The organism is Winogradskyella ursingii (genome assembly GCF_013403975.1).
GTDB classification, from domain to species: Bacteria; Bacteroidota; Bacteroidia; order Flavobacteriales; family Flavobacteriaceae; genus Winogradskyella; species Winogradskyella ursingii.
In genome coordinates this window covers 403,700-519,042 of record NZ_JABFDH010000002.1, presented here as the reverse complement: position 1 = coordinate 519,042, position 115,343 = coordinate 403,700, and the positions used below count along the sequence as shown (strand labels likewise).

Here is a 115,343-nt window from a genome sequence, read left to right as displayed (position 1 = left end):
TCTTTTTCTGCTAGTGCTAAAGCCACATAACCTCCCATGCTATGACCAACAAATTTTGCTTTTCCTATTTTAAGTTGAAGCAAAACAGCATATACGGCATCAGCCATATCCTCCATAGTATGCACGTAACCTAAACACTCCGTTTTGCCATGGCCCAATAAATCTATGGCAATGACTTTATGGGTTTTGGAAAGTTCTGGAATTAAATCGACCCACATATTTATATTTTCGAGAAATCCGTGGAGTAAAACGACAGCTTCTCCTTCACCTTCAACCGAATAATTTATTGAAATGTTTTTGTACATCAACGTCATAGTTGCAAAGATAATTTTTGAAAATGGTTCGCAACAGAATCGCTTTCATATTTGTTATATTTACCGTTCATAATTTTGAATCCGATACGTCAGTTCGAGTGAATTTCAATCAAGATATGGATTGAAATTAGTATCGAGAACACTTATTGAATAGTTCTCGTTACAATTCCGAATATATTCGGAATCACCGAACAGACGACCTAACATATTTGCTATGATATTAAAACGACTTCTAACCCTTCTACTTTTCATTTCAGCATTCAACATAAATGCCCAAATTAAAGACCAACAACTCGACAACCTCATCCAAGAAACCTTAACCACGTTTGAAGTACCTGGCATTTCAGTAGGAATCCTAAAAGATAGCGAAGTGGTATATTCAAAAGGTCATGGAGTCCGTTCGTTGACCACTAAAAAAGACATGACCGAAGAAACTTTGGTCGGAGTGGCATCCAACAGTAAAGGTTTTACCTGCTTTGCATTAGCCATGATGATTGACGAAGGCAAACTCAACTGGGACGACCCAGTTAGAAAACATATTCCCGAATTTCAATTATACGATCCTTGGGTAACAGCCCATTTTACGGTTCGAGATTTGGTAACGCACCGAAGTGGTATGGGATTGGGAGCAGGCGACTTAATGTTTTTCCCGGAAGGCAATGATTTTACTGTTGATGATGTCATTAACGGAGTCAAATACTTAGAGCCTGAGAGCTCGTTCCGAAGTCAATTCGCTTACAACAACAATATGTTCATTATAGCAGGTGAGGTCTTAAAACGTGTTAGCGGATTATCGTGGGAAGAATTTATCGAAACCAAAATAATGAAACCCGTTGGGATGATAAATTCCAAAGCATCCTACAACAGAGTCACCGATAAATCTAACATCATTGATGCGCATACAAGAGCAGAAGGAGAGGTGATTCAAATTCCGCATGACTGGAGTCCAACGGCAAATGCTGCTGGAGGTATTGTGAGTAACGTTCCGGACATGTTAACCTGGGCAAAATTTTTAATGAACGATGCCGTGACGGAAAGTGGTGAACGTCTTTTGAGCGAAGATCAATTCCACGAGCTTTGGCAATTGCAAACACCGTTGAGAGTTCGTGCAAATGATCCTTACGATTCTAATTTTAGAGGTTATGGGTTAGGCTGGTTTTTAACCGATGTAAAAGGTGGACACAAACAAGTCTATCATACAGGAGGTTTGATTGGTACGGTAACGCAATTTACGATGATTCCTGATTTGGATTTGGCGATTGTGGTGTTAACCAATCAAATGAACGGTAATGCTTTTAATACGATTACCAATACAATAAAAGATTCATATTTAGGCTATGAGGACCGAAATTGGATACAACAGTACGACGAAAGAAATTCAGGTTATTTAAAATATAACGACAGTATAAAAGCTGAGGTATTTTCACAAGTTGAAAAAATAAAAGGCAGTCCAAAATTGCCAAAACCAGAACAAATTGTTGGCACCTATTCCGATGATTGGTTTGGAGATATCATCATTTCGCATGATGGCAATGGTTACAAAATTAAGTCTGAACGATCTTCAAGATTATTTGGTGAATTGTTGCCTTACAACGCCACAACCTATGTGGCTAAGTGGAACGATAGAAGTTACGATGCCGATGTGTTTGTGATGTTCACATTTAACGAAAAAGGAGAAGCCGTTTCAGCTACCATGAAATACATTGCTCCTATTACGGATTTCAGCTTCGATTTTCACGATTTAGAACTTGTTAAAACCAAATAGGTGAACATTCAACGGAAAGAACTTTTAGTCACCAGCTTTGCGCTATTTTCATTGTTCTTTGGAGCAGGTAATTTGCTATTACCTCCATTATTGGGCTATAATGCTGGAGACGATTGGTTTTGGGTAGCCATCGGATTTATGATTACTGCTGTGGTGATTCCGATTATTGGAATTCTCGCTCATGCAAGATTGCAAGGCACCTTGTACGACTTCGGAAAAAAAGTCTCACCAACATTCAGTTTAATATATTGTGTTTTAATCTATATCATTTCGGTTGCCATTCCATCGCCAAGAACAGCAGCTGCCACGCACGAGATAGCTATTCATCCTGCATTTGGTACAAGTCCATTATTAACCAGTGCTATTTACTTTGCGTTGGTTTTGGTGTTTGTACTTAACCGTTCAAAAATCTTGAATCTTATAGGAAAATTTTTGACACCATTCATCGTATTGATGCTTTTGGCTGTAATCGGAATTGGTTTGTTTTCTTCAGAATTTACCACAGAAATTTCACAATTTGATGCACCATTGGTTTCAGGAATATTAGAAGGCTACCAAACATTTGATGCCATTGGAGCAGTCGTAGTTGGTGCTGTGATTATCGTGTCACTCAACTTTAAGAATATGGAAGTGGAGCAATACAGTTCTAAGCGTACCTTAATCCGAAAATCAGGTTTTATAGCTGGTTTTGGACTTTTTATAATTTATGCAGGATTGATTTCCGTTGGCGCTTATTACAGTTCCGCCATTGATGTCAATTCAGAATTAAGCAGCGATATGCAACGCGCTAATTTATTGCGAGAGATTAGTATTGCATCACTTGGGCAATTTGGGAATACGGTGTTGAGTATCTTAATTTCATTGGCTTGTTTTACAACTGCTGTGGGTATTATCGCAGGTACAGCCGATTATTTTAAAGGCTTGCTCAACAATTCACAAACAGTATTTGTGGTGACAGCAATTATCGGTTGCATTCTGGGAGTTTTGGTCGGTCAGTTGGATTTTAATTCTATTATTATGGTAGCTATTCCAGTATTGTTGTTTATTTATCCGATTACTATTGTGTTGATTTTATTGAATGTCTTGCCAGAAAAAATCGCGACGAGTTTAGTATTTAGAGCTGTAGTTTTAGTAACCTTTTTGTTCAGTATTCCAGATGTGATTGGGTTTTTAAGTCCTTCGGAAGGGCTAGCAGAACTTACAAGTTATATTCCGTTTGCCAAATATAGCTTAGGTTGGGTATTGCCAGCGTTTTTGGCGTTTGTTATCGCATCTTTTGTTCAACCAAAAGAAAAGATTACCGCATGAAGTACATGGGAAGCAAGGCACGATTTGCCAAACATTTACTACCTATTATTCTTAAAGATAGACAACCCAACCAACCATATCTCGAACCCTTTGCAGGTGGCATGAATATGATTGACAAGGTGGACGGCATCCGAATCGCCAATGACCAACACGAAGAATTAATGGCCATGTGGCAAGCTTTGATTTATGAAAATTGGGATCCACCACAATTGGTTTCAGAAGAAGAATACAAACACATCAAGTACAATCAAGACCAATACCCAAAGCATTTAGTTGGTTATGTAGGTTTTAATTCGTTTGGTGGCAAATGGTTTGCTGGTTACCGACGCGACAAAGAAGGCAAACGCGATTATTGGGGCGAACATTACCGAAACATCACCAAACAAGTTCCAAAATTGGATTGTGTGATTCTCTCAAATCAGTCTTATCTAAATTTAGACATTCCTAAAAACAGTATTGTTTATTGCGATCCGCCTTATGCCGCTACAACCAAGTATCGCGATAAATTTAACCATGATATATTTTGGGATTGGTGCCGAAAACAAAGTGAAGCTGGACATCAAGTTTTTATCAGCGAGTACAACGCACCAAAGGATTTTGAATGCATCTGGGAAAAAGGTTCCAAGACTACGTTTTCTTGGCATGCGGAGGAAATTTCTACTAAGGAAAGTGTTGAACGGCTTTTCATCCACAACAAATAGTTTGTTATATAATTAACATTCTGTAAAAAATTCAACTAATATTTATATTTTTTATGTGATAGCATGTCGCGCTTTTACCTTTGCAGCCTAAAATTGAAACACTATGCTAGTTTATAAATTTGGAGGCACTTCGGTTGGTACTGTTATAAACATGAACCATGTAAAAGACATTATCAATTCAGAAGGAAAAAAGATTGTTGTACTTTCTGCGATGTCTGGGACGACGAATGCTTTGGTAGAGATTTCAGAGTTAATTAAAGCTAAGGAATTTTCACAAGCCAAAAAGCATATTAATCAGCTTCATCAGGATTATAAATCTACCGTAAACGATTTAATTTCAGATAAGAATTTGCATAACGAAGTTACGGCTTATGTCAATTCAATTTTTGAATCGTTATTGGGTTGTGTCAATCAAAACTATTCCAACTCATTGTACAATAGCATTGTGGCCAATGGCGAATTGCTTTCCACATTCATGTTCAGCAGACTGTTGCAGCAAGAGGGTCTAAAAGCGAGTTTATTGCCTGCATTGGAATTTATGCGTATCGATAGAACCAATGAGCCCGACAATTTCTACATAAAGCAAAATTTAGAACGTCTTATTGCCCAAACACCGGAAGCCGATATTTACATCACCCAAGGTTTTATCTGTTTAGATGCCGAAGGACAAATCACCAACTTGCAACGTGGCGGAAGCGATTATACAGCGACCATTATCGGAGCAGCAATTGAGGCGGAAGAAGTTCAAATCTGGACAGACATCGACGGGTTCCATAATAACGATCCACGATATGTTAATGACACCACAGCGCTGTCACATTTATCATACGACGAAGCTGCAGAGTTGGCCTATTTCGGTGCCAAGATTTTACATCCACAGACCGTAATGCCAGTGCGAAGTGTAGATATTCCATTACGATTAAAAAATACGATGGCACCCAACGCACATGGCACGTTAATCACTAACCAAGTACATGGCGAAGGCATTAAAGCCATTGCCGCTAAAGATGGTATTACAGCTATAAAAATAAAGTCGGTACGAATGCTATTGGCGCATGGTTTTTTAAAGAAAGTCTTTGAGGTGTTTGAAAAATATGAAACGTCCATAGACATGATTACCACGTCTGAAATCGCAGTCTCGCTCACCATAGACGACACCACACATTTGGATGCCATCACCGAAGAACTCGAAAAATTCGCCACAGTAGAAATTGACGATTATATGAGTATCGTTTGCCTGGTTGGTCACCACATTATTTACCATCCAGACACACCAGAACTCTTCCAAGTACTACAAGATGTTAACGTACGTATGATTGCTTATGGTGGTAGTAACAATAACATTTCACTTTTGGTAAATACCAGTGATCGATTGGAAACCTTGCAGAAGCTACAGCGTTATGTTTTTGAGGGTGAGGTTGTGGGTATAGAATGATAATTTTTTATTTGTATAATACTAAGTATATGGTATTTTAGAGAAATAAACTGATCAATCTAAATGAATAGATTATTTATTATTGGAAACGGATTTGATTTAGCTCATGGGTTACCAACAAGTTACAATCATTTTATTAATGACTTTTGGGGTAATTTACAAAACACATTTCATAAAGATGTTCATAAAGAAATTTTATTTATTGATGAGAGTTATCTTGGGATTTTCGATTATATAGAGCCGACAACGAATTTTAATAACCACGTTGAAAACCTCAAGGAATATGCAAAAAATAGAAACCTAGATTTTAATGATAAAAGTTATACATTAAGAGATAGATCCTCTTCATTTAGAAGTTTTTTTGAATTTAAGAATAATTTTTTTCTTTTGATTAATAAAAATCAATCTATAGATAGTTGGGTTGACATTGAAGACCTTTACTACTCTGAGCTTAAAAAAATTGTAAAATCAGAAAGTCTTGATACCAGAAGTACTCCTGAGGAATGGGAAAGGGTTAAAAAGGCAAACGTAAAGAAATTGAATCAAGAGTTTCATTGTATAAAACTTCTGTTAGTTGAATACTTAAAAAGAGTTATCGCCAGTTATGATTTTAACTATGACTCTAAGAGACAATGGGTAAAATACCATAACATTTTAAAACCTATTTCGATCTTAAATAGTGAGAAAGGAATTCTCAAAGAATTTAATGATTTTAGTGATAAGAATTTGGTTAAAAGTTTTTATGAAAATCAAAAAGAATCTAGTGAACCAAAGTCAATATCATATTTTTTGTCTTTCAATTATACACCCTCTTTGTCTAGGTATATAAATTCATTAAGTGAAGAAGGATTTGATATTAGGTTGAATCAAATACATGGAAAAGTTAATGAAGATATTGTATTTGGATTTGGTGATGAATCAGACGAAGATTACCCATTGATTGAGAATATAAATAATAATGAATATTTAACTTTTTTTAAATCATTCAATTATCTCGAGAATGATAGATACAATAACTTTTTGAATTTTATTGATTCAAGCCCTTTTCAATTAATTGTTATGGGTCATTCTCTCGGTCTTTCTGATCGTGTTTTATTAAAAACAGTTGTTGAAAATGAAAACTGTAAATCCATAAAAACTTATTATCATCAAGGTGAATCTGTGGATAATTTTAGGGAGATAATACAAAATTTGTCTCGTCATTTTTCTGACAAATCTTTAATGAGAAAAAAAGTGGTGAACAAACTTTATTGTACACCACTTCCACAAATTACAATGCCTTTAAAAATCAAGAATTCATAATATCCTCAATCTCTTCAACCTCAATAGGAATATTTCGCATCAAATTAAATGGCTCACCAGACTCTTGGATAACGACATCATCTTCTAAACGGATACCAAAACCTTCGTCTGGGATATAAATACCAGGCTCTACGGTAAAGACTTGGTTAGCTTGCATGGGTTCGTGGAGTAAACCATAATCGTGCGTGTCTAATCCAATGTGGTGAGACGTGCCATGCATAAAATATTTTTTGTACGCTGGCCAGTCTGGGTTTTCGTTTTGTACATCGGCTTTGTCCAATAAACTAAGACCTAATAATTCTGAAGTCATGAGTTTACCAACTTCAATGTGATACTGTTCCCAATACGTACCAGGAATCAGCATTTTGGTTGCTTCGTTTTTCACACGATTGACTGCGTTATAAACTTCTTTTTGACGGTCGGTGAATTTCCCTGAAACGGGAATGGTACGGCTCATATCACTAGAGTAGTTGGCATATTCTGCACCAGCATCAATCAAGATTAAATCGCCTGCTTTACATTGTTGGTTGTTTTCAATATAGTGCAACACATTGGCATTGTTTCCTGAAGCGATAATCGGAGTATAGGCAAAACCTTTAGAACGGTTGTTGAGGAATTCGTGCATAAATTCGGCCTCAAGATTATATTCCCAAACGCCAGGTTTTGTGAATTTTAAAATACGACGAAAGGCTTTTTCGGTTATATCGCAAGCCTGTTGCATTAGGTCGATTTCAATCGGGTCTTTTACGGAGCGTAAACGTTGCAAAATAGGATTGCTCTTGGCCACACTGTGCGCAGGATATTTATCCTTTAATTTTTTTGCAAAACGAGCTTCACGTGTTTCGGTTTCTACGCTTGCTCTATAATGTTCGTTGGTGTTGAGATAAACGGTATCGCATTGTGTCATGAGTTCAAACAACACTTTTTCCATATCCTTTAACCAATACACGGTTTTAATACCTGAGGTTTCAAAAGCTTTGTCTTTGGTGAGTTTTTCACCTTCCCAAACGGCAATGTGCTCGTTGGTTTCTTTTAGGAATAACACCTCACGATGTTTTTCTTTTGGAGCATCTGGAAACAATACCAATACGCTTTCTTCCTGGTCCACACCACTGAGATAAAAAATATCGCGATGCTGTGCAAAGGGTAAGGTACTATCTGCACCAGTCGGATAAATGTCGTTGGAATTGAATATCGCCAAACTGCTTGGTTGCATAAACTTGGCAAAGTTTTTTCGGTTTTTTATAAAAAGTTTTGAGTCTATTTTATCGTATTTCATAAGAATTGTTATGTGTTAAAAGAAATTATACCGTCAGTTCGAGCGTAGTCGAGAACTTAATACAGTTAGCACTTAAATTGACATCTCGACTATGCTCGATGTGACAGTGAGAATTAGTTGTCATCAAAAATAAACAATCCAAGGCGCAAGCAAAAAAGATAACCCTTTTAATCTGTTAAACTTTGTTAGTGAATTTTGTGATAGCTTAGAGAATGGTTAATTTTCGTACGCTTAATAAAACTAACCAACATGTTAAATAAAAAATTCCTTTCACTCGCATTTTTTGTGAGTTCACTTTTCGCCATCGCGCAGCAACCAGCAACTTCTGCTGAAACCGTTAAAAAAGCATTAGAGCAAAAAGAAGCCATGACGGAATCGTCATTGGTAAAAAATGTACCCTTCGAAAATATCGGCCCAACCATTATGAGTGGTCGAGTGGTGGATGTGGATGTAAATCCGGATTTGCCTTCAGAATTTTACGTGGGTTATGCTTCTGGTGGAGTATGGCATACCATAAATAATGGTACAACGTTTACTCCGATTTTGGATAATTCTGACACCCAAAATGTGGGTGACATAGCAGTGCACTGGCCAACAAGGACGATTTATGTTGGTACAGGCGAAAATAATGCATCACGAAGTTCTTACGCAGGAATTGGAATTTTAAAATCTACCGATAATGGGGAATCCTGGGAGAATTTAGGTTTGATGGATGCCCACCATTTTGCGCCTATTTTAATTCATCCAGACAATCCAGATGTGGTTGTAGTGGGTGCGACAGGTCATTTGTATTCACCAAATAAGGAACGTGGTATTTATAAAACCACAGATGGAGGTAAAACTTGGGAACAGACCCTTTTTGTGGATGATATGAGTGGAATTATTGATTTGCAAACTAATCCAGACAATTACAATTTAATGTTTGCCACATCTTGGACCAAAGACAGAAAAGCTTGGAATTTTGATGGGAGCGGAAGTAATTCAGCGATCTACAAAAGTACAGATGCTGGCGAAACGTGGACAAAGGTTTCAACTGAAAAAAGTGGTTTTCCTACGGGTGATGGAGTTGGTAGAATTGGAATCGCTGTATACAATGATAATGTGGTCTATGCCATTCACGATAGTCAATTCCGAAGAAAAGAAGATACTTCAACAAGTTCATCCTCCGATGATGGTTTAACAAAAGAGGATTTTAAAAGCATGTCTACATCAGAGTTTTTGGCTTTGGACGATAAAAAATTAGATCAATTTTTAAAGAATAATGGCTTTCAAGAAAAATACAGAGCACAAAGCGTAAAGCAAATGGTGCGTTCTGGGAATGTAAAACCGGTTGATTTGGCGAAGTATTTAGAAGATGCCAATTCTATGTTGTTTGATACTCCAGTAGTTGGTGCCGAAGTTTATAAAAGTACCGATGGAGGAATGACTTGGAAAAAGACACACGATGATTATTTAGATGGGATTTACTATAGTTATGGCTACTATTTTGGGCACGTACATGTGTCTCCTGCTAACGAAGATCATATTTATATTTATGGTGTGCCGATTTTAAAGTCGAAAGATGGAGGAAAAACATTTACTTCTATTAATGCTGAAAATGTCCATGCAGATCATCATGCACTTTGGATCAATCCTAAAAATCCAAACCACTTAGTAAACGGAAATGATGGTGGAGTCAATATTACTTATGATGATGGAGACAACTGGATTAAAAACAACTCGCCTGCAGTTGGTCAATTTTACGCCATAAACGTTGATAACGAAAAGCCATATAATGTTTATGGTGGTCTACAGGATAATGGTGTTTGGGTAGGTGCTCATAATGCAAGAGAAAATAAAAGTTGGGAACAGCAAGGGCAGTATCCATGGAAATCCATTATGGGAGGAGATGGTATGCAAGTGCAGATTGATGATCGAAATTCTGATATCGTTTATACAGGGTTCCAATTTGGAATTTATTTCAGATTAAATTTAGATACTGACGAGCAAACATTTATTCAGCCAAAACATACTTTGGGTGAAAATCCATACCGTTTCAACTGGCAAACGCCAATATTATTATCTCCACACAATCAAGACATATTGTATTTAGGAGGTAATAAGTTAATGCGCTCTATGAATCAAGGTGACGATTGGGAAGCCATTAGTGGAGATTTAACCAGCGGAGGCAAAAAAGGTAATGTAGCATACGGAACTTTAGCTTCAATAAGCGAAAGTCCCTTTCAATTCGGGTTAATTTATACAGGCAGTGATGATGGCTTAATCCATGTGACTAAAGATGCAGGAGCTACTTGGACGAACATCTCTAACACATTGCCAAAAGATTTATGGGTGAGTAGAGTTGTAGCATCGCAACACAAAAAAGAACGTATTTATGTCGCCTTAAATGGTTACCGTTGGGACGATTTTAAAGTATATGCTTATATGAGCGACGATTATGGGCAGACATGGAAAGATATTAGTAGCAACATCCCAGCGTCTCCGGTAAATGTAATTCGGGAGGATCCTTCAAACGAAAATATACTGTATTTAGGAACTGACAATGGAGCGTATGTTTCTTTTGATATGGGTGACTCTTGGGAAGTCTTTTCAAACGGAGTGCCAAATGTTGCAGTACACGATATCGTCATTCAACCTGAGGCTAAAGACTTATTATTGGGTACGCATGGACGCAGTATTTATAAAGCTGACATTGCTTCACTTCAAAAAATGAATTCAGAAATGAATTCAAAATCAATTACGTTTTCGGATATCGATGCGGTGAGATATTCCGGTCGTTGGGGAAGTTCATTCAGCCAATGGTCCGATGCTTATGAGCCAGAAGTGACAATTCAATTTTACAGTAATTCTTCAGGAGAAAAAATGATGAAAATCTTATCCGAAAACGGTGCGGAATTAAATAGCATGTCCATTGATGTTGACAAAGGTTTCAACTATGTGGATTATAATTTAGAAGTCACAGAAAAAGGTAAGAAAGCTCTAATGAAAGAGGACACTAAAATCGATTTTAAAGAAACTGGAAATAAAAAATATTATTTACCTAAAGGTACTTACACGGTTGAAATTGATGGTGCTAAAACCAAATTGGAAATTAAATAATAGCTAACAAATAAGCTTAGAACTATTATAAATAATAAGGCTTTTGTTAAACTAAACTAAAAGAGCGGTTTTGGCGTTGTTGTAGATGTTACATTTATCCACCCTAAGCTAAAACCGCTATTTTATTATGTTAAAGTACCTTACTTTAATCAGTTTCTTTTTTCTATTATTTAATCTATCTGCACAAGAAGACACGACAGAACAACTCAGGATATTTCTGGATTGCGACGTTTGTGACAGTACGTTTTTACGTCAAAACCTTGGGAATGTTCAATTTGTTAGAGATCAGGGTCTGAGTGATGTTCATCTGTTTTTTGTAACCCAAAGAAATGGTAGTGGAGGTAGAAGTTATGATGTAGATTTTATTGGTAAAGGTGATTTTGATGACATCAATTATAAGCTGAGCTTTTCGACCGACTCTAATATGACAGGAGACGATGTAAGAAGGCGTATTCTTGAAAATCTGAAGTTAGGATTAGTCCGGTTTTGGATTGAAAACGGTACAACTACAGAAGTGTTTGTAAATGTGCCTTCGCCGGCAAACGAAGTAGAAAAAGTTGAAGAGAAAGATCCATGGAATTTCTGGGTTTTTAGATTAGGAGCGAGTGGGTTTTTCGATGGACAGGAATCCAATAAAGGAGGTCGATTAAATTTAAGCGTTTCGGCACGTAGAGTTACGGCTAAGAACAAATTTTCATTTCGGGCAAGTTTTAACGAGAACAAATCCACATTTACGTTTGATGGTGAGGATATTGTAGCTGTAAATAATCGTAAATCCATTAATATAAGTGATGTTATAAGTATTAACGACCATTGGTCTTATGGCTTATTTGGTAATATTGGAACCTCGACATTTAATAATTATGACCTGTTTTGGAGACTGAGACCAGCCATAGAATACAACTTTTTTAAGTACGAAGATTCTGCCGAAAAACAATTAATTCTTTCCTACAGAAACGGATTGGTTTATAATGATTATACTGAACGTTCAGTTTTTGGAGAAGATGAGGAAACCCTTTTTCAGCATTCGTTTTTATTTGGAGGAAGTTTTAGACAAGAATGGGGAAATATAAATGGTGAAGCATCCTTTGATCAATATTTGCATGATACCGAATTGCAATCATTTGGATTTTTTCTAGGAGCAAATATTCGAGTATTTAAAGGGTTCAATTTCAATGTGAGCGGGAATTACAGAATTACTAGAGATCAAATTAATCTTCCAGCGGGAGACGTGTCGTTAGAGGAGTTGTTGCTGCAACAACAGCAATTACAATCAGGCTATAATTATTTTGTAAGTTTAGGTTTTAGCTATCAATTTGGGTCTATTTATAATTCAATTGTAAATCCTCGATTCAATTTCTAACTTAAAACCATTCTAAATAACCAATTCTAATACAGCACAGTTGGCAATGCAACGTTTGCGCAGTATCTTTGTGGGACTAAACTTTAATTATAATGAGCGGAATTTTTAATTCTACGATTGGAAGAAAGTTTGCCATGGCACTTTCGGCACTCTTCCTAATGGTTTTTCTTCTTCAACATTTTGCAATTAACATTTTATCGGTTTTTAGTCCTGATGCATTTAACGAAGCGTCACATTTTATGGGCACATTTTGGGCCGTTCAGTTTGTTCTGCAACCCATCTTGATTATTGGTGTCATTTTTCATTTTGTAATGGGTTTTATTCTCGAAATAAAAAACAATAGAGCAAGACGAATCAGTTACGATAAGAATAATAGAGGTAAAAATTCTACTTGGATGAGTAGAAATATGATTTGGAGTGGTCTCGTGATTCTAGCATTTTTGGGACTTCACTTCTATGATTTTTGGGCGCCAGAAATTAATATAAAATATTTTAAAGGCGACATGACAGGTCTTTTGGATCCAGATAATGTTGACAGCGGATTTAGATACTACGAAGAGCTTACTCATAAATTTGTAGATGTTTGGAGAGTGGCACTTTACTGCTTGGCTTTTGTGTTCTTAGCACTTCATTTATTACATGGTTTTGCTTCAGCATTCCAATCCATCGGAGCAAATAGTATTTACAGAAAAAGTTTAAAAGGGTTGGCACAGGTTTATGCTATTGGACTTCCATTGGGATTTGTTTTTATTGCATTGTACCATTATTTCAACCACTAAAAAATTGCTGATATGGCTTTAGACGCTAAAATACCAAAAGGCCCACTTGAAGATAAGTGGACCAATCATAAAAATACGATTAATCTTGTTAATCCCGCCAACAAGCGTAATATCGATGTCATTGTTGTAGGAACAGGTTTGGCAGGTGGTTCGGCCGCTGCTACTTTAGCAGAGTTGGGCTATAACGTAAAAGCATTCTGTTTTCAGGATTCACCAAGACGTGCGCACTCAATCGCAGCACAAGGCGGCATCAACGCTGCAAAAAATTATCAAGGTGATGGAGATTCAACCTACCGATTATTTTACGATACGGTAAAAGGTGGAGATTATCGCTCACGTGAGGCCAACGTGTATCGCTTAGCTGAGGTGTCCGCAAATATCATTGACCAATGCGTGGCGCAAGGTGTGCCTTTTGCACGTGAATATGGTGGTCTTCTGGATAACCGTTCGTTTGGTGGTGTACTAGTTTCGAGAACTTTTTATGCAGCAGGTCAAACAGGTCAGCAGTTATTGTTAGGCGCGTATTCTGCTATGAACCGTCAGATAGGTCGAGGAAAAATCCAAATGTACAACCGTCACGAAATGTTAGATGTGGTTGTTGTAGATGGAAAAGCACGAGGAATTATTGCACGTGATTTGGTATCTGGTAAAATTGAACGACATTCTGCTCACGCTGTAGTGTTAGGTACTGGAGGCTACGGTAACGTGTTCTTTTTATCTACCAATGCTATGGGAAGTAACGTCACAGCAGCTTGGAAAGCACATAAACGTGGTGCGTATTTTGCAAATCCATGTTATACTCAAATTCACCCAACTTGTATTCCAGTTTCGGGAGACCATCAATCTAAGTTAACATTGATGTCAGAATCCTTAAGAAATGACGGACGTATTTGGGTACCAAAAAATATAGAAGATGTTAAAGCAATTAGAGAAGGGAAATTAAAACCGACCGAAATTGCCGAAGAAAATAGAGATTACTATTTAGAGCGTCGATATCCTGCCTTCGGAAATCTCGTGCCTCGTGATGTAGCGTCACGTGCGGCAAAAGAGCGTTGTGATGCTGGTTATGGAGTTAATGCTACTGGTGAAGCGGTCTATTTAGACTTTGCTTCAGCATTTATGCGTTATGGAAAAGAGCAAGCCCATGTTAAAGGTTTGGATGAAAATGATGATGCTCTAGTTAAAAAATTAGGTCAGGAAATCGTAAGGGAAAAGTATGGAAATTTATTCCAGATGTATGAGAAAATTGTAGATCAAAATCCTTATGAAACCCCAATGATGATTTATCCTGCGGTGCATTATACTATGGGTGGCATTTGGGTGGATTATAATCTACAAACCACTGTTCCGGGTCTGTATGCAATAGGAGAAGCTAATTTCTCTGATCATGGTGCAAATAGATTAGGCGCCTCGGCATTAATGCAAGGTTTGGCAGACGGTTATTTTGTGTTGCCATATACGATTGGAGATTATTTATCACAAGATATCAGAACTGGTGAAATCCCAACTGATACCAAAGAGTTCGAAGAAGCTGAAAAGTCGGTAAAAGACAACATCAACCATTTAATTAATAGTAACGGTAAACATTCTGTTGATCATTTTCATAAGCGTTTAGGGAAAATCATGTGGAACAAATGTGGAATGGCACGTAATGCCGAAGATTTGAAATCGGCCATACATGAAATTTCAGATTTAAGAGCAGAATTTTGGAACGATGTTTTGGTTCCGGGAACTGCAGATGAATATAATGAGGAATTGGCAAAGGCAGGGAGAGTAGCGGATTTCTTAGAATTAGGCGAATTGTTCGCTAAAGATGCGCTACAACGTGAAGAATCCGCTGGAGGACACTTTAGAGAAGAATACCAAACCGAGGAAGGAGAAGCAATGCGTAGAAAGGAATTTCAATACGTATCAGCATGGGAATATAAAGGTGAACCTAAGGATGCAGTACTTCATAAAGAAGATTTGCAGTATGAAAATATTGAAGTTAAGGAGCGCTCTTATAAATAATTTAGAGCGAATAGCGAATAGGCACAAGGGAATTGGGAACTATCAAATCTTATCAGGAATTACTAGTTTGGCAAAAGTCAATGACCCTGGTTACTGAAATTTATGATGCAACTAAAAAATTACCTGAAGATGAAAGGTTTGGTTTAACAGGCCAAATGAGAAGATGCTCTGTATCAATTCCTTCAAATATTGCTGAAGGTTGGGGCAGATTATCTCGAAAAAATTACATTCAATTTTTAAGAATCTCAAGAGGTTCATTATACGAATTGGAAACACAAATTTTAATAACAAAAAAATTAAACTATATAAATGATTGCGAGTCAATAGAGAGCTTAATTATTGAGATAAGCAAAATGCTTAATTCTTTAATTAAAAAACTTGAAGATAAGTCCTGAGTACTTATCGCTCTCCGCTAATCGCTAAATACTATAATAGTTATGAATCTTACACTCAAAATATGGCGTCAAAAGAACGCTAACGATAAAGGAAAAATGACTGATTACAAAATCAGCGATGTTTCACCAGATATGTCTTTCCTTGAAATGTTAGACGTTTTAAATAACGAATTAATTAATAATGGAGAAGAACCCGTTGCATTTGACCATGATTGTCGTGAAGGCATTTGTGGTTCTTGCTCGCTTTATATCAATGGTCGTCCACACGGACCAGACCGATATATCACTACATGCCAATTGCACATGCGCTCTTTTGAGGATGGAGATACCATTACAATTGAGCCATTCCGCGCTACAGCATTTCCTGTAATTAAAGATTTAATTGTAGATAGAAGCTCATTTGATAGAGTACAACATGCTGGCGGATTTATTTCTGTCAACACTTCTGGAAACACTATCGATGCCAACGCAATCCCAGTAAACAAACATAATGCAGACGATGCCTTTAGTGCAGCAACTTGTATTGGCTGTGGAGCTTGTGTTGCAGCATGTAAAAATGCTTCGGCAATGTTGTTTGTAGGTGCTAAAGTATCTCAATTTGCATTATTGCCACAAGGTCAAATAGAGGCAACAGACCGTGTGTTAAATATGGTAAAGCAAATGGATGAAGAAGGTTTTGGTAACTGTACCAATACTGGAGCTTGTGAAGTAGAATGTCCTAAAGGAATTTCACTAGAGAATATCGCGCGTATGAATCGCGAATATTTAGTTGCTACCGCAAAAAGATAAAGTAGAAATTATAATATGAATTAAAATCCTAAGGTATAGCTTAGGATTTTTTCTTTAACTTCACTAAAAACTTCCCATAAAATGAAAAACAAAATAGTTGCTGTTGCCATCATAGGTCTATTAAATTTTACCTGTGCCCAAAACAAAGATACTACCACTAAAACCATAGAATTTAACGAAAAAGAACTACTCGACCGATTGGAAACCTTAAGTTCAGATAAATTTGAAGGGCGAAGAACAGGCGAAAAGGGGAATGATTCAGCTAGGGCATATATTATTGAGCAATTCAAAAGTTTAAATGTAGAGGGCTATAATAGTAATTTCGAACATCCATTTTCATTTGAAAACAGAATGGGGCAATTCGACGCTACGAATATTTTAGTAGAAATAAAGGGAAGTCAACAACCAGAAAAATACATTGTAATCAGTGCACATTACGATCATTTGGGTATTTCAAATGGTAAAATATACAATGGTGCAGATGATGACGCGTCAGGAGTCTCAGCACTGTTGGCTTTTGCCGAGTATTTTAAAGAAAATCCACCCAAGCACTCAGTGGTTTTAGCTGCCTTTGATGCTGAAGAACTAGGACTTCAAGGTGCAAAGCATTTTGTCGAAACTTTTGATAAAGAGAAAATTCTTGTCAATCTAAATATGGATATGATTAGTCGTAGCGATAAAAATGAACTTTATGTAGTTGGAGGAAGATACAATGAAACGCTACAGAAAATTATTTCAGGTTTTAATAATCCCACCTCTACTAAATTATTGGAAGGCCACGACGGTACTGACGGTAAGCAAGATTGGACGATGTCTTCGGATCATGGGCCGTTTTATAAAGCAGATCTCCCTTTTTTGTATTTCGGTAACGAAGATCATGCAGCCTACCATAAGCCTACGGACGATTTTGAGGATATTACACCCGGATTTTACAAGAACGCTGTAAAGATTATTATCTCAGTATTTGAGGATATTGATAACTCAGGTTTATAGAGGACAGAATCGCATGCAAAAACCAGAGTCATTTTATAAAAAACAGCTACAACTCAACGCAAGTCTTTCAAAGCAATTTTTTAAGCGAATGGGATTATTAAGCACCCTACGCCTAATAGTTTTTGCACTAACCGTTTTTGGCATTTACTCCAGCTTTAATACTTGGCAGATAGCAACAGGAATCGCCGTTGTTGGCATTGCAATTTTTCTGTATTTACTATCAAATTATACAGATCTAAAGTCCAAAAGAGCATTACATAAACGTTTAGTTGCCATTAATGAAAATGAATTGAAAATAGCATCTGGTGAATTTCATCACAGGTCAGACGGTTCAGAATTTCAAGATCCTAATCACTATTTCAGTTTAGATATCGACCTGTTTGGTAGAGGTTCATTTTTTCAGTTCATTAACCGGACCGCAATTGCAGAAGGCACTAAAAAGTTGAGTGATTATTTACTTTCTAACGATATTAGAGGTATTGAAAAGCGTCAAGAAGCTATAAAGGAATTGGCTTCGATTCCTAAATGGCGCCAAAATTATACGGCAGTTGCCCAAGGTGTTGAGGTTGAGCATTCGGCCCAATATATAATCACCTGGCTTAAAAACCATAGATCTTTTCTCACTAAATCTGTTTACTGGTTCACCATTGGTTTTAGTTTTGCATCTGTAACAATTTTAGCCTTGGGGATTCTAGAAATAATACCCATTAAATATGCGGGATATTGGCTGTTACTAGGCTTGTTGGTAACAGGCCGCTATCTTAAAAAAATCAATGAAGTCGCACAAAATACAGGAAAAGCAAAGGACACGTTTCGGCAGTACGCTTTATTACTACAAGAAATTGAAAGTTCTAATTTTAAGTCCGAATTACTTCAAGAAAAACAACAAAAAATTCAATCTGAAGACATAAAGGCATCTCAGATATTTCAACGCTTCTCAAAGGCGTTAGACGCTTTGGATAATCGGAACAATTTCATTTCGGCCATATTTGGTAATGGCTATCTACTTTGGGATATTCGGCAAACATACCATGTAGAACAATGGATTGCCAAATATGCAGATAAGGTTGAAGATTGGTTTGAAGTCGTTACCTTTTTTGATGCCTTCAACAGTTTCGGCAATTATGCATTTAACCATCAAACTTTTACTTATCCAAAGGTTGTAGAAGAGCCAATTACAATCTCGGCAGAAAACTTAGGACATCCATTATTAAATCCTTCCAAACGTATTGACAGTGATCTAGAGCTAAAAGAAGAACAATTCTTTATTGTTACCGGAGCTAATATGGCTGGGAAAAGTACTTTTTTAAGAACGGTCGCATTGCACATCGCAATGGCAAATGTTGGGCTACCTGTTTGTGCAAAACAAAGTAAATATAAGCCGATTAAGTTAATCACAAGTATGCGAACAACAGATTCATTAACTGATGACAGCAGTTATTTTTTCAGTGAATTGACACGATTAAAATTTATCGTTGACAAGATTGAAAATGATAAAAATTATTTTGTGATTTTAGATGAAATCCTAAAAGGCACCAATAGTACGGACAAAGCTATTGGCTCAAGAAAATTTGTTGAAAAGCTGGTAAAGCTTAGCGCTACTGGAATCATAGCAACTCACGATTTAAGCCTCACGGAAATTGAATCTGAATTGGAAGCGGTAAAAAATTTCTATTTCGATGCAGAAATCATCAATGACGAGCTTCACTTTGATTACAAGCTAAAACCAGGTGTCTGTCAGAACATGAATGCTAGTTTCCTATTGAAGAAGATGGAAATTGTATGATAACGCACTAATTTAAGCACGCAAAGAACACGATGAACCTCATAAAATAAGCCGCATCAGTTACCCATTAGAATACCATTAGAATAAATGCATGATAACTTAGAGGTCTAACTGAAAAAAAAAAATATCCCACAGGATTCGTAAAATTAAAAAACCCTCTCTATTTCTAGAGAGGGTTTGTTTTTAATTAAGAAATTTTCTCCTAAGCCTGAAAAGGCTCAATGGAAACGTAAGACTTGTTGTCTTTTTTCTTAGTAAATTTCACTAAACCATCAACCTTTGCGTGCAAAGTATGGTCTTTTCCTTGGTACACATTTTCACCTGGGTGATGTGTGTTACCACGTTGTCTTATGATAATGTTTCCTGCAACAGCAGCTTGTCCACCAAAAATCTTAACACCTAGGCGTTTCGATTCTGATTCTCTACCGTTTTTAGAACTACCAACTCCTTTTTTATGAGCCATTGTCTTAAGGTTTTTATATCCTGACGTTAGATCAGGAACTAGTTTATAATTAAAGGTTGAAAAATTACTTTCTTCCTCCGTCTAAATTTTCTTGTAATTCTTTGAGCTCATCCCATTTACCGTCAGCAGCTAATTGAGCTTGTTGAGGCCAAGTGTTAGCAACTAAATGTGCTAATCTAGAACTTGCTTCAGCCAAAATTGCTTCTATAGCTTCAGGCTTTGCTTTAGCTACTTTAGCAAAAGTATCCAATCCAGCATTAACCATTGCCTCAGCGGCTTTAGGTCCAACACCTTCAATTTTCTTTAAATCATCAGCTTTACCTTTTGCTTTTCCAGCAGCTGGTTTTGCTTTAGGTGCAGCTTTTTCTGTTGCAACAGCCTCAGCTTTTGATTCCGATTTTTTCGTTTCCTTTTTTGGAGCTGCTTTTTCAGCTTTTTTAGCTCCTGAAGCAACAATGCTCTCAATAACGATTTCAGTTAAGGCCTGTCTGTGACCGTTCTTAACACGGTAACCTTTACGTCTCTTCTTTTTGAAAACTATTACTTTGTCACCCTTAAGGTGTCTTAAGACTTTTGCACCGATTAGTGCTCCGTCTATAGCTGGGGCGCCTAAAGTTGTCTTGTCACCATCACCAATTAAAAGAACGTTGTCAAAATCGACTTTCTCACCTTCTTCTGTAGATAAACGGTTAACAAAAACTTTTTGGTCTTTCGCAACTTTAAATTGCTGCCCTGCTATCTCTACAATTGCGTACATAGCGTAACGTTTTTATTAATTTGTTTATTAAAAATAGTGCTTCCTTCTCAGAAAGCGGATGCAAATATAATTCTAAATTCTTAATCTACAAACGTTTTGGGCAGATTCGCTTAGGGTTTTTCTATTATTTATAGACTATAAATTTTACATTTTCTCGAAAATTAACCTAAACCTTTGAGTTTTAATATACTTTTTACCTTACAAATTTACAATTAGGCTTGTCATTGCTTATTTTTGTAACGATTTGTGTAACAATCTACAATATCCAAAGACTAATACTTTAACTTTTAAATTAAAACAAAACAAATAATGAAAAAATGCTTATTTACGCTAGCTCTTTTGATGCTTGTTAGCTATAATGCTACAGCACAAAAAGTTGAATTTAAAGAATTTGATTTAGATAATGGACTTCACGTTATCATGCATCAAGATAATACCGCACCATTAGTTGTTACTTCTGTAATGTACGATGTTGGAGGAAAAGACGGTGACAGAGAGCGCACAGGTTTTGCACATTTCTTTGAGCACCTGTTATTTGAAGGTTCAGAAAATATTGAACGCGGGGAATTCATGAAAATTATCCCAGCAAATGGAGGAAGATTTAATGCCAATACCTCTCAAGATAGAACTTACTATTATGAAATTTTCCCTTCTAATAAATTAGAATTGGGATTATGGTTGGAATCTGAACGTATGTTGCATCCAGTTATCGATCAAGTTGGTGTGGATACACAAAATGAAGTCGTTAAGGAAGAAAAACGTCAAAGTTACGAAAACAGACCTTATGGTGGTTTACTAAAGGCTATTGGCGAAAATCTATTTAAGGTACACCCTTACAAAGATGAGAACATTGGTAAAATGGAGCATTTAGACGCTGCAACGTTAGAAGAGTTCAATGCATATTTCGAAAAATACTACGTACCTAACAATGCTGTTCTAATTGTAGCTGGAGATATAGACTATGATAAAACAGAAAAAATGGTGCGTGATTATTTTAGTGCTGTGAAAAAGGGACCAGAAGTAGTCCGTAATTTTCCAAAAGAAACACCCATAACCGAAACAATTAAGGCAACAGCTTACGACAAGAATATTCAAGTGCCTGCAATTGTAGCGGCTTACAGATTACCAGGACAAGCCACCAGAGATGCGCATGTACTAGACATGATTGCAACGTATTTAAGTGGAGGTAAAAGTTCGGTTTTATACAAAAAATTGATTGACGAACAAAAGCAAGCTTTAACAGTTCAGGCTGTAAATTTAGGTCAAGTAGACTATAACGTGTTTGCACTTTTTGCGTTGCCATTGGGAGATGTAAGTCTAGAAACCTTATTGGCTGAAATGGACGAGGAAATTGTGAAACTTCAAAATGAATTAATAAGTGAGCGTGATTATCAAAAACTTCAAAACCAGTTTGAGAATCAGTTTGTAAATTCAAATTCTAGTGTAGAGGGAATTGCAAGTTCTTTGGCAACATATTATTTGTTATATGGCGACGTAGATATAATCAACAATCAATTGGAGACTTACAGATCTATCACAAGAGAAGAAATACAGGCAGCAGCCAAAAAGTATTTGAGTCCAAACCAACGTGTTGAAATAGAGTATTTACCAACAAAAGATGAGCAATAAAATGAAAATATTATATAAAATGAAAACTAAATTAACAGCATTTTTAGCATTACTCCTAATAACTTTTAGTGCTAATGCACAGATAGATAGATCTACAATGCCTGTAGCTGGTCCAGAACCAGAAATTTCTATAGAAAAACCACAGGAATTCCAATTAAAGAATGGACTCAAAGTGTTAGTTGTGGAAAATCACAAATTACCACGTGTATCTTATTCATTGAGGATAGATAACAAACCAATTGCTACGGCAGATAAGGCAGGTGTTGAATCGCTTATTGGAAGTATGTTAGGAAACGGAACTACCGAAATATCCAAGGATGAATTTAACGAAGAGATCGATTTTCTTGGGGCAAGTTTAAATTTTGGATTTAGTGGAGGATTTGCGAGCTCTTTATCTAAATATTCGGATAGAATTTTAGAATTAATGGCTGGTGCGGCAATTAACCCACTACTTACCAAAGAAGAGTTTGAAAAGGAGAAAACTATCTTGCTTGAAAATATAAAAAGCAATGAGAAAAATCCAGATGTAATCGCAGGGCGAGTAGGTTCTGCCTTGTCTTATGGAACCAAACATCCTTATGGTGAATTTACGACCAAAGAAACTGTAGAGAATGTAACCTATGGTGATGCTGTTTCTTTCTATGAAAAATATTTCAATCCTGATAACGCTTATTTGGTTGTTATAGGCGACGTTGATTTTAAAACAGTTAAAAAGCAGATTGAAAAGCATTTTGGAGACTGGACCAAATCAGTTGGTGTTAATACTTCTGTACCAGAACCGAATGAGAATGTACAATACACACAGATTAATTTTGTTGATGTACCAGATGCAACACAATCTAACCTCTCTATCACTAATAATGTAGATTTGAAGATGAATGATAAAGATTATCATGCAGCTTTAATTACTAATAATATCTTAGGTGGTGGCGGTGAAGGTTACTTATTCAAAAACCTTAGAGAAGATAAAGGATATACCTATGGAGCATATTCAAGCTTAGGGACAGACCGTTATGGTGCTTCTCGTTTTAACGCTTCTGCGAAAGTTAGAAATGCAGTTACAGACAGTGCTGTGGTTGAAGCTTTAAAAGAGATCAATAGAATTAAGACAGAACCAGTAGATCCTCAAACTCTTAGTGACGCGAAAGCAAAATACATTGGTAATTTTGTGATGGCTTTAGAGCGTCCTGAAACCATAGCCAATTATGCTTTAAATATTAAAATTAATGATTTGCCTGAAGACTTCTATTCAACTTATTTGCAGAAAATTAAGGATGTGTCTGTAGAAGATGTACAGAGAGTTGCCAATAAACACCTCAAAACCGATAACGCAAGAATTGTTGTTGTAGGTAATGGTGATGAGGTATTAGAGAATTTGGAAAAAACAGGTATACCAATTAAATATTATGATAAGTATGCTGCTCCAACTGAAAAGCCAAATTACGAAATCGAGATGTCAGCAGACATCGATGTAGCAAAGGTTTTAAATGCTTACATCGAAAAAATTGGTGGCAAAGAAAAGTTAAGTAATGTTACCTCTGTAAATATTATGGCCGAAGCAGAATTGCAACCAGGAATGATGATGAACCTAGAAATGAAGAAAACCAACAAAAATCAGTTTTCTCAAGAGGTCACAGCAATGGGACAATCTGTAATGAAAACTGTAATTGACGGCGAGTCTGGTTACGTGGTAATGCAAGGACAAAAATCAGATATGAGCGAGGACGATCTTAAAAAATCCTCTGCAGAAACTTCTCCGTTCCCTGAAGTAAATTACCTAAACGGTGGTGCAACTTTAGAGAAAATTGAAGATGTAGATGGTGAAAAAGCATATAAGGTAAATGTTGGCAATGACACTTCTATATATTACAGTGTAGATACTGGATTAAAAATAAAGGAGGTAAAAACCACTCCAATGGGTTCTCAATCTACATTTTATACCGATTACAAAGAAGTAGCAGGAATTATGTTCCCGTTTAAAATTTCACAAACGGTAGGACCACGTAAATTTGATTTTATGGTTAAAGAAGTAAAAGTAAACGAAGGTGTAACTGATGCGGATTTTGACTAAGTATTAAATAAAAAATGTTTACATAAAACCGGAGCGAAAGCTTCGGTTTTTTTATGGCTTGTTTTTATTGGCTAAATAAACTCCAGCCAAAATTAAGAGTGCCGCTAATGCTTGAATTATGCTAAAGGTCTCATTATCCAACAAACCCCAAGCTAATGCAATTACGGGCATCAAATAGGTTACTGACGACGCAAAAACAGGTGTTGATATTTGCACAAGCCTAAAAAAATAGATTTTTGCTAAGGCCGTACCAAAGACCGATAGAATCGTCACATAGAGTAGTGATTCTAAGAGTAAAGGGTTCTCAAACGTCGTAGCATTAAAAAAATCAGAAAACAACAATACGATAGTAGCAGGCACAATAATAAATAGGTAATTTCCAGCAGCGATGGCCAAAGGCTTTACGTCTTGTAGATAACGTTTAATGATATTGGTATTAGCCGCATACATTATAGTTGCGACAATAACATATCCTGCAAAGAGATAGTTCTGTTTTGGATTGAGCTCAGAACCTTCTAAAATTAAAATAGCAGTTCCAACAAAACCGATAATAACACCTAAAATCTGTTTTTTAGTAGAGGCAATTTTAAAAACAGCAAATCCCAAAAGTATAGTGTTTAGTGGTACTAACGAATTTAATATTGAAGCTACTACACTATCAATTTCAGTTTCAGCAATAGCAAAGAGAAATGCAGGAAAAAATGATCCAAGAAATCCCGAAATTGCAATCCATTTCCATGCTGGTTTTGGTATAGTTTTCAGTTTATGGTAGCCAAAAGCCAATAGAATAAAGCCGGTTATAATAGTACGAAGCGCTCCAAGTTGGTATGCAGAAAGACCTAAAAGCCCCTTTTTAATTAAAATAAAAGAGCTGCCCCAAATTGCTGATAAAATTAAAAGATAGACCCATTTTATATTCAGATTTTTCATACAATAGTTATGTGAAGAATTCACAAAGTTCGTTAATTGTTATGCAAGAAACATCAATATTTATTAGATTTAGCCAAATTTTAATAGAATAATTCAATGAAGACATTAAGAAGCATATTTGCAATAACATTTTTGGTGACAACCCTTGCATCGTGTAAGAACAATGAGCAACCAGAAGTTAGAACAGTAGATGTAGAAGTTGTAAATAAAGATGTTTCACAATCACTAGACCCAAATGCAACCTATGCAAAGGTAGAGTTTAGTATTGATGGTATGACTTGTGCTATGGGTTGTGCGAAGACTATTGAAAAGAAAATGGCAAAAGTTGAAGGTGTAAAAAGTGCCAAAGTAGATTTTGACAAGCGTTTGGCTATGGTAGAGTACGACGAAGCCAAAGTAACACCAAAGACATTAGAAGAAACTGTTGCAAAAGTTGGCGAGGTTTATAAAGTTAAAGACATGAAAAATGTAGATAACTTTGGAAGCGACGCCAAAACTTGTAAAGCAGATTGTAAGATGGAATGCTGCACAGGAGATGCAAAAATAGATAAAAAAGCATGCTCAGAAGACTGTAAAATGGAATGCTGTAAAGAAAAGAAAGTTGAGTAAAACCTTTTTAGTCCATAAAAATTAATTTCATAGCGCTGTCCCAAAGGATAGCGTTTTTTTATGGTACTTGTAAAAGAATCAAAGCTATAAACAAACATCCAAAAGGCAAAATCCAAAGAAGAATTAAAGGTGTTGTTTGGGACTTCAATTTTGCATTAAGAATGTTCCTTTTTTTGCCATTATAGCGCATCCAATTTTTAAATATGATTGCTATTGAAATTAATAAAAAAAGCATCCAGAATTTAATCGGAGACATAACATCCATATTCATTTGACTGGCAAAAGCCATAAAAAATGCCAAGACAGCTAGAATAATTGATAACTCTAATGAGCAAATATAAAAAAGTGCGAGGTTCAAGCTCTTCTTACCAAATTGCTTTTTGTAATGGTTGAAAATTGAAATATAATATCGGTCTAGCATAGTGCAATAATAAAAAAACCACATCAAATAGTTGATGTGGTTTTTTGGTATTTAATAAGTTATAATTAATTGCCAGTTACCACAACATTGTCTATGTGATACCTCGTAGTTGCGCTTGGATCAGATCCTTCATAGAAGAAACCAAAATAAGCATCACCATCTATACATGAAACGTTTATTGGGCCAACAGTATTGAATCCACCAAAACCACTTGAAGGGCCTGCAGGAATTGTAGCATCCAAAAGTTGCCATGTGGCCGTTGTAGGATCTCCGGTAAAATCTGTTGAAACGAAAACCGAAAGGATGGTTCCATTGTCAAATGCAGCTTCCACATCAAAAGATAATTCCTCTCCTGTGGTTGAATCCATATTTACTGCTGGTGTAACTAACCAAACATTGGCTTCGGCATTACCAGAGTTAAACGCAGAAACTCTAGAATAGAAGTTGCCACTAAAACTACTGATAAACCAGTCCGTATCCGTGCCGCTAACGTTAGTGTTTGTCCACCCTTCTGACGCATACGTGCCAAAATTGCTAAAGTCTTCAGAAAAGATCTCCGAACCTCCACCAGAAGCTCCGTTACATTCTAAGAAATCTGGATCACAACGATCTGCACTATCAAAATTAATATCTTCTGGGGTGTTGATTGATACGTTAAAGACATCGCCAAAAAAGTTTTTGGTTAATACAGCATTTAAGCTACCTCTGCCAGAAGGAAGCGTTAAACCTTTGAAATCAGCAAATGTGCTCGTGCTGAAAGTAATAGATGAAGCGGTTGCACAACTTTCCAATGTGCGCTCACCATCAAATTCATCTGATGGTTCAGAAGCGAAAGTTTGAGGATTATCGCCTAAAACTAAGTTTCTATTAAACTGTACATCTTGCAATTGTATAAACAAGTTGGTTTTGTCATCTGCAATCTCATCAAATGCTAATGGCAGAGGGACTAAAGTTGCTTTTTCAGCAGATCTCAAAATGAAATCGTTCTCTGAGGCAGACGGTATTTTATCAACTTCATTTCCATTAAGAGCACCTACAGTAAGAAGACCATTGGTAATACCTACAGCCAAACCATTTAATTTTATATAAACCTTTCTACCTACTTCATATCTAACAAATAAAGGATTGACATCAATTAGAAGTTTAATTCCGATAGTTGGATTTTCTGGTTGATCTTGAAGAATCAATTCTTCAAAGAAATTTCCACCTTCATCGGAAGAAATTACATAACCTTCCAAATACTGATTTGTGTCGTTAAAAGCGAAAGTAACTACACTTTCTTCATCTTCATAATCTAACATACCACCATTATCTTGTTCTTGAGCTAATTGACCAGCAACAGCATCAATAGAAATTACAGGACCATCTAAAACAGGCTCAACTATAGAAGTATCCGGTGTATTAAAATCATCGTCTTCGACGCAACCGTTAAATACTACTAACCCTATTAATAGCAGTATAATTTTGTTAATTTTTAAAGTTTTCATTTGTTTAAATTTATTTTGTTCTAACATAGCTTTTTTAAAATCTTACATATACGTTTAGATAATATGTAGTACCGTTACCATAGAAATATCTAGGACCAAAAACAGGGCCATTTTCGCGTGATTTATCTTCTTGCAAACGACGGAAATTAGCCAATCGTGATTGTTCAAAACCTCCTGTACGGTATTCTTGATTAAAAATGTTATTAATCGTAGCAAAGAAGCCAACGAAATAATCGTCTATTTTCCAAGATTTTCCACCTATAACATTTACTAACATATAATCGTCAAATTGTTCTTGTTTCAACAATTCTTTTGCCAAAACTGGGTCATAATCGTTAAACGTATTGCCATCAAAATCTGAAGTAAAGTTAGCTGATCTTGCCAAATTACTCATATCTAAATATGCATTTGAGAAAAAGTTGCTCGTCACTCCAATATTCCAGTATTCTGGATCTCTATATTCAAATCCAATTTGATACGCGCGCTCTGGACCACCAGCTACGTGATAATCCTTGATCTGAGTTGTACCATCACCGAAGGTCAACGGACCATCAAAATCTACACTTGTCAAGTATAAATTAGGGTTGTTGTTAAATGTGTATTGCCCAACCGAAGCAGCACCTTTTAATTTAATGGTTGGAGTTACTTGTGCTTCAATACCAAATTCTACTCCAACATGTCTTCTTTCTATATTGGTCATGATTTCCTGGACAAAAGCATCGCCTTCGTCCACTCCTAAACCTGCGAGGTCTTCGGTAAAATAGAAACCAATGTCAGTACCATCTTTAAAACCAGAATAGAATCCAGTAAGTCTTGCCTTAACAATTGGTGATCTAAAGATATAGCTCACATCTAAAGATTGAATTTTTTCGCTTTCCAGGCCGATAACTTTTGCATTGGTCTGTCTAGCATTACTAAAAGAGTTTCTAATCGTTGGTGCTTTTGTGAAATAGCTTCCATTAACATCTACTAAATGCTTTCCAGTGATTTTATATGTAAAACCTGCTTTTGCACCGTAGTTAGAAAAATCCAATTTATCACTCTCGCCAAAAGAGCCATCATTACCGCCACCTCTAAAGAAGCCATTTTCGTAAAGTCCAGTTCTTTGGTATTTGGTTTGAGAAACATTTGCACCTACATAAAAATCAATGATGCTATATTTGAATTGCGCCTGTGCAAATGCGCTAACTACATTGGCATCTATTTCATAATTATATTTATATCTGTCACCTTCCCTTACAATACGGTTGGGATTGTTAACGTCACTCTGGGCTAAGTTGGCTGCGATATCATCGTCAATGGCAGCATTATCATCTTCTTCTGCAAAGAAATCTACGTCCAAATAACCTGTACCGCCTAAAAGATCTTCAATTCTAGCATAGTTTTCACTTTTGAGGCGTCTGTAATTGACTGCCGCATTAAGTTTAATGTTTTCTGCCAATTCCGCATCTAAAATTGAATTTATCGATAATTGTTTATCCTCAATAACATCCGACTGTATGGCGTAAAGCGAATTACCTCCTTGATTCCTTAAAATAGCGTTGGCTTCATATAGATTGTTCCAATCTAACTGACCGTCGTTAACAAATTCCTCTTGGGCTAAGAATGCTTGTTGGTAATCGTAAGCAGTTGGGTTGGCATCCTGTAAGAAAAAGCTTGGTAGATTTTGATAATACTCTGGTGTAGGATTTCGTGCTCCACCAATATATGAGGTTTCTCCATTAAATCTAACTAAACGTGTACCACCATTATCTATTCTGCTATTGGCAATCTCACCAAACTGATACGCGACATTAGTATTTAATCTTACTTTAGGAGTCATATCCCAATAGTGGCTCAACATTAAAATTGGCTCATTGGTTTCACGCATTCTGGAGTTGCGTTGTTCACCATTTAAATTTCCCCAAAAAGGATTGTATTTTCTTCCTTTAAGGTCAAAAACTTCTTCTGTTATAGCGGTTGAACGTCCTCTTCTATTTTGCGCATAAATACTTGTAAAGTTGATGCTGTGTTTAGCATTAATTCGTTTTTCAACTGCTGCGAAAATTGAGTTGGCATCATAAAGTGTGCCATCAACATAACCTTCTTCCCCGAAACGTCTAGATAATAATAAAGAAAAGGACCACCCATCTTTTAACAGTCCAGAACTATAACTTCCCATAGCTCTACCTGTATAACTTCTATTGGCAGATGCATAAGATATACGACCACCTTCTCTATATTTTGAAGCGCGCATAATTATATTGTTGGTTCCAGCAAGGTCTCCAAAGTTGTAATCATTAGCAGACGTACCCATAGAAAACTCGCGATTTCTTTGTGCATCGTTCAGTCCTCCCCAATTGGCCCATTGTGGTCTACCATTAAACTGTTTGTTCATTTCAATACCGTTAATGAGTACCTTACCGTTGGCATTGTCTAAACCTCTTGGTCTAAAAAACGTAGCGCTAAAGTCAAAAGCGGCCGCATTGAGAAAAACATCGTTAGATGCTTGTAACAAGCCAGATACATTATCCGTTAAACCATCATCTTCACTATTAAGATTATCATCTGAAATAGAGATAATGTAAAGATCGTCTTTGTTATCATCAAAATCCAAAGTCATTCCGCTGATATCAACGGTCTGTCCTTCGTTTACGATAATGGGATAGCGTTTAGTGACAAAACTGACTTTTTCTACTTTTAAAACTTGTTCTCCAAGCGGTACATTTTGGGCAAACCTAAATTCACCTTTTGCGTCCGTTTTTGTAGTTTGTCCAGTCTCTTCAATAGTAATTGTCACATCAGGAATTGGTTCTCCTGTAGTTCCATCGAAAACACTTCCCTTGATTAAGGTTTGCTGAGCAAAACTTACTAAAGTAAAAGCGGTTAACGACAGAAAGAGTAAAAAACTTTTTTTCATGCCTAAGATTAAAATTGATTGTTAGTGTACATTAAATAATAGTTATTTAAGGCGTGCAAATGTACGTTTTTTATAATAAATACATACTTTTGGCAAGCAATTTGCTTTAGACATAACGATTATATAATATATAGAAATGAAATCAATAAAATTACTTTTTGTTCTACTCGCTTTCTTGAGTATTACTCATGTTTCAGCACAAGAAAAGAAACGCTTTAAAATTCATACCGTCGCGTTTTATAATTTAGAAAATCTATTTGATACCATAAATGATCCTACAAAATACGATGAGGCAAGCCCTATTATGGAGATGAATGCCAATCGAGGTGAAGTCTATAAGAAAAAGGTGAAGAATATGGCGCGCGTGGTTGCTAATATTGGTAGCGATATGGCTAAGAATGCGCCCGCAATTATTGGTGTGTGCGAAATTGAAAACAGACAAGTTCTTGAAGATTTAGTGAATGATCCACTACTCTTAGGTAAAGATTACGGAATTATTCATTACGAAGGACCAGATAGACGAAGTATCGACGTAGCGCTATTATATCAAAAAGCGTTGTTCCAACCTATAGATTCAAAATCACATGAGTTGGTAATTTATGATGATCTTACAAGAAATCGTGTTTACACTAGAGACCAGTTGCTGGTTTCTGGTAAATTGGATGGTGATTTAATTCACGTCATCGTCAACCATTGGCCATCGCGTAGTGGTGGTGAAGCTCGAAGTCGCTCGAAGAGAGTGGGAGCCGCAAAGTTGAACAAGCGCATCATCGATTCTTTACAATCCATAGATCCTTATGCTAAGATTTTTACCATGGGAGATTTAAACGATGACCCAACTAACGATAGTGTAAAAGAAGTATTAAAAGCAAAAAAAGAAAAAGAAGATGTAGGTTTAAAAGGCATCTATAACCCGTTTGAAAAAATGTTTACCGAGAAAGGATATGGAACAACCGCGTATCGTGATGCTTGGAGTTTGTTTGACCAGATTATGGTAACACAACCATTATTGGAGGACGATTATTCATCCTTTAGATATTGGAAAGCTGGAATCTACAATAAGGCATATTTAAGTAATAAACGAGGAAGATATGAAGGTTATCCGTTTAGAAGTTTTGCCGATGGAGGATTTACAGACGGGTATAGTGACCACTTTCCTGTTTATGTTTATCTGATTAAAGAAGTAAAGGATAGCGAAGAATAATATCTATAATTGAATTATAAAAAAAATGCTCAAAATATAATTTTGAGCATTTTTTTATTTTAATCAAACCACAAGTTCCAAGGAATTTTAGCAAGTACAAGTATTAGTGCCAATGTATAAAAAATAGCAAGCATCTTAAATTTTGGTTTAGAAACCAGCTTTTTCTTATGTTTAGAATAACCAACAGTCACTAAAACAACCGCTATCATCATAGTTAATGGATGCTCGATGATATTAGAGCGTAATACATCATTTTTCATCACTTCTCCCATACCACCAACTTCCTCAATCGTTCCGAAATAATCTTTAGTAAAAAATAAAATAATACCAATTAGCAACTGAATGTGCATTGTAATCAAAGCAAAAAGCGACATTCTAAAATCTATAGCGTCAAAAGGCTTATTGCTAAAAAATTTGAACAAAGCATTAAAAGTAGCCACTACAAGAACTAAAAGTACCAAATAGGCCCAATAGGAATGAATAAATTGAACAGTTTCCATAATTAAAAGGTTGGTTGTTTATGACACAAAAATAACAATATAATTATTCTGAAATGGTTATTTTACGTTTCAGCTCATTTCCGAGAGCATCCACAACTGTAATTAAGTGATCACCAGAAGTAGGTTTCACGGCCATATCATGAATATCTTTTGTGCTGCCAATATATTGAGCGTCAATGTACCAATACAGCTCGAGTTCTGGTTTGGAGTGGGCGACTTTCAAAATTAAATCATTGATTTTGCCGTCAAAATCTTTTGGTAAAAAGATGGTACTTTTTTTATTTGGATAAATAAATTCCATATGGACACCAGAGTTGCCTTTACAATCTGACCGCACAGGAGGTAGATCTTTATAAAACGGATTTTTATTTTTGAAATAAAACGCTTGTAAGGGCGGAAGGATAAACCAAGCTTCACTATTTATAGCTGAAATATTTTCACAAGAAGAATTAATTTGAAACTGTTTAGAGACATCTAAGTGTACCAATTGATGAAAAGGACAAGGCTCTGTCTTTTTTCCGCTGTTTTGAATCAATCGTATTTCCGTATCATCACAAATAGTAGAAGCGCGGTAACCACTTTTTTTACAAATATCCACTTCAAACAATTCGTCGTATGGCTTAGCAAACCATTCCCCTCTCGGTAACAAATCGAAAACATCAAACAAAATAGGCGCTGAAGTCTGTACGCCAACCAAACCTGGTCTGCCCTCTCCATCTGCATTACCTGCCCAAACACCAACCACATAATCTTTAGTGGTACCTATAGCCCACGCGTCTCTAAAGCCAAAACTTGTACCTGTTTTCCATGCAATTTCTTTGGACGAATCATAGTATTCCCAACTATCGTCACCCTCAGGTCGGTTGACTTGCTTCATACTTTCGTAAGTGAGAAAAATAGAACCAGCATCATAAATAATTTTGTCTTTTACTTTTTGTCCAAAATCAACATTTTCATTATCAAAAACTATTGGTTCGCAAAATTCATTTGTAAAATATTCGCTGGAATTTTCACTAAAATGGTTTAAGGTCGAAGACATAGCGGCATAACTTTTACACAAATCCCAAAGGTTGCTTTCTGCACCACCAAGCACTAAGGACAAACCGTAATGATTGGCATTATATTTTAAGTCTTTTAATTGTAGTTGTTTTAAATAATGATAGAATCTGTCCAATCCAAAATCCTGAAGCATACGTACGGCAGGCACGTTCAAAGAACGGGATAAAGCCTCATTTGCAAACACAGCTCCATCATAAGACTTATCGAAATTTTCGGGTTGATAGCTTCCAAATTGTGTTGGCACATCTGGCACTAAAGTATTAGGTAACAAATCACCTGCATCAAGCATGGCAGCATATAGAAAAGGTTTTAAAATACTGCCTGTACTCCTTGGTTTGTCAATAATGTCCACATTTTTTTGATGGGCTTTATCCGTTGGTGAGTTTCCAACGTAAGTTAATACTCTTCGAGTTTTTACATCTAATATCAATACTGAGATGTTGTGAATTTCATTCTGTTTTAGTCGATTATGATGTTGCTCTACGATTTCATTTGTTTGTTCCTGTAAAGCAATATTAATTGTAGTTTTTATGCGTTTACCCTTTTTGGTTTTCGCTATTTTCTGAACTAAATGTGGAGTGATCTGAGGCAGCGGATACGGTTTTTGGGGCAGCCCTTCGGCAATTGAGAGTTCATAGGTCAATTCATCTATATCTCCATGTTCAAAAAGTTTTTTTAATAATCTATTTCGCTTTTCCAATAAACGTATCTGGTTCTTTCCTGGATAGATGAGGCTCGGTGCATTTGGCAGTACGGCAAGAGTGGCACATTCTGCCCAGGATAAGTTAGAAGCATCTCTATTAAAGTATCTCCAAGCGGCAGCATCAATACCAACTACGTTGCCACCAAAAGGTGCATGACTAGCGTAAAGGTTTAAAATTTCATCTTTCGATAATCGAAATTCTAACCGTGTTGCAAGAATCAGTTCTTTTAATTTTTCAAAATAACTTCGAGATTGGCCTTTTCTAGACAGTCTAATTACTTGCTGTGTAATTGTACTTCCACCTCGTTTTACTGAACCCGAATTTACATTTTTCTTTAAAGCTTTGAAAATTGAAACTGGATTAAAGCCGGGATGCTTGTAGAAATATTCGTCTTCAAATTGAAGTATACAAGTTTTAAATTTATTGGGAATATTATCATTGGTAGGAAATCTCCACTGTCCATCATCCGCAATTTGTGCGCCCAACAAAATATCCGAAGAACTTGTAATTACTGTCGCTGTTGGATCTCTAAATAGATGTTTTGGCAAGCAGAAATAATACGCTAATAATAGGGCGATAAGCACTACTGACTTCAACTTATTTCTCTTAAAAAACCTTATTAACCTATACATGTGCTATACAAAAGCGATTATTATAACCATCTTATCGAAAAGGCAAGATAGTACACAAATTTATCTATATATTTAAACGTGAGAAAACCCTTTTTAAGTCTAAAACTAATCCTAATTTGTTGTCTTTTTATCTTTTCAGAATCCATGTTTGCTCAATTGGGATTCTGTCAGGGCAATTCTGGCGATCCGATATTTTTAGAAACATTTGGTACAGGGTTAACGGACTCCCCTTTACCTGCAGGAACAACTACATATACTTATGCCAACGGCCAAGCACCGGAAGATGGACTTTACACGGTGTCGAGTAATTCAAATTATTTTGATTGGTTTGATATTGATGATCATACACCAAATGATAATAACGGTAGAATGCTTATCGTCAATTCTGATTTCACCGCAGGTGAATTTTACAGAACCAATATCAACGGTCTCTGTGAAAATACTACTTATGAGTTTTCATCATGGCTTATTAATTTAACACCATCTACTGGCTTTTGTGGTAATAGTCAAATTCCTATAAATGTAAGGTTTGAAATTTGGGATAATACAGATACTAATTTACTGGCATCTGGAAATACGGGAGATATTTTTGGCTCAAACTCACCAAATTGGGATCAGTATGCATTGGTTTTTCAAACAGCTCCCAGTCAAACTTCAGTAATCCTAAAAATGCTGAATAATGGTTCTGGTGGTTGTGGTAATGATTTGGCAATTGATGATATCACCTTTAAAAGTTGTGGTGATTCTATTGCAGTTGCAGATACTAGCAATAATAATTCGGTAACGGTATGTAGTACCCAAGTTCCGTATTCAGAGACAATTACAGCTATGCCAGATAATGCTGTATTCAGCAATCATTTTTACCAATGGCAAATTAGTACAGATGGAACGAATTGGACTGACATAAATGGTGAAACCGGTGCATCGCTAAACATTAATAACGTAACGACGTCTGCATTCTACAGAGCAAAGGTTGCTGAGTTTCAAGGTAATTTGGATAACTCGGATTGTATTACTTTTTCTGATATTTTTCAAGTAATTATTAATCAAGCTCCAGCCCAACCAAATTTAGAATGTTGGGAAACTGCTACATTTAATGATAACACATGTAGTTGGGAAATTTCAGGAACACAACCACCTCAACCAACAAATTTAGAATGCTGGGAAGTTACTTTTTTTAATGATGCTACATGTAGTTGGGAAGTTTCTGGTATGCAACCCGAAGCGCCAACTGATTTGCTGTGCTGGCAATCTACCACATTCAATAATGAGACTTGCCAATGGGAAATTACTGGGACCCAACCTATAGAATCAAGAGATGTATTTATCAATCTGTGTCAAGACGAAATTATTGAATTAGAAGTAGAGTCGGATATTGTGAATCCGGAATATATGTGGAATAGTGGTGAAGAAACAGAATCTATTAATGTTAATAGTGCTGGTGTTTACGTAGTTGAGGTCACAAATGGCTGTTTAACTGAGATCATCACCTTTACTGTAAATGAAATTATCCCACCAGTGATTGAAACTATTGAATCAGATGGCAGTTCTATAATAGTTAACCTATTAACAGAAGGTGATTATCAATATTCCGTTGATGGCGTCAATTTTCAAAGTTGTAATGTTTTTAATAATCAACCTAGCCGATTATATACAGTTTTTGTGCGGTCTATAGAATGTGATTTTGAAGTATCTCAGGAGCACTTACATTTCTTTATCCCAAAATTTATGACGCCAAACAATGATGGTGTAAATGATTTTTTCTCTATAAATGCACTTGAATTCTTCCCATCCTCTAAGGTTTTCATTTTTGACCGCTACGGTAAGCTATTGTTCTCAGCCATAAATAGAAATATTAATTGGGATGGAACATTTAATAGTGAGGATTTACCAACATCGGACTATTGGTATCTTATAGAGATTGGTGGACAGCAATTGAGAGGGCATTTTGCATTGAAACGATAACTAAACATTACTATGCTATACCAGTAATGATAACTACTTTTCAAATTCATATTCATGCTCAACTTTACAAATTTTAACGTTATACCAATCATACCATTGCTTGCGTCCTTTTTGTTGGGCCAATAAATGTGCAGAATTAGCCTTCCAGGTTTTAATAGCTTCGAGATTTTCCCAATAACTTACGGTAATCCCAATGTGGTTACTAAGTGAAGTCGAAGTGTCGTTACGCGCAGAATCAAAACCCAAAAAACCTTTTTGTTGTTTTGCTAAACTTTCCATTTTTTCTGACATTTCTGCATAGCCTTCAATTTCTTCAGATTGTGTTGAGGTGAAAATTACGGCGTAGTATGTTTTGAGGTCTATCATTTAGTTTTATTTTTCAACAGTAATCCAACGCCCTCTATTCCGCACCAAATAATCATTATTATACATTGCTTCAGCTTGTGTACCAGGTAAATAGTAGGTGCCAAGATATGATGCATTCAGCATAACGGTAAATGTTTTGGAACCATATGTTCCTTTTGGACCTATATCAAAATAAAAATTGACGCGGTCGTCTTTAATATCCGTGTATCGTGCTTGGCTCACTGTAGTATCTCCAAAATCGGTAAAACGTGTATTTACAATATCCCAACCCGATGGAAAAATCTGTGTCAATGCTACGTCGTTAACTTTACTATTGGTAAGATTAGAAATATTCACGGTGGCGACAAAATCTTGACCTTGTTTTAATTTGGAAACTTCAATTTTATTGCCCTTTAAATCTTTATAAACTGTAGAAATTGAAAAACCACGCTGTTCGGCCAGTTCTTCGCCCAATTTTAATTTTCCTGAATTTAAAACACGCACATAAACCAAGTTATCCCGTTGATTGGTAATAACCAATTTATTATTACCATCGTTAATAAGAAGGCTGCGTTGGGCAATGGCATTCTTGGTATCAATGGTTTCGGTTTTACCGTTTATGGTATAGTTTAATTTTAGATCTTTTCCGCCATTTTTAATAACCATTTTGCCCATAGCCAATAGGCTATAAGCAGTGGTTTGGGTACTCATCCATTGGTTACTCGATAAATCCTTGGCAATTGTTTTAGCTAAATCATAAGCTTTATCGTTACCAGTAATAATCATGGTTTCCAATGCCATAGCTCTATTTCTATCGACTGAACCGTAGGTGTAATTATCAGAATTTGGAGAAGAAAAATTAATATTTGCAGTTCTTGAAATGGCTTCACTCGCTTCGTTTTGTCCTACGAGTGCGTATGCTGCTGCCAATCGCCATTTGGCTTCATTAGAAATTTCATCAAACTCTCTTAATCTATTCATACTTGCCAAGTCTGCACTGCCAGCTAATGCTAATGTATATAGTCGATAGGCTTGGGCCAAATCTGAATGATAAATGCGATAACTAGGTCTCCAATTTCTCGCCGCTTGTTTCTGATAGGCAATCCAGTTACTCTTAAAAGTAAGAGGGAGTACAAACCCTTTTTTCTCAGCTTCAATCATAAAATGCCCGGCATAACTCGTACTCCAGTCGTTGGCTGAATTCTCTCCAATCCAATAGCTCATAGCGCCATTAGGTTGTTGAAATTGTCCCAAACGTTTGATGCCATTTTCGATATTATTTTGGATTTCCTGTTTTTTCTTTGATGTCAAATCAAACATATCTGGCAGAAACAATTGCGGAAATACACTTGATGTAGTTTGCTCCAAACAACCGTGTGGATAACGGATTAAATATTGCAATCGTTTAGTAAAATCCATTGGTGGCAAGGTTGAATATTCTACCGTTGCAGAATTTGTACCTGCTACACCAAATGTTGTGATCTCAATAGTTTTTTTAGTATTTGCGTCGAGTTCGTTATCAATAACTCGTGATGTTATTGGGTTTGGATTTTCTACGTCAATTTCAACTTTGTAAGTGGAGCGTTCGCCATTTCCTTGGGCAACAACTTCTACCGTATTGATACCTTTTGCTTGCGAGACGTCCAATTCAAAATACGCCATTTTTTCATCTGGTTTATTAAATTGAAGTGTTTGCGAAGCTTCACCTTTTATAGTAATTCCATCACTCGTCTTTAAAGACAGATTGACGTTTTTCACTTTGTTTTCCATGGCAAAAACCGTAATGGGAAGTGTTACTTTTTCGCCTGGACTCAACTTTCTGGGAAGCGTAGCCAAAACCATTAACGGCTTTTTAACTTGTACCGATTTTTCTGCACTTCCGTAAGCCTCAGCATTATTATTTCCTGCTACAACCATCGCTCTAACGGCTCCGATATAATTGGGCATTTTAAGTTGATGCGTTTTGGTTTCACCTTTATTTAAAAGAAATGGGCCTAAATAGGTCACTACGGGTTTAAAACGGTTGGCTTTTTTGTTCTTGCCTGCAGCAGCACTGCCGTCACCACCAATAGCAAAAACTTGATCAATACTGCCTGAATATGCTCCAATTACATCATCAAAAATATCCCAAGTTTTTACACCTAAGGCTTCACGAGCGTAAAACTTATCCCAAGCATTTGGTGTTTTAAATCGGGTCAAATCCAACAAGCCTTCCTCAACGACAGCTATAGTATAAGTCATAGTTTTATCGCTTTTTTCTGAAATTTTAATTTCATAGGATTCCTCAGGTCTTATGACGTCTGGCATTTGTAATTGAGGTTCTAATTTAGTTCTAGGATTTTCTACCATCATAGGAATGACGCCATATAATCTAATCGGTAAATCGTTGGCCGTAATCGCATGAGGCTGTAGTAAAGAAATATTGATAAAAACGTTTGGTGCCATTTTTTCGGTCACGGGTATGTCTACTGTAGTTTCACCAGGTTTGGTTTTTATCCATTGGTGTTGTAATACTTCGGTGCCGTTTTCAATACTTACTAGGGCTCTGCCTTCACTGCCAGAAGGAAACGTAAGTTTTGCAATTTCGCCCACAATGTAATTTTCCTTGTCGGTTGAAAACACCAGCATTTTTGCTGCTTCCTTATCTGTCGATGGCGTATTCTGCCACCAGTTTTTGTAAAAATAAGCAGTTCTACCTGTAGCGTGCCCACTCACAGGATCTGTAATTCTAATGAGGTATCTTCCACGTTCGTTTTCCGGAATATTGAGTTTAAAATTCGCTTTTCCACGGTTATCGGTATTTACTATAAATTCTTGGACAGGTCTGTGGAAATTGCTGGACACATAGCTGGCTAAATCATCATAAGAAGAATTCCACCACCAACGCCATTCAATTTTATAGACTTTTATCTCTACATTTTCGCGTTTAATTGGCTGTCCTTTTGCATTGACCGTTGCTAAATTAAAGGTGTGATTTTCATCCGTAAAAAAGGAACCGTATCTACTTCCTTCGGGCGAACGTAACCCAACAAAACTTTCATATGGTGCATAAGGCATTGTAAAAGCATCTAAGGAAAAATCACCTCCATTTTCAAATGCACGGACTAAAAATTGTGCGCTCAACATACCAGGTGCATTTTTTCCGATATTTAATTTTGAACTCATTATCGCATTTCCATTAGCATCGAGACTACCGTCAAATACATTGGTTTCTTCGGAGTTGAATTTTCTAGTTGGGTCACTAAAAACGTAGTCTTTATAGTTGTCAAAAGTTGTATAGGCATTTGTGAACTTAACTTTTACCTCGGCCTTTAAATTTTTTGCAGGTGCACCGTGGAGCCATGTTACTTTGAGATCTCCCTGTAATGGCTCATTATTGGTTAAAATTTTATTCTCAAAATCAATTTTAATTTTTAATCGATTAGGCTTTACGGTTTCAACCTTTAATGATTTTGAAAATGAAGCACCACCAACCGATACTTTTGCGTTGTAATTACCTGTTTTGTAGTCTTGCGAAGTTGGCACTTTAAAATCATAAAAATTGTTGATGTTGTCAATGGAAATTTTTCTGTAAACCAATTTTCCAACAGGATCTGTGATTTCAAGTTTTACGGGATGGTGTTTAGGTAGTTTATTGTCATTATCGTTCAGAACAAATGTTAAAAACAAACTGTCACCAGGTCGCCATACCCCTCGCTCGCCGTAGATATATCCTTTGAGTCCACGCTCTAAACGATTTCCTGAAACGTCAAATTTGCTTAATGACAGTGAGTTACCTTCTTGAAGCTTTAAATAACTAACGCGTTTCGCTTTTGAAACAATGGCAAAAGCGGCCCTGTTTTTCACATCAATTTCTACTATGCCTTCACTGTTACTCACTCCGTCGGCCAGTTTTTGTTGCTGAAAATTGAACAACTGCACTTTAGCTCCACGTTCTGGTTCAGTTGTAATAATATTTGTGATTGCAAATAAATAAGTGTTGTCATTTCCCTGTTTGGCGATAACACCCAGATCTGAACTTAAAATATTTTGCGAAACAACACTGTTGCTCTCATAGTTAAAATAGGAATCCGTACATGGATTTTCTCGGTCCCTCCATCTGTAATTCTGGTTGCGGTAACTATAGGTTAGGTTGTCCCAATAGCGCTCTTCACGTAATTCTTCGTCATCTTCTGAAATTTCATCGTAAGCAAAATAGTCTTCTTCGTAATATTCCTCATATTCATCATTTTCAATGTTGGTGACTTCTGCAATTGAATTGCAGTCGTACAACGAATAATCCCTTTTAAAACTTAATTCCACACGGTAAATTGATCCAGGATGGGCATTAAGATATTTTGAAAGATCAATGCTGTAGGCTTTCCATTTTCCAGTATTTTGAATTTCGTCATGAATCAAGGTTATCGTTTCCTTTGCAATGCGACGGCCTACTTTTTTAATAGAATATTGGTCGTTACTGCTCAGATTGTTATCCTGAAGAAATTGAAGCACATTGTCTTCATATATTTTAATGATTCTAACATCAACTTTACTCAGATTTACAGCTTCAAAATTGAATTTTAGATCTTTTGAATTTGGTAAAATTATACCATTACTTATTAAACGAACCTGTGGTTTTAGAGCTTCAAATAGAAATACCTCTGAAAGAGCTTTTTTTAGTTTATAATTGTCAGTGCTTTTGATGCCCGTGAAAACGTCTACCTGAATATCACCTACTAACTTGGTGTCTGGATATACTTTTAGAACATTGCCATCTACAATATATTTTGGGTTTTTAACACCTTGTATGGTTACCAACCCAGCAAAATTCTGCTGTTTATCAATAGGATCTGAAAAGTTGATGGAAAGAAATTGTTCTGGTGACTGAAAGACTTCAGTGTCTACTATAGTAAAATTATTTTTTCCTGGAATTGTAAGAGTGTTCTCTCCTTTATTTTCTGAATTTATTGCATTTCCATCCCACTGTATTTCAACTTTACTATTATCAACAAAGCGTTTAATATTATCAATTTTAAATTCAAAATATTTTGAACGACTTTGAGCTTCATTCCAAACCAGTTCCAATGTGTTTTCATCTTGAAATGCTGAGACTAATTTTTTGGCATCTTCTAATGAAATAACATCAGCGGACTGTAAACGGGCAGTTAGGTATTGCAATTCTTTTGAGTAAGATTGAAGGTTGCCAGTCGTTATATTAAAACTTGGTGTAATGGTTTTAAATTGAAATGTGTAATCTTCATAACCCTCGGGCATGGAATTATAGATTTCATTGAGTTGAACCGTGATTGTATATTCAGTTGATGGTTCCAATGGCTCGTCGGGTGTAAAAACTAAGGTGTTTTTGTTGAGCGCTTTTAATTTTCCTTGAACATGAGGTGTGATTTTAATAAAATCAGCATCTAATTCCTGCTCGCTCTCCCAGCCTTTTACTGAATTTGCAAAATTAATTTTTATGGGATCAACAACTGAAACCAACCCGGAAGTAGTGTAGTTTATATAATCTCGAAACTTGAAAATGTTATCAGTTTCAACAGGCTTTTTTTTACAAGAATAAATTAAAATAAAAAGGAGTACAAAAACAAGGTGTTTATTGATGCGCATGGTAACAGGGTATTAATAAGTAAAAATAGTAACGAAAAAAATGGATAGGGACATTCTTGTTAAATAAGTACGTGGGTTTTTTGTGGTTTAGTCTGTTGTTAGAAGTTAAAAAAAATATAAATTTTGTTATTGTGAGCTAAAACGAAAAATCTCAAAAGTTAAGCTATTAAGCTTTTCTCATGAGATTTCTCGGTATAGCGGTTTATCGAAATGAAAAATTACTTCTCATAAATCCCAACCGTTAGCTCACCTTTATCATTCATTTTTGCACGGTACATACCAGCGGTATTAAATTCCATAACGATATTACCAGTTTTATCTAAAGCAATAATTCCTCCAGTGCCTCCTAAATTTGTAAGTTTATTTTGAATAACTTCTTTTGAAGCTTCTTCCAAAGAAACACCTTTGTACTCCATCATAGCAGAAATATCATAAGCCACTTGCCCACGAATAAAATACTCACCCCAACCAGTACTAGATACAGCACACGTCGCATTATTGGCATAAGTCCCAGAACCGATGATTGGTGCATCACCAATTCTACCATAACGTTTGTTGGTCATGCCACCCGTAGAAGTGCCAGCAGCAAGATTTCCATTTTTGTCTAATGCAGCGCAACCAACAGTACCGTATTTTGAGTCTTTAATTAATGGGTCGTAGAATGCTGTTTTATCGTCGTGGTCCAATTCTACTTTTTCTCTGTCTTTTGCTCGTTTTAATGAATTGAATCGGTTTTCGGTATAGAAATATTCTGGTTCAACTGTTGTTATACCTTGCTCCTTTGCAAAGGTTTCTGCACCTTTTCCTGAGAGCATCACATGTTCGGATTTTTCCATGACAGCACGAGCTAAATTAATTGGGTTTCTAACCGTGGTGGTTCCAGCAGAAGCTCCTGCATTTAACGTCTTGCCATCCATGATTGAGGCATCAAGTTCATTGGTTTCAGCATTGGTGAATACTGCACCCTTACCAGCATTAAAGAGCGGCGAGTCTTCCATGACATTGATGGTTTTTTCGACTGCATCTAGACTGCTTCCACCATTTTTAAGTATTTCATAACCCACTCTAATGGCTTCTTCAAGTTTGGCTTGGTATTCGGCCTCACGCTCTGGAGTCATATTTTCTTTTAAAATTGTACCAGCTCCTCCATGGATAACGATCGCGAATTCTTGTCTTTTGTCTTCAGACATTTCAGCAGATTCATTTTGAGATGGAGTATCTGATTTTGATTGGTTTTCACACGAAAAACAGATTAATAAAAGTAGAAATAATGGAATGATTTTTTTCATAATAAATTAGATTTTACAAGTGCCTTAAAGTTACATTTTTAGACGACTTGGTTCAAGCAAAACCAACAAATTATTAGTAACTTCGCATAAAATTTCAATAATTCATAAAAATTAAGCAAATATGGAAGCAGTAGCTACCGATTACGGAATAAAAGAAGCCTTAGACCAGTTAGGTGTTAAAGATATAAACAATGGAACGTCAACAGGTTCCAATAACTTTTCCAATGGTGAAGTTATTGAATCTTATTCTCCTGTAGATGGACAATTAATAGGCAAGGTTAAAACCACCACCAGAGCAGACTATGATAAGGTAATGGATGCAGCGACCAAAGCTTTTAAATCTTGGCGCGATATACCAGCTCCGCAGCGTGGAGAAATTGTACGCCAGTTTGGAAATAAGTTGAGAGATCTAAAAGAGCCACTTGGTAAATTGGTTTCTTATGAAATGGGTAAATCTTTGCAAGAAGGTTACGGTGAAGTACAAGAAATGATTGATATCTGTGATTTTGCGGTCGGTTTGTCGAGACAATTAAATGGGCAAACAATTCCGTCTGAAAGACCAGGACACGTAATGCGAGAACAGTGGCACCCAATTGGTGTGGTAGGTATTATTTCGGCATTTAATTTCCCTGTAGCCGTTTGGGCTTGGAACACAGCCTTAGCATGGATTTGTGGAGACGTTTGTGTTTGGAAAGCTTCGGAAAAAGCACCTTTATGCTCAATTGCTTGCCAAAACATCATTGCAGGTATTTTAAAAGAAAATAATATGCCTGAAGGTATTTCATGTATTATAAATGGCGATTATAGAGTTGGTGAATTTATGACTACGGACTCTAGAATACCGTTAGTGTCTGCTACAGGATCTACCAGAATGGGACGGATTGTCGGCAAAACCGTGGCAGAGCGTTTTGGTAAGTCTTTGTTGGAATTAGGAGGAAATAATGCCATCATTATTACACCCACTGCAGATTTAAAAGTAGTGGTGCCAGGTGCTGTTTTTGGCGCGGTTGGTACGTGTGGACAACGCTGTACAAGTACACGACGATTGATTATCCATGAGTCAGTTTACGACAAAGTTAGAGACGCCATAGTTGGTGCTTACAAACAAATAAAAATTGGAAATCCGCTAGATGAAAACTATCACGTAGGACCGTTAATTGACAAAGACGCAGTTGACACTTATTTGGCTGCGATTGAAAAAGCAAAAGCCGAAGGTGGGAATGTTTTAGTAGAAGGTGGTGTTTTAGAAGGAGAAGGTTATGAAAGTGGCTGCTATGTAAAGCCAGCCATTATTGAAGCTGAGAATGATTATGAAATTGTACAGCACGAAACGTTTGCACCAATTTTATACTTAATGAAATATTCTGGTGATGTAGAAAATGCTATTGAGAAGCAAAATGGAGTGGCACAAGGATTATCCTCGGCCATTATGACCAATGAAATGAAAGAAGCTGAAAAATTCCTTTCATATGCAGGTTCAGATTGTGGTATTGCTAATGTTAATATAGGAACCTCAGGTGCTGAGATTGGAGGCGCTTTTGGTGGCGAAAAAGAAACAGGTGGTGGTCGAGAATCTGGCTCAGATGCTTGGAAGGTTTATATGAGAAGACAAACCAACACGGTTAACTATTCGGATGAATTGCCATTGGCGCAAGGGATAAAATTTGATCTCTAAACCATTCTTTAATATTTTAGTTCTAAAAGCCGTTTCTAGAGATTCGGCTTTTTTTGTTTCATACCGAAATGTTAAAATCTTAATTAAACGTTTTCGTCATTAAAGGGTCTTAGTTAATATGAAACGTCAAGAACTTCAACATTTATATTGGAGAGCCGGTTTTGGTCTACAGCCTGATATCTCTAAAACTTTCGACAAAAAGAGAATGAAGGTTGTTGATACGCTTTTTAAAGATTCCAAAACTATAACTCCACTTGAATTGAACTTGTCATATTTTAAAAATATTACACGTTCCGATTTAAAAGATGATCCAAAATTTGCAGCTGATGTAAGAGCAAAATCCAGAAAAAAAGTTTTGGAGCTCAATTACGCTTGGATAGAACGAATGGTCAACCCAAAAGAATTGCTCAGGGAAAGAATGACGTTATTTTGGGCCAATCACTTTGTATGTCGTGATAATAATGTGATATATATTCAGCAATTCAATAATACGTTACGAGAACATACATTAGGTAATTTTAGGGATTTTGTAAAAGCTGTTTCAAAGGAAGCTGCGATGTTAGGTTACCTAAATGGCAAACAAAATCGAAAGGGTAAACCCAATGAAAATTTTGCACGCGAACTTATGGAACTCTTCACTTTGGGTGAAGGCCATTATTCTGAAGTTGATATTAAAGAAAGTGCACGTGCATTTACAGGGTATAACCACGATTACGGCGGAACATTTCGCTTAATAAAAAGCCAGCACGATTACGATTCAAAAACGTTTTTCGGGAAAACAGGTGATTTTTCTGGCGACGATATTATCGATATAATTTTAGAAGAAAGGCAGGTCGCTCAGTTTATTTCGAATAAGATTTACCGCTATTTTGTGAATCCAATTCCGAATAAAAATCATATCAATGCCATGGCAGATGTGTTTTACAAAGACTATAACATTGAAAATCTCATGCGATATGTGTTTATGTCAGATTGGTTTTATGATGAAAAAAATATTGGTGCTAAAATTAAATCGCCTATTGAATACTTTGTAGGAATTGTGAATACTGTTCCTGTAAAATTTGAAAGAGAGAGAGATATTATAAGGCTTCAGAGGATATTGGGTCAAACCCTTTTAGACCCACCAAATGTAGCTGGTTGGAAAGGTGATAAAGCGTGGATTGACGCTAACACCATTATGTTGCGTCTCAAATTGCCTTCGATATTACTTAATAATGCTTTCATCTCTTTAAAGGTAGAAGGCGATTTTAGTGAAGATTTTAAGGAAAAGTATTTCGAAAGACGTAAAGGTAAATTGCCTTTTAAAACTATACCCAACTGGGATGCCTTTTCAAAAAGTTATAAATCTGTTGAGACGGAAGAATTGGCTTCCTATATAATACAAGGTAATATTAATGACGGAACTATTGCATACGTCAATACGCTGAATAAAAAATCGAAGCAAGACTTCTGCATTCAACTCATGTCGTTGCCAGAATATCAAATGTGTTAATACCATAATTATGGACAGACGTAAATTTTTAAAAAGTTCCTCATTAGCGAGTACTATGTTGTTGGTGCCAAGTTTTGTTAAGGCTTTAGAGTCTGTGGCTACTGAGCGGTTGGGTTACAAACGCTTGGTAATAGTACAGTTGGCAGGAGGTAACGATGGGCTTAATACTATCATACCGCATAACAACGATATTTATTACAATTCCAGACCAAGGTTGGCTATAAACCAAGATATTATAAAATTGAATGACGATTTAGGTTTCCACCCAAGTTTGGCACCTTTAAGACCTCTGTTTGATAATGGAGAACTTTCAATTTTAAATAACGTTGGGTATCCAAATCCCGTACGTTCTCATTTTAGATCCATGGATATATGGCAAACTGCAAGTGGTTCAGATGAATATTTACAAAGCGGTTGGCTAGGAAGATATATGGATTTGCATGGCAAAAAACCATATAATGCCATGGAAATGGACGAGCAATTGAGCTTGGCCATGAAAGGGGAACATTTTAATGGTTTAGCCACCAATGATTATCGTGTGCTATACAACACATCGAAAGATCCATATTTTAATAACGTAGTTAATCATTATAATGATGCGCATTTGAGCGAACATAATTTGGGTTATTTATACCAAACTATGATTGAAGCCAAATCTTCGGCCAAGTATATATACGAGAATACAAAGATTAATCTTTCTCAAGAGGACTATCCTCAAAATCTGTTTGCGAGACAGTTAAAGAATGTGGCACAATTTATAAATTCAGGATTGGAAACAAAGGTGTTTTACACGTCACTTGGTGGTTTTGATACACACGCCAATCAACCTAACAGACAAAAAAGATTACTGTCTCAATATGCTGATAGTGTTTCGGCCTTCGTAAAGGATTTAAAACGAAACGAGAGTTTTGAGGATACATTAATATTTACTTTTTCAGAATTTGGAAGACGTGTAAAACAAAATGCGGCCAACGGTACTGATCACGGAGCAGCAAATAATATTTTCATTATTGGTAAAAATCTAAAGTCAGCTGGATTTTACAACAACTTAGCAAGCCTCAAAGATTTGGATGACAACGGAGATATAAAATTCGAAATTGACTTCAGACAAGTTTATGCGACTATTCTCAAAAGTTGGATGGGAGTTTCTACAGAAGGTATTATTGCCTCACCACAACAAAGCCTCAATTTTATTTAAAAAAATAAACCTTGTTCCAATGCCGAATCTTTATCGGGAGAAACAAGGTTATATAATTGATTAATAGCACTTCAAAGATGCATATTTATTATTTAGTGACTTGATTTTTTTGATGAATGGTTAAAAAAAATGTATAACTGGTATGCTTTTAATTCTAATCTCGATAAGTTGCAAAAATTGTCGGTAAATTTTATAAGAGCCCTGACGATTAGCTGTATTTCACTTTACGTAAAATTCTAATGGTTTCTTTGTAGGATTGATATAAAATTTCGCTCTCGTTTCTGATGTAAGGCTTGGCAGCTTCCAATTTTAAAAGCGCATCATCGAACCTATTGAGATAACAAATGAGATAACTTGAAGCTAGATTTTTTAAATCGGCAGTCTCATTTTTGTTAAGTGATAGGCTTTTTTCAAGTTTTTCTAAAATAGAATTATTAGCATTATAAATATGGTGCAACACTCGTTTGTCGAATTGTGGTGGTTGAAAAATCAAATCTGCCGATATGGAATAGTTGGCGTTATTATCAAAATGAATCGTAGTTTCTTCTAATTTATAATATTTATAAGACTGATAAAGTCCAAGCCGTACATACTCAATTATTTTGAAGGAATCTTCGGTATAGGAAATTGAAACTTCATCTAATGCAGAATAGAATAGACGGACCTGTTCGTTAATGAGCTCAATATCCACACGAGAAAAAAACACTTCATCTTTAACCTGCTTCTTTTGTCCGGACCAGCACAGTACAAAATACTCTTTAAAAACTTGGTACTGTGGATTAAAATCTTGCCGTTTGTTCAGAAAATCAAACACACCATCCAAAGTCAGCTGAATATTGTTTTGAGCATGATTTTCAATTGCTGCAACAATTTTTGAGTTGACATCCTTCACCTCAATATCAAAAACCTTTGGCATACTAATGCTGCCGTCCCTAAAGAAAACGGAGCCGCCATAATATTTCCATATATTTTTTCTTAGTGAAGTAATTTTATCAATTGGCCTAATGGTCACCAATCCAACTACTTTATCGTCTGGTAAATGAGGAAAAGGGATGTTTTCGTATTGTACAATCGGTGGATTTGTTAAGTAAGCATTGATGAGGTTCTGAATTTTGCTATCATCAAAAAAATCAACTCCTACAATGTTATTATCTTCGTCCTCAACACCAATTACGATGTAAGAATTATTTTTTGGGTTACTGTTAGAGAGCGCACAGATATGTTTCAAAAACTTGGCTTTGCCCTCTTTAAAACTAATGTCAATTTTTCGCTTTTTGTCATAAAAACTGTTCTCATCGTTGTGAGATAGTAGGTTTTTTATGAGAAGCCTTTTGTTAATCATAGCTGTCAATCCTGGGAAAGCAGATGTCTCCTTAAAGTAATTCTATTTCCTTTAGCAAATTTTCTCTAGCTTGGTATTCAAACTTTAATCTATAAGCTTTTGTAAAATACAACGTTTCTCGATCTAAAAAATGACGAAGCACTTTTTTTCGACCCAGTTTATATATAAAATCTGGGTAGATTTTATATTCTTTTCTTATTTGATGCGTATAATTTTTATAGGTTTCCCAATCAGCTCCAAGTATTGATAAATCAAAATCCAGGAGAAATGCATTATCTTGATTGTTATCCAAAACTATTTGATGCTTTTTGGTTGAAATAATCAATTTCTGAACGTTTTCTCTTCGTTTTTCTTCAATATTCAATTTTTTTAAAGCTTTTTTGGCAAAAAGCCCACTTTTTTCTTCGTTGTCCTTTTTGGTTGATTTATAAATGATATCATGGTACCAAATTGAAAAAACTAAAACGTCAAAATCTTCTATAACAGATTTGTGCTCTTCGGCTTGTAAAAGCATATTTTGAATATGATAAAGATTGTGATAGTATCTATTATTTGAAGTGTAGTGTTTCAAAATCTCGTCCCAAAATGTAATTGTAATTTTTTCATCTTCAGCATATTTTGAAGATAAATTAATCCATTTAGATCTGAGTTGAGCAATCATATCATTTCTCACAAAAGTGGAAATCACTATATTTTAATTTTTTTTCACAATTGTAGAACTTGCCTGAGCTGTACAAAACATCAAAACATCAGCAATATTAACATGGGCAGGTCTGGACACTGCAAAATAGATGACTTCAGCCACATCTTCTGCCTGCAAGGCTTTGTAGCCTTTGTAAACGCCATCGGCTTGCTTTCCTCCTTTAAATCGGACATCTGAAAATTCAGTTTCAACAAGTCCTGGATTGACGGCGCCTACCTTAATACCGTATGGATTGAGGTCTATCCGCATGCCTTCAGTTATAGCCAAAACTGCATGTTTACTGGCACAATACACATTGCCTTTTGGATATACTTCCTTGCCTGCTGATGAACCAATATTGATTATGTGTCCTACTTTGCGTTTTGTCATATTGGGAATTACACTTTTACTTACATAAAGTAAACCCTTAACATTAATGTCCATCATGGCATCCCAATCATCCAAACTTCCATTTTCTATTGGATCTAATCCATGGGCATTACCAGCATTATTTATTAAAATATCAATATCTTGAAATTCTGTAGGCAAAGAAGCAATTGCTTCCAATGTTTTTTCTCGGTCACGTACATCAAAATTTAAAGTATGTACATCGACTTTTTTGGAGAGCTCTTTTTTAATTTTATCCAAACGTTCTTGACGTCGGCCGCACAAGATTAAATTGATACCTTGTTTTGCGAATTCTTGAGCTGTAGCTTTGCCAATTCCGCTGGTTGCGCCTGTAATTAATGCTGTTTTCCTCATAGTTCAGTCATTCCTGCGCATGCAAGAATCTAAAATTTTATGTTGATTATATACTTTCATCTGTACTTGGACTGCCAAGTCAATCAAGGCACCTTATGACCTTGGGCAGCTACTAAAATCAAGAACCAATCTTCTAGTTCAAGTTCAATTTTTGTAGCATGCATGGCTTGTTTTAACCGCTCCTTATTCGTGGTTCCGACAACTGGATGTATCCCAGCAGGATGTTTCAAAATCCAAGCTAATATCAATTGGTCTTCTGTAGCATTGTATTTATCCATCAGTTCACCAAGTTGCTTATGGATTCGTCGAGTCTTTTCGTTATCTTCTTTAAATACGATTCCCAACGGCGACCAAGCCATTGGTTTAATGCCACAGGTTTTTATATAATCCAAAGTACCATCATGCATTGCGGAATGTTGAGTCAACGAAAATTCAATTTGGTTAACGTCAATATCAGTTCGCAAACCAATCATTTCCATTTGGGATGATGTAAAATTGGAGACGCCAAAATCTTTTATTTTTCCGTCCTTCTTTAATATAGTAACGGCTTCTGCAATTTCCTCGGCAACCATAAGAGGGCTTGGTCTGTGAAGCAGTAATAAATCCAGATACTCGGTGTTGAGATTTGTTAAGGATGCTTCAACCGAACAAATAATATAGTCTTTACTATAATCATAATGCTTTACTTTATTGTTACGGTTGTCGCTCATGTACTGAATACCACATTTAGAAATTAGCTCAATCGATTCACGTTCAATTCCCGAGTCTTTAAAAGCATTTCCAAAATGAGCTTCAGTGGTGTAGGCGCCGTAAATATCTGCATGATCAAAAGTGGTAATGCCAAGAGATGTGCAATGGTGTATCAGCGCATCCATTTCTTTTTTTGAAAGTTGCTTGCCCCAACTTCCCCAAGTCATGGTACCTGCAATTATTCTAGAATATTTCAAAGGTTAGTATGTTTACAAAAAGGTTAATAGCAATTGTTGCATAAAAATAGTTAAAACTTTGCAACTGAATTGTGAAGCCCTATTTTTAACCAATTGTTAACAGCAATACAAGAATAATTTTAACAATTTGCAACACTTTAAAAATTACTAAAAAATAGTTTTGCTATTAAACTCATAAATATGGAAGAAACGAATACAGTTGACATTAAGTCAATTAATGAAAAGATTGAAAAAGAAAGTGCGTTTATAGACTTGCTTACGTTTGAAATGAATAAGGTCATCGTAGGTCAAAAACACATGGTAGAGCGTTTGTTGATAGGTTTACTTGGTCAAGGTCATATTTTACTGGAAGGTGTTCCGGGATTAGCAAAAACCTTAGCGATTAACACGCTTTCAAAAGCAATTGATGCAAGTTTCAGCAGAATACAATTTACACCAGATTTATTACCTGCCGATGTGGTCGGTACATTGATTTATAATATAAAAGAAAACGACTTTTCGATAAAAAAAGGCCCGATTTTTGCCAACTTCGTTTTGGCAGATGAGATTAACAGAGCACCTGCAAAAGTGCAGTCGGCTTTATTAGAAGCCATGCAGGAAAAGCAAGTGACCATTGGTGATGAGACTTTTATACTGGAAAAACCGTTTTTGGTTATGGCAACTCAAAACCCTGTTGAACAAGAAGGTACCTATCCGTTACCGGAAGCACAAGTTGATCGTTTTATGCTAAAAACTGTTATTGATTATCCAAAGTTAGATGAAGAGCAACTCATTGTAAGGGCCAATTTAAAAGGCAGTTACGATAAGGTAAATCCAGTGGTTTCAACCAAGCAGATTCTCACGGCACAAGAAGCAGTAAGAGAAGTGTATATGGATGAAAAAATCGAAAAATATATTCTCGATATTGTTTTCGCTACACGTTATCCTGAAAAATATAAACTTCCAGATTTAAAGCCATTAATTTCATTCGGAGCATCACCTCGAGGAAGTATCAACTTGGCAACAGCGGCAAAATGCTATGCTTTCATCAAGCGCAGAGGTTATGTGATTCCAGAAGATGTGAGAGCCATCGTTCATGACGTTTTGCGCCACAGAATAGGGATTACTTACGAAGCCGAAGCCGAAAATATCACGTCAGAGGATATCATTAACAAAATTGTTAATGTGATTGAGGTACCATAAAATCAGTAAAAAAGTAATCAGTAGGCAGTAAGCAGTCGCTTTCTGTTTACTCGAAAACTGACTGCAAACTGAAGACTGCAAACTGCAAACTGGATCATGGACACTAAAGAACTTCTTAAAAAAGTACGAAAAATAGAAATCAAGACACGTCGGTTGTCTGATCATATTTTTGGTGGCGAGTATCACTCGACCTTCAAGGGTCGTGGTATGACTTTTTCTGAAGTCCGACAATACCAATTTGGTGACGATGTGAGAAACATAGATTGGAACGTCACAGCACGTTACAATGAACCATACATCAAGGTTTTTGAGGAAGAACGAGAACTCACAATGATGCTAATGGCAGATGTGTCTGGTAGTAAATTATTTGGTACGCAAAATCAGTTTAAAGATGAAATTGTAACTGAAATTGCAGCGACGTTGGCATTTTCGGCAACGCAAAATAATGATAAGATAGGTTTGATTTTATTTTCAGATGAAATTGAACTTTACATTCCTCCAAAAAAAGGGAGGTCCCATGTGCTTAGAATTATAAGGGAATTGTTAGAATTTAAACCAAAAAGCAAAAAAACAAATGTGGCTGAAGCGTTGAAGTTTCTTTCAAACGTGATGAAGAAAAAGGCAATTGTATTTGTGCTTTCAGATTTTATAGCAGACGATTACAAACAAAATTTAAAAATTGCTGCAGGGAGACACGACATTACAGGCATAAGAGTTTACGATAAGCATGAAGAAGCCATCCCGAATTTAGGTATGGTTCAAATGGAAGATGAAGAAACTGGAGAATTGCTTTTGGTCAACACGGCATCCAAAAAAGTGAGACAGAATTACAGTAGATTCTATAACGAAAAAGTAGATTATTTCAAGGACAGCTTTACAAAATCTGGGGCAGGAGCTATCAATTGCAGAGTTGATGAAAGCTATGTAAAAAAGTTGTTGGGTTATTTTAAACGAAGAGGATAAACGAATAATGAATTACGAATTACGAAATAAGAATTTGAAAGCCGGCAAACTCAGAACTATAGTTTTGTCTTTTCTCTTTGTACTTTGTTCTTTGATTTCTTTTTCCCAGGTTAAAACTGAAGTTGATACCACTAAGATTAGAATCGGAGAGCAAATCGATTATAAAATAAATGTTGAAGCAGATTCATCATTATTGGTTGTATTTCCAGAAGGTCAAACCTTCATGCCTTTGGAAATGGTGGAAGCATTGCCAATAGATACCACTAGAAAAGACGCCAAGTTCCTGCTTTCAAGATTATATAAATTAACACAATTTGATTCAGGATCATATACCATTCCGCGTCAAAAAATCATTATTGCAGAAAAGCCATTCTTCACGGATTCGCTTAAAATTGAAGTCAACACCATTGAAGTCGATACGACAAAGCAAAAACTTTACGACATCAAACCCATCATTGAAGTCGACAAAAGCATGGGTAATTGGTGGAAATGGTTATTGGATATTTTAGCTGCCATCGCATTAGTTGCCTTTTTATTGTATTGGTTTATTTGGCGAAAGAAACCACTTACCGAAGAAGAACAAATTGCATTGTTGCCACCGTACGATCGTGCAAAATTAGCATTACAAAAATTGGATGAGAGCCATTATCTTCAAGATTATAAGATGAAGGAATATTATTCCGAATTAACCTTCATCATCAGAAAATATCTCGACGAGAAAGTATATGACCGTGCGTTGGAAAGCACCACGGACGAATTGATTTCAAGATTACATTTATTAAAAGATGGCAATCAAATTAAGCTAAGCAAAGATGACATCAATAATATCGAAACCATCTTTAAGCGTGCGGATTTAGTAAAATTTGCCAAGTCGTCACCAGATGTAGCTTTGGCGGAAATCGACAGAAAAACCATTGACGTAGAGATTGACCAAGTCAAAGAGGCTCTGCCAGAACCTACGGAAGAAGAAAAATTACTGGACCAACAATATAAAGAAGAACAAGAGCGAAAGCAGAAACGAAATAAGGTCATCATCACGGTTGCCATTTCCCTGTTTTTAGTTATTGCGACAATCGTTGGTTTTGGAATCAAGTATGGTTTCAGCTATGTTAAAGACACAATTATTGGTCACGAAAGTAAAGAATTATTAGAGGAAGACTGGGTAAAAAGTGCTTATGGATATCCACCAGTTTATATTGAAACACCTAGAGTTTTAAGACGTATTGAGGTGGAATTGCCAGATGAAGCACAACAGCAAATGCGCATGACGACTTTTGCTTATGGAACTTTATTAGATGTTTTTAGTGTTACGATTAATACAACGACACTAAAAGTTCCGAATCAAAAAGAGCAAACTGCAGAAACAGAAAATCCGACTTTTGATTTAGTAAAGGTTTCAGAAGAAACCATTAAAGGGTTTGAGGCAAAAGGAATTACAGATATCACGGTAAAACGAGAGAAGTTTACAACGCCAAATAAAGCTGAGGGCTTAAAAACATTTGGTACTATGAATATAAACACACCAACTTCAAACAATGGTACCGATGCTAAATATATATTGCTTTGTTTTTCAAATGCCAATGTGCTTCAGCAAATTGTAATTACATATCCGGAGGATGATATTTACGCAGATGAAATGGTAGAACGTATTGTTAATTCAATCGAACTGAATCCAGAAGTGCCTCAACAAGAAGAAAGAGAATAATGCTAGAGAATATAGAATTTTTAAATAAAGGTTTTTTCTGGTTGTTGCTATTACTACCACTCGCTGTAATTTGGTATGTGGTAAAGCGAAATAGCCAAACGGCAGAACTAAAAATGTCCAGCCTTAAAGGTTTTAAAACGACATCTTCTGTTTGGTCAAAGCTAAAACACGTATTGTTTGCGTTGCGATTAATTGCTCTCGCGCTATTAATTACAGCGTTGGCAAGACCAAGAACAGTAGATGTATCCACACGAACCAAAACCACAAGTGGTATTGATATTGTAATGGCAATTGACGTTTCGGCAAGTATGTTGGCAAAAGATTTACGTCCCAACCGATTAGAAGCCTTAAAGGAAGTCGCAGCAGATTTTATCAATGGCAGACCAAATGACAGAATTGGCTTAGTAGAATACGCTGGAGAAGCCTATACAAAAACACCGATTACTACAGATAAATCTATTGTGTTGAGATCCCTTAGAGATATAAAATATAATAACATAATTGAGGGCGGTACTGCGATTGGTATGGGATTGGCAACGTCTGTTAACCGTTTAAAAGATAGCAGAGCCAAAAGTAAAGTCATCATTTTATTAACGGATGGTGTAAATAATTCAGGATTTATAGATCCAAAAATTGCTAGTGAATTAGCTCTGGAATATGGCGTAAAAACATATACTATTGGTTTAGGCACAAACGGTTTGGCGCTGACACCAGTTTCCATCAATCAGAACGGAAGTTTTAGATACGGAAGGCAACAGGTTGAAATTGATGAGGGTTTATTGAAGGAAATTGCCGAAGTTACAGGTGGAAAATACTTTAGAGCAACCAACAATCAGAAGTTAGCTGAAATCTATAAAGAAATCAACAAGCTCGAAAAAACCGAGATCGAAGAGAAAAAATATTACAATTACGAAGAAAAATATAGACCGTTAGTGTTATTGGCAGGTTTATTGCTTTTAATTGAAATACTATTAAGAAATACAATATTTAGAAGTTTTGTTTAGACTCGATGAAAAAATATGGTTTTGGACATTACTGGCAATTCCGGTAATCATTCTGCTGTTTTTGCTATTGCAATTATGGAGACGTTCTGCGCAGAAAAAATTTGCAGATTCCGCACTTTTAAAGCGTTTAAGTCCTAATCAATCCTTATTCAAAAGTATATTGAAAGTTGTTGTGCTCTGTGGCGCTTTTGCATGTTTGTCTTTGGCATTAGTAAATCCAAAAATTGGCACAAAACTTGAAACGGTAAGAAGCGAAGGTGTCGATATTGTTTTCGCAGTAGATGTGTCAAAAAGTATGTTGGCAGAAGACATTGCACCTAATAGATTAGAAAAATCAAAACAATTGGTCACGCAAATTATCAATAGTTTAGCGAGTGACAGAGTGGGAATTATTGCTTATGCAGGGAAAGCGTTTCCGCAATTGCCTATTACCACAGATTATGCTTCTGCAAAAATGTTTTTACAGAACATGAATACCGATATGCTTTCGTCCCAAGGTACTGCTATTGGTGAAGCTATAAAGTTGGCTAAGACTTACTATGACAATGAAGAACAAACTAATAGAATATTGATTATCATTTCAGACGGTGAAGATCACGAAGGGGAGGTAACGGACATTGCTGAAGAAGCCAATGAAATGGGAATTAGAATTATTACCGTCGGAGTTGGAGATACCAAAGGTGGACCCATACCTATAAAACGAAACGGAGTTGTACTTAATTATAAAAAGGATAATAACGGAGAAACGGTAATCACAAAATTGGACGAAACCACGTTGAGAGAAATTGCCGAAGAAACCAATGGTGTTTATATCAATGGTACCAACACAGCAGAAGTGGTAGATCAAATAAAAGACGTATTGGACCAAACGGATAAAACGGAATTTGAATCTAAACAAATAGCAGATTTCAAAGATCAATTTCAGTGGTTTTTGGCCTTCGGAATTTTTCTGTTGTTTATAGATATATTCTTTTTAGAACGAAGAACAGCTTGGTTAAAAAAGTTGAATTTATTCAACGAGGCCATATAAATTTTTAGAATTATTTTAACGCATCTAGAGCAAAGGCTTTAGTAATTTAGGGCTTTGCGATAAGAAATGATATATACAATGAAATTTCATCTATTCATAATAACACTTTTAATTGGTTTTACAAGTGTGGCACAGACACAGGATAAAACGCAATTGAAAGCTCAGAAAAGAGCAACAGACTTGGTTTATAAAGCCAACGAATTAGTTGAGGAAGATAACTATGTTGAAGCCGAAATGGAATATAGAAAAGCCTTGTCTGAAGCACCAAATAAAACAGTCGGTGCATATAACTTGGCACACTCTTATTATAAAAAGGGTAGTTATGATGAAGCTCTTTTCAGAACAAAAGAGGCTGCCAGAACCGCTACAACTAAAGACGAAAAACACAGAGCGTTTCATAATTTGGGTAATATTTTAATGCAAAACGAATTGTGCAAAGAAGCTGTGGAAGCTTTTAAAAACGCTTTAAGAAACAACCCGAAAGACGAAGAAACCCGCTACAACTATGCGCTAGCTAAAGATTGTGCAGATCAGCAAAAAGATGGTGGAGGTGAAGACGATAAGGAAGATAAGGACAAGGAAGAGGAAAAAGACAAAGAGAAAGAACAAGAAAAGGAAGACGAAAACAAAGACAATAAAGACGAAGGCGATAACGACAAGAAAGAAGGTGACGAAGAAGAGGACGAAAAAGGAAAGCCAAAAGACGATAAAAAAGAAGATGGCAATGGTGATAAGGATAAGAAAGACGAAAAGCCAAAACCAAAGCCGGGACAAATGTCTCCACAACAAATAAAGAACATTTTAGAAGCCATGCAGAACCAAGAACAAAAGGTTCAGGAAAAAATGAATGCCGAAAAACAAAAAGGGGCCAAAGTAAAAACTGAAAAGGATTGGTAATTTAGTTTACAGTCGCAGTCTCAATATTGAGTATCCTGTGAGGAATCTAAAAACCACCTATGTATGAGAGGATAGTTGAAAATGAAATTCATCAAAACAATATCAATATTATTTTTTGTATTTGCCGCAACTATGGCTTCAGCCCAAGTAAAATTTGAGGCTAAAGTAAGCAAGACAAAACTTGGTGTCAATGAGCGGTTACGTATCGATTTTGAAATGAACAAAGACGGTGACAATTTCGTGCCACCTAGTTTTGCCGATTTTACAGTTGTTGGTGGCCCAAATACATCAGTGAGTAATTCTTGGCTTAATGGTAAGCGTTCCTACACTAAAACGTATAGTTATTTCTTAGCTCCAAAAAAACGTGGAAAATTCACCATAAAACAAGCCATTATAGAAATTGATGGTGAGACTTACAAAACATTTCCGGTTACCATTGATGTTACAGCTGCTGTAGAACAACCAAAAGATGGCAATGATGCAGCTTATGTTGCATCAGAAAACATTCATTTAGTGGCTGAGGTTTCAAAAGAAAACCCTTATTTAAACGAGGCGATAACCGTAGTTTACAAATTGTATGTCTCTCTTGATACTGGTGTAAGAAATTGGAACTATAAAGACAATCCACGTTACAATGATTTTTGGAGTCAAAACATTGAGATTAAGGGTCTGAATATTGAAAAAGGAATGTACAAAGGAGAGGAGTACCGTTATGTAGTTCTCAGAAAGACTGTGCTCTATCCCCAGAAAACAGGCAAATTAAAATTAGAACCTTTGGTATTGGACGTCTCGGTTGAAGTGCCAACCAATAGAACTGATATTTTTGGTCGTCCATTAATGACCAAAGTGCCTAAAACAGTAACCGCAGGTACCAGAACTATAAATGTAAAACCATTGCCTGAAACAAATAAACCTGCTGACTTTAAAGGTGCCGTAGGTGATTTCGATTTTAAGGTTACCACATCCAAAACACAGTTAAACGCAACAGAATCCCTTGAAGCCAAAATTGAAGTATCTGGTAGAGGAAATTTAAAATTATTTGAATTACCAAAACTTTCTGTGCCAAGTTCTCTTGAGGTTTACGAGCCGCAACATTCAGAAAATGTTCGTACTAATTTAGGTGGTATGCAAGGTTCTATTTCCGACACTTATACGATTGTACCGCAATATCGAGGTAAGTATCCAGTGCCTACTTTGTCCTTTTCATATTTTGACCCGAAGACTGAAACCTATAAACGTGTGACGTCCGATGATATCATTATCGATGTGTTAGAAGGACCAATGGCGAATTCAAACACGTCAGATGCAATCACTGATGGCTCTAGACAAACGGTTTTTCCTAACTCAAACACATTTGCTTTCATAAAAACTAAAACGAATTTTACAAGTATAAAATCAGAACCATTTTTTAAGTCCACTGTTTTTTGGTCATTATTCTTGTTGCCATTTTTATTTATTCCGCTAGCCATTGTTGCAAGAAAAGCAAAAGATAGGAGAGATGCGGATGTTCATGGAAATCGTATTAGAAAAGCAGACCGATTAGCACGGAAATATTTAGGTGAAGCCAAAAAAGCACTTGGCCACAAAGAAGCGTTTTATGTCGCTTTGGAAAAGGCATTGCACAATTACTTAAAAGCCAAACTCAACATTGAAACCAGCGAAATGAATAAAGAAAGAATTGTTGAAATACTTAGAAAGAGACAAGTCAATGATGAGGTTGTGGCAGAATTTATTTCAATATTAAAAAGTTGTGAAATGGCTCGCTACTCACCATTTACCCAAGTTACAATGCAAAATGATTATGAAAAGGCAGCAAAGACCATTTCCCAAATAGATAAACAATTGGTATAGAATGAAAGTTTTAGCTAACATATTTGTTTTTGTTTTCTGTTTGTTCGGATTTACGCAAAATAACCAGCTCTTTGAAGAAGGTAATGCCTTGTACAATCAAGAAAAATATTCTGAGGCCATTGAAAAATACAAAGCCATTCTTAACAGTGGTGAGCATTCGGCAGATTTGTATTTCAATTTAGGTAATGCTCATTACAGGCTCAACAATATAGCGCCAAGTATTTATAATTACGAAAAAGCACTTCAATTAGCACCTCACGATGAAGACATTAAGAACAATTTGTCCTTTGCGCAGAACATGACTATTGATGCTATAAGTGATGTTCCAAAAGTTGGGTTTTCAAGAATTTTTAACAATGTGGTCAATATGGCGAGTAGAGACTCATGGGCAATTATTGCTATTGTCGGTGTGGTTTTATTTGTTCTTCTATTTTTATTGTATCATTTTTCTTATTCAACTTCGAGAAAAAGATTTGCTTTTGTTACAAGTATATTGAGTTTGTTAATTGGTTGTATGGCTTTGGCGTTGGCATTTCAAAAAGAACAACTGCAAAAAAAGGATAATCCGGCTATAGTGTTTGTTCAAGAAAGCAGGGTAATGACCGATCCAAACAAATCTAGTGAGGAAGTATTTAGACTCCACGAAGGCACCAAAGTCCAAGTTTTGGAAAGTTATAACGATTGGAAAAAAATTCAAATTTCGGATAATTCTAGTGGCTGGATTTCTGCTCAAGACATAAAATTGTTGAATATTTTTTAAAAATTATTTAACAGTTTGATAATTTCTTAATGTTATATTTGCCGCTTATGAGACAAAAATTGAGACATAGTTCGGCAGTTTTCTTTACGATTTTATTTGTAGCGTTGTTGTCTGCACCAACTATCATCACATCTTTTGATGACTCAATAGACATTTCATTTTTTTACAGCCTCAGTGAAGAGGAAGAAAACGAAAAAAACTTCAAATTAGTTTTTGAAACTGATTCAGATTCTGAAATTTTTTTTGATGCAAAAAAAAGGAAGGGTAAAGGAATCTATAAATTTAAAAAATACCCTAAACCACACCTTAACCTAGTCTCACCACCACCCGAATTCATTTCATAATTTTTCGAATTTCAGGACAACATTAGTCCATAAAAATTATTAAAAATTAGCTTTTGATATTTCTCATTAGCGTAAATGAATTATATATGTTTAAAACTTTAAAAAATGACATACCAGCGAGTATTGTCGTATTCTTTGTTGCATTACCACTATGTTTAGGTATTGCATTGGCGAGTGGAGCGCCTTTATTTTCAGGATTAATTGCAGGTATTGTAGGTGGAATTGTTGTAGGGTCCCTCAGTGGATCTAAAATCGGTGTTAGTGGTCCAGCCGCTGGACTAGCTGCAATTGTATTAACTGCAATCGGCACCTTGGGTGGTTATGAAAATTTCTTGGTAGCGGTTGTGTTAGGTGGAATTATTCAACTCATATTTGGTGTTTTAAAAGCCGGAATTATTGGATATTACTTCCCTTCTTCAGTAATTAAAGGAATGCTTACCGGTATAGGAATCATTATCATATTAAAACAAATTCCACACTTTTTTGGCTATGATGGCGAACCAGAGGGATCGGACAGTTTTACTTGGTCCTCTGGGGAAAATACATTTTCAGCACTGATTGGTATTTTCGATAACCTAATCATAGGCTCTATGGTTGTAGGGTTTATTTCTTTAGGAATTCTTTTACTTTGGGGCAATGTACTTTCAAAGAAAGGAAAGATTTTTCAAATTGTTCAAGGGCCTTTAGTTGCTGTAGTTGTAGGTATTTTGTTCTATGTGCTTACAAATTCTAATGAGAGTTTAGCAATTGATGCTACTCACTTGGTGAGTGTGCCTGTACCTGAAGGTATAGATTCATTTTTGGGCCAATTCAGTTTTCCTAATTTTGCTGTTATTACAAGTCCTGATGTATGGATTGTAGCATTCACTATTGCTTTAGTTGCTAGTTTAGAAACGTTACTTTGTGTTGAGGCTACGGATAAATTAGACCCAGAAAAAAATGTGACACCTACCAATAGAGAATTATTAGCTCAAGGTACAGGTAATATTCTTTCTGGACTAATTGGAGGTTTGCCAATTACGCAGGTAATTGTTAGAAGTTCTGCAAATATCCAATCTGGTGGAAAAAGCAAAGCTTCAGCTATAATTCATGGGTTTTTATTGCTGATTTCTGTAATCTTAATTCCAAGGTTATTAAACATGATTCCGCTTTCGGTTTTAGCAGCAATACTTTTAATTGTAGGTTATAAGTTGGCAAAACCAGCATTATTCATGAAAATGTACAAACTAGGTTGGAAACAATCTGTACCATTTTTTGTGACAGTTTTAGGTATAGTATTTATCGATTTATTATGGGGAATAGGTTTAGGTTTAGCCGTAGGTATTGTAGTTATCTTACTAAAAAGCTACCAAAATTCTCATTTTCTTCATATTGAAGATAAGAGTAACGGAAAACACAGAATTAAAATGGAGCTGGCTGAAGAAGTGACCTTCTTTAATAAAGGTGCTATTTTAAAAGAGCTGGATAGTTTACCAAGAGACACCTATTTAGAATTTGATGTTACAAAAACAAGATATCTTGATTATGATATTGTTGAAATTTTAGATGATTTTGCTTTTAAGGCAAAGGAGAGAAATATTGATATCAAATTAATTTCAAAACGTGGTATTGTTGAGAATCCACCAAGTTTTATTGAATTTTTCCAATTAAGACCAAAATCCAATATCAGTTTAAGCTAATTTAGAGCGTTATGAAAACAAATAAATATAAAATATTAGTGCTATCTGATATGGAAAACACATTAGATAGTACTTTAAAAAGCACTATTAGCTTCGCAAAAATGATTGATGCTAATATTGAATTTTTCTACGTAAAACAACCGACAGAAGTAGTTGGCAGTGATAGCCAATTATCTGCAATGCGTACCATGAACAAAGAATTTGTGGTTATCAACAATAGACTCGAAGCGTTGGCAGATTCAATATCTAAAACCAATGGAGTTGATGTAAGTTATAACCACACGATTGGAAATGTTAAGACCGAAATTAAAAATCGATTAACAGTATCCAAACCAGATATGGTAATTATTGGTAAACGTAAACCAAAAGCCCTTAATTTTATAGGTGATAGAATCACGGATTTCATCATAAAAAATTATGATGGTTCAGTGGTGGTAGCATCAGAAATTAATTCAGTAGAACCAGACAAGGAAGTTGCGTTGGGTTTTTTTAATAACAATACTGATTATACCGATTTAAAATTTGTGAATGAACTATTAAGTCATTCGAAAAAACCGGTTACAGCATTTAAAATACATTCTGATTTAAACAATTCGATAGATAATGTTGCTAAAACTGTAGAATATACTTTCGATGATAACGATAAGTTTATGGACAATCTAAAGATGTATCTTAAAAGAAGTGGTGTTAATCTATTGTGTTTAGATAGGAATGAAACAACTGAAGCCAAAACAAACATCATAGATTTACTTGATAAGATAGATGTATCTTTGATGGTCACTTCAAAATAACCATTATAAAACAGAATAAATTATGACGAATAAAAGCAACATATTTCTAATATTAAGTTTATTGTTTTTTTCAAATATTGCAACTTCCCAAGATAGTAACCTCGGTAACTGGTTAATATACTTTGGTAATAAACAAATAGATGAAAAATGGAACATTCATCACGAAGTTCAATACAGAAACTACAATGCCATTGGCGATTTAGAACAATTGTTGCTGCGTACTGGTTTGGGTTATAACATTGATGAAAATAATAATGTACTGTTAGGTTACGGATATATCTTATCTGAAAATTATATTGGAGATACCGATGATAAATTTTCTGTAAACGAACATCGTATTTACCAACAGTACATTACCAAACAAAAAATAGGGAGATTAGGTTTAAGTCATCGGTACAGGTTTGAACAGCGATTTGTTGAGGACGATTTTAGAATGCGATTTCGATATTTTCTTAGTTTCAATCTGCCACTACAGAATGAAGAAGGGGGAAAAAACCCATGGTACCTCTCTGCTTACAACGAAATTTTTCTTAATGCAGAATCATCTATCTTTGATAGAAATAGGTTGTATGGTGGGTTGGGCTATAAATTTTCCAAAACCTTAAGAATGGAACTAGGATACATGAATCAGTTTTTTGAAAACTCAAATAGGGACCAAATCAATGTAATAGCGTTCGTAAATTTCTAAATATTGTTAAAAAACGATTTTCGCGATTGTAAATATTAGCTTAATTTAGAAAAAAATTATTTTATGAAAGACTTCTTTAAACATATCAAAGGTGATGCTTTTGGTGGAATTACGGCAGGTATTGTAGCACTGCCGTTAGCATTAGCTTTTGGTGTGTCATCTGGTCTTGGACCTAGCGCAGGATTGTACGGAGCAATTTTTATCAGTTTTTTCGCTGCACTTTTCGGTGGAACAAACACCCAGATTTCTGGACCAACTGCGCCAATGACAGCTGTAAGTATGGTGATTATTGCTGGTATAATTGCAGCAAATGATGGCAGTGTAGAAAAAGCCTTGCCAGCCATTTTAACTGTTTTTTTATTGGCAGGTTTAATTCAAATTGGGTTAGGTGCGATTGGCTTGGGAAAATATATTAGGTATATACCCTATCCCGTCGTATCAGGTTTTATGACAGCCATCGGTGTGATCATCTTAATCACACAGATTTTACCAGCAATTGGTTATTACCCAAAAGAAGATGTCGATTTAGTTAGCCAGTTTAAACCACAGGCCGAAGAAATTATTCTGGAAAATATTTTGAAAGAAGAAGCGGGAGAGGGTATTCTGGTTTTAGAAAATTTTGAAGAAACCATTAGAAGGGCCAAACTAACCACGGAAGATGATATTGCCAAAGAATCACAAACGTTAGCAAAATCTGCAAGCTCAGGAGTGTTAGGAACTATTAAAGTACTGCCGAAAGCTCTTCAAAATATCAATTGGTTAGAATTGATATTAGCATTGGCAACCATTTTTATAGTATATGGATTTAAACGTATAACAACCAAAGTGCCAAGTGCTTTAGTAGCATTGATTGTAGTATCTGGTGTGGCATATGGTTTTGGATTGGATTATAGACCAATAGAAGAAATACCTACAGGACTACCAGTACCAAAACTTGAAATATTTACAGGATTTAGTCTAGCTTCAATTACACCATACATATTTACGGCAATAACGCTAGCTTTATTAGGTGCTATTGATTCCTTATTAACAAGTGTTGTAGCTGATAACATGACCAAGACCAAACATAAACCAAACAAAGAACTGGTGGGTCAAGGAATTGGAAACAGTATAGCTTCTATATTTGGTGGTATTCCGGGAGCAGGTGCTACGATTAGAACGGTTGTAAATATCAATTCTGGTGGTAAGACTAGGCTTTCTGGTATGATTGCAGGTGTATTGCTTTTGGTAATCCTATTAGCTCTTGGACCTGTAGCATCTGAAATTCCTGCTGCAGTATTAGCAGGTATTTTAATTACTGTAGGTATTGGCGTTATGGATTATAAAGGTTTAAAAGCGATTCCTGCATTACCAAAAGACATCAAATTTGGTCCATTTAAGTTAAGTTCGGAAGTTTTGGTAATGCTTATTGTATTGGTGTTGTCGACATTTTGGAACCTAGTGTACGCTGTAGGTATTGGACTGGTAATTGCCTCATTAATGTTCATGAAAAAAATAGGTGATTTAACAGCGCAGCGTTCTTCAGTTAGAACCTTGAAGGAAGAATCTTGGTCAGATGAATCTGATTTCCCTGAAAAACTCAAACAGGAAGTGTTTATAAAGCACGTTAATGGGCCCTTATTTTTTGGCTCCACTAGTGATTTTCAAGCACTGGCGAAACAGATACCTTTTACGGCGAGTACAGTTGTAATCAGGTTGGGCAGGATGCAATATATGGATCAAAGTGGTCTATATGCCATGGAGGATGTTTTGGTAGATCTAAAAAAACAGAATATCAATGTTCTAATGGTTAATGTGTTGAAACAGCCACGTTATATGATGGAACGTATTGATATTATTCCAGATTTAATTCCTGAGGAACACATCTTCAAAAATTTTGATGAATGCTTAGTTTGGATTAGAGCAAACGTCAAAGACAAATATTAAAATAATGTTTAACTCACATCAGAACCCATTAATCAGAGGTTCTGAGAATAAATTAATTATAAAATGAAAAATACAGCAATAACAAAAGACGTTCAAAGCAAAATGACACCAGATAGTGTCTTGAAGGATCTATTGGAAGGCAATAAAAGATTTACAAACGGAAATTCTGAAAGCACAGATAACTCAGCATTAATTAATCAGACTACAGGTGGGCAGTTTCCAAAGGCAGTAGTCCTTTCTTGTATAGATTCAAGAGTTCCGGTTGAAACAGTTTTAGACCAAGCGATTGGAGATGTTTTTGTTGCCAGAGTAGCAGGTAATTTTGAAAACACTGATATTTTAGGAAGTTTGGAATACTCTTGCAAAGCCGCAGGAAGCAAATTGGTTTTAGTACTCGGTCACGAAAGTTGTGGAGCGGTAAAAGCTGCTTGTGATGGTGTAGAGCTAGGAAACATTACTTCAATGTTAGAAAATATAATGCCAGCAGTAAGAAAATCTGCCGATGAAGTTGAGGGAGCAGCCGATTCTTCAAACAGTGAGTTTGTAGCTAAGACAGTCGAAAATAACGTAAAGTTAACCATCGATAGAATCCGTGAAAAAAGCCAGATATTAAAAGAAATGGAAGATAATGGCGAGATAAAAATTGTTGGTGGTGTCTATAGCTTACATTCAGGTAAGGTTGTGATGTTGTAAAAATGCAACATCAAGTATATCAAATATAAATAGAAAGCCACTCGAAAGAGTGGTTTTTTTCTTTTTTAAATAACGTTGAATAATATGATTGAGCTATACATCGTCATCAAAAACGCCTTCCTCTTCAAGCTCATCCTCAGAATTTATAATACTTGGAAAAATCATCGGAGCCAATGATTTAACTGGTTCATAAAGGACACTTTCTTCTATATCTTCATTATCCATAAACGGAAGTGTTTTATTAAACTTATCAAATATTAATAATAGGACGCTGAGAATTAAACCCATTTTAAGCGCACCAAAAACAGCGCCAAGCAATTTATTCAAGATACCTAAAGCTGCAAAATTCGCCAGTTTGGTCAATGCTTTTCCCGCAAGGGTAATCACCAACACAATGACCACAAAAGTGATTGCAAAGGCAACAATATTAATGGTTTTTTCTTCCCAATCTACTCGTGGTTCTAAAAATTCTGCTGCAAAATTGCTGAAGTGAATGGCGCCATAAACTCCTAAAACCAATGCTAGTAAAGATGCAACTTCTACAAAAAGGCCTTTAAAAAGTCCGCGAATCAATCCAAAGAGAAGAATAGCAGCTAAAACAATATCAATGACACTCATAATACTAGCGGTTTAGGCAAATATAAATTAACTTTGCATAATTATAACGTTAGGATTTAATAGTAAATTATATAAATTGAAATTCCTGTTCTATCGGGAAACGAGTATGGCAAGAGACGAAGAATTAAAAGAACGATGGGAATTGGTGGTGGAAAAGCTCTCTAACCAATTTGCAGATGGTGACAAGCTGGATCTGGATTCCATTATATATCTTATTGGTGTTCAAGAGCTTGGTCAGATACATCGCGAATATAAAAAAGACCACAAACTCGATTTAATGCACATTGCTATTTGTAAAGTTTTAGAACCTTATGGTTTTTATGAGTTTGATTTTGTTGATGATGAAGGCTGGCCACATTATAAAGTAAAAGCGCAATTACCACATCTTAAGGCAGGAGAACAAAGCATTTTAATGAAAGAGGCCATTGTGAATTATTTCGTTGAGACAGAGTATATAGATTAAGATTTTATAAATTTGCAGATTCAATTTTAAGATACTGATTAATTCCGGCACAAGTCGGTACAGCATAAAAGAAAATGATAGAAAAGCTAAAAGAACTCATTGCCGAAGCAGAGGCATTTACAGCCCAATCCAAAGATGAGGTTGAAGCATTCCGTATTAAATATTTAGGATCAAAAGGACTTTTGAAACAGTATTTTGCCGAATTTAAGAATGTAGCTAATGATCAAAAGAAAGAGTTTGGACAGACCATCAACCAATTAAAGAAAACCGCTGAAGATAAAGTTGAAACTTTAAAAGTGGCCTTTGAAAATCAGGAAGAGGAAAAAGGTGTTTATGGCGATCTATCTCGACCAGGAGAACCTATCTCAATAGGTGCGCGTCACCCCATTTCAATCGTAAAAAATCAGATTATAGATATCTTTTCACGTATCGGTTTTAATGTGAGTGAAGGTCCAGAAATTGAGGATGATTGGCATAATTTCACAGCGTTGAATTTACCAGAATATCATCCAGCACGCGACATGCAGGATACATTTTTTGTTCAGACCAATCCAGATATTTTATTACGTACCCATACAAGTTCTGTGCAAGTACGGTACATGGAAAATAACAAGCCACCAATAAGAACAATTTCACCAGGTCGTGTATATAGAAACGAAGCAATTTCGGCACGTTCACATTGTTTCTTCCATCAGGTTGAAGGCTTATATATTGATAAAGACGTTAGTTTTGCAGATCTAAAGCAAACGCTCCAATATTTTACGACAGAGATGTTTGGTAAATCTAAAATCAGGTTGCGACCATCATATTTTCCATTTACGGAGCCAAGTGCTGAGGTAGATGTATATTGGGGTCTCGAAACCGAAACTGATTACAGAATCACAAAAGGTACAGGTTGGTTAGAAATTATGGGTTGCGGAATGGTAGACCCTAATGTTTTGGAAAACTGTGGCATCGATTCAAAAGTATATTCAGGATTTGCATTTGGTATGGGTATTGACCGTATTGCCATGTTATTGAACCAGATTAGTGATATTCGTCTTCTAAGTGAAAATGATGTTAGGTTTTTAGAGCAGTTTAAGAGTGCACTTTAAAATGGAATTCTTCAATATTTATTTTGGATATTTTGACTTAATCTTAATCTTAATTTTCATAATTACGAATTATATTTTCTGAAATATATTTCAAGTTTTTAATAGTTGCATACCAACTGCTCTCTTATGTTTTATTTGGTCTCATATTTCCTTTAGTTTCTATGTTTATTGAAATAAAAGTGAACTCAAATCCAGGAGATAATGCTTTTAATTTACTCTATACCTGTTTTAGGTTTCCTATTTATTGGATAATTGTATTAATTCAAATTCTTATTATTCATTTTAGGATTAAAAAAGCTTAAAAATATTTCAAAATCAAAACTCACCCCTTAATCCCCTCTCAATAGTGGAAATTGTAAAATTTGAAGTTGTGGTGTAAATTTTCAATTATAAAAGTTCCCTTCCTCGGAAGGGCTAGGGATGGGTTTCATTCCAAATGTTCAGCACCTTCAACACTAAAAACAGACTTCCTAAATTCAAAAGGTTCTTTTTCGTTTAATAGTTTTAAAGCACCTTTTTCTTTAATGAGTTCAGAAAAATGGGCTTCTTTTTTATCATATTGTGCTTTATTGGAATAAGTGGTGATTAACATTAAATGAAATGGTGTCTCTTTCGTATATAGTGTTTTTACAAGTTGGTAGGAATGGATGTAGTTTTTTTGAACTGCCTTTTCTCTTAAAAGTTTCCAATTATTTTGAAAATAAAATAAGGCTTCAGCTTCATTGTTATTCAGGATTTCTACGGTTTCAACGGTTGAGATTCTGTCGTTTTGGCTGAATATTGAAAAACAAATAAATAAAAAAAGTATTAGTAATTTGAATTTCATTATTAATGTTTTTTTTACCTTAAAATTAAATTTTAATTATCTTAATAAACTACCTCTTTGAGTAATAGTGAATCTTTTCTTCTAATATTCACCTTTCCAAGAGAATGTTTTAAATATATAATTGTAGGGCCATATTGATATTCTGGTAATGAGATGGGTTTTTCGTATTCGAGAGTATCAATTGAATAGAAGTCCAAATAGTTTGTATAACTTGATTTTATATAAACCCTAACCTTTTCATTAGGAACTATAGCTTCACACTTATAAATCAAATTTTTTACTGGGGCGCTAGTATTATCACCTTTTATTAATTCAAAAATATCTGGATTAAATATTACTTTGTCTTCATTGAATGTTCTTATTTGAAGTTCTACATTGTCAGCAGTATTTTCACCTGTATTCATTATTATAAAAGAAGTATTTAATACATCTAAATTTTTGACTTTACTAAATTCAATCTCTGTAGCTTTAAGCTCGACTTTTTCAAACTGTTTTAAGACAAATGGCATCGTGAAAATCAGCTGACCAAGGCTAATAATTATGGCTAATATTGAAAGCATAAGTGAAGTGTTCAATTTATATTTTCTCGTTTTCTTTCTTTTAGACTTGCCCATTTAAGATTTATAAAAATTTTTTTAGTAATGAATATCAGGTAAGATCGCCTTTTTAAATATAAAATCAAAACACTTAACTTTAACCCAGTGAAAAAAGACATAAAAATACCAGAAGTAAAAGATGTTCACGTAGCAGTTGTGCAAGAACAACACCCAGAATATAATACTCAAGATTGGAATGCCTACATCATAAATAATAGTGATGCAGATTTAGAAACGGTACTTATTGTTTCGCAAGGTTATAACGATAAGAAGATGACACCACCGATGCGACACACTATTACTATGTTGCCGGCAAGAAGCTACGCCAAAATTGAATATCTCCAAGAACAGGTTTTAGAATTGAACAACACCTTTAAAGTGACCTTCTTTAAAGACAGCCAAATGTTTGATAAAACTTATGTTTTTAGAAAAAATACGATTAATGAAAATGCGCTTCAGCAATTACCACTGATGCAGTTGAAAGGGGTATTAGTGAAATAAAATTCTGGGAAAGCAAAAATCTCATTGTTTATTGCAATAACCTTAGTATTTGTCATTCGGCACTTGATGCGTAATTCATTATGATGAGATTCAGAAATCAAGTTCAGGATGACAATGAAGATCAATCCAACTTATCGGTCAACTTGGCAAACACTTTCTTAGGATTTTTATTCTCGTAAAGAATATCGTAAACCGCCTTAATAATCGGTAAACGTGTTTTCTTTTTGTTTGTAGAGTTTAATTCGTAAGCACTTTTTGTAGCATAATAGCCTTCGGCAACCATATTCATTTCCATTTGTGCAGATTTTACGGTGTAACCTTTTCCAATCATATTACCGAACATACGATTTCTGGAAAATGTAGAATATCCCGTCACCAATAAATCACCCAAATAAGCTGAGTTATTGATGTTTCTCTTCATCTTGTGCATCTTTTTAATAAAGCGTTTCATTTCACGAATCGCATTGCTCATTAATACACTCTGAAAATTATCGCCATAGCCCAAACCATGGGCAATTCCAGCAGCAATGGCGTAAATATTCTTCAACATAACCGCATATTCCGTACCTATGATATCATCGCTGATTTTGGTTTTTATATAATCGCTCGATAAATTGTCTGCTATGGCTTGTGCCTTTTTGGGGTCTGCACATGAAATGGTTAAATAGGAAAGACGTTCTAGTGCTACTTCCTCCGCATGGCAAGGACCAGCAATGACTGCAATATTTTCGATAGAAACATTGTAGATGTCATGAAAATGCTCACCAACCAATTTTCCGGATTCAGGAATAATTCCTTTTACTGCTGAAACCACCACTTTATTCGTAATGTCAAATGTCAATTTTTCTAACTCAGAATACATAAACGCAGACGGAATTACAAAAATGAGCACATCGGCCCATTCGGCCATTTCATTAATATCGTTGCTAATTTTTAACTGCTCCGTTTTAAATTCTACCGAACTCAAATAACTCGGGTTGTGTTGCTCTTTTAGTAAGTGTTCTTTGGTATAAACACTGCGCATGTACCAACCGACCTCATCCAAATTTTCGCAAAGCATCTTTACAATTGCGGTGGCCCAACTTCCTGCGCCGAATACTGCATAATTTTTGAGGTTGTTCATAGAATATTATGGATTGTCTGATTCAAAAATAAGAAATCTTTTATGTAAAATGTAGAGTTTTTTCAGTCACATCGAGCAATGTCTGCATGCGATTTCATTAATAACACAGATTTCTCGACTTACTTACTAAGCTACTATCGGGTAAAACACTTCTTGTCCTTGTAATTATCTAAAAAACAGAAGGATAAGTTTAAAATAAATTTTTGGCACATGTTTTGAAACTACAAAAATATAAACATTAAAAACGTATGATTATGAAGACATTGAAACTACTATTAGGATTTGCACTAACTGCAACTTTGTTTACCTCGTGTTACACTGAGGAGATAAATATTAACGATAACAGTCCTGCAATTTCATTGAATCAATTATTGAATTCATACGATTTATGGTACGTGGACATCAATGAAACTTTGGGTTCTGGTGAAACACCTTTTTTACAAATTGCTTTTACCCTGTCATTTAGAAACGGTGAATTATATGCCAATAACAATTTAGTTGGATTTGGAAGCCAAGGCAATGGTTATGGTGTGCCAATTGGCAACTATGATGCTTATGATATGATATTGGATGTTGATCATGTGATTGATGGTTTTGAGAGCTTTGATGTGTTTCAAATTGATAATAATACCATTGAATTATACAACCCATTTAATGATACCTCTTATTTTTTAGAAGGCTACCAAAGAGCAACATTTGATTATGATTTTGTGTTCTATGATAATATTCATTATTTCTTACAGGAATATGAGGCTTGGGAAAAAAGCTATACGAGTAATGTTGGTGCATTAAACGAATTTGATGAAGAAAACTATTTGCAGTTTTTATCTGGTGGCAACGACTCAACCTTTAGAAGTTCGCAAGATGCCAATGTGAGCAATCCGGATAATATATTTTGGGATTATACAGGTGTATATGGAGTAGGTGATGTGTCAAATAATAGCTACCTAAAAACATTAACATTAGATTATGACTTTTTTGACAATGAATTTTTTGAACTCAGCGTTATTGATGATGGTACGGTAGAACTTTATCATGCAGACTCTGGTACAACATATGAGTTTAGAGGTAAAGGATACATACAATATTATAGGTCTTCTGATGCACAAGGTAAAACTTCTGTACAAACAGATCAACCTAAAAAGAGAAAACAAAAAAGCCCAAAGGTTGATAACCCTAGAGCAAATTTAAGAAGCTAAATTTGGTTGGTTATTTAGTTTCTAAAGCGCTCAGATAAAACGTGAGTTTTGCTGGGCGTTTTTCTTTTACTGAAATCATTCCAGAACCATTTTCAGTTCCTCAAAATCATAAGGTTTTGCAGTGATAATTTTATCCTTACTCAGTAAAAAGTAGCTTGGCGTCGCACCAATACCGTAGGTTTTTACAACAGGATTCTCCCATTTACCCAAACCGATAGTTTGGATAAAGTCTGGATAGTTTTTGATTTCCTCAGACCATTTAGTGTCATCATCTTCCAGGCCAAAAGCAACTACTTTCAAGTTGGGTCTATTAGCTGTAAGTTTTTTAACCATTGGCAATTCTGTTAGGCAATGTCCGCAACCACTGCTCCAAAAAATTAACAAATATTGGTCGGCACCTGTTAATTGATGTAAGCTCGTTTCGTTACTATTATTTTTAATCTTAAAATCTGGTGCTTTAGTTCCTATTGATGTGTTTTTGTAAGTGGTAATGGTTTCTGCTAAAACTCTGTTATCTGTTTTATTTGCTAAATCCAATAAATACCTGTCAGTGATATAATTGGCCACATCATGATTTTCTAAAGTCACAAAACGTAGCCATAAAATTTCCAGAAGACTGGTTTTGATTACTGCATTATCCTCGTTAATGGCCAAAGCCACATCATCTATATGTGTTTTGTAAGTGTCATCCGTTGGGTTTTGCACCATATTAAACACATAGGACGTCACTCTATCCACTAAAAAGGAGGAACTCTGTAACATGTAATCACTAAAATCTAAATGCTTTAAATAATTAGCTTTTAGATTTTTTGAATAAGTTCCTATATTTTCATATTCACTCGGAATATAAGGTCGGTTGGCCTTGATAAATGTATTTACCAATTTTTCTTTGGCAGATTCTTCGTAAGCCTTTTGCGTGTCTTTTAGAACTTTAAATATGGAAGTAAAACCTTCTTTATCTAGATTATCTTTTGCATAATAATTACTAATGGTCTGGTTCACCATTTCCATACTTTTCAGGTAGGAGTTCCAAAGCTTGTTTTCTTCAGATTGGGTGAATTCTACACCATTTTCAAAGCTGAAATTAAAAGCAATGGATTCTTTTCCATCATAAATGAAATCAAAATTATTTTCCTCAGCCGGCACTGCATATACTATTTTATAAATTCCTGCGCCAATTGTAGAATCCAATTCAATTTCAAAACCACCTGAACCATCTAGTTTGCCGCGTTCTACATAATCAGCACCTTCTGGTGTGGCTTTATATAAAAAGGCATAGGTGAAATCCTCTGCTGGAGTAAATGTGCCCTTCACAGATTGCGTAAATCCTATAAGCGGAAAAATTAAAATCAGGAACATTAAATTTTTCATAATTACAATACTATTTTATTATCTAGTTAAAGGTTAAAAAAAATAACAGTTTTATTAAAGTTACTTTAGTTTCTATAAAGTTTTTCAAGTATTTGTCATTTCGAACGAAGTGAGAAATCTCATCATGATTGTACAATTATGAGATTCCTCGTCGCTATGCTCTGTCGGAATGACAACATACTTTAAGATGAGTTTCATTCATTGTCTAAAACTATGAATTTCAAATTCATAGTGGTTTATTAAAATACGACTTCAATAATTGAGCCATACCATTCAATTTGGTTTTTTCTTAGAACGTACGCTTTCAATAATAACGGTCAATAATATCAATGTACCACCTAAAAAAGTGTTGGTACTTGGCACTTCGTTCAAAAATAAATAGGCCATGATAATTCCAAATACGGGCTGTGCACTACCAATAATACTGGCGGTACTAACTTTAAAATATTTTAAGCTGTTTACAAACATGGTATGTCCAATCGCCGTGGTCAGTAAAGCTAGTAATAAAACGAATGGAAATTGTGTTTTTATGTTGGAAGTATCCATAAAAAACAAAAAAGGAATTAAAACAAAAGTCAATATCACAACCTGATAAAACATGAGCATTGTTGGGTTATAATTTGAAACATGTTGTTTTAACATCAGAGTTCTGAGAGCATAACAGATTGCCGATAATAAACCCAACAAAACCCCTTTAAGTTGACCACTCTGTAAATTTAATTCTGGTGCTAAAATATAAATACCAAGCAATACCATTATTCCTAAAACAATATACATTGGGTCGAATTTTGTTTTAAAAAATAACGGTTCTAAAATGGCGGTAATTATAGGAAATGTGAATAGAGATAACATGCCAATAGCAACGTTAGATAATTTTAGAGAATAAAAGTAGGTAATCCAGTGCGCGCCTAGAAGGATTGAACTTATTACAAATGTCCACCTATCTTTTTTCGAGTTTATTTTAAGATTAATGCCTCTGTAGATACAAAAAACCAACAAAAAAACCGTAGCAAATGCAGATCGCCACCATATGATTGCAGGTGCTGGCATTTCTATATATTTGCCCAAAGCACCAGAGGTGCTTATAAAAATAGTAGCAACGGTAAGCCACAAAAGATGCTGTGAGTGGCTTGATTGTTTCATATTTGTGACAGTGCGATTAAAGCTTGTTTTGTAGATTTAATCGGCTCAAAAGTGATTATAAGGCGAAGTCCATTTCTTGTTTTTTTCTCTTTCATCTTGCACTTATCGGCATTTGCTTGTACAAACTGCAGCACTTTGGTAAATTCATTGCTCTGGTAAAATCCGCTATTTTGATCTTGAATAAAATAACCGATCATTTTTCCTTGTTTCATAATGAGTTTTTCAATACCCAATTTTGTGGCAATCCATTTTAAGCGTACACTATCCAATAAATCCGAAACTTGGGTTGGTAACTCTCCAAAACGATCAATGATTTCAGATTCAAATTTAGCCAGTTCTTCTTCGGTTTTTAATTCGTTGAGTTTGGTGTAGAGGTTAAGACGTTCCGAAATATTATTGACATAATCATCAGGAAAAAGCAATTCGAAACTGGTGTCTATAGTAATGTCTTTTACATATTTTTTAGGTTTGCCATCATCTTTATATAAATCTGCAAATTCTGATTCTTTAAGCTCTTCAATAGCTTCGTTTAATATTTTTTGATAAGTGTCGAACCCAATATCGTTTATAAAACCACTCTGTTCACCACCCAGCAAATCACCTGCTCCACGAATTTCTAAATCTTTCATGGCGATATTGAAGCCACTTCCTAATTCTGTAAATTGTTCCAGCGCTGTGATTCGTTTTCTGGCATCTGTGGTCATTGCAGAATATTCTGGCGTAATAAAATAGCAAAACGCTTTTTTGTTGCTTCGACCTACTCGACCTCGCATCTGGTGTAAATCGCTCAGTCCAAAGTTATTTGCATTATTAATAAAAATAGTATTGGCATTTGGTACATCCAAGCCACTTTCAACGATGGTAGTACTGACCAAAACATCAAATTCACCATTCATAAAAGCCAACATCAGGTTTTCAAGTTTTTTACCGTCTAGTTGACCGTGACCGATGCCGATTTTAGCATCTGGCACTAAACGCTGTATCATACCAGCAACTTCCTTAATGTTCTCAATGCGATTATGAATAAAAAACACCTGTCCACCACGCTGAATTTCATAACTCACTGCGTCACGAATGGTTTCTTCGGCAAAACGAATGACATGACTTTCAATTGGATATCGGTTCGGCGGCGGAGTGGTAATTACCGATAGATCACGAGCTGCCATCAGGCTAAATTGAAGCGTTCTTGGAATCGGTGTTGCCGTCAATGTGAGCACATCCACATTTTCTTTTATTGTTTTTAATTTTTCTTTTACTGCTACACCAAATTTTTGTTCTTCATCTACAATAAGCAACCCTAAATCTTTAAATTTTACATTTTTATTGGCTAATTGATGCGTGCCAATTATGATATCCACAGCGCCTTTTGCTAGTCCTTCTAATGTCTCTCTTTTTTCTTTCGCAGTTCTAAAGCGGTTTACATAATCTACAGTAACAGGAAAATCCTTTAATCGTTCCGTAAATGTCCTATAGTGTTGATATGCCAAAATTGTTGTTGGGACCAAAACCGCTACTTGTTTTCCGTTATCCACAGCCTTAAAAGCGGCTCTTATCGCAACTTCGGTTTTACCAAAGCCAACATCACCGCAAATTAAGCGATCCATTGGTCGCTCACTTTCCATATCGGCTTTGATGTCTGCCGTTGAGGTCACTTGGTCTGGCGTATCTTCGTAAATAAAAGAAGCTTCCAGTTCGTGTTGCATATGGCTGTCTGGAGCATATTGAAACCCTTTTTTGAGCTTCCGTTTGGCATACAGTTTAATGAGATTGAAAGCAATTTCCTTAACACGTGATTTGGTCTTTTGTTTAAGGTTCTTCCAGGCTTTGCTTCCTAGTTTGTAAATTGTTGGTGGTTTCCCATCCTTGCCATTAAACTTGGTAATTTTGTGAAGTGAATGAATGCTTAAATACAAAATGTCACGTTCGCCATAGACCAGTTTAATTGCTTCTTGCTTTTTCCCCTCTACATCAATTTTTTGAAGCCCACCAAACTTGCCTATCCCATGGTCTATATGAGTGACGTAATCGCCAATTTCTAAATTGGTGAGTTCCTTTAAGGTAATGGCCTGCTTTTTGGCGTAGCCATTTTTTAGGTGGAATTTATGGTAACGGTCAAAAATCTGATGGTCTGTGTAAACAGCAATCTTGTGCTCAGCATCAATAAAGCCTTGATAGAGTGACAGCACTATAGTTGTGTAATGTACTTCTTCTTCGGCATCATCAAAAATATCATGAAACCGTTTAGCCTGTTGCTCACTAACACAGGCAATATAATTGGTAATACCGTTGTCGTGATTGGTATTTAAGTTTTCAATCAAAAGATTGAATTGTTTGTTGAACGCTGGTTGTGGTTTTGTATTGAAAGCGATTACACTCCTGTCACTTTGACTTCGCTCGGTGACTAAAGAAACATCTTGGCTGCTGAGCGTAGCCGAAGTACCAAACTCAACCAAGCTATAATCCAACAATTGACGCTTTAATAATTCAGAATTACAGAATAATTCTTCGGGTTCGGCATGCTTAACTTCTGAGTTTAGATTTTTGAACGCCTCTTCGGCCTTAGTATAAAACTCATCAATTCTGGAAAATAAAAGGGGTGCATTTTTTGAAAACACCACTGTTTTATTAGAAATATATTTTAAAAAACTCTCTCGGCTTTCAGCAATCGCTTTGTTGGCTACATTTGGAATTATACTTACTTTCTTAATACGCTCGGTAGAGAGTTGGGTTTCTACATCAAAGGTTCTTATGCTGTCTACTTCATCGCCAAAAAATTCGATTCGGTATGGTTCATCATGAGAAAAAGAAAACACATCAATAATACCACCTCTCACTGAAAATTCGCCTGGCTCGGTTACAAAATCGACCCGCTTAAATTTATATTCAAATAAAACTTCGTTAACGAAATCGATACTTAATTCATTTCCAACGGAAATTTTGAGCGTATTCTTTTCAAGCTCTTTTTTGGTGACTACTTTCTCAAAAAGTGCGTCAGGATAGGTGACAATAATACACGGCTTTTTACGTGAATTGATCCGGTTTAAAACTTCAGCGCGTAAGAGTACATTCGCATTGTTAGTTTCTTCATTTTGGTAAGGTCTGCGGTAACTTGCTGGATAGAACAACACATCTTTGTCGTTGAGTAATTGCTCTAAATCGTTGAGGTAGTAGGCGGCCTCTTCCTTATCGTCAAAAACAATTAAAAACGGTTGTTCGGCCGATTTGAATACTTGTGAAATTACAAGAGAAAAAGAAGAACCTACAAGGCCTTTTAAATGTATTTTATTTTGCGGTTGGGCAATAGCAGATTGCAGATTTTGCAATTGCGAAGTCTGTGCGAGGGTTTGGGCAATAGATACTTTACTCAAGTTTCTTTTGTTTGAAGATGCAAAAGTACATGATTTTTTTATTTGGATATTGAAAAAAATAAAATGAAGAATATTTAATGGATTAATTGAACAGCTTTAATAAAGTGGTGAAACTTAATATTCTTTTTAATTGCAGAATGTTGTCTGTTTTGCTTAAAAAATATTCAATAATTTGAAGGTTAGGTAACGGATAAAAGTATTAATAGATTTATATTTGTTCACACATTTTACAGGATAACTAAAATAAAAAAACATGTCATTTTCAGATTTATTTGATAGCGGATTTAAAAAGCGTAACGAAGACCATTTTGCTGCCATAGTAAGAGTCGCAATGAGCGACGGAGTTATTACCGATAAAGAACAGGCTTTTTTAGACCGTTTAGCAAGAGGCTTAGACATTAGTGAACTCGATTACAAACAAATACTTAAAGATTACAAGAGTCACCCTATTAACCCACCAACGTCTTACGATGTACGTTTAGAGCGTCTATATGATTTGGCGCGTATGGTTTGGGCAGACGATATCGAAGGGCCCAACCAACATTGGCTACTAGAGAAATTATGTGTTGGGTTAGGTTTTAATTCTGCCAATGTAAAATATATTGCAGATAAAGCACTAGTGCTAGCACACGATAAAGTGGATTTGGACACATTCATTGACGGTATAAAATCGATGAACGAGTAAAAGAATTCAAAATAACTCATAAAAAAAAGCGACTACACTTAGATAACCTTAAGTGATAAGTCGCTTTTTCTATTTTGGGTTATATCGTTATTGCGCTTTACGCATAAACTCTTCTGCTTTTTCAACCATATTTTTGCTGCCACAAATAAATGGTACACGCTCGTGAAGTTCGGTCGGTTCTATATCCATAATTCTCATAAATCCATCGCTGGCTTTGCCGTTAGCTTGTTCAGCTAGAAATGCCATTGGGTTACATTCATATAACAAACGTAATTTTCCTTTAGCATTTTGAGAACTTTTAGGATAAAGATAAATACCACCTTTTATCATGTTTCTATGAAAATCAGACACCAGAGAACCAATATATCTTGATGTATACGGTCGGTCGCCTTCTTCCATTTGGCAGTATTTAATATAATTTTTTATGCCTTGAGGAAAATGGATATAATTGCCTTCATTTACAGAGTAAATTCTACCATCTTCAGGAAATTGCATATTAGGATGTGATAAATAAAATGTGCCAATAGCTGGGTTTAAAGTAAAACCGTTAACACCATCGCCTGTGGTATAAACCAACATTGTAGAGGTTCCGTAAACGACGTAACCTGCTGCTACCTGCTGGTTTCCTTTTTGAAGAAAATCTTCAATGGTTACAGGAGTTCCTACAGGTGTGACACGTCTAAAAACTGAAAATATCGTTCCAACAGAAACGTTCACGTCAATATTAGAAGATCCGTCTAAAGGATCAATTAGTACAATGTATTTGTTTTGATTGTTTTCATCCTGGCTATTAATAGCAATAAAATCATCTTCTTCTTCACTGGCAATTCCACAGACAATATTCCTTTTGGTCATGGTCTGGATAAATTTTTCATTGGCATAGACGTCCAATTTCTGCTGATCTTCACCTTGGATGTTCGTGTCGCCAGCAGCACCGATAATATCAACGAGTCCTGCTTTGTTAACTTCATGATTTACAACTTTGGCGGCTAAACGAATAGAGTTAATCAGTCTGGAAAGTTCGCCAGAGGTGTATTTAAATGAAGCTTGATTCTCAATTATAAATTCACCTAAGGTCTGATTTCTTTTGGACATAAAGTTGTGTAATATTGATTAGTAGCGTACAAATATCGTGTTTTTTAACAAACTATAACGTTTTCGTTGAGCAAATAAATTGTTATCTAAAGTTGGTTTGGTTTATATTTGAATTTCTGTCTTTAAAACTAAAAATGAATCAACCAAGATTAGCGAAAAAAGAAGATATGCCAAGAGTTTTAGAGCTCATCAACGAATTGGCAATTTTTGAAAAAGAACCAGAGGCGGTAGAAATTACTCTAGATGATTTAATAGCAGATGGTTTTGGTGAACAGCCTAAATTTACGTGTTTTGTGATTGAGGTTTTACAAAAAGTAGAAGGTTTGGCATTAGTGTATCCACGATATTCTACTTGGAAAGGGGTTGTTTTGCATCTTGAGGATTTAATAGTGAGCCAGTCCCAAAGAGGCAAAGGATTAGGGACTTTACTTCTGGACGAAATAGTTAAATATGGCAAACAAAAAGACGTAAAAAGAATCAGTTGGGAAGTGCTGGATTGGAATGAACCTGCAATTAAATTCTATGAAACCAAAGGCGCAAAGGTGATGCGAGACTGGAACGTCGTACAACTCAATAAAGAGGGAATTGAAAACTATCTAAAACAATTATAATGCGCGTTTTTAAGTTTGGTGGTGCTTCTGTTAAAGATGCTGAAGGGGTAAAAAATCTAGCAAAAGTTTTAAAAACCATTGGTCACGATAAAACTCTGATCGTCATTTCTGCAATGGGCAAAACCACCAATGCCCTAGAACAGGTCACTGAAAATTATTTTGAAAACAAAACGGAATTACAAAGCTCAATTCATGAAGTGATTAAATATCACAATGAAATTCTAATTGAACTGTTTGATAATGAAAGACACGAAGCTTTTGGTGCAGTAAAGTTATTTTTTGATGAAATAAACCACTTTTTTAAAAGTAACAAATCGCCTGATTACAATTACGTGTATGACCAAATAATAGGTTTTGGTGAGTTAATTTCAACAACCATAGTCAGTCATTATCTCAATGAAATTGGCATTAAAAATAACTGGATAGATGTTAGGGAATATATAAAAACGGACAATTATTATAGACGAGCCAATGTAGATTGGGACACCACGCAAAACAATATCGCCCATAATTTTAATAGAAACGTTCTCAATATCACACAAGGTTTTTTGGGTAGTGATGCAAACAATTTTACAACCACTTTAGGTAGAGAAGGTAGTGATTATACAGCCGCAATTTTTGCCTATTGTCTCAATGCCAATAGTGTTACCATCTGGAAAGATGTCAAAGGCGTGCTAAATGCAGATCCTCGCTATTTTGAAAATGCCCAATTGCTCAACCAAATTTCGTACACGGAGGCGATTGAACTGGCATTTTATGGTGCGTCTGTCATCCATCCTAAAACGCTTCAACCCTTACAGCGAAAGGAAATTCCACTGTACGTAAAATCATTTTTAAATCCTGAAGAAAAAGGAACTTGTGTGAGCAAGGGCAAAGCTATAGAGCCGGAAATTCCTTGTTTTATCGTTAAGAAAAATCAGATTTTAATCTCATTGTCCTCATTGGATTTCTCATACATAGTTGAAGAAAATATAAGCGATATATTCAACTTGTTGCATTTATATAAAATGAAGGTGGACGTTATTCAGAATTCTGCTATCAGTTTTTCAGTATGCATTGAAAATGTTTATAATAATCTCGAAAAACTGCTTCAGCATTTAAAAGCGAAATTCAAAGTAACGTTTTACGAAAACGTGAGTCTTTATACCATACGTCATTATAACGATGTTGCCATTAATGCATTGGAAAAAGATAAAACGGTATTGCTGAAGCAATTGACACAACAAACGGTTCAAATTGTAACTAAATAACATTTACTACATTTGTTTTATGGGGAAATCATCTGATATAGGATTAGTAAGCGCAAAAGAAGTAGCCAAAGCCATTCACGCAGACAAATATGGCTTCGTCGGTACTTTTTTTGGGTGGATATTAATGAAGGTCCTTAAAATTTCTACTCTAAATAAAATTTATAACCGTAACAAACATCTGAGTGAACTTGAGTTTTTGGATGGGATTCTGGATGAATTTCAGATTAAGTTCGAAATACCCGAAGAAGATTTAAAACGCCTTCCAAAAGAAGGGCCCTTTATAACGGTTTCTAATCACCCGCTCGGTGGAATTGATGGCATATTATTGTTGAAATTAATGATTGAACAGCGCAACGATTTCAAAATAATAGCCAATTTTTTGCTGCATAGGATAGAACCCATGAAACCATATATTATGCCAGTCAATCCTTTTGAGGATAGAAAGGATGCAAAAAGCAGTGTCGCAGGTTTTAAAAATGCGATTAAACATTTAAGAGATGGTCATCCGCTCGGTGTGTTTCCGGCAGGGGAAGTGTCAACATACAGGGATGGTAAATTGGTAGTGGACCGACCTTGGGAAGAAGCGGCAATGAAGTTGATACAAAAGGCAGAAGTGCCAGTAGTACCAATCTATTTTCATGCTAAGAACAGCCAGTTATTCTATAGACTATCAAAAATCAGTGATACTTTTAGAACTGCAAAATTACCGTCGGAATTATTGACACAAAAAAGACGTGTAATTAAGGTGAGAATAGGCAGGCCAATCTCAGTTGCAGACCAAAAGGAACATGAAACTTTAGCTGGTTTTTCAGATTTTTTGAGACGAAAAACCTATATACTTTCAAATGCTTTTGCGGATAAACCGAAGATTTTAGATAATATACAATCGTCTTTAAAAGTACCAAAACTACCAAAACGGATCGTAACACCTATCGATTCTAAACTCATGATTTCTGAAGTTGAAAAACTAAGAAAAAATGATTGTAGACTATTAGAAAGTAAAAATTACGAAGTGTTTTTGGCCGAAGCAAAAGCAGTACCGAATATTCTAAGGGAAATTGGTAGGTTACGAGAAATTACTTTTAGAGAAGTGGGTGAAGGTACGAATGAAGCTATTGATTTAGATACTTTTGACACGTACTACCATCACATGTTTTTATGGGACAATGAAAAAAATATTATTGCCGGTGCTTATCGAATGGGATTGGGCTCCAAGATTTTTGAAGCACATGGCATTGATGGTTTTTACCTTCAGGATCTGTTTCGTTTTGAGCCTGAACTTTATAAAATGATGAGCCAGTCCATAGAAATGGGACGAGCGTTTATTATTAAGGAATATCAGCAAAAACCGATGCCATTATTTTTACTATGGAAAGGGATTGTGCATACCACATTGCGCTATCCTGAACATAAATATTTAATTGGCGGAGTAAGTATTAGCAACCAGTTTTCAAATTTTTCTAAAAGTTTGATGATTGAATTTATGATGTCTCATTATTATGATCCTTACGTGGCACAATATGTTCATCCTAAAAAAGAATTTAAAGTAAAGCTAAAGGATGCGGACAAAGAGTTTGTTTTTGACGAAGCTGAAGCTGATTTAAACAAGCTCGATAAACTGATTGATGAGGTAGAACCTGGTGCGCTTCGACTGCCTGTACTGTTAAAAAAATACATTAAGCAAAATGCTAAGCTTGTTGCTTTTAATGTAGATCCTTTATTCAATAATGCTGTTGATGGTCTTATGTACATTAAAATCGCCGATTTGCCAGAGAGTACCGTAAAGCCTGTGATGGAAGAATTTCAAGCTGAGCTGGAACGGAAATTCATGAATGGTAATGGAGATTAATCGAGTTTTTTTCTATTTCTTTATTGTACCATTTTTTGGCTTTGCTCAGACCTTTTCAGGCACAGTTATCGATAAGGCAACCCAACAACCCATAGAAACTGCTTCGGTATATTTTGATAATACGACAATTGGAACTACGACCAATGAAAAGGGCGAGTTTTCAATCACCTACAGTGATGCAGTGCAATCTACATTGGTTATATCTTACCTTGGCTATCAAAAGGTTTTTATTAACGACTACAGAATTAAAAATAATGTAATTATAGCCCTTGTTGAAGCAGCAAACACTCTTGATGCGGTCTATCTAGATTATGATGATGGACTCACGAGAAAGCAAAAACTAAAATTGTTTAGGAAAGAATTTTTAGGCAGTTCTAGGTTCGCCAAATCATGTAAAATCCTAAATGAGGAAGATTTGATTTTAAGATACAATAGGCAGAATAAGGCATTATACGCTAGTGCTCTAAAACCAATCATTGTTGAAAATAACGCTTTACAATATGAGGTGGCATTTGAAATTTTGGAGTATGAAGCAAGCTATTATCAGGCAAATCCCGAGACAAACGTTTTTAACATTAAAGCATTAACTTATTTTGGAACTTCCTTTTTCAAGGATACCAATATTGAACATAAGAAAAGATTTTTTAAAAACAGAGAAAAAGCATACAAAGGCTCAGTACAGCATTTTATGCGATCCTTGTTTTATCAAAATTTAAAGGCAGAAGGTTATCACGTGTTTTCAGGTAAATTTAGAGTCAACGAATGGGACTATTTTAAAGTGATAGAAACTGAAAATAGAGACTCTAAAATAGTGACTCTCAAAAAAGAAGTTTCTATATTATTTAATAAAAAAATGCAATCTAAAATTGAATTAAAAATACCAGAATTCTATGTCGATATTTATGGTAATTACTCACCTATTTTAGGTGTTTATTTTAGTGGTGATTTGGGAATGCAACGTGTTGGTGATATGTTGCCTTCAAATTATGGTTTGGACATAGAACAATAAAAAACCCAGAACTTTAATTCTGGGTTAGTTGTATTTTAAAATTAAGAACAAAATTAAAACCAAGGTTTTCGCCCTAGTTGATAGGTTCTATAAAATTCTTCATCGGATTTGGTGAGGTAAATGATGCCCTCGATCAATCCTATTAAGCCAAGCGCCCATATTAGCAGAACACCAACACCAACACAAGTAAGGATTGCTCCTATAATCCAAAGGCCGAGTAAGATACCACCTTCTTTATTGTAACCTAAAATAAATTTGTGAATACCAAGTCCACCAAATATTATAGCTACAATTCCAGCAAGTAGTTTTTTGTTTTCGCCGGTTGGACCACCAAAAGCTTCTTTTGCACCATCCGAAAATTCTTTTGCACTGCTTTTAGCCTCTTTGGAAAATTCTTGTGCCTTTTCTTTAGCATCCGCCGAAAATTCTTTCGCAGATTGACTTATTTTATCACCAGTTTGCTTAGCATTGTCCTTGGCATCATCGAGCATGTCATTAAGATCATCTCCTAAATTTTTATTGTCGTCTGACATAATGGTTGGTTTTATGAGTTGTGATTATTGTAGTACTAAAATTAATAAAAAAAGTAATGCGATTACTTAAAAGCTGCGTCAATAGGTTCCCACAATTCAATTTTATTGTTCTCATTGTCTAGAATCCAAGCAAACTTTCCGTAATCGTAGGTTTCCATATCACCAACAATTGTGACCCCTTCTTCTTGCAGAATTTTTAATAGTTCCTCTAGATTTTCCACACGATAGTTGAACATAAAATCCTTTTTTGAAGGTTGAAAATAAGTGGTATCATCTTTAAACGGACTCCACTGAGTAGAACAGTCATTACCTTCTTTGTCCTTCCACCAAAAAGTGCATCCATAATCATCGGTATTAAACCCCAAATGTTTGTTGTACCAATCTTTAGAAGCTTTTGGATCTTTGGTTTTAAAGAATAACCCTCCTATTCCTGTGACGCGTTTTTTCATCCTTATCTTAAATTTACTTGTGCTGAATTTATTTCAATATTTAAGGTTTTCATCATTTGAAATCCTAAATAGTATTCATTATTTCTTTAGAGCTGTCTCATAAATTTCAATCCACTCATCGCAATTCATTTTACGAGTTAATTCACCAATTAATTCATAAGGAATCTCATCCATTTTCTTAAATCGGATGCAACTTTTACCCATATCCAATTTTCTTTCGCAATGTTTTGGGTATTCTTTTACAAACCAATCATGCAAGTCTTTTTGGGCGTAAATGCCACTATGATATAAATTTACTGAATTCTTCTGTGAAGCGAAACTCATAAACGGTAATGGTACTTTTGGGTCGCAGTGGTACCCATCTGGATAGACCGAATGTGGTACATAATAGCCAATCATTTTATAAATCATGCCTTCCTCAAAACCTTTTGGTAAATTATCCTTAATCGTTTTACGTAATTTTTTTAGAGCATCTTGACGCTCCTCTGGTACTTGATTAATATAGTCTTCGGGTGAATTGGCATCGTATTGCATTTTTTGATTGTTTAGCGTTCTCTAAGTTAGCAAAATTTTGCTTTAACCTTGTCAACTATGGTCTGGGCAAGTTTTTCGTTGCTCTCAATTGTCCAACCTGCAACGTGTGGTGTAAGCAAAACGTTGTCTGACTGAATTAGATATTGAAATGCCTCGGGCAACTTTGTTTTTTTACTTTTTCGCATCCATCTGATATTAGAGGTATCCAATTTAAACAAATCCTCAAAGGATGATTTTTCATATTCCAAAACATCCAAACCAGCACCTAGAATTTTACCAGACTGTAAAGCCGAAACAAGGTCTTCTGTAACAACGCTTTTACCTCGAGCCGTGTTAATTAACCAAAACGGTTTTTTGAATTTTGATATAAATTCTGAATTCACCATTCCCAACGTCATAGGTGTTTGTGGGGTGTGAAGACTAAGTACATCAGCTTTTTCTTGAAGCTCCTTCAAAGTGGTTTGCTTGGCGTTCCCATCACCTACATTTTCTTTGATATCATAGCATAAAACTTCAACATCAAAACCGCTGAGTTTTTTGGAGAATGCTTTACCCATATTTCCATAACCGATAAGGCCAACCGTTTTACCGTCCAGTTCTAAACCTCTGTTGGCTTCACGTAGCCATTTGCCATTTCTAACTTCTTTATCAGCTTTATTAAGTTTGTTTAACAGCGACAGCAACATTCCTAGTGTATGCTCACCAACAGCATTTCGATTTCCTTCTGGTGCAGCAACTAGAAATACACCTTTTTTCTCCGCATATTCTGTATCGATGTTTTCCAATCCTGCACCTACCCTTCCGATAAATTTTAGATTTTTAGCGGCATCTAAAAAGGTTTTGTCAATCGAAAAACGACTACGGATTAATAGGCCATCATAATCTGAAATTTTAGCTTCTATGTCAGATTTTGAAGATGAGTAATCCTCATGATTGGTAAAGCCTAAATCATTAAATCGGGTTATTAACAACGGGTGGTTTTTATCTAAGTGTATAATTTTCATGTTTAAATTTCTTAAAAACGGGAATCTTTTTATGTGGTACCTAGACTTGCTTGGCTAGGTGCTTTCAGTAAAATTTGTTCTATTTTAACCAATGCTCGATGTGACAGCTAAACTATATTTTCGGATATTCGGTTTGAGTTCTTTCGTGTTGTACATTGCCTGTGTGGGCTGTATTCAGCTTTTCAAATAATAGCACGTGAACTTCTTCATCATTTTTTGTGGTTGGATTGTGTTCCACCCCTTTAGGCACAACAATGAGTTCTCCTTCATTAATGACTTCCGTTCTGTCCCTAAATTGCATATACAGCGTCCCTTTTATCACTTGAAACAATTCATCTTCATTATCGTGACTGTGCCAAACAAATTCGCCTTTTAGCTTGGCTAGAATAACTTGCATATCGTCCACTATAGCTACTTGATGCGGATGCCAGTTTTTACTGAATTTTGTAAATTTTTGTTTTATGTTGATTGGTTTCATGTTATAAATTTACGAAACTTTAATGTTAGGTATTGAAGGCATGGCCATTTTGAATTCTTGAAAAATTGTAGAAGAAAGTCCAGCCGATAGCTAACAGGATTTTAGGTGTTATCCTATAAAAATAAAAAGAAATTTAATTAGTGGATATGCTCCGCAACTTCAAAACCCAATAATAAGCCCAGAAAGCACAAAAAATAAATATATGCCTAATATATCATTACTCGTTGTAATAAAGGGTCCTGTAGCAATTGCTGGGTCAATACCGCGTTTATCAAGAATAATTGGAACAAAAGTACCAACCAAGGCAGCGACAATAATTACGGACAACATGGATACAGCAATGGCTATACTCTCGGTGGAATTTTGACCAATTAAAAAACCAAACAGAATAACCAATAAGGCTAAAACAGCACCATTAATAAGTGCCAAACCGACCTCTTTTAATAATCGTCCTAATAGACTCCCTTTTACATTATCATTAGCGAGTCCTTGAACAATAATTGCGCTGGATTGTACACCTACGTTGCCTGCCATTGCTGCAATAAGTGGTGTGTAGAAAAATAGTGAAGGCACGGTCTCCATGATTTCTTCGTAACCTTTCATGATAAACACACTACCCAAACCACCAAACAACCCTAAAACTAGCCAAGGCAAACGTGCTCTGGTGAGTTGCCAAATACTATCATCGGCTTCAACTTCCTGGGTAATACCTGCAGCCAATTGGTAATCTTTGTCAGCTTCTTCTTTTAATACATCAACAATATCATCGATGGTGATTCTACCCAGAAGAATTTGATTGTTATCCACAACAGGAATGGCTTCTAAATCGTATTTGGCCATGACTTTTGCCACATCTTCAGCATCATCATGGACATTGACCCAATCAACAGTGTCCTTGGCGATGTCCGCTATTTTCTGTTCGCTTTTGGCTACAATTAAATCTTTGAGCGATAGACGGCCAATAAGTTTTTCAGTTTTATCGACAACATAAATGGAATGGACACGTGTAACATCCTTGGCCTGTCCGCGTATTCTCCGCAAGCAACCAGCTACCGTCCAAGTCTCATAAACCTTAACCAATTCTTTTGCCATGAGTCCACCTGCGGTATCTTCATCATATTTTAAAAGTTCTTGGATTTCGGCTTTGTGCTCTTGATCTTCAATTTGGGATATAACTGCTTCTTGTCGTTCTTCAGAAAGCTCAGCTATAATATCTGCCGCATCATCGGTGTCGAGCTCTTCTATTTCTTCAGCAATCTCTTTAGCGGAAAGATTTCTTAAAACTTTTTCCCGATTGTCCTCATCCATTTCCATGAGGATATCTGATGTAGTTTCAGAATTTAAAAGTTTAATAACATATACAGAATCTTCAAGGTTGAGCTCGTCTAGAATTTCTGCAATATCTGCGAAGTGAAATTCATTTAAAAGTTTTTTAAGTTCCTTGTCGTTTTGCTCCTCGACTAGGACCTCGACTTTTTCAACGAGTTCATCAGTAAGTTGAAACTGTATGTTATCTTGGATGTCTTCCACTGTAATAGTTTTACATTATTGCGAGTCGAGCAAAGCAATCTGTTAAATGAGATTGCCTCGTGCTACAGACTGCCAATGACGTTATTTTTCGTCATTTTCAATTAAAGTGGTCAGCTCAATAAACTGTGCGACACTCAATTGTTCTGGACGTTGTCCAAATATAGTATTTGCTTTTAAATTATCCGACAGATTAAAGGTTTTTAAACTGTTTCTGAGTGTTTTTCTGCGCTGTTGAAATCCCGTTTTCACAACTCTGAAAAATAATTTTTCATCGCAAGGTAGAGTGTAGTTTTCTTTTCTTGTAAGTCGGAGTACGCCAGAATCAACCTTTGGTGGTGGATTAAAAACCGAAGGTGGTACGGTAAAAAGATAGTCGGCGTCGTAATATGCTTGAGTCAATATCGAAAGGATCCCATAAATTTTAGAACCTTCTTTTGAACAAATGCGCAATGCAACTTCTTTTTGAAACATGCCTGAAAATTCTGGAATTTGATGGCGCAGTTCCAAAGTTTTAAAAACAATTTGTGACGAAATGTTATAAGGGAAATTACCAATAATAGCGAAAGGCCTGTCCTCAAACACTAAACTTAAATCGTATTTTAGAAAGTCTTTTTCTATGATTCTATTAGCTAATGTGAGGTAATTATTTTTGAGATAATCAACCGATTCGGTATCAATTTCTATCACGTGCGTAGTGATATTTTTTTCTAACAAATATTTGGTAAGAACACCCATTCCAGGACCAATTTCCAATACATCATTATAGCCTTGTAATGATAATGAATCTGCTATTTTTTGAGCAATAGATTCATCTTTTAGAAAATGTTGACCTAAGTGTTTTTTTGCTTTAACTTGGTGTTGATTACCCATTAGTTGTCATTGGTTTTGGGAGATTTAATTCCGATGAAAATTAAAATTAGACCAAATCCTAAGCCACAAGTAAATCCACCAACAGTTTCCCAAGGTTCAGTGCCATAATTGAAATAGGAGATGACAATACCTAATATGATAAGAAAAAGACTTGAAATAAGGAACTTTTTACGATTTAGGTATATGTATTCGTTTGCTTTCATAGGTTAATCGAAATCTACTGTATATTCATCGATAACCTCCAATTCAGTTCTAAAAGCCAACATTTTGTCAGCAAATTTTTCTGCACCTGCTTTTCTGAGACCTTCTGCATCATTTTTGTAATAGTCAATTAATGCTTGCTTTGAGTGTGCTCTGTATTGAATGGAATAGGTTTCGGCATCATTGTCCTCAACCAATACCTTTGTAAGTTTAGCTTCTTTGAATTTTCCTGTTGCTAATACTTGAGGGATATGTTCTTTGATCCAAACTAGCCATTCGTCGTGAATGCTTTTATCTATGTTAACAGTAACGTTGTATATAATCATAATTCTCGGAATTAGGAATTAGCAAAATGGGATTCGTTTACAAAAGTATGAATTTAGACGAGAATAGTTGGCTCCCAACGTTGCTAAGACGCAAAGTTGAACATTTTAACCCATAGACTTATTAACTGCCAATAGAGGCTTAAAACTAATTTATCGCATCACCACGAAGCATCCTAAATTTCTTCCTAGCTTCAACAAAATAAATACTGTCTTCGTGCTCAAAGATGATTTTCTCGTAGAGTGGTTTTGCCTCTTCGGGTTTGGCCAAAAAGGAATAGTATAATTCCGCTAAGGCGTAAATGGCGTCATCTGCTAAAATATCCTCTTTGTATTCTTTAATGATTTCCAAATAATTAGCTTCTGCTTTTGTGTATTGTTTTTTTTGCTCGAATAATTTGGCTTGTTGAAACAAGGCCTGATCGGTGATACTTTCACCCTTATGCTCAATTAAAATTTTATCTAATAGAGAAATGGCTTCATCAGTTTTATTCTGAAACGCCAACAAATCTGCTTTCGCATAATACTTTAATGCCGTTTGTGTGCTGTCTTCGTATTTATTGTCCGAAATGAGTAGTTTTAAATCGAGTGCATCATTAGCAATGAGCTGTGAGGTGGATGCCTTTAGAATTTTTAATTGTGATTCTGCCCAATCAAAATCACCTTTGTAATAACTTGTTTTTGCCACTTTATACCGTGCTTCTTGAGAAATGGTGCTATTCTTTAAGTTAGCTTGAATTTGGGAATAGAAAATCAGAGCCTCATTAAACCGTTCTTGAAGGACCAAAATATCTGCCAATAATAGCTTGACTTTCGCCTCTTGTAATTCTGAAATATTCAGGTTTAAGCTTTCTCTTAGAAAAGCCGTTGCGGTTTCTGTATCTTTTAAATTGAAAGCCAAAAACTCTCCGTAGGCCAATTGCAATGGTAAAGTTAATTCTGATTTACCGTACTGCTCAAATAGTTCTTTGTAACGTTGGTCAATTCGATCTAGCTCTTTATCATCTGCTGTTCTGGTGGCAATTTCTAGCAAATATTGATGAGCTGTTAATAAGGTACTTTGGTCTTGAGTAGTTTCCAGAATATATTCAAAAATGTCCGTCGCGGTATCTGGATCGTCATCGTTTAGAGCTGTAACAGCCAATTCAAAAATACGATCCAGACTCTCTGGAAAACGTTTATATAGAGCTTTCTCCTGAACAAATGATTTACTATAAGCTTTTTCCTGTACATAAAGCCAGCTCAACATTTCGTACCAATAGACATCGGGTTGCTGCTGTATTTTTTTTAGTAATGCACGTCTCAAAAGAACATTGTTTTCGTTGTCATTATTTTCGGAAATAAATCCACCTAAGGCACGCTTTACGCTGTTAATATAATTTGGTTTATAGGCAATGTATTCGATGTAGCTGGAAAACATGTCCTCGATATTGCCCTGTTCGCCATAAATACGAGCCAATTGAATGCTATAATCTCTATCTGGTGTGAGCAACCTCCCTTTTCTATAGACTTCAACGGCTTCATCCAGTAAAGAATGACTTTCAAATTGTTTGGCAATACCGTAAATATAATTTGGACTAGTATCGACATAATCTATGGCTTCTTTGTAAAGTTTTTTGGCCTGATTTAAACTGTCTTGAAGTTGATAATTATATCCCAATTCAATAACTAACGTTGGTCGTCTAGATTTTACCAAGCGGTTAATAAGTATGGTCTGAGCCTCAGCATATTGTTCTAATTGTTGGTGCGTGTCAATAATTTTGTAAATGTACTTATAGTCGTTTGGCCGTTCTTTATTCAGGTTTTGATAGATCACCAGCGCTTTACTAAATTCTCCACGATTATAGTAATTATCTGCCAGCGCTTCGCTGTTTTGAGCGATTGAAAAGTTCGCGCAAACAAGAAAGAAAAATATTAAAAGTAGGTAACGCATGTATGGTGTTTCTGTAAATATAACAAATGCTGAAAGTAGATATTGTGAATGTTTTAATAAAAAAATGCCCAAACAAAAAGTTTAGGCATTTGGACCAGCAAAATAAATGTGCTATTAATCATTACTTGTTATAATAAATGATTCAATTACTCTGTCATGGTATTTTAAAATAGAACTTCGCTTACCATCACAATGAGTGAAACCAGTATAGCTATTCTTAATAAATTTTTCATAAATAGGTTATTCTTGATTGGGTGATGCTAACTTCAAAAAAAATAATCAGAAAAACGAAGAAACGCACATAAAATAGATGAAATACGCTTTTTTTTAACAAATAACCCAGAAACACTTGTTATTTAAAATTAAGAAATCATGTCAAAACCTGTGTATGGCAATAGAACTTCAGGTATTTTGATGCCATCTTCAGTTTGGCAATTCTCTAGGATACCTGCTAAAACGCGTGGTAATGCCAAAGAACTTCCGTTGAGTGTGTGACAGAGTTCGTTTTTACCATCATTATTTTTAAATCTCAATTTTAAGCGATTTGCTTGAAACGTTTCAAAATTAGAAACCGATGAAATTTCTAACCAACGGTCCTGCGCTGTTGAAAACACTTCAAAGTCATAGGTCAGTGCTGAGGTGAAACCTAGATCGCCACCACACAACCTTAAAATTCTATATGGGAGTTTTAGTTCCTTTAAAATCATTTTTACATGTTCTACCATGCCTTCCAAAGCTTTATAAGATTGGTCGGGATGTTCAACCCTAAGGATTTCAACCTTATCGAATTGATGTAAACGATTAAGTCCTCTAACATGTGCACCATAACTACCTGCTTCTCTTCTAAAACATGGCGTGTAGCCTGTAATACTTATAGGCAGCTCGCTTTCATTTAACAGAGTATCTCTAAAAATATTAGTCGCTGGTACTTCGGCCGTTGGTATTAAGTATAAATTGTCTTCTGTAACATGATACATTTGACCTTCCTTATCGGGCAATTGACCAGTCCCAAAACCTGAAGCTTCATTCACCAAATGTGGTACTTGATATTCCGTATAACCAGCCTCTGTGTTCTTGTCTAAAAAATAAGTAATCAACGCGCGTTGCAATCGTGCACCTTTTCCTTTATAAACAGGAAAACCAGCTCCGGTTATTTTATTGCCAAGTTCAAAATCTATTATGTCGTATTTTTTTGCAAGCTCCCAATGTGGCAATGCGCCTTCATATAATTTTGGAATGTCACCTTCCCTGAATGTTTCCTCATTATCCTCGTCCGTGTTTCCCGCAGGAACTATGTCATTGGGAACATTTGGAATTTTATAGAGTACCTGATCCAAAGATTCAATAGTATTGTTTAGGTGCTGTTCAAGTTCCTTTGTATGCTCTTTAATTTGAGTTGTTTTCTCTTTCAATAAATTTGCTTTTTGAATTTCTCCAGATTTAAAGAGGTTTCCTATTTCTTTAGAAAGTGCGTTGGAGTCCGCTTTGGCGTTGTCCAATTTTGTCTGGGTTGATCTGCGCTCTTCATCTAAAGCAATAGCTTCTTCAATCATTTCAGTAGCATCAAAATTACGTTTGGCCAAACGATTGATAACATCCTCTTTGTGGTCTCTAATAAAAGCAACTTGTAACATAATGAATTTTTAAATCTTTGTGTGCAAGAGCACGTAAAATAAGGCACAAAAGTAGTAAGAAATTGATCGGATTAAAACAAAAGACAGCCTATTTTGATGGTAAAATCCAATCATGGTGTTTAAAGTGGTGCCATCGCTCATTGGCCAAATCCACTTCAGGGTCTATAAGCTGCTTGGACGGTTTTCCGTTAACGCTAACATAAGAGGTAACATAAACTTTGACGTCTTGACCTTCTTGAGCAAATTTCTTTTTTAAATGTTGGGCAAATTGCCAGATCACGTCGGGTTTGTTGCTTGCACCTCGCTGTTGTTTTTTAGTGAGGTAATCATCAAGATTAATGCGTATAGCATTATTGGTTTTAGTGTCAATTACGGTATAAGAGGTACGTCCGCCTTTGGCTCTAAGCATCATGCGCCATGATAATCTATGGCCTTCTTCGGTCCAAAGCACATCGTCTTTAAAAAAATGATGCCTTAAAGGCAATGCCATCTGAATGATAAAATAAGTTGATAGGCAGGCCAGTATAATCGAACTGTGTTTGGGCGCACTAACTTCATTTTTATCGTAAAATGGTTTCCGTTTCAAAAATAAACTATGAATGGTTTTAGGCTCGAAAAAGAAAAGACTAAAAGATAAACTTAAATACGGGAAAATACCAATCTGAAACACGATGGAATTAAACAGATGAAAGAAAATTGAAATAAAGAAAATATACTTCCTTGTAGGTTTAAATAACAATAACGGAATAATCAGACCATCGAACAAAATACCTCCATAAGCGATGACATGATGTACAAAAGAATGCTGTAAAATTCCACCGATTACAGAAATATCAGCTTTATTTCGCATTAACAGTTCAATTACTGTAGTGTCCAGCCAATCTGGATAAAATTTTGCAGCCGAAGCATAGGTATAAACAATTAAAAGTTGAATGATAAAAACCCATTTGCACCAATTTGGCATGGAAATTCGTCTCAAAGAAGGGTTGAGTTTTACATCTATTGAAGCAAAGCGATGGGCTGGCAAGAACACCATGATAAAGCTTAATAGCGATAGCAAATAATAATGATTGTTATAGGAGGACTTTTGCATAAGGTAAGTGCTCGTCCACATTACCGCGAACATAAACATGCTAAACCTATATTTGTAGCCCACCATTATGAGCAAGCCAAATATGCTCATTACGATGTAATAGACGTACATCCAATCGCCTGGTAATGGTTGTAACCACTCAAAACCAATAAATGAGAAGGTGAAATCTGGCTCAATCAAAGTTCGTCTTATCCACCCTGTCACAACTGCTCCAGCAGTTTCCAAAAAACATAACAAACCAAAAATCATTCTAAAAATGATCAAACTTGAATTGTCTATATGTTTAAACAGAAATTTATTCATTTATTGAATCAATATAATCTAAGGCAAACTTTTTGTCCTTTGTTAATTGAGTTTTAAGCGCTTCGAGATTTTTAAATTTATCTTCCTTTCTAATATATTTTAAGAATTCAATTTTCACAATATTATCATAGAGATTATTATTAAAATCGAAGAAATGTACTTCTATAGAATTGGTTATACCTCCAACGGTAGGGTTGGTGCCAATATTCATCATGCCGTAAACAGTTTTTTCTTCAATTAAAGATTTCACTATATAAACACCATTATTAGGAATGAGCTTGTATTGTTCTTCGACAGAAATGTTTGCTGTAGGAAAATTTATTGTTTTGCCGAGCCCTTTTCCTTTTACAACTTTGCCAGACATAAAGTAATTGTATCCCAGATAAGAATTGGCAAGAGCAACCTGTCCGTTGGAAAGTGCTTTTCTGATTTTCGTTGAGCTTATTGTAACGTCCTCGATGTCTTCTGCCGAGATTTCTTTTACACTAAAATTATAAATTTCAGAAAAACGTTTTAGGTCGTTGATATCCGCACTTCGGTTTTTTCCGAACTTATGATCGTAACCAATGACTATTTGTTTGGCATTGAGCTCATCTACCAATATGTTTTTAACGTAATCTTTGGCAGACATACTAGCAAAATCTTTAGTGAATGGCTTTATTATGACTTCTTCAATTCCAAAAGATTTAATTAAAGTTTCGCGTTCTTCAATTGTGTTTAGTAACCGGATAGTCTTGTCTTTTTGCAACACCATTCTGGGATGGGGAAATAGTGTAAGCACTACAGGTTTTAAGTTATGATCCTTGGAGAGCCGGACAATATGTTTTAATATTTTTTGATGCCCTATGTGCACTCCGTCAAATGTGCCAATAGTCAAGGACTTTGCTGATGTTAAACTCAAGTTTTTAGGATATTTATTTGCAAATTTTTCTGACAATTAATTTTTAATCGTTAAAAAAATCTTAAATTCGGATGATTTTAAACTCTTTAAATACTAACTATGAAAACAAAGCTACATTTTGTTTTGTCATTATTCATGTTTTTATCGGTATTTTCTGTTGTTGCCCAGCAGGGTTATTGGCAGAAAACCAATCAAACAATTCAAAATAATGACGGTAAGCAAACTACTCTCAATCAAAATTTTTATCAAACCTATCAACTAAATATTGATGGTCTAAAGGCTGAACTAACTAATGCACCATTGCGCGCCTTTGTAACGGGCAAGTCTAATGCAATGGTTTACCTACCAAATGCTCAAGGTAAACTAGAGCGATTTCGCGTAGTCGAAGCGCCCGTTCTCTCTCAAGAACTCTCACAGCGTTATCCAAATATTAAAACATATTTGGGTTTTAGCACCGAAAATGCCGGTGTAAGAGCCCGCTTTAGTGTGACGTCTCATGGATTGCAATCTATGATTACATATCCAAATGCACCAATGACGTTTACAGTACCTCAAAATAAAACTGATAGAACCTCTTATATTTCTTACACAAGAGAAGTTAGAACTGAAGGTTTAAAAGATTTTGATTGTTTGACAGAAGATGAAGTCTTACCTCTAGACACAAATAGTTTTGCAAATAGAGATGCAGATGACCAAACTTTAAGAACATTTAGAATAGCAATTTCTACAAATGGAGAATATACCCAATTTTGGGACGATGGAGATGATGGAAATGGTGATGCTCAGGAAGATGCGCTCGCTCAGGTCGTTTCAACTTTAAACCGTAATAATGAAGTATTTGAAGTAGATATGGCAGTTACTTTTACCTTGGTAACAGGAACTGAATTGGTATTTCCAGATCCTTCTACAGACCCTTATGGAGCAAGTGGCTTAAATGGTGCCTTACAATCAACATTAACAAGTGAAGTTGGTGAGGCCAATTATGACATAGGCCATTTACTGGCTTTTGGAGGAAAAAATGGTAACGCTGGTTGTATTGGCTGTGTTTGTGTTGATGGTCAAAAAGGATCAGGTTTTTCTCAACATGATTTTACCGATAACGATGGTGGGCCATATATGGCGGATTTCTTCGATATTGATTATGTGCCTCATGAAATAGGTCACCAAATGGGTGCCAATCACACGTGGTCGTTCCAAAGTGAGGGCACTGGTGTTAATGCAGAGCCTGGAAGTGGTACCACCATAATGGGTTATGCTGGTATTACAGGATCTAATGATGTGCAAGATCACTCAGACCCTTATTTCCATTATTTTAGTATTTCTCAAATATTAGATAATTTAGAAACCCAAACTTGTTGGGAGGGAACGACAATTACCAATAATGCACCAGTAGCAGATGCGGGAAGTGATTTTACGATTCCAGGAGGTACTGCTTTTGTTCTGAGAGGAGCGGCAACAGATGCTGATACGGATGATGTGCTTACCTACACTTGGGAGCAAATTGATAATGGAGTTACCACATCAGGAAACTTTGGTCCGGACAAGACAACTGGAGCCGTTTGGAGATCAAGACCACCAAGTACTTCAACAGATCGTTTTATGCCGATTGTAGAGCGTGTAGTTACTGGAGACTTGACCCAAACCAACCCACTTGAAACAACGGATAACTCTTCTTGGGAAACCGTTTCAAATGTTAGTAGATCACTTAATTTTGCTCTAATAGTTAGAGATCGCAGTGAAGCTGATGGTGTTGGTCAAAATCCACAGACCGATTTTGATACCATGACCGTCACAGTAGACGGTGATTCAGGTCCTTTTGCTGTAACATCCCAAACAACTGACATTACTTGGGATGCAGGATCTAATCAAACAATAACTTGGGATGTTGCAGGTACAGATGGAGGTGCAGTAAATACACCAACAGTCAATATATTGTTATCAACAGATGGAGGTTTTACATTCCCATTTGTAATGGCTACTGATGTGCCTAATAATGGATCTGCTGTTGTCAATATACCTCTTACAGGTGGCGATACTTCTACAGCTAGGGTTAAAGTTGAGGGAAATAACAATATTTTTTATGCTATTAACCCAATAAACTTTTCAATTCAAGAATCTGAATTCGTATTGAATGTAGATGATCCTTCTATTGATGTGTGTTCACCTGACGATGTAGTTTATAATTTTACTTATAACACCTTCCTTGGATTTACTGGTACTACAGTTTTTACTACAACTGGGTTACCAGCAGGTGCTGTAGGTACGTTCTCGCCAGCTACGGCATCAGCGGATGGGACAGTTGTTACACTTACGGTTACCGGTACGGGAACATTAGACGTTGGTAACTATCCATTCTCAATTGTTGGTACTTCTGGGACGATAACTCATTCGGCAGACGTACAATTTAATGTTTATGATAACAACTTAGCTACATTGAATCTTCTTACTCCAGCAAATGGTGAATTAGATGTACCTGCAGACGCAGCTGTATTAAGCTGGGAAGCAGACGTTAATGCAACCGCGTATGAAGTAGATATTGCCACAGATGCAGCCTTTACTAATATTGTTGAAGGAACAGTGGTCAGTGAGACTACATATACACCAACATCTTTAGCAATTACAACTGAATATTTTTGGCGTGTTAGAGGCGTAAATGATTGTGGTACTGGAGAGTATTCTCAAGCAAGTTTTACCACAGCAAATATTTTCTGTACATCTTATAATTCTTCGGATACACCTATCAATATCCCAGATAATAATCCCACAGGAATTGGGTCTACTATAAATGTACCAACCACGTCCTTGATAACAGATGTTAATGTTACTGTGAATATAACTCATACTTGGGTCAATGACTTAGAGTTAACATTAGTTGCTCCAAACGGAACAATAGTTATCCTTTCTAATAGAAACGGAGCTGCGAACACACAGAATTACACCAATACGGTATTTGATCAAGAAGCAACTGAGCCTATAAGTAGTGGTTCAGCACCTTTTACAGGGACATTTGTACCAGATGGGGATTTAAGTGTTTATTATGGTGCTTTTTCAGGTGGTGATTGGACATTAAATGTATCTGATAATGCTGGGTTTGATACAGGTACTATTGATAGTTGGACATTGGAAATATGCGGTAGTCCAGAAGAAGATATAGATAATGATGGTTTACCAAATGATGCAGACAATTGTCCAGAAATAGCTAATGCAGATCAGGCAGATCTGGATGGTGATGGGATTGGGGACGTTTGTGATCCAGATATAGACGGTGATGGAATTTTAAATGGTGATGACAATTGTCCCGAAAATGCTAACCCAGGACAAGAGGATATAGATGGCGATGGTGTTGGTGATTTGTGTGATGAGAATTGTGAAACACTTGTTTCGACAGATACACCTATCGTGATAGCTGAAAGTGGAGCTGATGCGACATATACTACTTCAGTAACCTTTATGCCAAGTCTTATTGTTACCGATGTGAATGTTACCGTAAATATTGATCATGTTTTTGATGCTGATTTAGATATTTCTATTACAGGACCAAATGGACAAACCGTAGATTTATCTTCAGGTAATGGAGGAGCGGGTGACAATTATACAGATACTGTTTTTGACCAAGAAGCTGATACTTCAATTTTAGCTGGATCTCCTCCATATACTGGTAGTTTTATTCCAGAAGGAGATTTGTCTGTATTTTATGGAGAACTGTCCAACGGAACTTGGACGGTAACCGTAGCAGATACTTTTGGTGCCCTAGATGGAGGAACAATCAATTCTGTTTCTGTTGAAATCTGTGGTGTGCTTAACCCAGATGATTTGGATGGCGACACCATCTTAAATGATGTAGACAATTGTACATTAACAGCAAATACTGATCAGGCAGATTTAGATAATGATGGTTTAGGAGATGCTTGTGATGACGATATAGATGGTGATGGAGTGATTAACGCTAATGATAATTGTGTAACTCAAAGTAACGCTGACCAAGCTGATAATGACAATGATGGCTTAGGTGATATTTGTGATGACGATGATGACAATGATGGTGTTGTAGATACATTTGATAATTGTCCACTTACAGCAAACCCTGATCAGTCAGACTTAGACTTTAATGGTGTTGGTGATGTCTGTGACGGTCTAATTGCTAATAATGTTTTAACTCCGAATGGTGATAATATTAACGACACGTGGACAGTGTTAAATGCTGAGAGATTCCCTAATATGACCATTAAGGTTTATAATAGATGGGGTAACGAAGTGTTTAGTGCCAAAGGATATAATAATGATTGGAAAGGAACCAATGGTGGTGACACTTTACCTACAGGATCATATTATTATACGATAGATCAAAACGGTGATGGTGCGGTAGTATTAACAGGATGGATATACTTAACGCTTTAGGAGCATATAAAATTTAAAAAAATGTACAAAATGAAATTTTTTAAAAACACATTAAAAATAGTTGCGATTCTTTTCTTCGGGACATTATATGCTCAACAAGATCCTAACTATACATTATATAGATATACAATGAATGTCATCAACCCAGCTTACGCTGGGGCAGATGGCAACACAAGTCTAACCTCTAATATAAGAAGCCAGTGGATAGGCTTAAGGGATGCACCAGAATCACAGAGTTTTTTCTATGCACAACCTGTAAGCGACAAAATTGGTGTTGGGCTTACCATTGTAAATGACCAAGTATTTGTCGAGAGGCAAACCAGTTTTAATATAGATTTCTCTTATAAATTACAAGTATCAGAAACAGCGAATTTATTTTTAGGTTTAAAAGCTGGTGGTGGTACATATAATGTAGATAGAGATAATCTTGGCACATTAGGCGGTGGATCTGATCCTGCATTAAGTAATATCGATACAGGGTTTAGACCCAATTTCGGTGCAGGAGCCTACTTATTACATGATAAGTATTACGTGTCACTTTCTGTACCAAGGATTTTATCGAGTGAAAGAATTGATGAGTCTGATGGCAGAGTAACACAAGCTACTCAAGAAGCTCATATCTATCTATCTGGAGGATATAATTTCAGAATTAGTGATAATACGGAATTTAGACCTTCAACTCTTTTGAGATACGTTGGTGGTTCACCGATTTCGCTAGATGCAACTGCTGCATTCCGTTTCTTTAATAAATTTGAAATTGGTGCTGCCTACAGAACAGACCAAGCAATAAGTGGATTGTTGATGATAAATATGGCAGAATGGGTAGATTTTGGTTATGCTTACGAAAGCTCAACAAGAGATGATATTAACGGTGTAAGCAACGGTACACACGAGATCTTGCTAAGGTTTAATTTTAAAAAAAGCGCTTCTAATTAATTAGAATTGCAATCCGATAAAAAAAGACCGCTATTAGCGGTCTTTTTTTATTTTCCATTATAGTTATTCATAGTATGCGCAATACCTGCTAATGAAAACGATTTAATCAGTTCTACTGACACATCCATTCGTTCATTTAACTTAGCAAGTTCACCCTCATCCCATTCACCAAGAACATAGTCCACTTGATTACCTTTGTTGAAGCTATCACTTATTCCGAATCTAAACCGGTTGTAAATCGTAGTCTGAAGTTTATCTTGGATATCCTTTAAACCATTGTGGCCACCTGCACTCCCTTTGGATTTGAGTCTCAAAGTTCCAAACGGTAAGTTGAGGTCATCTGTTACTACCAATAAATTTTCTAATGGTATCTTTTCCTTTTCAAGCCAATACTTAACAGCTTTACCGCTGAGATTCATATAAGTATTAGGTTTTAAAAGAATCAGCATGCGTCCTTTGACTTTGATCTTGGCTATATCACCTAATTTTAAAGTTTCAAAAGTGGTACTTTCATTTTCGGCCAAATGGTCCAAGATTTTAAAACCTATATTATGTCTGGTGTTACTGTATTTTTCGCCGATATTTCCCAAACCAACTATCAAAAATTTCTTCATTATATCTATTTCTTCTAATTTTATTTTACTTCCAAAACCGAACCAAGATTTTATAAGTTTAAACATAATTACAATTTCTATAAAAATAAAAAAAGCATTCCGTAAAGAATGCTTTTTTAAATATCTAAAAAAAGAATTGTTCTATCTATTCTTTTACTGCAGCCACATCATCAGTTTCTGTAGCTGGTACATCTCCTGCTTCTGTTTCGCCTTCTTCACCTTCTTCTAATTCTTCATCATCATCTTCTGGCTCATCAACGATAGCTAATCTACTACGTCTTACTTGACAAACAACAGTGTTGTTAGGGTGAATTAAATCGTAATCGTTATTTTTTAACTCTTCGATAAGAACTTTATCACCGATTTTTAAAGGAGTGATATCGATTTCTATAAAATCCGGTAATTTAGAAGGTATGGCTTTTACTCTAAGCTTACGATAAGGCATTCTTAGGTTACCACCGTTCATAACACCTTTAGAAGATCCTATAGTTTTAACAGGAATCTCCATTGTGATAGTCTTATTCTCATAAATTTCATAAAAATCTATGTGTAATATTCTGTCAGTTACAGGGTGAAACTGAATATCCTGCATTACGGCATTAAAACTGTCACCGTTATCTAGTTTAATCACAACTGTATGCGCATTTGGTGTGTATACGAGTTTTGAAAACGCTAGCTCAGGTGCGGTAAAATGTACTGGCTTTGCTTCTCCTCCGTATAATACGCAAGGAACCTGACCAGCATTACGTAAGGCTTTAGTTGACTTTTTGCCCACGCTTTCTCTTTGAGATCCGTCGATTGTAATTGATTTCATTTTAAAAATTTGTTTTATTAAAATTTAATTCCCTCATTTTGAGGGGTGCAAATGTAAGAATTAAATGCTTAATCTTATAAAAAATAAGGTGTTTTTAAAAGAATAAAACAAACTATTGGAAAAAATAAGTTTTACATCACGAATTTGTTGCTTATAGATTTGTTGTGATGTACATTATGCATAACCTCAGCGAATAAATCTGCACAGCTCAGAACTCTTAATTTTTTGCTTTCTTGTTTAAGAGGAATGGAGTTTGTAACAATGAGTTCTTCTAATTTAGATTTTTCCAGTCTCTCGTAGGCATTACCAGAAAGTATAGGGTGAGTACATATAGCTCTTACACTGAGTGCGCCACGATCCATCATTAAATCGGCAGCTTTGGTTAGTGTGCCGGCTGTATCTACCATATCATCTACTAAAACTACATTTTTTCCTGTAACATCTCCAATCAGCTCCATATGAGAAATGACATTGGCTTTTGCACGTTGCTTATAACATATAACTACGTCACTTTCTAATGCTTTTGAATAAGCATAGGCACGTTTAGAACCTCCCATGTCTGGTGAGGCTATCGTGAGGTTATCCAAATTAAGGCTTTTTAAATAAGGCAAAAACACTGTTGAAGCAAATAGATGATCTACTGGTTTTTCAAAGAAACCTTGTATTTGATCTGCGTGCAAATCCATTGTAATAATCCGAGTGGCGCCTGCAGCTTCCAACATTTTAGCAACTAGCTTAGCTGCAATTGGTACTCTAGGTTTATCTTTTCTATCTTGTCTCGCCCAGCCAAAATAAGGCATAACTGCTGTTATATGTCTTGCAGATGCTCGTTTTGCGGCATCTATCATTAACAACATTTCCATTAAGTTCTGAGGTCCTGGGTGTGTAGAGCCAATAATAAATATTCGGGTACCACGAATAGACTCTTCGTACGATGGTTGAAATTCGCCATCACTATAAGTGGAGGTAATAACGTTGCCCAACTTAGCACCATAAGCTTCAGCAATTTGTTCTGCTAAATATTGACTCTGGGTACATGTAAAAATTTTTGCTTCTGTGGTTTCGTTAGACATTTGTATTGAGAGATTTAGTTATTGCCGGAGGTTAAAAAATACTTGGTTCAAATTTAGAAAATTATTTCTCTAGAAAAAGTATAAAACCAACTAAATTTAATTGTTTACGGGAAAATATTTTCTATTTTTGCATCCCGATTACTATCGGTAGTAAATTGCTCAAGTGGCGGAATTGGTAGACGCGCTGGATTCAAAATCCAAATTTGAAATAGCGTAAAATAATAAGCCGAAGTGGTGGAATTGGTAGACACGATGGATTCAAAATCCATTGCTCACAAGGCGTGCGGGTTCGATTCCCGCCTTCGGTACGAAAAAAGCTGAGATAAAAATCTCGGCTTTTTTTATGCTCAGGTACAACATAGGTACAACATTTTGCTATTCTTCCTTGAACAATTAAATTTTACCTTATATGATATCAAATGCCGTCAATTCGTAGTAAAAAACTTTTCGGTTTAATTAGCATTGAACTTGAAAATACGCTCAGCATATTTTCCTTCATTTTGCAAAAGCTGCATTACGGGAATAAGCTTCACTTAAAAAGTCTTGGACACAATTTCAAAGTTGATATGCTCTTGTTTCTTTATCGTATTAAAATCTCTTGAATTTATCAACTTATTGTTTTTGAGGGAAACTTTGAAATAGAGTCCGCTTTAGAAAAAGATTACTTGTTCCTTTTGTTTCACAAAGATTTAAAATTTAGCTCGAGACGGACTGCATAACCGTTCGCTCACCCATTTGACTACGCTCAGGGCAGGCTTCACTTTTATAAGTCCTTACTCGCTCAAAATTTTAGGTAACGTTTCCGAAAAGGTAACAACGAAGGCACTATGGGAAGTAAGTGGATAAAATGATACGAAGGTTACATCAATCTATTTTCTAACAATAGACAATGTAAGTAACAATTGAGACAATATCATTCAACATAAAATGAAAAGGAAAAACACTCAGGATATAATAAGTATGTGAATAAATGACATTCTGGCAACTAATTGACACCAAATTATATCATCTAATATTGGCTTTGAAATTGTAGTATTATGGTCGAGTCTGGATTAGGAAAATGATAGTTTTTTAAGCTGATACTAAAGAATACTTTAATGAAAAGACATTCTAACTCTTAAAAAATTGAACTTGAATAGATGGGTATTTTATGGTTCTTAGCTTTTGGCAAAAAGTACTATAAACGCAAAATGTAATGAAGGGTTTGTATAGCAAGAGGGTAACACGCTAAAGCGATGTTACAATATTTAATTTTACACAAAACCCTTTAAAATCAATAGATAACAGCGATTTGCAATTTTGAATATTTGAATTTTCGTGATTGTTTTTCAGAAAAACCTTGTTCAACCCAACAAAACCAAATAAAAATTTCAGAAAAAATGGATAAAGGATATGAAAATGAGCGGTTTGAAAAATTAGGAATTAAGGCTTCAGTTGCTGAGAAATTCAGGGACTTCTGCAAGAAAATATCAAAATCTCAATCAATGACATTGTTGCTAATGCTTGAATTTTTTGAAGACAACGGAATATCACCAGCAGAATCTATGGGGCCAAGAATGGAAACATTAGAATCAAAAATATCAACGCTTATCAAAAAACGAATGAACGGTATGATTGCGATAATGAAGGATATCGAAAAATCTCAAACTAAACCAACAGTTGCGATGCTCTATTCCCTTTTTGAGCAAACAGAGCCGCCAAAAAAGAAATTGATTCTTGAAAAAAAGTATGTAGAAAAGAAAGATAAAGGCTTTCAAGAAAAGTCCATTCCAAGTAAAAATAAAGACGGAGAATGGAAAAGGTAAATTACATAGTTCAACTCAACGCAGCCTTTGAGCGTTTCAACAATGACAATAGAATTAAGCAGGGCCATATTACGTTGTACCTGGCATTCTTTCAGAAATGGAATCGGGAATTTTTTAAAAGGACGATAACCATAAACAGAGAATGGATTATGGAAAAGGCAAAATTTAAATCGAAAACAACCTATCACAATTATCTAAAAGACCTAAATGATTGGGGTTACTTATGCTATTATCCCTCTTGCCATCCCGCTCAAGGTTCAAAAGTTCAGATGTCCATTTTTTTTGATTTAGATGGTCAAAAATTGGCTAACAGCGTCCCAGCAACAGGCCAAAATTTGGTACCTTATTATAAACATAAAACATTAGAAAACTTAAATAAACTGGCAAGGCCAAAAAATGAACTGGTTGTTTTAAATTTTTTTAAAGAAAATAATTGGTCAGAAATTGAAGGAAAAAAATTCTACAGATATTATGACGCTAAAGATTGGAAATTGACTAGAGGGCTAAATATAAAGGACTGGAAAATGGCCGCTGATAAATTTGTCAAGAAAGGCTACGAGTTAAAACAAAAAAATAGCAGTTCATTTTTTGGCCAAGTAAAGCCCTCGTTTGACAATAAAAATAAGGATTATAACCAACCGCTATAATTTTTGAAGAATTTTTCAATCGTTCGGCTGGTTGAAATAACTTGAATCTTTTTTAAAAAAAGATTATAATTATATATAAAAATCTTAGTTGCAAATAGACAGTTGGCTACTAATCATTGTTTTATAGCTAGAAAATTTCTTAAATTTATTTTCATTAGTAAAATTATCGCCAAAACTAAAATTGCACTCACAACTACAAGTGAAAAATAGTATCCTTTAAATATCATTTTGTTTAGCCACACAATAATTCCTTTATAAAATATAAGTGCCTCAGTCAAAATAAAACCTAACAAAAAAAGATAGACTACTTTTTTACTGATTCGAAATAATCTTAAGTAATCAAAAAAGAGAAATAGGCTCATACTTATAACACCCAAAAAAGTTAGGTGCAAATAACCAATGGTAAATTCTAAAATAGAAAAAGCCAGATTGGCAAAATAAGGTATCGAAGTAATGAGCTGAAGGACAATCTTTAGGCCTAAAATAACCCAAACGGCCTTGCCGATTAGAACCTGAAGATTACTAAAACTACCTTTCAATAGCATTTTGTTTTTAGAAAACCATCTTAATAATAAAAGAAAAGCAAAAAGCTGAAAAACCACGCCTAATCCATTGAATACATAAAATTTTTTTATTGGGGCTGCCCAAAGTATAGAAAGGAAGAACGTAAATACCACCCCAAAATTCACAGAATAGAAAAGATAGTTGTGTTGGTTTCTTGAAAGGTGGATACCTTTCTTTTCTAATATTGCAATCAATATGCCCAGTAGGGCAACCAACATCCAACCGTTATACTGAAAATGTAGATAGAAATAAATTGAAATTTTATACCAGATTGAAGCTTTGCCTAAAGTAGCCATAACAATCCCCAAAGCCCAAGGGCCCAAAGTTGAAATTACATTGTAAAACAGGGCTATTCGTATATACTTATACCAATTACTGTTCTTCAGGTTTTTAGGTGTATTTCTTATAAAAAACCAAACGTACCAATAGGATGCAAATAAGAACAAGGTCGAAAATGTGATTGACAGAAATGAGTAGCCCTGAAAGGGAAAGGTGAATAACATTCCAACCAGTGTTATTTGTGTAAACACATAAATTTGTCGGTACCGCTTATTGTTCTTTTTTTCGTTTAAAAAGAGTTTGTGAAATAATGTAATGAGTGCCAGATAAACCCAACCCAATAAAGCAATGTGGGAGTGTCCGTGAACTATATACCTATAATCCACGCCTATATCAAGAATTTGAAGCGACCTTAAAAAAAGACCCAATACAGCAGCGATTAAAAAATAACCCAATGCAAATCTGCTATGTAGTTTTAAATCTATCAACAATTAAATGAATTCGTTCGTTCCAAAAAACTAAAAATCTTTTTTTCTACTTTTTCTGTAAATATTGAGCAAAGGCAAAGCAACCCATAGCGCAAGTGCCGAAAGTGCCATTAAAAAGCCAAGTCCTGTACCGAAGAATTTCTGAAAAACAGCACCAGTATAGCCCAGCAAAGCAGAGATGTCCAGTTTTAAGAGTATCAAAATACGCGACAAGTCTATGGGGTTGAAAAGCGTAGCACCTATTGAAAAGGTGTCTAACGGGTATTCTTCTAATAGGATTAGCGACATTAAAAACAATCCGTCATAAATAACAGCCATAAACAACCACAGCAATATCGCATAGCTAAACCCTTTGATTTTATTCTCGTTGTAAAGCGCAATATTGAAAGCCAAGCCAGTAAAAATGAGCGTTAAAAATGTTCCTGTGACCAATAACAATACAAAATCCCAAATCGCACTGGATTGAAAAAGACCATATAGTACAAAGGGCAATCCCAAACCAATCAACAAACTCAGCGACAACGATATGGCGACACCAAGATATTGCCCTAAGAAAATCGAAGCGCGCTTTACGGGTTGGGCAAGTAACAATTCTGTAAATTCTTTTGAGTCGTAATAGTACATTACCCCAAAAATTGTCCCGATTAATGGTACCAAGATAATGATGACATTCATCAATGTAATAACAGCTTTTGAAAGGTCATTATTTAAGAAAAGCAATACGAATCCCAGTGTTAAATAAAAGAACAGGTACACATAACTCCAGCGGCTACGTATTAAATCGAAAAAGCTATATTTTAAAATTTTAAACATTTTGTTCGGTTAAAAGGTTGGCTATGGCACGTTCAAAATTTGGTTCGTTGGTTTGGGTCAAAAGGGTTTTTATATCACCTTTAAAATATACCTTGCCTTCCAAAAGAAATACAATCTGGTCTGCCATTTCTTCTACAAAGCTCATTATGTGAGAAGTGATTAAGATGGTTTTCCCTTTTGCTTTTTCCTGAATAATTAAATTTTTGAGGTGAAGCAATGCAATGGGGTCAAGTCCGGTTGTTGGCTCATCGAGTATGATTAGTGGGCTGTCAAACATTAAGGTGAGCACCAAATTTACTTTCTGTTTTGTGCCACCAGAGAGGTTGCTCAGTTTTTTGTTGAGAAATGGGCTTAACTTAAAGAGCTCGATAAGCTGCTCGTCTTCACCGGGCAGGTTTCGAAGGTCTTTAATCATTTTTATAAGTTCCCGTACTGTAAGATTGGAAGGAAAATTGGCTATTTGCGGTAGGTAATCTATCTCGTTTCTGTAATTCCATTTGTTTTTTATAGAATTACCATTGAGCGAAATTGTACCACTATCGGGAATTACCATCCCTAAAATAGATTTTATAAGAGTAGTTTTACCCGACCCGTTGGGGCCAAGGATAGCAAAAATACCCTTTTCTGAAATAGATAGGTCAATACCTTCAAGCACTTTATTCTTGCCAAAACTTTTGTATAGATTTTCTATGTGTATCATTCAATTTTTTTCATTTTGGGACGCTCATCCACTAAATTATCTGGTGTGAATACTGGGGAAACTTTTTCTGAAAAGTCTATAATATCAATAAATAGGCTACGCATTAAAATAATGGTTTCTGGCGTCCTGTTTACGATATATGAAAATAGTTTCACCGGACGGTATGGTATATCACCTATGCCGTCCCTATCTAAGTCGTACCCTGTATAACTGCTCCAATAATTGTTTACAAATACGTTATCGTTAATACGGCTGTTGTAAGAAATATCGAATGAGTTATACAGAAAGTTGTTGTTCTCAAACACATTGGTATAGCACGCGCCCAATACTTTAACGGCATAACCATTTCTTATAAAATTATTTTTGTGGTACGTTATTCGGTTAGAGCCTTCAATATTAATGCCTACGGTATTTTCTTCAAACGTATTTCCGCTTATTTCGGCATCGTTAATTTCTTTCAGTAAAAGGCCAAAAGCGGCTGTTCCCCAATTTTTATGAAATGTGTTGTTCAGCATTTTTATTCGTTTTGAAAACATTACCGCTACACCTGCACCGTTGTTTTCAAAAGTGTTATTGGTGTACACATCATCGTTTGAAAACATAAAGTGAAGTCCATACCTCAGGTTTTCTGTGCTTATGTTATTATTGATGGTTATGTTATCTGAAAATTCCAAATAAATGCCATCCCTCGTTTTTTGAACAATATTTCGGTCCACAACAACATTTTTGCAATACCAAAGCTGTATGCCGTTGCCTGAATTGTATTCGTCCTGCGCATCACCAATAATCTTATTATGATATACTTTTCCGTTGTTTGATTTTTCAAGATAAATTCCGAAGAACAACTTTTCTAGTACTACATTTTGAATCAAGAAATCCTCACTTCTCACTACGCGAATGGCAGCGTGGTCACTGGTGTAACTTGTACCTACGTTAATAATAAACAACCCATCAATGGTTACGCCATCTGCCGTGATGCGGATAATTTCGCCCTTATCCTCTCCGTCAATAACTGGAAAGTTTTCGCCTTTAATGATCAAGGGTTTATCGACAATAATATTGAATTCTTTGTAGGTTCCTTCTTTTATAAAAATCGTATCCTCTGCCTCGGCTACGGCAATCGCTTTCTTGAGTGAAGTTATATCGCAGGTGTTGCAAACGGTTATCGTTTTTGCCCAGCCAGTTGTAATACTGAAACAAGCAATTAAAAAAACGATTTTGTATATAAAAAAGATTCTCAAGGTTGTACCTATTTATTTAAATATGACTTCAATTCTTCCCAATTATAAATGTTGCCGCCTAAATCTGATTGAATTTTCTCGGCAATACTCTTTTCTTTAAAAGCGGTTAGGTTTGCACCCATAGGGCTTGGTAATTCTTTAGATATTAAATAGGTGGCATCTGAAGAAGGGATGAGATCTGTCGGGCTTTCATAGTAATTTGTATAGTAAACCCCTGTGTCTGAATTTGGCGTGTCTTGTGCGTAATTCAGCATACATTCGGTAGCATCAAATTTATATACCTTCCCTTTTTCGGTTACAAATTCTGCACCGTGAATTTTATCTACAATAGTCATTTTACAAAAATGGCAACCATCGTTTCCGTAATCTATGGCTTGCGGCTCTGTATTGCAAGAAACCGCAAGTACTACCAATAGTGCCAAAAGTGAAATTTTCATTCTGTTTTTCATATAGCATTTTTTTTAGAGCGCTTTCCTACAAAAAAAGCAACAAGAGTTAAAAGCATTCCCAATCCCATTAAATAACCGCCCAATCTTGGATACGAATAAGCATCAAAATTCAATAATTTTTTGTGTCCCAAAAGTGGTGGTTTGTAGCTCATAGGCGTGCCATCCGGATTTTGAAGTTTCATAATGGCATTAGGGTCTAAGTTGGTACCGTAATCTACCATCCAAGCGTTAAAATCGTACATTCCCAATATTCCCAAGATGGTCATTACCACAAACCAACCTATGAACCAGCGATGATTTATTTTTTTGAAAAATGCAAAGAGACCAATAATAACACCAAGTGCTGCCATACCTCCTATCACTATTGGGAACACGGTAAACTCCCACATATCACTAGGTTTTGGCAAGGTTTTCATCCCGATATAGTGGTTCAACCCATCAATATTCTGTATGTCAAATTCACTTTGTCCTTTTATGCCGTTTATGTATATGTTCATTCCCAAAGGTTCGGGATATTGCGGTGCACCCAACTGTATATTCCATAATGGATATATGAAGAGTCCCAACAATAACAATGAGCCTATAATCATTAGTATACTTGCCTTTTTCATTTTAGCTGTTTTTATGGTGTAGTGCTTATGGGAAAGCGTTTTGATTTAAAAAGCAGGCAGTAGATAGCCATACTGCCTGCTTAAAAAGCAACCAATATTAGTCTCCTAGAGACCAACTCAATTCTATGTTAGAATTTGCGGGTGAAACCCTAACATATCCCTGCATTTCTTGGTGCAATGCAGAGCAGAAATCTGTACAATAAAATGGCCATACACCTACTTGCTTAGGTTCCCAAACCGATGTTTTGGTCTGCCCTGGCATAACTAATAATTCTGAAGTGTTTTGTCCAATCATTGCAAAACCGTGCGGAACATCAAAATCCTGTTCGTGATTTGTGATGTGGAAATACACTTTGTCTCCCACTTTAATACCTTCTATATTATCGGGTGTAAAGTGACTTCGTATGGTACTCATATAAATATGCACTTCGTTACCATCACGTGTTACTTTTGCCTCACCAGGGTTATTTATAGCATACGGGTGTTTGTTTTCGTCTAGCCTGTAGATTTTTTTGGCTTTAGGTGCTAAGATCTCTGCCGGAATACCTGCGGCATAGTGCGGCTCACCGTGTGTTGGAAAATCATAAATAAGTTCCATTTTTTCGCCCGAGATGTCATACAATTGTGCTGAATGCTCCATTTCTGGCCCTACAGGTAAATATCTATCCTTGGTAATTTTATTTAATGCAACCACATACTTACCAAAAGGTTTTCTTGAGTTTCCGCCAGGAATCATAAGGTGTCCTACCGAATAGTATGAAGGTTTTCTGTCCAATACTTCCCAAGAGCCCAATTTCCATTTTACTACTTCAGAAGAGATAAAGAAAGTCGTATAAGCATTTCCTTTACCATCAAATTCTGTGTGTAAAGGTCCTAATCCACCACTTTTTACGGTTCCTGCCAATACGTCTTCAAACTTAAGGATTGGGATTCCGTAGGCTTCACCATCAAATTTTTCAGCCTCAATAGCAGCGATCATATTATCAAAAGAGTGTACCGTAAGGTCTGCTGAAAGTTTGCCATTACCAATAATGTATTCTCCAGATGGATCTACATCACACCCGTGCGGTGATTTAGGTGTAGGCAGAAAATATACTGCTCCTGGCACCTTTAATGGGTCAACCGTAACCACTTCTTTTTTCATAGTGGTTGTTGCCGTATGCGTACTTTCATCATATACGTTATGTGCATAATTAGCTGGCATTTTAGTGCCACCACCATTGTTTACGTATTCTTCAATCTTTTTCCAATTTACCGCAGCGATAAAATCCTTATCATTTTGAGATGCGTTTACTTCTTGAAGGGTATGGGCTTCTTCGGTATTATACGTAGTAAAGAAGAACCAACCGTGCGATTTTCCACGCCCTGGGTGTGAAAGGTCGTAGTTAAAGCCAGGTAGCATTAACTGAAACTTAATATCCATATGACCGTGTTCTGGGTCAACGCTAATGAACGAAAGCGACCCTTTGAAGTTTCCTTTATAGTCACTTATAGGCATATCACGTTGTGGAATCGGTACCGAAAAACGTGTACCTGCCACCACATACTCTGTATTCTCGGTAATGAACGATGAACTGTGGTTACCAGCACTATTAGGGACTTCTATGATTTCTTCGGTCTCAAAAGTGCTTAGACTAATTCTCGCAATTCTTGGGGTGTTGTTCCCGTTTATGAAAATCCATCTTCCATCTAATTCTCCGTTGGTTTGCGAAATATCTGGATGGTGAGAATCGTCCCAAGGCACAAATCCGTGCGATGTGTTGAGCATTGGTTTTGTTTCTTCAGAATAGCCATACCCAGAAGTTGGGAATTGTGAGAAAACAGGTATTT

General features: G+C 35.7%; 95 protein-coding genes and 1 tRNA gene (2 of these 96 running past the window's edge). 49 read left to right on the top strand and 47 right to left on the bottom strand.

Going from position 1 to position 115,343, the window contains the following annotated elements; translation table 11 throughout:
- Positions 1-305, bottom strand: the beginning of a protein-coding gene (locus HM983_RS06045) for an alpha/beta fold hydrolase (RefSeq protein WP_317166946.1). It extends 463 nt beyond the left edge of the window; the window shows 305 of its 768 coding nt (coding positions 1-305); its start codon is at positions 303-305; its stop codon lies beyond the left edge, outside the window.
- A gap of 223 nt (positions 306-528) precedes the next feature.
- On the opposite strand from HM983_RS06045, the gene HM983_RS06040 reads away from it, so the two are divergent.
- From HM983_RS06040 to HM983_RS06020, 5 genes are all read left to right on the top strand, one after another.
- On the top strand, positions 529-2,079 hold the full coding sequence (locus HM983_RS06040) for a serine hydrolase (RefSeq protein ID WP_179344491.1): 1,551 nt from the start codon (positions 529-531) through the stop codon (positions 2,077-2,079).
- Positions 2,080-3,387: a branched-chain amino acid transport system II carrier protein gene (gene brnQ / locus HM983_RS06035; RefSeq protein WP_179344490.1), complete on the top strand. Its 1,308-nt coding sequence runs from the start codon at positions 2,080-2,082 to the stop codon at positions 3,385-3,387.
- Positions 3,384-4,088, top strand: a complete 705-nt coding sequence (locus tag HM983_RS06030) for a DNA adenine methylase (RefSeq protein WP_179344489.1) — start codon at positions 3,384-3,386, stop codon at positions 4,086-4,088. Before brnQ ends, HM983_RS06030 begins: the two co-directional genes overlap by 4 nt.
- Positions 4,089-4,191: 103 nt before the next feature.
- Complete coding sequence (locus tag HM983_RS06025) at positions 4,192-5,523, top strand: aspartate kinase (RefSeq protein WP_179344488.1); 1,332 nt, start codon at positions 4,192-4,194, stop codon at positions 5,521-5,523.
- Positions 5,524-5,586: 63 nt separating this feature from the next.
- On the top strand, positions 5,587-6,825 hold the full coding sequence (locus HM983_RS06020) for an AbiH family protein (RefSeq protein ID WP_179344487.1): 1,239 nt from the start codon (positions 5,587-5,589) through the stop codon (positions 6,823-6,825).
- Here the strand turns inward: HM983_RS06020 and HM983_RS06015 are convergent.
- Entirely contained in the window at positions 6,812-8,104 is a 1,293-nt protein-coding gene (locus tag HM983_RS06015) for an aminopeptidase P family protein (RefSeq protein ID WP_179344486.1), read from the bottom strand. The genes HM983_RS06020 and HM983_RS06015 overlap by 14 nt on opposite strands.
- A 249-nt stretch (positions 8,105-8,353) precedes the next feature.
- On the opposite strand from HM983_RS06015, the gene HM983_RS06010 reads away from it, so the two are divergent.
- From HM983_RS06010 to HM983_RS05975, 8 genes are all read left to right on the top strand, one after another.
- Complete coding sequence (locus HM983_RS06010) at positions 8,354-11,203, top strand: WD40/YVTN/BNR-like repeat-containing protein (RefSeq protein WP_179344485.1); 2,850 nt, start codon at positions 8,354-8,356, stop codon at positions 11,201-11,203.
- A gap of 127 nt (positions 11,204-11,330) precedes the next feature.
- Positions 11,331-12,566, top strand: coding sequence for a hypothetical protein (locus tag HM983_RS06005; RefSeq protein ID WP_179344484.1), 1,236 nt, complete (start codon positions 11,331-11,333; stop codon positions 12,564-12,566).
- A gap of 92 nt (positions 12,567-12,658) precedes the next feature.
- Positions 12,659-13,345, top strand: a complete 687-nt coding sequence (locus HM983_RS06000) for a succinate dehydrogenase cytochrome b subunit (RefSeq protein ID WP_179344483.1) — start codon at positions 12,659-12,661, stop codon at positions 13,343-13,345.
- Positions 13,346-13,357: 12 nt separating this feature from the next.
- Positions 13,358-15,355, top strand: coding sequence for a fumarate reductase/succinate dehydrogenase flavoprotein subunit (locus HM983_RS05995; protein WP_179344482.1), 1,998 nt, complete (start codon positions 13,358-13,360; stop codon positions 15,353-15,355).
- Between the two features lie 32 nt (positions 15,356-15,387).
- A complete protein-coding gene (locus HM983_RS05990; RefSeq protein WP_218841823.1) occupies positions 15,388-15,750 on the top strand; it encodes a four helix bundle protein in 363 nt (120 codons plus the stop codon).
- A 42-nt stretch (positions 15,751-15,792) separates the two neighbouring features.
- Complete coding sequence (locus tag HM983_RS05985) at positions 15,793-16,539, top strand: succinate dehydrogenase/fumarate reductase iron-sulfur subunit (protein ID WP_179344481.1); 747 nt, start codon at positions 15,793-15,795, stop codon at positions 16,537-16,539.
- 81 nt (positions 16,540-16,620) lie between these two features.
- A complete protein-coding gene (locus HM983_RS05980) occupies positions 16,621-17,532 on the top strand; it encodes a M20/M25/M40 family metallo-hydrolase (RefSeq protein WP_179344480.1) in 912 nt (303 codons plus the stop codon).
- 13 nt (positions 17,533-17,545) lie between these two features.
- On the top strand, positions 17,546-19,318 hold the full coding sequence (locus tag HM983_RS05975; RefSeq protein ID WP_179344479.1) for a MutS-related protein: 1,773 nt from the start codon (positions 17,546-17,548) through the stop codon (positions 19,316-19,318).
- Between the two features lie 202 nt (positions 19,319-19,520).
- On the opposite strand, the gene rpmA is transcribed toward HM983_RS05975, so the two are convergent.
- Both rpmA and rplU read right to left on the bottom strand, forming a co-directional pair.
- Positions 19,521-19,781 (bottom strand): 50S ribosomal protein L27, encoded by a 261-nt coding sequence (gene rpmA / locus HM983_RS05970; protein WP_179344478.1) that lies wholly within the window; start codon positions 19,779-19,781, stop codon positions 19,521-19,523.
- Positions 19,782-19,845: 64 nt separating this feature from the next.
- Entirely contained in the window at positions 19,846-20,538 is a 693-nt protein-coding gene (gene rplU / locus HM983_RS05965; protein ID WP_179344477.1) for a 50S ribosomal protein L21, read from the bottom strand.
- Between the two features lie 309 nt (positions 20,539-20,847).
- Here rplU and HM983_RS05960 point away from each other — a divergent pair, with 309 nt between their 5' ends.
- Together HM983_RS05960 and HM983_RS05955 are read left to right on the top strand one after the other, a co-directional pair.
- On the top strand, positions 20,848-22,167 hold the full coding sequence (locus tag HM983_RS05960) for a M16 family metallopeptidase (protein WP_179344476.1): 1,320 nt from the start codon (positions 20,848-20,850) through the stop codon (positions 22,165-22,167).
- A gap of 19 nt (positions 22,168-22,186) precedes the next feature.
- Positions 22,187-24,238 (top strand): M16 family metallopeptidase, encoded by a 2,052-nt coding sequence (locus HM983_RS05955; protein WP_179344475.1) that lies wholly within the window; start codon positions 22,187-22,189, stop codon positions 24,236-24,238.
- Between the two features lie 51 nt (positions 24,239-24,289).
- Here HM983_RS05955 and HM983_RS05950 read toward each other — a convergent pair whose 3' ends face one another.
- The gene (locus tag HM983_RS05950) at positions 24,290-25,168 is read right to left on the bottom strand and encodes a DMT family transporter (RefSeq protein WP_179344474.1); all 879 of its coding nucleotides are present in this window, start codon (positions 25,166-25,168) and stop codon (positions 24,290-24,292) included.
- A gap of 96 nt (positions 25,169-25,264) precedes the next feature.
- Here HM983_RS05950 and HM983_RS05945 point away from each other — a divergent pair, with 96 nt between their 5' ends.
- Complete coding sequence (locus tag HM983_RS05945; RefSeq protein WP_179344473.1) at positions 25,265-25,777, top strand: heavy-metal-associated domain-containing protein; 513 nt, start codon at positions 25,265-25,267, stop codon at positions 25,775-25,777.
- A 486-nt stretch (positions 25,778-26,263) separates the two neighbouring features.
- Here HM983_RS05945 and HM983_RS05940 read toward each other — a convergent pair whose 3' ends face one another.
- Both HM983_RS05940 and HM983_RS05935 read right to left on the bottom strand, forming a co-directional pair.
- Positions 26,264-27,685 carry a DUF5689 domain-containing protein gene (locus HM983_RS05940; protein ID WP_179344472.1) on the bottom strand — a complete coding sequence of 474 codons (1,422 nt, stop codon included), beginning with the start codon at positions 27,683-27,685 and terminating at the stop codon, positions 26,264-26,266.
- A 34-nt stretch (positions 27,686-27,719) separates the two neighbouring features.
- Positions 27,720-30,584, bottom strand: coding sequence for a TonB-dependent receptor (locus HM983_RS05935; protein ID WP_179344471.1), 2,865 nt, complete (start codon positions 30,582-30,584; stop codon positions 27,720-27,722).
- Positions 30,585-30,720: 136 nt separating this feature from the next.
- On the opposite strand from HM983_RS05935, the gene HM983_RS05930 reads away from it, so the two are divergent.
- Positions 30,721-31,788: an endonuclease/exonuclease/phosphatase family protein gene (locus HM983_RS05930; RefSeq protein ID WP_179344470.1), complete on the top strand. Its 1,068-nt coding sequence runs from the start codon at positions 30,721-30,723 to the stop codon at positions 31,786-31,788.
- A 59-nt stretch (positions 31,789-31,847) separates the two neighbouring features.
- Here the strand turns inward: HM983_RS05930 and HM983_RS05925 are convergent, their stop codons facing one another.
- On the bottom strand, positions 31,848-32,291 hold the full coding sequence (locus tag HM983_RS05925) for a hypothetical protein (RefSeq protein ID WP_179344766.1): 444 nt from the start codon (positions 32,289-32,291) through the stop codon (positions 31,848-31,850).
- A gap of 40 nt (positions 32,292-32,331) precedes the next feature.
- Positions 32,332-34,683 (bottom strand): penicillin-binding protein 1C, encoded by a 2,352-nt coding sequence (pbpC, locus tag HM983_RS05920; RefSeq protein WP_179344469.1) that lies wholly within the window; start codon positions 34,681-34,683, stop codon positions 32,332-32,334.
- A gap of 78 nt (positions 34,684-34,761) precedes the next feature.
- Between pbpC and HM983_RS15985 the strand changes: the two genes are divergently transcribed.
- A complete protein-coding gene (locus tag HM983_RS15985) occupies positions 34,762-36,648 on the top strand; it encodes a T9SS type B sorting domain-containing protein (protein ID WP_179344468.1) in 1,887 nt (628 codons plus the stop codon).
- Positions 36,649-36,681: 33 nt separating this feature from the next.
- Here the strand turns inward: HM983_RS15985 and HM983_RS05910 are convergent, their stop codons facing one another.
- The 3 genes from HM983_RS05910 to HM983_RS05900 all read right to left on the bottom strand — a co-directional run bounded on the left by HM983_RS05910 (position 36,682) and on the right by HM983_RS05900 (position 43,883).
- Positions 36,682-37,014 (bottom strand): antibiotic biosynthesis monooxygenase family protein, encoded by a 333-nt coding sequence (locus HM983_RS05910; protein ID WP_179344467.1) that lies wholly within the window; start codon positions 37,012-37,014, stop codon positions 36,682-36,684.
- A gap of 6 nt (positions 37,015-37,020) precedes the next feature.
- Positions 37,021-42,594: an alpha-2-macroglobulin family protein gene (locus HM983_RS05905; RefSeq protein WP_179344466.1), complete on the bottom strand. Its 5,574-nt coding sequence runs from the start codon at positions 42,592-42,594 to the stop codon at positions 37,021-37,023.
- A gap of 218 nt (positions 42,595-42,812) precedes the next feature.
- Positions 42,813-43,883: an isoaspartyl peptidase/L-asparaginase family protein gene (locus tag HM983_RS05900; protein ID WP_179344465.1), complete on the bottom strand. Its 1,071-nt coding sequence runs from the start codon at positions 43,881-43,883 to the stop codon at positions 42,813-42,815.
- A gap of 121 nt (positions 43,884-44,004) precedes the next feature.
- Between HM983_RS05900 and amaB the strand changes: the two genes are divergently transcribed.
- The 3 genes from amaB to HM983_RS05885 all read left to right on the top strand — a co-directional run bounded on the left by amaB (position 44,005) and on the right by HM983_RS05885 (position 48,248).
- Positions 44,005-45,558, top strand: a complete 1,554-nt coding sequence (gene amaB / locus HM983_RS05895) for an L-piperidine-6-carboxylate dehydrogenase (protein ID WP_179344464.1) — start codon at positions 44,005-44,007, stop codon at positions 45,556-45,558.
- Between the two features lie 118 nt (positions 45,559-45,676).
- Positions 45,677-47,050: a DUF1800 domain-containing protein gene (locus HM983_RS05890; protein ID WP_179344463.1), complete on the top strand. Its 1,374-nt coding sequence runs from the start codon at positions 45,677-45,679 to the stop codon at positions 47,048-47,050.
- A gap of 10 nt (positions 47,051-47,060) precedes the next feature.
- Positions 47,061-48,248 carry a DUF1501 domain-containing protein gene (locus tag HM983_RS05885; protein ID WP_179344462.1) on the top strand — a complete coding sequence of 396 codons (1,188 nt, stop codon included), beginning with the start codon at positions 47,061-47,063 and terminating at the stop codon, positions 48,246-48,248.
- Between the two features lie 208 nt (positions 48,249-48,456).
- Here HM983_RS05885 and HM983_RS05880 read toward each other — a convergent pair whose 3' ends face one another.
- The 4 genes from HM983_RS05880 to HM983_RS05865 form a co-directional block, all read right to left on the bottom strand.
- Positions 48,457-49,590, bottom strand: a complete 1,134-nt coding sequence (locus tag HM983_RS05880) for an ATP-binding protein (protein WP_179344461.1) — start codon at positions 49,588-49,590, stop codon at positions 48,457-48,459.
- A gap of 31 nt (positions 49,591-49,621) precedes the next feature.
- Positions 49,622-50,278, bottom strand: a complete 657-nt coding sequence (locus HM983_RS05875; RefSeq protein WP_317166945.1) for an HD domain-containing protein — start codon at positions 50,276-50,278, stop codon at positions 49,622-49,624.
- 6 nt (positions 50,279-50,284) lie between these two features.
- The gene (locus tag HM983_RS05870; RefSeq protein ID WP_179344460.1) at positions 50,285-51,034 is read right to left on the bottom strand and encodes an SDR family NAD(P)-dependent oxidoreductase; all 750 of its coding nucleotides are present in this window, start codon (positions 51,032-51,034) and stop codon (positions 50,285-50,287) included.
- Between the two features lie 83 nt (positions 51,035-51,117).
- Positions 51,118-51,981: an aldo/keto reductase gene (locus tag HM983_RS05865; RefSeq protein WP_246277469.1), complete on the bottom strand. Its 864-nt coding sequence runs from the start codon at positions 51,979-51,981 to the stop codon at positions 51,118-51,120.
- A gap of 180 nt (positions 51,982-52,161) precedes the next feature.
- Here HM983_RS05865 and HM983_RS05860 point away from each other — a divergent pair, with 180 nt between their 5' ends.
- The 14 genes from HM983_RS05860 (at position 52,162) to HM983_RS05795 (ending at position 67,494) form a co-directional block, all read left to right on the top strand.
- On the top strand, positions 52,162-53,163 hold the full coding sequence (locus tag HM983_RS05860; protein WP_179344459.1) for an AAA family ATPase: 1,002 nt from the start codon (positions 52,162-52,164) through the stop codon (positions 53,161-53,163).
- 96 nt (positions 53,164-53,259) lie between these two features.
- Positions 53,260-54,126 carry a DUF58 domain-containing protein gene (locus tag HM983_RS05855; protein WP_179344458.1) on the top strand — a complete coding sequence of 289 codons (867 nt, stop codon included), beginning with the start codon at positions 53,260-53,262 and terminating at the stop codon, positions 54,124-54,126.
- Between the two features lie 7 nt (positions 54,127-54,133).
- Complete coding sequence (locus tag HM983_RS05850; protein WP_179344457.1) at positions 54,134-55,831, top strand: hypothetical protein; 1,698 nt, start codon at positions 54,134-54,136, stop codon at positions 55,829-55,831.
- The gene (locus tag HM983_RS05845) at positions 55,831-56,835 is read left to right on the top strand and encodes a vWA domain-containing protein (RefSeq protein WP_179344456.1); all 1,005 of its coding nucleotides are present in this window, start codon (positions 55,831-55,833) and stop codon (positions 56,833-56,835) included. The genes HM983_RS05850 and HM983_RS05845 overlap by 1 nt, the downstream gene beginning before the upstream one ends.
- Positions 56,828-57,865: a VWA domain-containing protein gene (locus HM983_RS05840; RefSeq protein WP_179344455.1), complete on the top strand. Its 1,038-nt coding sequence runs from the start codon at positions 56,828-56,830 to the stop codon at positions 57,863-57,865. The genes HM983_RS05845 and HM983_RS05840 overlap by 8 nt, the downstream gene beginning before the upstream one ends.
- Positions 57,866-57,943: 78 nt before the next feature.
- Entirely contained in the window at positions 57,944-58,762 is an 819-nt protein-coding gene (locus tag HM983_RS05835) for a tetratricopeptide repeat protein (protein ID WP_179344454.1), read from the top strand.
- Between the two features lie 81 nt (positions 58,763-58,843).
- Complete coding sequence (locus HM983_RS05830; protein ID WP_179344453.1) at positions 58,844-60,613, top strand: BatD family protein; 1,770 nt, start codon at positions 58,844-58,846, stop codon at positions 60,611-60,613.
- A 1-nt stretch (position 60,614) separates the two neighbouring features.
- Positions 60,615-61,373: a tetratricopeptide repeat protein gene (locus HM983_RS05825; RefSeq protein WP_179344452.1), complete on the top strand. Its 759-nt coding sequence runs from the start codon at positions 60,615-60,617 to the stop codon at positions 61,371-61,373.
- A gap of 47 nt (positions 61,374-61,420) precedes the next feature.
- Positions 61,421-61,717, top strand: coding sequence for a hypothetical protein (locus HM983_RS05820; protein WP_246277468.1), 297 nt, complete (start codon positions 61,421-61,423; stop codon positions 61,715-61,717).
- Positions 61,718-61,803: 86 nt separating this feature from the next.
- A complete protein-coding gene (locus HM983_RS05815) occupies positions 61,804-63,396 on the top strand; it encodes a SulP family inorganic anion transporter (protein WP_179344450.1) in 1,593 nt (530 codons plus the stop codon).
- Positions 63,397-63,407: 11 nt separating this feature from the next.
- Entirely contained in the window at positions 63,408-64,187 is a 780-nt protein-coding gene (locus HM983_RS05810; RefSeq protein ID WP_179344449.1) for a hypothetical protein, read from the top strand.
- Positions 64,188-64,209: 22 nt separating this feature from the next.
- Positions 64,210-64,875, top strand: coding sequence for a DUF2490 domain-containing protein (locus tag HM983_RS05805; RefSeq protein ID WP_179344448.1), 666 nt, complete (start codon positions 64,210-64,212; stop codon positions 64,873-64,875).
- 63 nt (positions 64,876-64,938) lie between these two features.
- Complete coding sequence (locus HM983_RS05800; RefSeq protein ID WP_179344447.1) at positions 64,939-66,801, top strand: SulP family inorganic anion transporter; 1,863 nt, start codon at positions 64,939-64,941, stop codon at positions 66,799-66,801.
- Between the two features lie 63 nt (positions 66,802-66,864).
- Positions 66,865-67,494 carry a carbonic anhydrase family protein gene (locus HM983_RS05795; RefSeq protein WP_179344446.1) on the top strand — a complete coding sequence of 210 codons (630 nt, stop codon included), beginning with the start codon at positions 66,865-66,867 and terminating at the stop codon, positions 67,492-67,494.
- Positions 67,495-67,587: 93 nt separating this feature from the next.
- Here the strand turns inward: HM983_RS05795 and HM983_RS05790 are convergent, their stop codons facing one another.
- The gene (locus tag HM983_RS05790) at positions 67,588-68,112 is read right to left on the bottom strand and encodes a CvpA family protein (protein WP_179344445.1); all 525 of its coding nucleotides are present in this window, start codon (positions 68,110-68,112) and stop codon (positions 67,588-67,590) included.
- Between the two features lie 106 nt (positions 68,113-68,218).
- On the opposite strand from HM983_RS05790, the gene HM983_RS05785 reads away from it, so the two are divergent.
- Positions 68,219-68,575 (top strand): hypothetical protein, encoded by a 357-nt coding sequence (locus HM983_RS05785; RefSeq protein WP_179344763.1) that lies wholly within the window; start codon positions 68,219-68,221, stop codon positions 68,573-68,575.
- A gap of 74 nt (positions 68,576-68,649) precedes the next feature.
- The gene (pheS, locus tag HM983_RS05780) at positions 68,650-69,669 is read left to right on the top strand and encodes a phenylalanine--tRNA ligase subunit alpha (protein ID WP_179344444.1); all 1,020 of its coding nucleotides are present in this window, start codon (positions 68,650-68,652) and stop codon (positions 69,667-69,669) included.
- A gap of 427 nt (positions 69,670-70,096) precedes the next feature.
- On the opposite strand, the gene HM983_RS05775 is transcribed toward pheS, so the two are convergent.
- Together HM983_RS05775 and HM983_RS05770 are read right to left on the bottom strand one after the other, a co-directional pair.
- Positions 70,097-70,495 (bottom strand): hypothetical protein, encoded by a 399-nt coding sequence (locus tag HM983_RS05775; protein WP_179344443.1) that lies wholly within the window; start codon positions 70,493-70,495, stop codon positions 70,097-70,099.
- 41 nt (positions 70,496-70,536) lie between these two features.
- Positions 70,537-71,055, bottom strand: coding sequence for a hypothetical protein (locus HM983_RS05770; RefSeq protein WP_179344442.1), 519 nt, complete (start codon positions 71,053-71,055; stop codon positions 70,537-70,539).
- A gap of 141 nt (positions 71,056-71,196) precedes the next feature.
- Between HM983_RS05770 and HM983_RS05765 the strand changes: the two genes are divergently transcribed.
- Positions 71,197-71,592, top strand: coding sequence for a hypothetical protein (locus HM983_RS05765; RefSeq protein WP_179344441.1), 396 nt, complete (start codon positions 71,197-71,199; stop codon positions 71,590-71,592).
- A gap of 121 nt (positions 71,593-71,713) precedes the next feature.
- Here the strand turns inward: HM983_RS05765 and HM983_RS05760 are convergent, their stop codons facing one another.
- A complete protein-coding gene (locus HM983_RS05760) occupies positions 71,714-72,715 on the bottom strand; it encodes an NAD(P)H-dependent glycerol-3-phosphate dehydrogenase (protein WP_179344440.1) in 1,002 nt (333 codons plus the stop codon).
- 254 nt (positions 72,716-72,969) lie between these two features.
- On the opposite strand from HM983_RS05760, the gene HM983_RS05755 reads away from it, so the two are divergent.
- Positions 72,970-73,914, top strand: a complete 945-nt coding sequence (locus tag HM983_RS05755) for a nicotinic acid mononucleotide adenyltransferase (protein ID WP_179344439.1) — start codon at positions 72,970-72,972, stop codon at positions 73,912-73,914.
- Between the two features lie 75 nt (positions 73,915-73,989).
- Here HM983_RS05755 and HM983_RS05750 read toward each other — a convergent pair whose 3' ends face one another.
- The 3 genes from HM983_RS05750 to mfd all read right to left on the bottom strand — a co-directional run bounded on the left by HM983_RS05750 (position 73,990) and on the right by mfd (position 79,796).
- Positions 73,990-75,285, bottom strand: coding sequence for a TlpA family protein disulfide reductase (locus tag HM983_RS05750; protein ID WP_179344438.1), 1,296 nt, complete (start codon positions 75,283-75,285; stop codon positions 73,990-73,992).
- A gap of 273 nt (positions 75,286-75,558) precedes the next feature.
- Positions 75,559-76,428 carry a DMT family transporter gene (locus HM983_RS05745; protein WP_179344437.1) on the bottom strand — a complete coding sequence of 290 codons (870 nt, stop codon included), beginning with the start codon at positions 76,426-76,428 and terminating at the stop codon, positions 75,559-75,561.
- Positions 76,425-79,796, bottom strand: a complete 3,372-nt coding sequence (mfd, locus tag HM983_RS05740; RefSeq protein ID WP_179344436.1) for a transcription-repair coupling factor — start codon at positions 79,794-79,796, stop codon at positions 76,425-76,427. Before mfd ends, HM983_RS05745 begins: the two co-directional genes overlap by 4 nt.
- Positions 79,797-80,049: 253 nt before the next feature.
- On the opposite strand from mfd, the gene HM983_RS05735 reads away from it, so the two are divergent.
- A complete protein-coding gene (locus tag HM983_RS05735; protein WP_179344435.1) occupies positions 80,050-80,481 on the top strand; it encodes a tellurite resistance TerB family protein in 432 nt (143 codons plus the stop codon).
- Positions 80,482-80,568: 87 nt separating this feature from the next.
- Here HM983_RS05735 and fbp read toward each other — a convergent pair whose 3' ends face one another.
- A complete protein-coding gene (gene fbp, locus HM983_RS05730; protein WP_179344434.1) occupies positions 80,569-81,576 on the bottom strand; it encodes a class 1 fructose-bisphosphatase in 1,008 nt (335 codons plus the stop codon).
- A gap of 134 nt (positions 81,577-81,710) precedes the next feature.
- On the opposite strand from fbp, the gene HM983_RS05725 reads away from it, so the two are divergent.
- From HM983_RS05725 to HM983_RS05710, 4 genes are read left to right on the top strand one after another with little or no spacing between them, the layout of a single operon-like run.
- Positions 81,711-82,187, top strand: coding sequence for a GNAT family N-acetyltransferase (locus HM983_RS05725; RefSeq protein ID WP_179344433.1), 477 nt, complete (start codon positions 81,711-81,713; stop codon positions 82,185-82,187).
- Positions 82,187-83,437, top strand: a complete 1,251-nt coding sequence (locus tag HM983_RS05720) for an aspartate kinase (RefSeq protein WP_179344432.1) — start codon at positions 82,187-82,189, stop codon at positions 83,435-83,437. The genes HM983_RS05725 and HM983_RS05720 overlap by 1 nt, the downstream gene beginning before the upstream one ends.
- Positions 83,438-83,456: 19 nt before the next feature.
- Positions 83,457-85,286 carry a GNAT family N-acyltransferase gene (locus tag HM983_RS05715; RefSeq protein WP_179344431.1) on the top strand — a complete coding sequence of 610 codons (1,830 nt, stop codon included), beginning with the start codon at positions 83,457-83,459 and terminating at the stop codon, positions 85,284-85,286.
- Complete coding sequence (locus HM983_RS05710; protein WP_179344430.1) at positions 85,276-86,295, top strand: carboxypeptidase-like regulatory domain-containing protein; 1,020 nt, start codon at positions 85,276-85,278, stop codon at positions 86,293-86,295. The genes HM983_RS05715 and HM983_RS05710 overlap by 11 nt, the downstream gene beginning before the upstream one ends.
- 53 nt (positions 86,296-86,348) lie before the next feature.
- Here the strand turns inward: HM983_RS05710 and HM983_RS05705 are convergent, their stop codons facing one another.
- From HM983_RS05705 to HM983_RS05645, 13 genes are all read right to left on the bottom strand, one after another.
- Positions 86,349-86,828, bottom strand: a complete 480-nt coding sequence (locus tag HM983_RS05705) for a TM2 domain-containing protein (protein ID WP_179344429.1) — start codon at positions 86,826-86,828, stop codon at positions 86,349-86,351.
- Between the two features lie 62 nt (positions 86,829-86,890).
- Entirely contained in the window at positions 86,891-87,277 is a 387-nt protein-coding gene (locus tag HM983_RS05700; RefSeq protein WP_179344428.1) for a VOC family protein, read from the bottom strand.
- 78 nt (positions 87,278-87,355) lie between these two features.
- Positions 87,356-87,811, bottom strand: coding sequence for a DUF1801 domain-containing protein (locus HM983_RS05695; RefSeq protein ID WP_179344427.1), 456 nt, complete (start codon positions 87,809-87,811; stop codon positions 87,356-87,358).
- Positions 87,812-87,837: 26 nt separating this feature from the next.
- Complete coding sequence (locus tag HM983_RS05690) at positions 87,838-88,815, bottom strand: 2-hydroxyacid dehydrogenase (protein WP_179344426.1); 978 nt, start codon at positions 88,813-88,815, stop codon at positions 87,838-87,840.
- A gap of 112 nt (positions 88,816-88,927) precedes the next feature.
- Positions 88,928-89,293 (bottom strand): cupin domain-containing protein, encoded by a 366-nt coding sequence (locus HM983_RS05685; protein WP_179344425.1) that lies wholly within the window; start codon positions 89,291-89,293, stop codon positions 88,928-88,930.
- Between the two features lie 159 nt (positions 89,294-89,452).
- Positions 89,453-90,802 carry a magnesium transporter gene (mgtE, locus tag HM983_RS05680; RefSeq protein ID WP_179344762.1) on the bottom strand — a complete coding sequence of 450 codons (1,350 nt, stop codon included), beginning with the start codon at positions 90,800-90,802 and terminating at the stop codon, positions 89,453-89,455.
- Positions 90,803-90,904: 102 nt separating this feature from the next.
- A complete protein-coding gene (gene rsmA / locus HM983_RS05675; RefSeq protein ID WP_179344424.1) occupies positions 90,905-91,693 on the bottom strand; it encodes a 16S rRNA (adenine(1518)-N(6)/adenine(1519)-N(6))-dimethyltransferase RsmA in 789 nt (262 codons plus the stop codon).
- Positions 91,693-91,896, bottom strand: a complete 204-nt coding sequence (locus tag HM983_RS05670; RefSeq protein WP_179344423.1) for a hypothetical protein — start codon at positions 91,894-91,896, stop codon at positions 91,693-91,695. The genes rsmA and HM983_RS05670 overlap by 1 nt, the downstream gene beginning before the upstream one ends.
- Before the next feature lie 3 nt (positions 91,897-91,899).
- Complete coding sequence (locus tag HM983_RS05665) at positions 91,900-92,220, bottom strand: DUF4286 family protein (protein WP_179344422.1); 321 nt, start codon at positions 92,218-92,220, stop codon at positions 91,900-91,902.
- A 145-nt stretch (positions 92,221-92,365) separates the two neighbouring features.
- Positions 92,366-94,222: a tetratricopeptide repeat protein gene (locus tag HM983_RS05660; RefSeq protein WP_317166943.1), complete on the bottom strand. Its 1,857-nt coding sequence runs from the start codon at positions 94,220-94,222 to the stop codon at positions 92,366-92,368.
- Between the two features lie 290 nt (positions 94,223-94,512).
- Positions 94,513-95,784: a serine--tRNA ligase gene (gene serS / locus HM983_RS05655; protein WP_179344421.1), complete on the bottom strand. Its 1,272-nt coding sequence runs from the start codon at positions 95,782-95,784 to the stop codon at positions 94,513-94,515.
- A gap of 88 nt (positions 95,785-95,872) precedes the next feature.
- Positions 95,873-97,180 (bottom strand): HTTM domain-containing protein, encoded by a 1,308-nt coding sequence (locus HM983_RS05650; RefSeq protein WP_179344420.1) that lies wholly within the window; start codon positions 97,178-97,180, stop codon positions 95,873-95,875.
- A complete protein-coding gene (locus tag HM983_RS05645) occupies positions 97,173-98,081 on the bottom strand; it encodes a bifunctional riboflavin kinase/FAD synthetase (RefSeq protein ID WP_179344419.1) in 909 nt (302 codons plus the stop codon). Before HM983_RS05645 ends, HM983_RS05650 begins: the two co-directional genes overlap by 8 nt.
- A gap of 99 nt (positions 98,082-98,180) precedes the next feature.
- Between HM983_RS05645 and HM983_RS15940 the strand changes: the two genes are divergently transcribed.
- Positions 98,181-102,479, top strand: a complete 4,299-nt coding sequence (locus tag HM983_RS15940) for a thrombospondin type 3 repeat-containing protein (RefSeq protein ID WP_179344418.1) — start codon at positions 98,181-98,183, stop codon at positions 102,477-102,479.
- A 30-nt stretch (positions 102,480-102,509) separates the two neighbouring features.
- The gene (locus tag HM983_RS05635) at positions 102,510-103,415 is read left to right on the top strand and encodes a PorP/SprF family type IX secretion system membrane protein (protein WP_179344417.1); all 906 of its coding nucleotides are present in this window, start codon (positions 102,510-102,512) and stop codon (positions 103,413-103,415) included.
- 47 nt (positions 103,416-103,462) lie between these two features.
- Here the strand turns inward: HM983_RS05635 and pth are convergent, their stop codons facing one another.
- The 3 genes from pth to HM983_RS05620 form a co-directional block, all read right to left on the bottom strand.
- Complete coding sequence (gene pth / locus HM983_RS05630; protein WP_179344416.1) at positions 103,463-104,095, bottom strand: aminoacyl-tRNA hydrolase; 633 nt, start codon at positions 104,093-104,095, stop codon at positions 103,463-103,465.
- Positions 104,096-104,174: 79 nt separating this feature from the next.
- Positions 104,175-104,843: a 50S ribosomal protein L25/general stress protein Ctc gene (locus HM983_RS05625; RefSeq protein WP_179344415.1), complete on the bottom strand. Its 669-nt coding sequence runs from the start codon at positions 104,841-104,843 to the stop codon at positions 104,175-104,177.
- A gap of 131 nt (positions 104,844-104,974) precedes the next feature.
- Entirely contained in the window at positions 104,975-105,916 is a 942-nt protein-coding gene (locus tag HM983_RS05620) for a ribose-phosphate pyrophosphokinase (RefSeq protein ID WP_179344414.1), read from the bottom strand.
- Between the two features lie 225 nt (positions 105,917-106,141).
- Here HM983_RS05620 and HM983_RS05615 point away from each other — a divergent pair.
- From HM983_RS05615 to HM983_RS05605, 3 genes are all read left to right on the top strand, one after another.
- A tRNA-Leu gene (locus HM983_RS05615) sits at positions 106,142-106,224 on the top strand.
- Positions 106,225-107,295: 1,071 nt separating this feature from the next.
- Positions 107,296-107,721 (top strand): BfmA/BtgA family mobilization protein, encoded by a 426-nt coding sequence (locus tag HM983_RS05610; RefSeq protein ID WP_179344413.1) that lies wholly within the window; start codon positions 107,296-107,298, stop codon positions 107,719-107,721.
- On the top strand, positions 107,709-108,368 hold the full coding sequence (locus HM983_RS05605; RefSeq protein ID WP_179344412.1) for a hypothetical protein: 660 nt from the start codon (positions 107,709-107,711) through the stop codon (positions 108,366-108,368). Before HM983_RS05610 ends, HM983_RS05605 begins: the two co-directional genes overlap by 13 nt.
- Positions 108,369-108,481: 113 nt before the next feature.
- Here the strand turns inward: HM983_RS05605 and HM983_RS05600 are convergent, their stop codons facing one another.
- The 7 genes from HM983_RS05600 to nosZ all read right to left on the bottom strand — a co-directional run.
- Positions 108,482-109,699, bottom strand: coding sequence for a hypothetical protein (locus HM983_RS05600; RefSeq protein ID WP_179344411.1), 1,218 nt, complete (start codon positions 109,697-109,699; stop codon positions 108,482-108,484).
- Between the two features lie 30 nt (positions 109,700-109,729).
- Entirely contained in the window at positions 109,730-110,512 is a 783-nt protein-coding gene (locus HM983_RS05595; protein ID WP_179344410.1) for an ABC transporter permease, read from the bottom strand.
- Positions 110,505-111,212 (bottom strand): ABC transporter ATP-binding protein, encoded by a 708-nt coding sequence (locus HM983_RS05590; protein ID WP_179344409.1) that lies wholly within the window; start codon positions 111,210-111,212, stop codon positions 110,505-110,507. The genes HM983_RS05595 and HM983_RS05590 overlap by 8 nt, the downstream gene beginning before the upstream one ends.
- Complete coding sequence (locus HM983_RS05585; protein WP_179344760.1) at positions 111,209-112,447, bottom strand: nitrous oxide reductase family maturation protein NosD; 1,239 nt, start codon at positions 112,445-112,447, stop codon at positions 111,209-111,211. The genes HM983_RS05590 and HM983_RS05585 overlap by 4 nt, the downstream gene beginning before the upstream one ends.
- 14 nt (positions 112,448-112,461) lie before the next feature.
- On the bottom strand, positions 112,462-112,902 hold the full coding sequence (locus tag HM983_RS05580) for a nitrous oxide reductase accessory protein NosL (protein ID WP_179344408.1): 441 nt from the start codon (positions 112,900-112,902) through the stop codon (positions 112,462-112,464).
- On the bottom strand, positions 112,899-113,513 hold the full coding sequence (locus HM983_RS05575; RefSeq protein ID WP_179344407.1) for a hypothetical protein: 615 nt from the start codon (positions 113,511-113,513) through the stop codon (positions 112,899-112,901). Before HM983_RS05575 ends, HM983_RS05580 begins: the two co-directional genes overlap by 4 nt.
- 97 nt (positions 113,514-113,610) lie before the next feature.
- On the bottom strand, positions 113,611-115,343 hold the 3' portion of the coding sequence (nosZ, locus tag HM983_RS05570) for a Sec-dependent nitrous-oxide reductase (protein ID WP_179344406.1). It continues 229 nt past the right edge of the window; only the last 1,733 of its 1,962 coding nucleotides appear in the window; its start codon lies beyond the right edge, outside the window; it ends in the stop codon at positions 113,611-113,613.

Excerpts from the sequence above, each read along its gene's own strand:
- HM983_RS06040 (WP_179344491.1), top strand. The coding sequence starts at position 529 with ATGATATTAAAACGACTTCTAACCCTTCTACTTTTCATTTCAGCATTC.
- HM983_RS06030 (WP_179344489.1), top strand. The coding sequence starts at position 3,384 with ATGAAGTACATGGGAAGCAAGGCACGATTTGCCAAACATTTACTACCT.
- HM983_RS06025 (WP_179344488.1), top strand. The coding sequence starts at position 4,192 with ATGCTAGTTTATAAATTTGGAGGCACTTCGGTTGGTACTGTTATAAAC.
- HM983_RS06020 (WP_179344487.1), top strand. The coding sequence starts at position 5,587 with ATGAATAGATTATTTATTATTGGAAACGGATTTGATTTAGCTCATGGG.
- HM983_RS06015 (WP_179344486.1), bottom strand. The coding sequence starts at position 8,104 with ATGAAATACGATAAAATAGACTCAAAACTTTTTATAAAAAACCGAAAA.
- HM983_RS06010 (WP_179344485.1), top strand. The coding sequence starts at position 8,354 with ATGTTAAATAAAAAATTCCTTTCACTCGCATTTTTTGTGAGTTCACTT.
- HM983_RS06005 (WP_179344484.1), top strand. The coding sequence starts at position 11,331 with ATGTTAAAGTACCTTACTTTAATCAGTTTCTTTTTTCTATTATTTAAT.
- HM983_RS06000 (WP_179344483.1), top strand. The coding sequence starts at position 12,659 with ATGAGCGGAATTTTTAATTCTACGATTGGAAGAAAGTTTGCCATGGCA.
- HM983_RS05995 (WP_179344482.1), top strand. The coding sequence starts at position 13,358 with ATGGCTTTAGACGCTAAAATACCAAAAGGCCCACTTGAAGATAAGTGG.
- HM983_RS05985 (WP_179344481.1), top strand. The coding sequence starts at position 15,793 with ATGAATCTTACACTCAAAATATGGCGTCAAAAGAACGCTAACGATAAA.
- HM983_RS05980 (WP_179344480.1), top strand. The coding sequence starts at position 16,621 with ATGAAAAACAAAATAGTTGCTGTTGCCATCATAGGTCTATTAAATTTT.
- HM983_RS05975 (WP_179344479.1), top strand. The coding sequence starts at position 17,546 with ATGCAAAAACCAGAGTCATTTTATAAAAAACAGCTACAACTCAACGCA.
- rpmA (WP_179344478.1), bottom strand. The coding sequence starts at position 19,781 with ATGGCTCATAAAAAAGGAGTTGGTAGTTCTAAAAACGGTAGAGAATCA.
- rplU (WP_179344477.1), bottom strand. The coding sequence starts at position 20,538 with ATGTACGCAATTGTAGAGATAGCAGGGCAGCAATTTAAAGTTGCGAAA.
- HM983_RS05960 (WP_179344476.1), top strand. The coding sequence starts at position 20,848 with ATGAAAAAATGCTTATTTACGCTAGCTCTTTTGATGCTTGTTAGCTAT.
- HM983_RS05955 (WP_179344475.1), top strand. The coding sequence starts at position 22,187 with ATGAAAACTAAATTAACAGCATTTTTAGCATTACTCCTAATAACTTTT.
- HM983_RS05950 (WP_179344474.1), bottom strand. The coding sequence starts at position 25,168 with ATGAAAAATCTGAATATAAAATGGGTCTATCTTTTAATTTTATCAGCA.
- HM983_RS05945 (WP_179344473.1), top strand. The coding sequence starts at position 25,265 with ATGAAGACATTAAGAAGCATATTTGCAATAACATTTTTGGTGACAACC.
- HM983_RS05940 (WP_179344472.1), bottom strand. The coding sequence starts at position 27,685 with ATGAAAACTTTAAAAATTAACAAAATTATACTGCTATTAATAGGGTTA.
- HM983_RS05935 (WP_179344471.1), bottom strand. The coding sequence starts at position 30,584 with ATGAAAAAAAGTTTTTTACTCTTTCTGTCGTTAACCGCTTTTACTTTA.
- HM983_RS05930 (WP_179344470.1), top strand. The coding sequence starts at position 30,721 with ATGAAATCAATAAAATTACTTTTTGTTCTACTCGCTTTCTTGAGTATT.
- pbpC (WP_179344469.1), bottom strand. The coding sequence starts at position 34,683 with ATGTATAGGTTAATAAGGTTTTTTAAGAGAAATAAGTTGAAGTCAGTA.
- HM983_RS05910 (WP_179344467.1), bottom strand. The coding sequence starts at position 37,014 with ATGATAGACCTCAAAACATACTACGCCGTAATTTTCACCTCAACACAA.
- HM983_RS05905 (WP_179344466.1), bottom strand. The coding sequence starts at position 42,594 with ATGCGCATCAATAAACACCTTGTTTTTGTACTCCTTTTTATTTTAATT.
- HM983_RS05900 (WP_179344465.1), bottom strand. The coding sequence starts at position 43,883 with ATGAAAAAAATCATTCCATTATTTCTACTTTTATTAATCTGTTTTTCG.
- amaB (WP_179344464.1), top strand. The coding sequence starts at position 44,005 with ATGGAAGCAGTAGCTACCGATTACGGAATAAAAGAAGCCTTAGACCAG.
- HM983_RS05890 (WP_179344463.1), top strand. The coding sequence starts at position 45,677 with ATGAAACGTCAAGAACTTCAACATTTATATTGGAGAGCCGGTTTTGGT.
- HM983_RS05885 (WP_179344462.1), top strand. The coding sequence starts at position 47,061 with ATGGACAGACGTAAATTTTTAAAAAGTTCCTCATTAGCGAGTACTATG.
- HM983_RS05880 (WP_179344461.1), bottom strand. The coding sequence starts at position 49,590 with ATGATTAACAAAAGGCTTCTCATAAAAAACCTACTATCTCACAACGAT.
- HM983_RS05870 (WP_179344460.1), bottom strand. The coding sequence starts at position 51,034 with ATGAGGAAAACAGCATTAATTACAGGCGCAACCAGCGGAATTGGCAAA.
- HM983_RS05860 (WP_179344459.1), top strand. The coding sequence starts at position 52,162 with ATGGAAGAAACGAATACAGTTGACATTAAGTCAATTAATGAAAAGATT.
- HM983_RS05855 (WP_179344458.1), top strand. The coding sequence starts at position 53,260 with ATGGACACTAAAGAACTTCTTAAAAAAGTACGAAAAATAGAAATCAAG.
- HM983_RS05850 (WP_179344457.1), top strand. The coding sequence starts at position 54,134 with ATGAATTACGAATTACGAAATAAGAATTTGAAAGCCGGCAAACTCAGA.
- HM983_RS05845 (WP_179344456.1), top strand. The coding sequence starts at position 55,831 with ATGCTAGAGAATATAGAATTTTTAAATAAAGGTTTTTTCTGGTTGTTG.
- HM983_RS05835 (WP_179344454.1), top strand. The coding sequence starts at position 57,944 with ATGAAATTTCATCTATTCATAATAACACTTTTAATTGGTTTTACAAGT.
- HM983_RS05830 (WP_179344453.1), top strand. The coding sequence starts at position 58,844 with ATGAAATTCATCAAAACAATATCAATATTATTTTTTGTATTTGCCGCA.
- HM983_RS05825 (WP_179344452.1), top strand. The coding sequence starts at position 60,615 with ATGAAAGTTTTAGCTAACATATTTGTTTTTGTTTTCTGTTTGTTCGGA.
- HM983_RS05820 (WP_246277468.1), top strand. The coding sequence starts at position 61,421 with ATGAGACAAAAATTGAGACATAGTTCGGCAGTTTTCTTTACGATTTTA.
- HM983_RS05815 (WP_179344450.1), top strand. The coding sequence starts at position 61,804 with ATGTTTAAAACTTTAAAAAATGACATACCAGCGAGTATTGTCGTATTC.
- HM983_RS05810 (WP_179344449.1), top strand. The coding sequence starts at position 63,408 with ATGAAAACAAATAAATATAAAATATTAGTGCTATCTGATATGGAAAAC.
- HM983_RS05805 (WP_179344448.1), top strand. The coding sequence starts at position 64,210 with ATGACGAATAAAAGCAACATATTTCTAATATTAAGTTTATTGTTTTTT.
- HM983_RS05800 (WP_179344447.1), top strand. The coding sequence starts at position 64,939 with ATGAAAGACTTCTTTAAACATATCAAAGGTGATGCTTTTGGTGGAATT.
- HM983_RS05795 (WP_179344446.1), top strand. The coding sequence starts at position 66,865 with ATGAAAAATACAGCAATAACAAAAGACGTTCAAAGCAAAATGACACCA.
- HM983_RS05790 (WP_179344445.1), bottom strand. The coding sequence starts at position 68,112 with ATGAGTGTCATTGATATTGTTTTAGCTGCTATTCTTCTCTTTGGATTG.
- HM983_RS05785 (WP_179344763.1), top strand. The coding sequence starts at position 68,219 with ATGGCAAGAGACGAAGAATTAAAAGAACGATGGGAATTGGTGGTGGAA.
- pheS (WP_179344444.1), top strand. The coding sequence starts at position 68,650 with ATGATAGAAAAGCTAAAAGAACTCATTGCCGAAGCAGAGGCATTTACA.
- HM983_RS05775 (WP_179344443.1), bottom strand. The coding sequence starts at position 70,495 with ATGAAATTCAAATTACTAATACTTTTTTTATTTATTTGTTTTTCAATA.
- HM983_RS05770 (WP_179344442.1), bottom strand. The coding sequence starts at position 71,055 with ATGCTTTCAATATTAGCCATAATTATTAGCCTTGGTCAGCTGATTTTC.
- HM983_RS05760 (WP_179344440.1), bottom strand. The coding sequence starts at position 72,715 with ATGAACAACCTCAAAAATTATGCAGTATTCGGCGCAGGAAGTTGGGCC.
- HM983_RS05755 (WP_179344439.1), top strand. The coding sequence starts at position 72,970 with ATGAAGACATTGAAACTACTATTAGGATTTGCACTAACTGCAACTTTG.
- HM983_RS05750 (WP_179344438.1), bottom strand. The coding sequence starts at position 75,285 with ATGAAAAATTTAATGTTCCTGATTTTAATTTTTCCGCTTATAGGATTT.
- HM983_RS05745 (WP_179344437.1), bottom strand. The coding sequence starts at position 76,428 with ATGAAACAATCAAGCCACTCACAGCATCTTTTGTGGCTTACCGTTGCT.
- HM983_RS05735 (WP_179344435.1), top strand. The coding sequence starts at position 80,050 with ATGTCATTTTCAGATTTATTTGATAGCGGATTTAAAAAGCGTAACGAA.
- fbp (WP_179344434.1), bottom strand. The coding sequence starts at position 81,576 with ATGTCCAAAAGAAATCAGACCTTAGGTGAATTTATAATTGAGAATCAA.
- HM983_RS05725 (WP_179344433.1), top strand. The coding sequence starts at position 81,711 with ATGAATCAACCAAGATTAGCGAAAAAAGAAGATATGCCAAGAGTTTTA.
- HM983_RS05720 (WP_179344432.1), top strand. The coding sequence starts at position 82,187 with ATGCGCGTTTTTAAGTTTGGTGGTGCTTCTGTTAAAGATGCTGAAGGG.
- HM983_RS05715 (WP_179344431.1), top strand. The coding sequence starts at position 83,457 with ATGGGGAAATCATCTGATATAGGATTAGTAAGCGCAAAAGAAGTAGCC.
- HM983_RS05710 (WP_179344430.1), top strand. The coding sequence starts at position 85,276 with ATGGAGATTAATCGAGTTTTTTTCTATTTCTTTATTGTACCATTTTTT.
- HM983_RS05705 (WP_179344429.1), bottom strand. The coding sequence starts at position 86,828 with ATGTCAGACGACAATAAAAATTTAGGAGATGATCTTAATGACATGCTC.
- HM983_RS05700 (WP_179344428.1), bottom strand. The coding sequence starts at position 87,277 with ATGAAAAAACGCGTCACAGGAATAGGAGGGTTATTCTTTAAAACCAAA.
- HM983_RS05695 (WP_179344427.1), bottom strand. The coding sequence starts at position 87,811 with ATGCAATACGATGCCAATTCACCCGAAGACTATATTAATCAAGTACCA.
- HM983_RS05690 (WP_179344426.1), bottom strand. The coding sequence starts at position 88,815 with ATGAAAATTATACACTTAGATAAAAACCACCCGTTGTTAATAACCCGA.
- HM983_RS05685 (WP_179344425.1), bottom strand. The coding sequence starts at position 89,293 with ATGAAACCAATCAACATAAAACAAAAATTTACAAAATTCAGTAAAAAC.
- rsmA (WP_179344424.1), bottom strand. The coding sequence starts at position 91,693 with ATGGGTAATCAACACCAAGTTAAAGCAAAAAAACACTTAGGTCAACAT.
- HM983_RS05670 (WP_179344423.1), bottom strand. The coding sequence starts at position 91,896 with ATGAAAGCAAACGAATACATATACCTAAATCGTAAAAAGTTCCTTATT.
- HM983_RS05665 (WP_179344422.1), bottom strand. The coding sequence starts at position 92,220 with ATGATTATATACAACGTTACTGTTAACATAGATAAAAGCATTCACGAC.
- serS (WP_179344421.1), bottom strand. The coding sequence starts at position 95,784 with ATGTTACAAGTTGCTTTTATTAGAGACCACAAAGAGGATGTTATCAAT.
- HM983_RS05650 (WP_179344420.1), bottom strand. The coding sequence starts at position 97,180 with ATGAATAAATTTCTGTTTAAACATATAGACAATTCAAGTTTGATCATT.
- HM983_RS15940 (WP_179344418.1), top strand. The coding sequence starts at position 98,181 with ATGAAAACAAAGCTACATTTTGTTTTGTCATTATTCATGTTTTTATCG.
- HM983_RS05635 (WP_179344417.1), top strand. The coding sequence starts at position 102,510 with ATGAAATTTTTTAAAAACACATTAAAAATAGTTGCGATTCTTTTCTTC.
- pth (WP_179344416.1), bottom strand. The coding sequence starts at position 104,095 with ATGTTTAAACTTATAAAATCTTGGTTCGGTTTTGGAAGTAAAATAAAA.
- HM983_RS05625 (WP_179344415.1), bottom strand. The coding sequence starts at position 104,843 with ATGAAATCAATTACAATCGACGGATCTCAAAGAGAAAGCGTGGGCAAA.
- HM983_RS05620 (WP_179344414.1), bottom strand. The coding sequence starts at position 105,916 with ATGTCTAACGAAACCACAGAAGCAAAAATTTTTACATGTACCCAGAGT.
- HM983_RS05610 (WP_179344413.1), top strand. The coding sequence starts at position 107,296 with ATGGATAAAGGATATGAAAATGAGCGGTTTGAAAAATTAGGAATTAAG.
- HM983_RS05605 (WP_179344412.1), top strand. The coding sequence starts at position 107,709 with ATGGAAAAGGTAAATTACATAGTTCAACTCAACGCAGCCTTTGAGCGT.
- HM983_RS05595 (WP_179344410.1), bottom strand. The coding sequence starts at position 110,512 with ATGTTTAAAATTTTAAAATATAGCTTTTTCGATTTAATACGTAGCCGC.
- HM983_RS05590 (WP_179344409.1), bottom strand. The coding sequence starts at position 111,212 with ATGATACACATAGAAAATCTATACAAAAGTTTTGGCAAGAATAAAGTG.
- HM983_RS05580 (WP_179344408.1), bottom strand. The coding sequence starts at position 112,902 with ATGAAAAACAGAATGAAAATTTCACTTTTGGCACTATTGGTAGTACTT.
- HM983_RS05575 (WP_179344407.1), bottom strand. The coding sequence starts at position 113,513 with ATGAAAAAGGCAAGTATACTAATGATTATAGGCTCATTGTTATTGTTG.